This window comes from Caulobacter sp. GW821-FHT10F06, from assembly GCF_058809215.1.
The window spans coordinates 334,640-447,237 of sequence record NZ_JBXASK010000001.1; the positions used below are offsets into that span (position 1 = coordinate 334,640).

The window sequence follows — 112,598 nt, forward strand, 5'->3', positions numbered from 1 at the left end:
GAATTCCAGATCACCAAGGAATATCTCGGCTTCGCCACGCACTTGGCCTATCTGGGGCCCCTCTACGAAGAGACCCTGCGGGCCGACACCCTGGCCAAGGGCAAGGGCTCGACGGTGGCCAAGGTGATTGATGGCCAGCTGGACGGCCGCAAGCTGACCGCCATGGCGGGTGTGGCCAATATCGGCGCGGACCGGAACTGGAGCGGATCGCAGTTCGACCAGGCCAACTGGTACGTCTTCGGCCGCCTGGCCTGGGATCCGGAAGCCTCGACCCGCGACATCGCCGCCGACTGGGCGAAGATGACCTTCAGCACCGACAAGCGCTTCGTCACCCCGGTCGTCGACATGATGATGGGCTCGCGCGAGACGGTGGTCGACTACATGACCCCGCTGGGTTTGCACCACCAGATGGGCCGCAGCCACCACTACGGGCCCGGCCCCTGGGTCAGTGGCGGCGAGCGGGCCGACTGGACCAGCGTCTACTACGCCAAGGCCGGGACCGATGGGATCGGCTTCGACCGCACCGTCAAGGGCAGCAACGCGGTGGCGCAATATGCGCCGGCCGTCGGAGCCTGTTTCGCCGACCTGAAATGCGTCGACGAGAAGGACCTGCTGTGGTTCCACCACCTGTCCTGGGACTATCGCCTGAAGTCGGGCCAGACGCTCTGGGACGGCCTGGTGACGCACTATTCGCGAGGCGTCGCGGGGGTCGGGGAGATGCAGAAGACCTGGTCGAGCGTGGCGCCCTATGTCGACGCCGAGCGCCACGCCCAAGTGGCCGACTTCCTGGCGATCCAGCATGACGAAGCCCAGTGGTGGCGCGACGCTTCGGTGGCGTGGTTCGGCAGCTTTTCGAAGCGCCCGCTGCCTGCCGGCGAGACGGCTCCGGCGCATTCGCTGGAGTATTACGAGAAGCTGAGCTTCCCGTACGCGCCGGGGATCTAGGCGCGCCTTCTCCCGCAAGGGGAGAAGGACGATTTCTGCCGCCTCTCACAAACCCTCGTTCCGCCAAGCTTCGCCTGCCTAAGCGCAGGGCGGTGAACGCACGTTCAAATGGCGTTCTTCAATTCGATACGAATAATATCGATACACAATCGTTGACATATTAACGTCGCCTCGCCGAACCTCGTCCGTCGACCGCGCCTTGAGAGCCGGCGGCGTCATCGGAACGAGGGGATAAAGATGCAATTCGACCGGAAGATTCTGCTGTCCACTACCGCCCTGACAGCCTTGCTCGCGGTGGGGGCCGCCAGCGCTCAGACCGCCGCCGCGCCGGCTCCCAAGGAAGAGATCGTCGAGGAGATCGTGGTCACGGCGCTGAAGCGCTCGACCACCTTGCAGACCACGCCGATGAGCATCAGCGCGGTGACCGGCGACAGTCTGCAGAAGCTGGGGGCCACCGGTCTGGCCGACTACTTCCGCCAGGTGCCGGGTGTGAACCTGTCCCAAGGCCAGCTGGGCCAGAGCCGCGTGACGATCCGCGGCGTCCAGGGCTCGGGCGAGGCGACCACCGGCCTCTATTACGACGAGACCCCGGTCACCGGCCCGTCGGGCACCACCCAGGACCCGGCCAACAACGCCGCCGACCTCAACCTGTTCGACGTCGAGCGCGTGGAAGTGCTGCGCGGCCCGCAAGGCACGCTTTATGGCGGCTCGTCGATGGGCGGCACGCTGAAGGTGATCTTCAACAAGCCCGACAGCGCCCAGTTCGGCGCGGCCATCGAGGCCCAGGCCTCCGACACCAAGGGCGGCTCGCAGGGCTCGTATCTGAAGGGGATGGGCAACATCCCGATCATCGAGGGCAAGCTGGCCGCGCGTATCGTGGCCTATACCGAGGATCGCGCCGGTTACATCGACAACGTCAAGTCCAAGCGCAGCGACATCAACGACAGCCGGGCGTCCGGCTATCGCGCCATGCTGGGCTTCACGCCCACCGACGACCTCAGCTTCGTGCTGACCAAGATCCACCAGAACTCATCGGCCGACGACCTGCAGGGTTGGTACGCCGGCGTTGGCAAGTACAAGACCGACAGCACGGTCAAGCTGCCGTTCGAGACCGAGATGGACCTGACCAGCCTGACCGGCAAATGGTCCAGCCCGATCGGCGAGGTCACGGCTGTCAGCTCGTACTACATGTACGACATGCTGCGGACGATCGACTTCACCCCGCAGTACAAGCCCTATGTCGGCAGCGCCTATGGCGTGATCGGCTACCAGCCGGCCCAGCTGCAGTCGTGGAACCACGAGCTGCGCCTGTCGTCCAAGGACGACGGCCCTGTGCAGTGGACGGTCGGCGCCTATGCCGAGCTGCGCAAGGACCACATCGACAGCAACACCATCCTGGTCGACCCGACCTCGGGCGAGCCCTATTCGCCGATGCGCTACGTCACCGCGCGCTACATCAACACCAGCGTCAAGCAGACCTCGCAGTTCGGCGAGCTGACCTATAGCCCGACCCAGCTGGACGGCCTGAGCCTGACCTTCGGCGCGCGCCACTACGACTACACCAAGACCACTTCGGGGGCGGGCACGCAGAAGAACCTGCTGACGGGCGCGGCCCCGGCGGCCTTCTCCAAGCAGTCGGCCGAGGCCAGCGGCTGGGTCTACAAGTTCAACGCCAGCTACAAGGTCAGCTCCGACGTGATGGTCTACGCCACCGCCTCGGAAGGCTTCCGCCCCGGCGGCGCCAACAACATCCCGGGCCTGAACAACGCCCTGGTGGTCTATAATCCTGACAGCCTGTGGAACTACGAAAGCGGCATCAAGACCACCTGGCTGGGCGGCAAGCTGACGGCCAACGCCTCGGCCTATCGCATCGACTGGAAGAACCGCCAGACCAGCGCCATCACCGCCGACGGCCTCTATTCGTTCATCACCAACGCCGGCAAGGCGCGCATCCAGGGCGTCGAGCTGGAAGTGGCGGCCCGGCCGATGACCGGCCTCAGCCTCAACGGCTCGATCGGCTACACCAACGCCGAACTGACCGAGGATCAGGCCAACGCCAACATCCTGGTCGACGGCTCGACGGGCAAGAAGGGCGACACCATCCCGATGGTGCCCGATTGGACCGCCGCCCTGTCGGCCCAGTACACGTGGCCGCTGCCGGTGGGCGAGAGCCTGAACGGTCTGGTCAAGGCCGACGCGGCCTATACCGGTGAGATGGTCTCCACCTTCCGCCCGACCTACGTCTATTACGACAAGTACGGCAGCGTCACGACGGTCAACCTGCGGGTCGGCGTCGAGGGTGAGGGCTGGGGCGTCTACGCCTTCGTCAACAACCTGACCGACGCCACGGGGATCCTGAACAAGAACAGCAACGTCGGCTACCAGGACCTGCTCTACAGCCTGACCCCGCGCACCGTCGGCGTGAACGCGCGGCGGAAGTTCTAGGCAAACCCGGCTCCCTTCCCCCTTCGATGGGGGAAGGGTTGGGGATGGGGGCGAAACCGCTCCAGGATGTGGCGCGGCTAGCGTGACATCCGCCGACGGCGCCACCCCATCCCGGCCTTCCCTCATCCAAGGGGAAGGGGACATGAACGATAACGGAAGGGCGCGGGCAGCCGCGCAACGCGAATGAACCATCTCACCAAGACCGCCATCGCCGCCGTGCTGGCCCTGACCGCAACCTCTGCCCTGGCCGCGCCGCTGAACGTGGCCGCCGCCAAGAAGACCATCGACGCTCAGCTGGACCGCGACTACCCGCAGCTGGACGCGCTCTACAAGGATATCCACACCCATCCCGAGCTGGGCTTCCAGGAGGTGCAGACCGCCGCCAAGCTGGCCAAGGAGATGAAGGCCCTGGGCTTCACGGTCACCGAGGGCGTGGGCGGCACCGGCGTGGTCGCCGTACTGAAGAACGGCGAGGGCCCCAAGATCCTGGTGCGCACCGAGCTGGACGCCCTGCCGATGGAGGAGAAGACGGGTCTGCCCTATGCCAGCCGCGCCCAGACCACCTGGAACGGCGACAAGGTGTTCATCGCTCATTCGTGCGGCCACGACATCCACATGGCCGCCTGGGTCGGCGCGGCCCGCCAGCTGGTCGCCCTGAAGAGCCAGTGGAAGGGCACGCTGGTCTTTGTCGCCCAGCCTTCCGAAGAGACGGTCAGCGGCGCCAAGGCCATGCTGGACGACGGCTTCATCGCCAAGTTCGGCAAGCCCGACTACGGCTTCGCCCTGCACGTCGGCCCCGGCGCGGCCGGCGAGGTCTATTACAAGGCGGGCGTTCTGACCTCGACCTCGGATGCGCTGGATGTGACCTTCAACGGCCGCGGCGGCCACGGCTCTATGCCCAACGCCACGATCGACCCGATCATGATGGCCAGCCGTTTCGTGGTCGACGTCCAGGGCGTGATCAGCCGCGAGAAGGATCCCAGCCAGTTCGGCGTGGTCACCATCGGCTCGTTCCAGGCGGGCAGCGCCGGCAACATCATTCCTGACAAGGCCAAGCTGCGCGGCACCATCCGCACGCAGGACGCCGGGGTGCGCGACAAGATCCTGGCCGGCATCGAGCGCACGGTGAAGGCCGTTACCGCCATGTCCGGCGCGCCGGCCGCCGACTATACGATCACCCCGGGCGGCAAGGCGGTGATCAACGACGCGGCCCTGACCGAGCGGACCGCGGCGGTGTTCAAGACCGCCTTCGGCGCCAAGGCGATCGCCCAGACCCAGCCGGGCGCCGCCAGCGAGGACTATTCGGAGTTCATCATCGCCGGCGTGCCGTCGGTCTATTTCGCCATCGGCGGCTACGACCCGGCGGTGATGGCCAAGGCCAAGGCGGACGGCAAGCCGCTGCCGGTCAATCACTCGCCGTTCTTCGCGCCGGCGCCCGAGCCCAGCATCCGCACGGGGGTCGAGGCGATGACCCTGGCGGTGCTGAACGTTGTGGGGAAGTAGAGCCACAAGAGACCTGTCATCCCGGCCAAGCGCAGCGCGTAGAGCCGGGATGACAGTTCTAGCGGGCTACCGGTCAGCGTTAAACCGCGCGATCATCACCTTGCCGACCTCGTCCATGGCGGCCGAGACGTCCTTGCGCCAGATCGTCGGATCGACCGTCACCTCGTAGGTGCGGGTCTTCTGACCGCCGACGCCCGCCAGGAGGCCGATGGCGGTCGCCGCGGCGTCGCCCATCTTGCTGCCTCGGCTGGTGGTGTCGTCGGCCGAGATAATCGAGTCCGGCATGACGATCGGGCTGGTCAGGGCGTAGCGGGCGCGGTGGCCCTGATCCATCATCGTCGACTTGGCCTGCGGGGTCAGCACCCACAGCTGGGTGTCGACCGGCAGCAGGGCGACATTGGCCTTGCTCTTCACCCGGGCGGTGGGCGGGCGCATGCCCAGCACGCCCCGGCCGCGCGCTTCGATCTCGGCGAAGTCGACCACCATGCGAACGCCCAGCACGCCAGCGTCCAGCTCCTTCATGGCCATCTCTTCCGGCACGAACGAGCCCGTGGTGGTCATGGTGTCGCCGAACGCCTTGGCGCGACCGTCCAGCGGGGTGAAGTAGAATTTGTAGCCGGGCGGCGAGTAGAAGCCGCTGCGGTTGCCGCCGCCCCGGACATAGGGCGCGGGCTTGGACATGTTCATCAGCCGCTGCAGACCTGGGCTGCGGGCCAAGGCGTCCTGCAGCGGGATCACCTTGACGCCGGTGGCGCTCAGCTCGGCGACGAACTTCTCGAAATAGGCGTCGGTGATCGCCTGCATGTCCTGCTGGCTAGGGCCGGAAAGATTGTAGCTCACCTTGGACTGCTGGAAGCTGGAGCCGGTTGAGGCCGCCGAGGAGTTCATCACGAACTCGACCTGGAACGAGGCGATCACCACCTGCTTGACGCCTTTGACCCCGTTCTGCTCGTTCTGCCAGATCAGGCCGGGACCGATCCTGGACAGGTCGTCGCCGGCCGCGAATTCGATCGGGTCCTGGGCCTTGGCGGTCTTGGGGCCCAGATTGATCAGCGGCTTGGCGGCGTGAGCGGCCGGCGCGGCGGCCAGCAGGGCGCAGACCAGACCGGCCCGCAGTGGTTTCCAGAAACTCATGGTGTTCTCCCAGCGATGAACCGCCGGGATATCGAGGGTCGTTCAGGCTCCCTTGGAAAAATCGGACATCGCGACGCGGGAAAGAGCGCTAACGCAGCTTGGCGTGCAGTCCCTGGTAGGCCGCGCCCAGGGCCGCCAGGCGTTCGCGCGCGGCCGGGCCGAGCATGGCGTGGGGCAGGGCGAAGTAACGCGAGGGCGACATGCCCATGAACTGGTTGAAGTCGCGGGTGAAGTGCGACTGGTCGAAATAGCCGTCGTCGATCAGGTCGACCAGGGCCGCTTCGGGCCGCTCGCACAGGGCCTGCAGGGTGCGTAGGAACCGCTGGCGGCGGATCAGCAGCTTGGGGGTGAAGCCGAACATCCGCTGCGACAGCCGCGTGACGTGGCGCGGAGACAGCTCGAGGCTGGCGGCCATGGCCTCGACCGTGTCGAGCGTCGGATCCAGCAGCCGCTCGTGGGCCTTCAGCAGCAGCGGATCGAGGGCGGGGCCGGCCGTGTCCAGGGCCGTGAATAACGCGTCGAGCGTGTCGGCCTGGGCGCGGTCGTCGCCGGCCTGGCGCAGGACGTCTAGGGCTTGGCCGGCCCGCTCGCCCAACACCGTCTCCAGCGGGGCGACCTTGTCGGCAAGATCGCTGGCCGCGACGCCGATGAACCGCGCCCAGCCTAGGGGCAGCAGGCCCACGCCCAGCACCGTCCCGGCCTGACCGCGCACGACGCCGGCCTTGCTGGTGGGTCCGAACAGGGCGGCGGCGGGGGCCGGATCGTAGTCCACCTCGCCGATCCGCGTCGACCAGCGGCCCGACAGGGTGAAGCGGATATTGGCCCATTCGGGATGCAGCAGGTCTTCGACCGGCCCGCAGCCGGCAGGGATGTCGACCCAGTAGTAGGCGGTGATGAAACGGCGGAGTGAGGGGGCGGGCAGAAGGAAGCGAACGGACGGCGTCTGACTCTGCATGCGAAACCACTGAACCTCGGACGCTGACGCCGACTCTCTGCCCAGACAGGGTGTTCAGACATTCGCGCGGAGAGATAGCCGCGCCGGCCAACGAATGTCGCGCACGCACGTCCGGATGGCGAACAAGTGTTTGGAATTGTCGCCCAAGCCCGTAAGCTCCTCGAAAAGCCAGATGAGGAACCGCCATGCCCAGGATTGCCGCCAACGGGATCGAGATCGAGTACGATATCCACGGTCCCGAGACGGGCGAGCCACTGCTGTTGATCATGGGCCTGGGCCAGCAGCTGACCCGCTGGCCGACGAGTCTGGTCGAGCAACTGGTCGGCGAGGGGTTCCGGGTCATCCGCTTCGACAATCGCGACATCGGACTGTCGACCGACTTCGACGCCGCCGGCGTGCCCGACCTGACCGCCGTGATCGGTGCGATGATGAGCGGCCAGAAGCCCGCCGCGCCCTATCTGCTGTCCGACATGGCCGACGACGCCGCCGCGCTGCTGGACGCCCTGGGTATCGATCGCGCCCATGTGGCCGGGGTGTCGATGGGCGGGATGATCGGCCAGATGCTGGCGGCCCTGCATCCCCACAAGGTGCTGTCGCTGGTCTCGGTGATGTCGACCACCGGCAATCCCGCCGTGCCGCCGGCGACGCCCGAAGCTCTGGCGGTGCTCTATTCGCGCCCCGTTGCGACCGATCTCGACGGCCTGACCGAGCACGCCTTGAAGTCGCAGATCGTCATCCAGAGCCCGGCCTGGCCGGTCGATCCGGAGACCGAACGTCCCAAGCTGCGCGCCGCCATCCAGCGGTCCTACCACCCCGCCGGCGTCGCCCGGCAGATGTGCGCGGTGGTGGCGTCGGGCGACCGGCGCGAGGCGCTGAAGACCATCACCGCCCCGACCGTCGTGCTGCACGGCGACGCCGATCCTCTGGTGCGTCTGGAAGGCGGCAAGGACACCGCCGCCACCATTCCCGGCGCCGAGCTGCGGATCGTCGAGGGCATGGGTCACGACCTGCCCGAACCGGTGCACGCCAAGTTCATTGACGCGGTCAAGAGCGCCGCGGCGCGGGCGCGGGTGTCGGCCTAGAGCCGCAGCAGCCGTCGGATCACCAGCTCCAGCATCGCCGGGGTCAGGGGACGGCCGGTGGCCTGGTTGTTCAGGGCCAGGCCGCTGAGCACGTCGATGATCAGGTCCGGATCGGTGTCGTCGGCGATCTCGCCGCGCGCCATGGCTCGCTCGACGACGCTGCGATTGTGGGCCCTGCGTCGGGGAAAAGCCTCGGCGTGGCGCTCCAGCATGTGTGGCCGCACCCGTCCTTCGGCGATCAGGAAGCTCATGCACGGCCCCATGACCGGGTCGGTATAGAGGTCGACCATCTGTTGGGAGAAGGCCACTAGGTCGGTCACGACGTCGCCGGTGTCGGGCAGGGTCTCGAAGTGGAAGCGCTCGTTGAAGGCTTCCGCAACGGCCTCGAGCGGCGTGGCCCAGCGGCGATAGAAGGTGGCGCGGGGCACGTGCGCGCGCTCGCAGATCTTCTCCAGCGTCAGCCCAGAGAGACCGTGTTCGGCCAGGGTCTCGAGCGCGGCCCGCTTCATGCGCTTTTCCACCTCGGGATCGCGCGGCCGGCCGGGCCCGCGCTTGGGCGCGTCGGGTTTGACGTCAACGATGTCGGCGGGGCTGTCGGGCAAGACGCTGAATCTTCGAGAGTTCGGAAGGCCAGCCTACCGCATCGCGCGCTGGCGTCGCGGCAAAAAAAGACGGCGCATCCCGGGAGAAGGAATGCGCCGTGACGCGAGACGGGGAAGGTAAGCTCGCGGAACGAAGTTCGAGGAGAAAAAGAGGCCGCCGCCGCGATCGCTCGCGACGGCGGGGAAGCGACTAGAACTTGCCCCGGATGCCGAGGATGATCTGACGGCCGGGCTGGTAGAAGGTGAAGGCCGCGTTGTCCCAGAAGAAGGTGCTGCGCTGCGGCTCTTCGGTGATGTTGATCACATCCAGGGTGACGCGTGGCTGGGTCGGCAGGCCCTTGAACTCGTAGCTGGCCGACAGGTCCCACTGGCCGCGGGCGTCGGCGTTCAGGGTGGCGAACGGAATGCCGTTCTGGTTGTTGCCCGAGGAGACCTGGGCGTCGTTCCAGACATAGCTCAGACGCACCGTCGCGCCGTGGTCTTCGTAGTAGCCCGTAACGTTGTAGGTCCAGGGCGAGATGCCGACGGCCGAGGCCGGGGCGCCCGTGCCGCGCGCGTTCTGCTCGACGTGGGTGGCGTTGGCGGTGAAGCCCGCGCCCTTCAACACGAAGTCCAGGGGCTGAACCCAGGTGACTTCCTGGCCCAGGATGGTCAGCACGCCATCGGCGTTGACCTGCTGGCTGACCGTGACCGTCGCGGCGTTGGGACCGCCCCGGTTGGTGATCGCCTGCTGCTGCAGGGTGGTCAGCTGGTCATAGGGAACGCCCAGCGACAGGAAGGGGATGGTGTTGGTGCCGTTGACGGTGAAGCCGGTCAGTTCCTTGCGGAACAGGGCCACGCCGACATAGCCCGCGCCGCCGGTGTACCACTCGCCGCCCAGGTCGAAATTGTTCGACAGGTAGGGCTGCAGGTTCGGGTTGCCCTGGTTGGCCTGTTGGGCCGAGGGGTCGCTGAACGTGGTGCCCGGCAGCATGGCCGACGGGTTGGGACGGGTGATGGTGCGCGAGGCGCTCATCCGCAGGATGATGTCGTCGCGCAGGTTCCAAGCCGCGTTCAACGAGGGCAGCATGCCGTCGTACTTGGTGGTGCGCTCCAGGAACGACAGCACGCCGTTGACGGTCTGCGGGCCCTGGATGGTCTGCTCGGTGTCGTAGTAACGGACGCCAGCGTTGAATTTCAGGTCGCGGTCGAGGATCTGGGTGACCCCATTCATCTCGATATAGGCGCCGGCGGTCTTTTCGCCGATGAAGCCTGAAGCAGCGCCCGTCGCGGCCGACGATGAGAACGGCGCGGCGGCGTTGAAGGCGTCGTAGTTGGTGGCGGTGAAGAACTTGTCCTTGTCGATCGTCACGAAGCCGATCGGACCGGCCTTGATGTAGTTGGCCAGGCTGGCCTGCGGGATGGCCGAGCCGGCCGCGCCGTTACAGGCCGGAGCCGGGGCGGGGATCGGGCTGGTCGGGGTGATGCCGCCGCCGCCGCAGGTGAAGGTCTGCCAGCGGGTCGAGTTGTCGATGGCGGTGATGCGGCGGCTGACGTCGTCATAGGCCGCGCCGATCTTGAAGTTGACGGCCTTGTCCTCGCCGAACGTCACGTCGAAGTGGGCGCCCTTGGTGGCGGTGACGCGCTTTTCGTTCTGGATGTTCACCCGGCCGCCGGCCCACACCCAGCCCAGGTTCGGGTCGTTGAGGTTCTTGCTGGGGGTTATGGTCGGACGATCACCGCCATTGTTGGCGTAGGCCACGCTGAGGCCGCTGTTCAGGGGGCTGTTGAACAGTACGGTGGGCGCTTCACGCAAGAAGACCGAACGGCTCCAGTTGACCTGACCGTCCACCTTGATCCAGTCGTTGGCGCGCCAGGTGAAACCCGGGTTCAGGTTCAGGACCTCGACGTTCTCGTCGTAAGGCCGGTACTCCAGGAAGAACTGCGAGTTCAGGAAGGTGCCTTCGGTGACCACGCCGTTGCTGTCGACTTTCACGCCGGTCGGCACCATGAAGTTGGAGTTGCGCACCGACCAGTTCATGTCGATCCGCTCGAACTTGCGCTCGGCCTTTGAGTACATGGTGTCGAGATAGACGTTCAGGGCGTCGGACGGGCGCCACTCCAGCGACATCAGATAGGAATCGCGGTTGCGCGAGCCCGAACTCCAGCTGTCGCGGCCCAGGCGCGGCAGTTGCGCGTCGGACAGCTGGACCAGGCTGGTTCCGGGGTTCAGGGCCAGCAGGAGCGCGTTGTCGACGGTCTGGCCAGGCGTGAGGCCGTTCGTGGTGACGCCGGCCGGAACGGTGGAAGCCCAGTTGAATCCGTTGCCGCCCGTGACGTTACAGCCCGTGCAGGTCATGTTCGGGTTGGTCCACCCGATGGTCTCGAAGCCGGTGGTGGTCGACTTGTTGCGGGCGAAGGCCGCGCCGGCCAGGATCCCGAACTCGCCGACATTGGTCTCCCAGGTCTTGCTGGCGATCAGCGAGCCGCGCGGGCTGATGTCGTCAGCCTGGTTGTTCTTGCCGGCCTGGAGCGAATAGATCAGCTGGCCGCTGGTCTTGTAGTCGAACGGCCGGGCGCTGCGCATATTGACCACGCCGGCGACGCCGCCTTCGACCTGTTCGGCCGTCGGGGTCTTGCTGACGTCGAGGCGGGTGAATAGCTCGGTCGGATAGAGGTCGAGATCGACTTCTCGGTTCTGGTTCTGGCTGTCGGTGCGGCCCGACGAGGCGACGGCCGCCTGGGCGCCGTTCAGCAGCACCTTGGTGAAGTTGGTGCCCAGGCCCCGGATGGCGACGTTCAGGCCTTCGCCGTTGATCTCGCGGGTCAGCTGCACGCCGGGGATCCGGTTCAGCGACTCGGCGATGTTGAGGTCGGGAAACTTGCCGATGTCTTCGGCGAAGACGGTGTCGGAGAAGCCGACGCTGTCGCGCTTGGCGTTGGTGGAGTTGGCCAGAGAGGCGCGGAAGCCGGTGACGACCACTTCCTCGACGGTGTCGGCCGCGGGCGCGGGAGCGGTCTGGGCTTGAGCGGCGAGGCCGATGAAGCTGGTGGTCAGGCAAGTGGCCCCGATCAGGGCCAACCGGCGGCCGGAAAGGCGGCGTGCGGGCGACGTCATGTTTCTCTCCCCTGTGGACGGCGCTCTGCGCGCTCGTTCGTCTTTGACCGCGCTCTCGATGGTAGCGGTCACAGGTGAGAGGGTTATGAGGTAAGGCCTTTTATGTCAACGTGGTCATACCTTGGAATCTAACGTTGGTCCGACCATTGTTATGCGAGTGAGGTATTGCGGCCACGGTCGCGCTTTTGGGCCAGTTTGCAGCCCAATTCGCTCCAGATGTCGAAATGTGCGGTAATTTGTCTGAGTATAAGGTCTGACAACTGGCCGGTCTCTGCTTAGCGCGCTGCCGTGTCCACCTTGGCGATCACCGACATGCCGGGGCTGAGCCGTTGGGCGAGGGGCTGGTCAGGGTCGATGGCGATCCGGACCGGGATGCGCTGGGCCACTTTCGTGAAGTTGCCGGTGGCGTTGTCGGGGCGGATGACACTGAATTCGGACCCGGTCGCGGGCGCGATGCGCTCGACGCGGCCGTGCAGGGTCTTGTCCAGGGCGTCGACCGACAGCTCGGCGGGCTGGCCGACCCGGAGGCGCTTGAGCTGGGTCTCCTTGAAATTGGCGGTCACCCAGATGCGATCTGGGACCAAGGCCATCAGCTGCGTGCCGACCGCCACCTGCTGGCCCTGGCGGACGCTGATCTCGCCCAGGCGTCCGGCGCGTGGGGCGAGGATGCGGGTGTTGGACAGATCGATGCGCGCCAGGTCGACCTGAGCCTGGGCGTTCTCGACGGCGGCCTCCAGCGCGCGCTTGCCGACCACGGCGGTGGTGACACTGGTGCTGGCGATGCCTTCCTGGGCGCGGACCTGAGCCAGCGAGGCCTCGGCGGCGCGCAGGGCGGCGCGGGCGACGTCGACCTGGGCCTGGGCCACCCAGCCGCCGGCCTTCAGCTTGGTGGCGCGGTCGGCGTCGGCGCGCGCCTTGACCACCTGGGCCTCGGCCCCGGCGATGGCGGCCTGGTACTGGGCCACCGAACCTTTGGCCGAGCTCTGGCTCTGCTCGGAATTGGCCAGGGCCGCCTGGGCCGAATGCAGGGCCGCCTCGGCCTGGCGGACCTTCTGGGCGTAGATGCGGTCGTCGATCGTGGCCAGCAGCTGGCCTTGAGCGACGGTCTGGAAGTCCTGCACCGCCACCTGGGTGACATAGCCGGTGACCTGCGGGGCGATGACGGTGACTTGGCCGCGGACATAGGCGTTGTCGGTGCGCTGCACGGTGCGCGAGAAGGGCGGCAGCTTCCAGGCGTACATCACCAGGCCCGCGCCCAGCGCCGCAACGGCGATCAGCACGACGCTCCACATGACCCGGTTGGCCGGCGGTGAGGCCGGGGGCGGAGCGGGCGGAGGCGGCGTGGTCGGCGGCTGCTGGGACGGCGGCGCTGAGGCGGCGGTGGTGTCGGTCATGAGGCTCGGTCGGTCAGTGGGCGACATGGTGCGCGGCGTCGGCGGCCTGGCGGGCGGCGGCGCGTTGGGCGAGGAGGCGGGGACGGAAGTGGACGAACGTCACCCAGGCCGCGCCGATGGCGGCGGCGATGGCGATCATCAGGAAGACGTCGTTATAGGCCAGCACATTGGCCTGCTGGGTGACCTGCTGGCCCAGCAGGCGTTGGGCCTCGATGTTGCGCTGGGCGGTGTCGCCCACCACCCGGGCATAGGCCGCCGACAGCTGTTGCAGGCGCAGCACCGCGTTGGGATCACCCAAGGTGATGGCCTCGGTCAGCTGACTGGAGTGGAACTTCTCGCGGATCACCTGCAGGGAGCCCACCAGGGCGCCGCCGGCCAGGCCGCCGATGTTCTGGCCCAGCGAGAACACGACGATGAAGCTGACCAGGTTCTGAGGTCCCTTGGTCAGCACCTGGGCGAAGCCGATCAGCAGGGCCGGGCCGATGAAGAAGGCGGCGGCGAAGGCCAGCAAGGCCTGGCTGAAATAGAGCTCGACGGGCCGGGTCAGCACGGTGGCGTGGCTGTCGATGAAGGCGCCGACCGCGATCAGGGCCAGGGCGATGGCGATCGGCTTGTTCAGCTTCTGCAGATCGATCGACAGAGCGCTGGCGGCCGTGCCCGCCGCCGTCGCCGCCAGGATCACCCAGAACAGACCTACCATCTGGTCGGGACCCAGGCCCATCAGCTGCAGGAAGCCGACCGCGCCGGAGGTCTGTTCCGACAGCACGATGCGCACCAGCAGGATCGAGATGATCAGCCGTATGATGTCGCCGCTGGCCATCCAGCGCAGGTTGATCAGCGGATGGCTGCGATTGTACTCGATGACGATGGCGGCGGTCAGCAGCAGGATCGAGCCGACCAGCGCCCAGCCGATCCACGTCGCCTCGGTCCACCAGACGATCCGGCCCAGGCCCAGCACCGCGCACAGCAAGGCCACGCCCGGCGCGAACAGGGCGAAGGTCAGGAAGTCGAGCCTGTCGAAAACCTTCAGCCTCTGTGAGCGCGGCAATTGCAGGCTGAGCACGGCGGCCAGGGACAGTAGGGCCAGCCCGGTCTCGAACATGTAGACCCCGCGCCATCCGGTCAGGTCGATCATGTCATTGGAGAAGATGCGGGCCATGGGCGCGGTGAAGTTGGCCAGGCCGATTCCTATCACCAGGCCCTTCAGGCGGTGGGCCGCCGGGAAGACCTGCATCATGTAGAGGATGCCCAGGGACGACATGCCCGCCGCGCAGATCCCGGCCACGGCGCGCACGGCGATGGCCGAGCCGAAGTCGTCGATGAACAGGTGGGCCAGGGTGACGGCCACGAAGATGGTCAAGGTCAGCTTGGTGAACAGCTGCAGGCCGTACTGCTGGCGGAACTTGATCAGCAGCAGGTTCATGCAGGCGTTGGTCATCACGAAGACGACCGGCAGCCAGGCGACTTCGGTGGTGCTGACCCCGAGGTTGCCGGCCAGCGAGGGCAGGTTGGCGCTGACCACCGCCGCGCCGAGGCCGCCGGTCAGGGTGACCAGAAGGCCGGTGAAGGCGTAGCGGACGCGTCGGGCGGTCGAATGGTCCGGCGTCGCGGGCGAACCCGGCAGGGTCGGCCGCTCGTGCGGCTGCAAGGTCGCGACGTATTCTTCCCATGAGATGTTCCGGGGCGGCTGGCTCATGACGTTGCGGACGACGACTGACGCATGGGGATCGAACTCGCGAGCACGGCCAAGGTTCGACGGTCACGCTAGCTATGCACAGGGACGTTCCTTAGGCACGCGCTTTGCGTCGATCTTGCCTGGAGCCCGCGCGACGCCGCGCCCGATTTGTTCAAGCCGGGCGCGGCGAAGGCCTCAGACCATCGCGTCGCAGTTGGCCTTGATGAACTCGAAGTGGCCCGGCATCACGTCGGCGGACCTGGAGATCACCGCCTTGATGTTGGCCATCCGGGCGCGCAGTTCGTCCAAGCTCATCACGTCGACCATCGGGTCGTAGCCCTTGGGGATCAGGCCCTGGCCGATCATCACCGCGAACCAGGAGGTGTCGTTGAACAACTCCTCGTTCTCGCGGAACACCCGGCCATAGCTTTCGAACACCGCCATCTTGTCGGCCAGATACGGCGGGACCTCCATCTCGCGCAGATAGTCCCAATAGGCCGTGTCGTTCCGCGTGGTGGCCTTGTAGTGCAGGATCAGGAAGTCGCGGATCTTCTCGTATTCGAACTGCATCACCCTGTTGTAGCGGTCGATGTCAGGCTGGCGGAAATCGCGGTCGGGGAACATGGCCAGGAGGCGCGAGATGCCCACCTGGATCAGGTGGATCGACTGGCTCTCCAGCGGCTCCATGAAGCCCGCCGCCAGGCCGATGGCGACGACGTTCTTGTCCCAGCTCTTCAGGCGGCGGCCGGCGGTGAACTTCAGCACCCAGGGATCGGTCAGGGCCTCGCCGTCCAGGTTGTTCAGCAGGTAGGCCGTGGCCTCGTCCTCGCTGATGTGGCTGCTGGAGAAGGCGTAGCCGTTGCCGATGCGGTGCTGCAGCGGGATGCGCCACTGCCAGCCGGCGGGGCGGGCGGTGGCGCGGGTGACGGGCGAGATGGAGCCGCCGCTGGCGCAGGGCACAGCTACGGCGCGGTCGTTAGGCAGCCATCGCGACCAGTCCTCGAACCCGGTCTTCAGGGTCTGGGCGATCAGCAGGCCGCGGAACCCCGAGCAGTCGATGAAGAGGTCGCCCTCGATGACCTCGCCGCTCTCCAGCGTCACCGACGTGACATGGCCGCTCTCGCCATCCTGCTGCACCGAGGCGATCTTGCCTTCCTGGCGCAGGATCCCGCGCGCCTCGGAGTATTCGCGCAGGAACCTGGCGTAGAGGCCGGCGTCGAAATGATAGGCGTAGGCGATGTTGCCCAGGGGCGAGTTCAGCTGGCCGTTGGGCCGCATGAACTTGTCGCGTCGCGCCCCGACGGTCTGCAGCGAATAGGCGCCCAGGTCGTCGTCCTCGCCCATGGCGTGGAGCTTCAGCCAGTAGGCGTGGAAGGACACCGCCTCCATGTCCAGGCCGTAGGGGCCGAACGGGTGATGATAGGTATGGCCGATCTCTTTCCAGTCGCGGAACTCGATGGCCAGCTTGAAGGTCGCCTTGGTCTTGCGGACAAACTCGTCCTCGTCCAGGCCCAGCATGCGGTTGAAGATGTTGATCTGCGGGATGGTCGACTCGCCCACCCCCACGGTGCCGATGGCCTCGCTCTCGATCAGGGTGACGCTGGTCTGGCCGTCCTTGGTGAGAAAGCGACCCAGGGCGGCGGCGGTCATCCAGCCGGCGGTGCCGCCGCCGACGATGACGACGCGGCGGAGACGATTGTCGATCTTCATGCGGACTTCTCGAAATCGCGCGCGGCGCAGTAGCGGGCGATGAAGGCTTCGTGGCTGGGCAGGGCTTCGGCGGTCTGACGCACAAGGGCCGACAGGCGGGCCATCTGCGCCTTGACCATCTGTTCGTCGAGCGTGTCGACCAACGGATCGTAGTTGCGAGGCCTGATGTTCTGGCCCAGCAGCACCGCCACCCAGCTGGGCTCGGCGAAGAGGTCGTAGTCGGACTGGAACAGACGCCCGCGCGTGGCGAAGAGGTCGATCTTGCGCTGCAGGGTCTCGGGGATGTCCATCTCCCGCGCGGCTTTCCAGTAGTCGCTGTCGGTGCGCTCATTGGCCTTGTAGTGTAGGATGATGAAGTCGCGGATCAGCTCGACCTGCAGGATGGTCAGGCGGTTGTATTCGGCGATCTCGATGGGGTCGAAGCCCTTGTCCGGGAATAGGGCCAGCAGCTTGGTGATCCCGGCCTGGATCATGTGGATGCTGGTGCTTTCCAGCGGCTCCAGGAAGCCCGACGACAGGCCGATGGCCACGCAGTTCTTCTTCCAGATCTCCTTGCGGCGACCAGCCCGAAACTTCAGGAAGTTGGGCTTTACCGTCGCCTTGCCGTCCAGCGTGCTTTCCAGCGTCTTCAGCGCGGTGTCGTCGTCGATGTGCTTGGACGAATAGACATAGCCCGTGCCGATCCGGTGTTGCAGCGGGATGCGCCACACCCAGCCGGCCGGATGGGCAGTGGCGCGGGTGAACGGCGTCAGGCCGTCGCCGCCCATCTCGCACTGCAGGGCCACGGCGCGGTCGTTAGGCAGCCAGTGGTTCCAGTCCTCGAAGCCGGTCTTCAGCGCGCCCTCGATCAACAGCGCCCGGAAGCCGGTGCAATCGATGAAGAGATCGGCCTCCAGCACCTCGCCGCCCTCCAGCGTCACCGACTGGATGAAGCCGTCCTCGCCGCACAGGGTCACCTCAGCCAGCTTGCCCTCGCGCCGGACCACGCCGCGCTTTTCGGCGTAGTTCCGCAGGTAGCGGGCATAGAGTCCGGCGTCGAAATGGAAGGCGTATTTCAGGCTGGACAGCACCTGGCCGGGGTCCTTGCTGGGCAGCATGAACTTGCCGAGGTTCGCGGCCGTGGCCGACAGGTTGAAGTCGTCGATAGGCTGGGTCGAGCCCTGGCTCTGCGCCTTCAGCCAGATCTGGTGAAACTTCAGCGCCTCGATATCCAGGCCAAAGCTGCCGAAGGGGTGCAGGTAGCGGTGGTTCAACCGCGTCCAGTCGACGAACTCGATGGCCAGCTTGAAGCTGGCCCGCGTGGCTCGCATGAACTCGGCTTCGTCGATGCCGAGGATCTGGTTGAAGGTTGTGATCGGCGGGATCGTCGCCTCGCCCACGCCGACCGTGGCGATGGCGTCGCTCTCGACCAGGGTGACCTGGACGTCCTGGGTGTTCAGCACCTTGGACAGGGCGGCTGCCGTCATCCAGCCGGCCGTGCCGCCGCCGACGATCAGCACCTTGCGAATTGGGTTCTGGTTCATCGGGCTACGCTTTCGAACAACGGATCTGGAGGGGGCCTTCAGGCATGGGCGGGCAGACGCTCGGCGGTCTGGCGCAGGATCGTCCGCATACGGTCCAGCGTCGCGCTAGCGCGGTCCAGAGGCATGCGGTCGGCCAGGGGATCATAGCGGTTCGGCAACACGCCATGCCCGATCAGGGCGGCGATCCATTGAGGTTCGAGGAAGGTCTCCTCGTCGTACATCACCACCCGGCCTCGGCTTTCGAACTGGGCGATCCGATAGGCCAGCTTGTCGGGGATCGGCCCCGCGCGCCCGAGGTCCCAGATCGCGCCGTCGGCCTGGGCGCGGCGATAGTGCAGGATCGCCAGGTCGCGGACCCGATCGAAGGTCTCGGCTCCAAGGCGGTTGTACTCGGTGGCGGCCACGCCGCCGGCGCCTTGATGCGGGAAGAGGCCGATCAGCCGCGCTACGCCGCTCTGGGCCAGATGCAGGCTGCTGGCGTCGAGGTCTTCCATCACGCCCGCCGCGCCGCCGATCGCCACGCAGTTGCCGACCATGGCCCGCGTGCGACGGCCGTTTCTGAGATCGTTGAACGTCGGATCCGGCGCGCCGAGAGCCTTGGCGGCGGCCTCGTCGGAGGTGAGCGCGGCGCGATAGGCGAGGCCGATCTCCAGCCGGCCGCGCAGCGGGATGCTCCAGCGCCAGCCGTCGGGCGTGGCCTCTATCTCCGTCAGCGGCGGCGCGTCATGACGGGCCTCGAGGCTGGCGCGCACGATGCGGTCGGCCGGCAGCAGGTCGGACCAATCCTCGAAGGGTTCGGCCAGGGCCTGGCCGATCAGACGCGCCTCGGGGCCGGTGCAGTCGACGAAGAGGTCGGCCTCGACCCGCTCGCCGTCCCGCAGGACGACGGCGGCGATGGCGCCGTTCTCTACGATCACATCGGCGATCTCGCCGGTGGAGGCGGCCACACCGGCGCGCAGGGCCAACTCTCGCAGCACGCCGCAATAGACCGCGGCGTCGAGGTGCAGGCCGTAGCTCAGGGTCGAAAGCGGTGAGCGCGAATCGGGATCGGGCTGTGCGAAGCGGCCCAGGCTCGCGGCGACGGCGGCGAGGTTATAGTCGTCCAGCGGCGCGGCCTGGCCGGCCTGGCGCAGGCGGGTCCAGTAATGGTGGAAACCGACGCCATCAAAGGCGGCGCCGGTCTCGCCGAAGGCCTGCTGGAAGCTGGCGCCAGGCGTCCAGCCGACGAACCGCGCCCCCAGCTTGTGGGTCGCGCGCGTGGCGGCCATCAGCGCGGTCTCGTCCAAGCCCAGCAAGGCGTGGAAGGCCCGCAGCGAGGGCAGGGTCGACAGCGCGCCTTGCGGATCGGGACGGGTCTGGACAACGCGAATGGCGGCCTGACCGCCGGTGGCGCGAGCCAGGCCGGCGGCCGTCATCCAGGCCTCGACGCCGCCGCCGATGATGACCACCCGGCCCAGGGGAAGGGGCGCGCTCACGCCACGGCCTTGGCGTTGCAGAAGCTGTCGATGAAGGCTTGATGCCCGGGCATGGCTTCGGCGGTGCGAAGGACGGCGGCGCGAAGTTCGGCCAGGCGGCGGGCAGTCTCGTCGGCGTCCAGGGTGTCGGCCATCGGATCATAGCCCTTCGGGATCACGCCCTGGCCCAGATACACAGCCAGCCACGAGGGTTCCTTGAAGAAGCCGTCGCGGTAATTGACCACCATGCCGCGCTCGCGGAAGAGCTCCATCTTGTAGGCCAGGCTGTCGGGGATCGGGGCGGCGCGCTTGTCGTTCCAGAACACCGAGTCGGTGCGCTGGTTGGCGTGGTAGTGCAGCACTAGGAAGTCGCGGATCCGCTCGAATTCCAGGTCCATGACGCGATTGTATTCGTCCTGGTCGGCCTGGACGAAGTCACGGTCTGGGAACAGCTCCAGCAGGGTGGTGATGGCCACCTGGATCAAGTGGATCGAAGTGCTCTCCAGCGGTTCCAGGAAGCCCGAAGCCAGGCCGATGGCCACGCAGTTCTTCAGCCACTGCTTCTTGCGGCGGCCGGTGACGAAACGCAGGAAGCGCGGATCCTGCTGGGCCTTGCCGTCCAGCTTTTCCAGCAGCACGCGGGCGGCGTCGTCGTCGCTGACATAGCTGCTGCAATAGACGTAGCCGTTGCCCACGCGGTGCTGCAGCGGGATGCGCCAGCGCCAGCCGAAGTCGTCTGAGGTCGCGCGGGTCAGGGGGCTGGGAGCCTCGACCGACTCGCACGGCACGGCGGCGGCGCGGTCGCACGGCAGCCACTGGGTCCAATCCTCATAGCCGGCCTTCAGCGCCTGCTCGATCAGCAGGCCCCGGAAGCCCGAGCAGTCGATGAAGAGGTCGCCGTCGATCCGCTGGCCGCTCTCCAGGACAACGGCCTCGATGAAGCCGTCCTCACCGCGCAGGGCGACATCCTTGATCTTGCCTTCGGTGCGGGTGACGCCCCGAGCCTCGGAATAGGCGCGCAGGTAGAGCGCGTAGAGCGCCGCGTCGAACTGGTAGGCGTAGTTGAAGGTCGAGGCCAGCGTGCGGGGATCGGGCGAGGGCGGGGCGAACTTGCCCATCCGCGCCGCCGTGATCGGCAGGCTATAGGCCTCGATGCCCTCAGCTTGGCCCAGCTGGCGGGCGCGCAGCCAGTGCTGGTGAAACGCCACCCCGCCCATCGGCTGGCCGAAGGCGCCGAAGGGGTGGATGTAGCTGTCGCCCTTGCTGCGCCAGTCGCGAAACTCGATGCCCAGCTTGTAGGTCGCCTGGGTCTTGCGCATGAAATCGGCCTCGTCGAGGCCGAGCCGGGCGTTGAAATTGCGGATGTGGGGGACGGTGGCCTCGCCCACGCCGACCGTGCCGATCTCGGCCGACTCGACGAGCTGGATCTCCAGAGGCATGTCGCGCAGGACGGCGGCCAAACCGGCCGCGGTCATCCAGCCGGCGGTGCCTCCGCCGACGATGACGATTTTCCGGATCCCCCCGGTCCTGTTCTCAGCGTCGTTCATCGCGCTGTTTCCTCCACATCCCCGTCTATCGCGGGGTCGATACCCAAAGAATGGCCTTAGAGACAAACTGCAAATTGACAACGCTGTCTTAGATTGTCATCGTCACGTCATCCGGGCGTCAAGATCCGGCCTCGTGGTCAGACCACGAAGGGGGAGGTAAGCGACTTAGGCGGAGGCCGCGTCAACTCGGGCAGGACCGAGCAGGCGCCAACGTCATCCCCATTTCGAGCACATCCTCTTTCATGGCTACGTGAGCCGGGCCTGTCTGGCAACGCTTGACAGCCGGTGATCTGTTATGTGATCTGACCAATAATGGTCACGGTAACATGACCAATGGTAGCGCTAACGGCGTTGCCTACAAAACATAAGGGGAGGTGACAAATGGGCTCTGTTCAGCCGCTCGCCGTGCGCGAGCGCCAATCATTCATTTCAGGTCTGAAGTCCGGCGTGTCCGTCATGGCGCTCGGCGCCGCGATGTTCGTCGCGCCGGCCATGGCTTACGCCCAGACGGCGAAGCCGGCGGATGACTCCGCGGTTATCGACGAGGTCGTCGTCACCAGCATCCGTCAGAGCCTCAAGAGCAGCCAGCAGCTGAAGCAGTCGTCCGAGATCATCGGCGACTCGATCACGGCCGAAGACATTGGCGCCCTGCCGGACCGCTCGGTCACCGAAGCGCTGCAGCGCGTCCCGGGCGTGTCGATCAACCGCTTCGCCGCCGGCGTCGACCCCGACCACTTCTCGGTCGAAGGTTCGGGCGTGGTCGTGCGCGGCCTGAACTTCGTGCGCTCGGAGCTGAACGGCCGCGACACCTTCTCGGCCAACAACGGCCGCGCGCTGAGCTTCGCCGACGTGCCGTCCGAGCTGATGGGCGGCGTCGACGTGTTCAAGAGCCCCTCGGCCGACATGATCGAAGGCGGCATCTCGGGCACCGTCAACCTGCGCACCCGTCTGCCGTTCGACAGCAACAAGCGCCTGCTGTCGCTGTCGGTCGAAGGCAGCTACGGCGACCTTTCCAAGGAATGGCAGCCGACCTATTCGTTCCTGTACAGCGACCGCTTCGACACCAATGTCGGCGAGTTCGGCCTGCTGCTGAGCTATGTCGACTCCAAGCTGACCACCCGCGGCGACGCCATCCAGGTGTCGAACTTCGGCTGCCGCACCAACCTGGGCGTGGCCGTCTCCGACTGCGGCAATGGCACAAAGGGCGTGTGGTTCCCGCGCGGCGCGGCGTTCCGCTCCACCACCACCAACCGCGAGCGCGAAGGCCAGGCGGTCGCGGTGCAGTGGAAGAGCAACGACAACACCATGCAGGCCGCCCTGCAGTACCTGCGCTCGGACTCGCGCCAGCAATGGACCGAGCACGCGATGGAAATCGCGACCGACAACGTGGCGGGCAACGGCGACTCCCGCGCCGCCGCCGGCACGACCTTCACCTATGACGAGAACGGCGTCTTCACCAACGGCGTGATCACCGGCACGCAAGGCTGGCGCGCCGATCAGAACGGCTCGGACCCGCGCACGCCGATCTATGGCCTGCAGTCCAACAACGTCCGCCGCGACGTCGACCAGACCTACACGACCAGCGATTTCGGCTTCAATTTCAAGTGGACGCCGAACGACCACTGGGGCCTGCTGTTCGACGCCCAGCACGTGTCGTCCAAGGTCCGCAACGTCGACGTCGGCCTGTGGGGCTCGACCTTCCAGAACGCCGCCATCACCCTGAACGGCAATGGCCTGCCCAGCGTCCAGTTCCTCGCCCCGTCGAACGGCACGGGCGTCCAGTCCTGTGCGACCTACAACGGCAACTGCCCGTCCTACGACACCGGCGCGCACAACAATCTCAGCGATCCGTACAACTCGTTCTGGCGCTCGGCGATGGACCACATCGAGCTGTCGGACGGCAAGGAAGACGCGCTGAAGTTCGACGTCGAATACAAGTTCCAGGACGACAGCTGGTTCGACTCCGTCAAGGCCGGCGTCCGCTGGTCAGAGCGTGACCAGACCACCCGCTTCTCGGCCTATAACTGGGGTGTGCTCAGCGAGATCTGGGGCGAAGGCGGCCCGGTCTGGATGAACGACAAGATCGACGGCGTGCCTCAGGCCGGCGGCGTTCCCGGCACGACCGGAACCGACAGCACCAGCCGCATCCAGCTGTACGATTTCGCCCACTTCATGCATGGCGCGGTTTCGCTGCCAACCGGCACCGAAGGCCGGCCGTACTACGCCAGCAACATCACCGACAACTACGCTGCATTCTCAGCCTTCGCGCTGAGCATTGGCGACGAGTGGCGAGCCCGCAACGGCTCCAACGGCTGCCCGCAAAACTGGGTGCCGCTGGCCCTGCGTTGCGACGTCACGCCGGGCACCGTGTTCAAGCCGGGTGAGATCAACCCGATCCTGGAAACCAACAAGGCCATCTACGGCATGTTGCGCTTTAAGGGCGATCTGGACGGCGACATCCGCGTGAGCGGCAACATCGGCCTGCGCTACACCACCACCGACCGCGAGGCGTCGGGTTACCAGGTGTTCCCGAACAACAGTTATTCGGACGACTCCACCTGCGCCATCATCCCGGTCGGCCAGACGCCGTCGCCGTTCTGCCAGCTTTCTCCCCAGGTCCGCGCCGCGGCGCGTCTGTGGGCCAATGGCGCCAAGACGGCCAGCACCGCCAAGCTGAGCTACGACTACTGGTTGCCCAGCTTCAACCTGAAGGTCGCGCTGCCCAACAAGGTGCAGCTGCGCCTGGGCGCGTCGAAGACCGTCACGCCGCCGGAAGTGGGTCTGACCCGCAACTACTATAATCTGGCGCTGAACACGAACGCCGACGGCATTTCCAACGGCCAGCCCACCGGCAACGTCACGGTCGGCAATCCCTACCTGAAGCCGACCGAATCCAAGAACCTCGACGCCTCGGCCGAGTGGTACTTCGCGCCGGTCGGGTCGCTGACCTTCGCCCTGTTCTACAAGCAGCTGACCAATGTCGCCTACAACTCGACGGCCCGCATCCCGTTCACCAACAACGGCGCGACCTTCGACGTTCTGGTGACCACGCCGGGCAACTCGGACAAGAAGGCCACGGTCAAGGGCTTCGAGATCGGCTACCAGCAGTTCTACGACTTCCTGCCCAAGCCGCTGGACGGGTTCGGCATCAACGCCAACTACTCCTACATCGAGAGCAGCGGCGTGCCGCAAAGCACCCTGTCGGCGACCGACCCCGACGTGGCCGCCGGCCGCGTGACGACGGTCGACACCAGCAAGCTGCCGTTGCAGGGCCTGTCCAAGCACAACGCCAACGTCGCGGCCATCTACGAGAAGGGCAAGATCTCCGCCCGTCTGGCCTACAACTGGCGTTCGGACTTCCTGCTGACCGTCCGCGACGTGATCGTGCCCTACGCGCCGATCATGAACGAGGCGACGGGGCAGCTGGACGGCTCGTTCTTCTACACGCTCAACGCCAAGACCAAGATCGGCGTCCAGGGCGTGAACCTGCTGAACGAGACCACCAAGACCACGCAGGTGCTCAACGACAGCCTGCTGAAGACCGGCCGCTCCTGGTTCATGAGCGACCGCCGCTACACGTTCGTGCTTCGCGCGAGCTTCTAGGGTTTTCGGAGACGCGCCGGTCCCACCCTCGGATCGGCGCGGCTCTGGGAACGGGCTCCCAACCCCGGAGCCCGGACGCCTGCAAGACTTTCCCGCGCATCGTCTCTGGCGGTGCGCGATTTTTTTGAAATGAGGCCCGCCGATGCGTCCCGTTCCTCCGGTTCTCTCCCGCCGCCAAACCCTGACCTTGGGCGCAGCCGCGGCCGCGATGACCGCCGCGCCGGCCTTGGCGTCTCCGGCCCCGTCGCTGGGCAAGCTGGCCAAGGACAAGGGTCTCTATTTCGGCAGCGCCGTGGGCGCGGGTCCGGTCGGCTCGACCGCCAGCCCGTTCGACGACGCCCCGTATCGCAAGATCCTGGCCGACGAATGCGGGCTGCTGGTCCCCGAGAACGAGCTGAAGTGGTACGTGCTGCGCGCCGCCGGCCCGCAGAGCTTCGACTTTTCGCGCGCAGACCGCATCGCCGACTTCGCCAAGGCCAATGGCCAGGCCCTGCGCGGCCACACCCTGCTGTGGCACCACCCGCAGTGGTTCCCCGGTTGGCTCAAGACCTACGATTTCGGCTCCGGTCCGGCCAAGGCCAAGAACGCCGAGGCCATGCTGGCCCAGCACATCGACACGGTCTGCAGGCGCTACCCGCAGATCATCTCGTGGGATGTGGTCAACGAGACGGTCGATCCGGCCGACGGCTCGATCCGTCATACGGTCTTCTCCGACATCCTGGGCCAGGAACAGACCCTGGACCTGGCCTTCCACACCGCCCGCGCGGCCCTGCCCAAGACCCGGCTGGTTTATAACGACTACATGAGCTGGGAAGTCGGCAACGAGAAGCACCGCTACGGCGTGCTCAAGCTGCTGGAAGGCTTCCGCAAGCGCGGAACCCCGGTCGACGCCCTGGGCGTGCAGAGCCACATCGGGGCCGAGAACGCCGACAGCTTCACCGGCTTCGGCCGTCCCCAGGAGAAAGAGTGGAAGGCCTTCATCGATGAGGCGACCGGCATGGGCTACGACCTGCTGATCACCGAGTTCGACGTCCATGACAAAGGCCTGCCGGTCGACTTCGCCCCGCGCGACGCGGCCGTGGCGGCCTATGGCAAGGCCTATCTCGACATGATGCTATCCTACCGCCAGACCAAGGAGGTCCTGGCCTGGGGCATGATCGACAAATATTCGTGGCTGCAAGGACAGTGGCTTCGCGAAGACAAGAAGCCCAAACGTCCGACGCTCTATGACGACTCCTATCAACCCAAGCCGCTGCGGGAAGCGGTGGCGGCGGCGTTGAGGGCGGCGCCGGTGCGGTAGCTCATCCTTATCCGTTGTCATCCCGGAAGCCTCGCAGAGGCTCTCCGGACCCAGGGGCAACCGCACTGCACCGACCCTTGGGTCCCGGCTCTCCGCTTCGCTGCGGCCGGGCAAGCTTTGTTTTGCTGGAGTGTAAGCCGATGATCCGCTCGACCTTGACCGCGCTCGCCCTGGCCCTGCTGGCCTCGACGGCCCAAGCTGCGCCCAACACGGCCACCTTTACGCACTTCACCTACCAGGGCGCCGACCCTGTCGACGCGCAGGTCAAGGCCGCGCCGGGCCAGTACCGCAACCCGATCCTGAACGGCTTCTACCCCGATCCCAGCGTCACGCGGGTGGGCAAGGACTACTATCTGGTCAATTCGACCTTCGCCTATTTCCCCGGCATCCCGGTCTGGCATTCGACCGACCTTGTCCACTGGACCCAGATCGGCAACGCCATCGATCGGCCCGGCATGCTGGATTTCAAGCGCCTGGGCCTGTCGCGCGCGGTGTTCGCGCCGTCGATCGAGGAACATGACGGCACGTTCTACATCCTCAACACCTGCGTCGACTGCGGCGGCAATTTCCTGATCACCGCCAAGGATCCGAAGGGCCCCTGGTCGGATCCGGTGTGGCTGCCCACGGTCGGCGGCATCGACGCTTCACTGTTCTTCGACGACGATGGCGCGGCCTGGATCCTCAACAACGACGAGCCCCCGGGCCCTGCCGAGTACCAGGGCCACCGCGCCATCTGGATCCAGCAATACGATCCCAAGAGCCAGAAAACGGTTGGCCCGCGTACGGTGCTGCTGGACAAGGGCGTCGATCCCTCGACCAAGCCGATCTGGCCCGAGGGGCCGCATATCCTGAAGAAGGACGGCCACTACTACCTGACTGCCGCCGAGGGCGGCACGGCCGAGGGTCACAGCCAGGTCGTGCTGCGGTCCGACGCCGTGCTCGGCCCCTACAGGCCCTACGCCAACAACCCGATCCTGACCCAGCGCGGCCTGCCCAAGGATCGGCTGCTGCCGATTACCTCGGCTGGCCACGCCGATCTCGTCGACACGCCCGATGGCAAGTGGTGGGCCACCTTCCTGGCCGTGCGGCCCTATGGAGACGACCTCTACAACACCGGCCGCGAGACCTTCCTGTTGCCGGTGGAGTGGAAGGACGGCTGGCCGGTGATCCTCGAGAACGGCAAGACCATTCCCTATGTGGCCACCGCCCCGAAACTGCCGGCGCCCAAGGTCGCGCCGCCGCCGACGGCCGGGGCGTTCAAGGCCGTCGAGACCTTCGCCGGCCCCGAACTGCCGCTGAACTGGATGACCATGCGCATCCCGCAAAGCCGCTGGTGGTCGGTGGGCAAGGGCGCGCTGACGCTGCAGGCGCGGCCCGACAAGCTGGGCGACAGCGCACAGCCCTCGTTCTGGGGACGTCGCCAGCAGCACGCCAACGCCAGCGCCGCGACGACGGTGCGGTTCACGCCCAAGGCCGACGGCGACAAGGCCGGCCTCGCGGTCGTCCAGAACGACGACTTCTACTATTTCGTCGGGCTGGTGCGCGATCACGGCAAGACGCTGGTGCGGGTCGAACGTCGCGCGGGGAGCAAGGATCCGGTCGACGGCGTCGTCGTGGCCGAGGCGCCGATCACCCTGGCGGCCAACCAGGCCATGGATCTGAAGATCACCGCGCGCGGCGGAGTCTACGACTTCGCATATGCGACCAAGCCCGGCGCTTGGCGGGTGCTGAAGGCCAACGCCGACGGCACGATCCTCAGCACCAAGACGGCCGGCGGTTTCGTGGGCGCGTTGTTTGGGGTCTACGCCCACGCCGCCAACTAGGGCGCTTCATCCCGTCGTGGTGTTTGCCGCCTGGACCCGCGCCGTCAGGGCTATCGCGATGGGCGCGCAGCTCTTCCGAAGTCGTGTGTCTCTTCCTCAAGGCCGCGCTTCGGCGGATGAGGGTGTTCGCGCCGGTTTGGCAGAGGCTCAGGCCGCCCAGGCTGCGGCGAACCGCTTCAGCAGCGAGCGCGCGGCGCTCTCGACGCCCGAGCTGACGGCTTCCAGACGCAGGAAGAGATCTCCGGCGGCATGCGGACCGCGGGCGGGCAGGCCCTGGCCCGGCAGGCGCACCAAGCCCCGCGACGCGGCCTTGGTCGAAATCCAGGCCAGGCGCGGACCCAAAGCCGTGTCGACCTCGAGCCGGCCGCCCTCGGCCAGCAGGCGCTTGTCGACCTTGCCGGTCAGCCACAGGTCGTCGCCTCGGATCAGGGCCTCGCGCGCGCCCTTGTGGCGGACGACGAAGGTGACTCCGTCGACGCGGACCTTGTCGTCCTCACGCAGGCCGGCGGGCAGTTTCAGGCGCAGGCAGCGACCGTCGATGGTCAGGTCCATCGCGCCGCCCTCGACGGCGGTGGCGACGTCGAGTTCCAGCGTCGCCTGCTTCAACGGTTCGGCGCCGGGCGTGGTGCAAGCCGGCGGGAAGTTGATCTCGCGCGGCGGCGGCTGATCCTGCAGCAGACGATAGGCGGCCAGGACGTCGCGGAACAGGGCCGCATCGCCGCCGGGACGGTCGGGGTGGGCGCGCTTGGCGGCCTCGCGATAGGCGGCGCGCAGCTCGCGCTCGCCGGCGCCGGGCGCGACGCCGAGCAGGGCGCGCGCGGCCGAAAGGGTCAGGGAAGAGGCGGACCGTCCAGACATCGGCACGACCCTGCCGCCTCTTGGTCAACGCCGAGTTAAGTTAAGACTTTCAGGGTGGTGGCCCACGCGCCGCGACGGGCCTATATCCAGCTCATGACCGACGATGTCCTGATCCCCGCCTCGCCCAGCGAAGACGACTATGTCCGGCAGGTGACCGAGGCGGCGCCGCTGCCCTTGCTGCCGGAAAACGATCCGTTCGCGCTGTTCGCCGAATGGCTGGCCGAGGCCGGCAAGAAGGAGCCGAACGATCCCAACGCCGTGGCGGTCTCGACGGTCGACGCCTACGGCCTGCCGGATTCGCGGATGGTGCTGCTGAAGGATTTCGATCCGCGCGGCTTCGTCTTCTACACCAACACCCAGAGCGCCAAGGGCGTCGAGCTGGGCGGCCAACCCAAGGCCGCCTTGCTGTTCCACTGGAAATCGCTGCGTCGCCAGGTGCGGATCCGCGGCGCGGTCGAGCCGGTCAGCGAGGCCGAGGCCGACGCCTATTTCGCCAGCCGCGCCCGCCACAGCCAGCTGGGCGCCTGGGCCAGCGACCAGTCGCGGCCGTTGCCCGATCGTCTGGCCCTGGAGAAGCGGGTCGCCGAGATGGGCCTGAAATTCGGCCTGGGCAAGGTGCCGCGCCCGCCGCACTGGTCGGGCTATCGGGTGGTTCCGCAGGTCATCGAGTTCTGGCGCGACCGGCCTTTCCGCCTGCATGAGCGACTGGTCTATCAGCGGGTCGGCCAGGGTTGGAGCACCCAGCGCCTGTTCCCCTGAGTCGTTAGGCCGCAGGCTCGGGCCGCACGGCGTAGCGCGCCAGGAAGGTCTCGACCGCGTCCTCGCAGATGTCCTTGAGCGGACGGCGGGGCAGGGCGTCGTCGCCGGCCGAGAGGCCCAGCACCAGGGTCATGTGATCCATCATGCCCATCAGCTGGCCGGCGGCCCAGGACGGTTTCTGGACGACGATCTCGCCACTCTTGGCCAGGTCGGTGATGACCGTGATCGCCGCGCCGCCCAGCTCGTCGCGCGCGCTTTGCAGGAAGTATTCGGCGATCTCCTCGAACCGCCGCCGCTCCGAGGTCACCAGGCGGAAGATCGCGCGGGTCAGGGGACGGGCGAAGAAGGCGGCGTAGGCGTTGGCGAAGGCCAGCAGCCGCTTGCGGGCGTCGCCCTTGGCGCGGGCGCTTTCGCGGACCGGCGCGGCGATGTCCCGGACGGTTTCCAGGATCACCACCTTGAACAACTCGGCCTTGCTCGGAAAATAGGCGTAGAGAGTCGCCGTGGAAACGCTTGCGGCGCGGGCGACCACTTCCATGCCGGTATCGCTATAGCCTTCTCGAAGGAATAGCGTCCGCGCGGCGGTCAGAATTTCAGCTCTCTTGTGTTCGGCCCTCTTCAGGCCGGCGCCCATCAACATTTCGGTACTCTGCGCCCCCACTTGCGTGCAATTTAATAGTGTATTGTTTCTCTGCGCAAGCCTTGCGCGAGGACGCGCGAGCCATATTCGGATATGTGACCACGGCGCGGTTTTTCGGGGCGCGGACAGACAGGAATTCGGGTGTGATCAAGGACGCGGAAACCGCGCGCGAGCAGGAAGTGGCGGGCTGGTTCGGGCTGAAGGCCGAGAACACCATCGAGACTTCCTGCGCCAGGGTGTTCTTGATCGGCGACGCCGCCTTCAAGGTTAAACGCCCGGTCGATTTCGGTTTCTTGGACTATTCGACCCTGGAATTGCGGCGCTGGGCGCTGGAGCGAGAGCTGACCTTCAACCGCGCCGCCGCGCCGGACATCTATCGCACCGTGCGACGCCTGACCCGCGAGGCGGGCGGCGGTCTGGAGATCGACGGCGACGGCGAGACGGTCGAATACGTGCTGGAGATGCGCCGCTTCGACGAGCAGGGCGTGCTGGCCACCCAGCCGTGGGCCATTGACGACGCTTTGGAAGACGCCTTGGGCCGCACGGTCGCGCGCTTCCACGCCGGGGCCACGCCGCGTCCCCAGGGCGGCGGCGTCAACGCCTTGGGCTACACCATCCGTTCCAACGCCAATCTGCTGCGCGGCCTGGCTCCGCGCCTGGGCTCGCTGGCCGTCGAGCGTCTGATCGCCGAGACCGATATCGCGCTGGAGCGCCTGGGTCCGCTGCTGGACGCCCGGGCCGCCGAGGGCTTCGCTCGCCACTGCCATGGCGACCTGCATTTGGGGAACATCCTGATCGAGAACGGTCAGCCGATCCTCTTCGACTGCATCGAATTCAACGACACCCTGTCGGACATCGACATCCAGTACGACCTGGCCTTCCTGCTGATGGATCTGGACTTCCGCCGTCGCCGCGACGCGGCCGGCCGGGTGCTGAACGCCTATCTCGACGAAGCCGCCCGATCGTTCGGCGACGGCCTGTGGACGGGTCTGGCCGCCCTGCCGCTGATGCTCAGCGTGCGGGCCGCCGTCCGCACCCACGTCTGGGCCTATACCGGCGACGACGAGGCGGCGCGGGCCTATCTGGCCACGGCGCTTGAGCACCTGGCGCCGCGTCCGGTCAGCCTGGTGGCGACCGGCGGCCTGTCGGGCTCGGGGAAGTCGACTTTCGCCCGCGTCTGCGCGCCTGGTCTGGGCTCGGCGCCCGGCGCGGTGGTCCTGCGCACCGACGAAATCCGCAAACGCCTGTGGGGCGTGCCGTCGCTGCAGCGCCTGCCGCGCGAGGCCTATACGCCGGAGATGAGCGTGCGGGTCTATGACCAGCTGTTCAGCGACGCGGCCCTGGCTCTGAAGGCTCGCCGCTCGGTGGTGCTAGACGCGGTCTTCATGAAGCCCGAGGAGCGCGCGCGCGCCGAGGCCCTGGCCAAGACCCACGACGTCGCGTTCCAGGGCGTCTGGCTGGAAGCCCCGCCCGAAGTGCTGCGCGCCCGCGTCGCGGCCCGGGTCAACGACGCCTCCGACGCCGACGTGGCGGTGCTGGAAACCCAGCTCGCCCGCGAGACCGGCGACATCGCCTGGCGTCGCGTCGACACGGTCAGCGCCTTCGAGGACGAGGCGCGGGCGTTGGCGGAGACGATGGGTTAGGCCGCGTGTAGGGCGTCCGAGTCCGGCGCGTCAGGGCTGATCGCCCGGGCGATGGCGGTGATCAGGGCCGCCGGCTTGACCGGTTTGCCCAGGTGATCGTTGAAGCCCATCTGCAGGAAGCGTTCGCGGTCGCCGGCCATGGTCGAGGCCGTCAGGGCGATGACCGGCAGGTTGGGATCGCCCGCCTTGCCGGCTCGGATCGCCGCCAGGGCGGTCATGCCGTCCATCACCGGCATGTTGATGTCCATCAGCACGCAGTCGAAGCCGCCCTGGGCCATGGCCTCCAGCGCCGCCTGACCGTTGTCGACCACGGTCAGGGCCAGGCCCGTGGCCTCCAGCATCGAGCGGACCACCAGCTGGTTGATGGCGTTGTCCTCGGCCATCAGCACGCGGATCGTGTCGAGCGCGCCGTCGTCGCTTTCGGGCTCGGGGGCGGCCGCGACCTGGGGCTGGGCCACCGGCGCCTGGATGCTGAACCGGAAGCAAGCCCCGACATGCGACGGGGCCAGGGTCAGGTCGCCGCCCATCTGGCGGGCCAGGGCCCGGGAGATCGTCAGGCCAAGGCCTGCGCCGCCATGCTGGCGCGAAACGGTGTCGTCGGCCTGGGTGAAGCTGTCGAACACCCGGTCGGCGGCCTCGGGCGGCACGCCGGGCCCCGTGTCACGCACGGCGAACTGGATTTCGCGCAGGCCGTTCAAGGCCGGTTTGGGCGCGGAGACCTCGAGGTGGACGCCGCCCTCGACCACGAACTTCAGGGCGTTCGAGATCAGGTTGGTCAACACTTGGCGCACGCGCAGGGCGTCGCCATCGATCCATTGCGGCGTGCTGGCGTCGAAACGGGCCGAGAGCTCAAGGTTCTTGACCACGGCCACGTCGCGCCAGGCGTCGACCACCTCGCGAACGGTCTCTTCCAAATCGAAGGGCTGGGGCGACAGCTCCACCTTGCCGGTCTCGATGCGCGACAGGTCCAGGACGTCGTTCAGCAGCTGCATCAGGTTGTCGCCCGACTTGATCATCAGGCGGATCTGCTCGCGTTGGGCCTCGTTCAGGTCGGACTTGGCCAGGGCGTGGGCCATGCCCAGGAGGCCGTTCATCGGGGTGCGCAGTTCGTGGCTGGTGACGGCGATGAACACCGACTTGGCGCGCGCGGCCTCCAGGGCCCGTTCGCGCTCCTCGCGCAGACCGCTGGTCAGCTCGTCCATCCGCCGGGCGGCGGCGCGGTTGGCGATCATCGTGCTGATGGTGTTGAGCACCAGCAACAGCAGTCCCCAGCGGACGATGTGCGGGCCCAGGCCCTGGGCGTCGAAGACGAAGAACGGAAAGACCACCAGGCTGATCAGCGGCACCGCCGCGCTGATGGCGACCAGGGGCCAGGGCTGATGGCGGTAGTTCTGGGTGAAGACGATCTGACCGACCCAGACGCCGACGGCGGCCAGCTTCATGTCGGGGATGGGCGACAGCCACAGCATGGTCGCCAGCCAGCCCCAGATCAGGTTGACGGGCAGGGCGCCCATGACGAAGGCGAAGCGCAGGGCCGGCGTGCCGGCGCGGCCGGGCTTGAACTGTCGCGTGGCCAGGCGGGCGAGGCCCTCGGCGACCACCAGCGCGGCCAGCCATGAAGCCGTGAGGATCGGGGTCAGCGCCTGTCCGAACAGGAAGGCTACGATCACCGCCGAGGCGAGACGCGACAGCAGCAGGCGATGGGTGTCCATCGCCACCTCGTCCAGCCGTTCGTCGGCCCAAGGCGATTGCAGCCAGTTTCGCATGTCGTCCCAATCAGGCCGGGGGCGGCCAGACCCGGAACAATACCGCGATAAGGCGAACTAGAGCTTGCCGTCGCCCTGCGGCGGATTGGCGCGGGCTGGGCGAGTGGTCGACCCGTGTTCAACCAGACGCTTTGTCATTTGCCCGACAAGGCTCGCCCTTCGCGCGCGCCGCGTTGCGCAGGGCGCCCGCCGTCGATAGCCTCGCGCCAATAACGAGAAGCGAGAGAGAGCCAGTTCGATGCAGGGGTTGATGCAACACGGGGCGTTGACGGTCGACAAGATCATCGATCACGCCGCCCAGTGGCACGGAAACCGCGAAGTCGTCAGCCGCTCGGTCGAGGGACCGATCGTGCGCACGACCTACTCGGCGATCCGGGATCGAGCCAAGCGAGTGTCGAACGCGCTGCTGTCGCTGGGCGTTAAGCCGGGCGACCGGGTGGCCACCCTGGCCTGGAACACCGGTCGCCACATGGAGGCCTGGTACGGCATCATGGGCATCGGGGCGGTCTGCCACACCCTGAACCCGCGCCTGTTCCCCGAGCAGATCGCCTGGATCGCCGACCACGCCGGCGATCGCGTGCTGTTCGTAGACCTGACCTTCCTGCCGATCGTCGCGGCGATCCTGCCCAAGGTTCCCAGCATCGAGCATGTGGTGGTGTTCACCGACGGCGCGCACATGCCCGCCTTCGCTCCCGCAGGCGAGGCGCCGCACTTCAAGGGCGTCCACTGCTTCGAGACCCTGGTCGAGAGCCACGGGAGCGACTGCGCCTGGGGCGGCTTCGACGAGGGCACGGCGGCGGGCCTCTGCTATACCTCGGGCACGACGGGCGACCCCAAGGGGGTGATGTACTCGCACCGCTCCAACTTCCTGCACACGCTCATCACCCTGCAGCCCGACGTGATGGGGCTGTCGCAGCGCGACGTGATCCTGCCGGTGGTGCCGATGTTCCACGCCAACGCCTGGGGCGTGGCGTTCTCGGCCCCCGGGACGGGCGCCAAGATGGTGATGCCCGGCGCCAAGATGGACGGCGCGTCGATCTACGAATTGCTCGACACCGAGGGCGTGACCTTCTCGGCCGCCGTGCCCACTGTGTGGCAGATGCTGCTGCAGCACTTGCAGGAGACGGGCCTGAAGCTTCCCGTGTTGAAGAAGGTGGTGATCGGCGGGGCCGCCTGTCCCGAGCACATCATCCGCGCCTTCCAGGAAGACTATGATGTCGAGGTGGTCCACGCCTGGGGCATGACCGAAACCTCGCCGGTCGGCACGCTGTCGGTGATGACCGACGAGCTGGCCAAGCTGCCCTACGACCAGCAGATGCCCTATCGCCTCAAGCAGGGACGCCCGCCGCTGGGCGTGGAGCTGAAGCTGACCGACGACGCCGGCCAGCGCCTGCCGCACGACGGCAAGAGCTTCGGCAACCTGAAGATCAAGGGCCCGATCATCGCCGCCGAATACTTCCGGGGCGCGGGCGGCAAGATCCTCGACGACGAGGGCTTCTTCGACACCGGCGACGTGGCCACGATCGACGACCACGGCTTCATGCAGATCACTGACCGCGCCAAGGACGTCGTGAAGTCCGGCGGCGAGTGGATCAGCACCATCGACATCGAGAACATCGCCATGGGCCATCCCAAGGCGGCCCTGGCGGCGGTGGTCGGCGTGCCCCATCCCAAGTGGGACGAGCGACCGATCCTGCTGGTCAAGCTCAAGGAGGGCGAGACCGCCACCAAGGAGGAGTTTCTCGACTTCCTGCAAGGCAAGATCGCCAAGTGGTGGATGCCCGACGACGTGCTGTTCGTCGACGACATCCCGCTGGGCGCGACCGGCAAGATCGACAAGAAGCTGATCCGCCAGCGGATGAAGGACTATGTGCTGCCGTCGCTGGCCGCCGCCGCGCCGGTGCTGGCCGCCGCTGACGGTGGTCAGGCCGCGAAGATCTACGCGCCCGAACCGGTGGAGACCCCGGTCGACGTCGCGCCCGTGCTTCAGCCTGTCGCGCAGCCCGAGCCCTTACCCGAACCTGCGCCGGAGTCCGTCGTCGCCACCGAGGAGCCTGTCGCCGGAGGGCCGATCGACGCCCTGATCGCCGCCGCGCATATCGAAGCGGCCCAGGCGGAAGCCAAGCCCGTCGAACCCGTCGCCGCAGAGCCCGCGCCAGAGCCGTTCGCCGAGCCCTTGGCCGTCAGCGAGGCCGTGGCGGTTCCGGTCCTGCCGGTCGCCGAGACTTTCGACGAGGCGCCGCTGCGGCTGCACGAGCCTCAACCCGAGCCCGAGCCGCGGGCCACGCCGGTGGCGTCGGCGGCCGCCGACATGCCGTTCGCGGTTCCCCTGACGCCGCGTGAAAAACGAAAGGCCGCCAATCCGGAAAAAGCCGTGCCGGCCTGGGCTTCGATCTATCAGGACCTGGCCCTGTTCATCGCCTTGGTCCCCGGCCTGCTGATCGGCGCCGGGGCGGTCGGGGTGAAGTTCGGCGTCCTCGACCTGCCGCTGGGCTATGGCCTGATGGCCCAGGACTGGGCGCCGAAACTGGCCTTCCTCAGCGTGGCCGCCAGCGCCCTGGCGCTGATCGTCGCCCTGATCGCCGGCTTCGGAAAACTGTGGAAGCGGCTGCTGCTGACCCTGCTGATCACCATCGCCACGGTCGCCGGCATTCTGGGGGTCAAGTCGGCCGGCGGGATGGCGCCGCCCATTCATGACGTGTCGACCGACTGGCGCACGCCGCTGAACTTCTCCGACGCGGCCCTGGCGGCGCGCGGCGGCTCGGCCCAGGCGGTCGAGGACGATCCCAGCCTGCCGGTCGGCTCGGCCGCCTATGCGGGACGCCGGGTGGCGGACGTCAACGCCGAGACCTGCGGGACGGCGCGGCCGCTGGTGCTGGAGCGCGCGCCCGCAGACGCCTACGAGGCGGCGAAGGCGGCGGTGCTGGCGTCGGGCCTGACGCTGATCACCGACGATCCGATGGACGGCCGGCTGGAGGCCACGGGCAAGAGCTACTGGTACGGCCTGGTCGACGACCTGGTGGTGCGGGTGAGGCCCGACGCCAATGGCGCGCGGGTCGACATGCGCTCGATCGGCCGCGACGCCGGTCCGGACATGGGCCGCAACTGCAAGCGTGTGTCGGGCCTGCTGGCGGCGATGAAGCCGTAGGCCTCAACAGACCAATCGATACTCGGCGTCCAGTTCCGGCTCGCCGGCGGCGATCACGCGGCCTTCACGGACCAGCTGCAGCATGTGGGCCAGCACCGACATGGCGGCGGCCGGGTGCAGGCGCGGATCGACGGCCGCGTACAGCACCGGCACCATCGCCTTGATCTGGGTGTGGCCAGCGGCCAGGGCTTCGAGGATCTGGGCCTCGCGTCCGCGACGGTGGGCGATATAGGCGTCGATGAAGGGCCCAACCTCACGCACCGGCGCGCCGTGGGTCGGCCACAGGGTGTCGAACCCGCGCGCCTTCACCTTGTCGAGACTGGCGAAATAGTCGCCCATGTCGCCGTCCGGCGGGGTGATCACGGTCGTCGACCAGCCCATGATGTGATCGCCGGAGAACAGGGCGTTCTCCTCCTTGAGGGCGAAGCAGATGTGGGTGGAGGTGTGGCCGGGCGTGGTGATGGCCTCCAGCGTCCAGCCCGGGCCACACAGCACCTGGCCGTCTCGGAGTTCGACGTCGGGCCGGAAGCGGCCGTCGTCGCCTTCCTCAAGGCCCGACACATGCTCGCCGCCGACGGCCGGGGCGGGCAGGCCGTAGACCTTCGCCCCCGTGATCTTGGCCAGAGGGCCGGCGAGGGGCGAGTGGTCCAGGTGGTGATGGGTGACCAGGATGTGCGTCACCGTCTCGCCCTCCAGCGCCGCCAGCAGGGCGTCCAGGTGTTCGGGCTGCTCGGGGCCTGGGTCGATCACCGCCACCTCGCCGTGGCCGACGATGTAGACGCCGGTGCCGGTGAAGGTGAACGGGCCGGGGTTGCGGGCGATGACGCGCCGTATCAGCGGCGAGACCTGATCGCAGCGGCCGTACTCGAACTCGATTTCACGGACGTAGGGGATCATCGGTCTCTCCGGCGCCGGTCTTGCGGTTGAGCCTCCTGTAACCTTCCGGAGGACGAGCCATGGTGGCGGACGCGGCGATTTTTGTCTCAAAACGGCTCCAGCGCGCGGCCTTCGCCATTCTATGTCTCTTCATGGCGCAGTTCGTGCTGGCCAGCTGCGAGGCCGAGCCCTCGCCGATGGCGGCGCGGGTGTCTCTGGACGGCAGCCGCTAGGCTCAGCCCGGCAGCACGCCCGACAGGTCGTATCCGGCCTCGGCGCCCTGGCGCACCAGCGTTTCACGATCCGCGCTTCCCGACAGCGCTTGTCCGATCGACCAGGTGACGATCGAGCGCGTGCCCGACCGACAGAAGGCCAAGACCGGGCCGTTGGCGGCTTCGACCGCCGCGCGGACAGCCTCGACCTGTTCGGGACCCGGACCGCCGCGCACCGGAATATGCACATAGTCCAGGCCCGCCGCGCGGGCCGCCGCTTCGATCGTCGCGCTCGACGGCTGGCTGGGATCCTCGCCGTCGGGACGGTTGTTGATCACCAGAACGAATCCTTCGTCTGCCGCCCGGGCGATGTCGGCTTCCGTGACCTGGGGGCTGACGGAGAGGGAGTCGGTGACGCGTCTGAAGTCGCTCATGGGTGCTCGCTAAACTGACAGATCAAGCCGCCGCAAAATAGGGCGGGACGGATTGGTAGCACCCCGCGCGAGTGTCGTCGTGGTGTCACATAGCGCTGTCCGAAAATGCCTCGAAATCGATCAAATGGCGCATTTGAATGCGCAATATCGGGATAACGGGGTTTAAATATCTGTGTTTTTGGATTTGGCGTGGAATGCAGTTCGGCCCTGTCAAGGCGGATCGGGTGAAATTATTCGCGTAACACGCCTTGTGAATCTCCTCGCCTGGTGACCATTGTTTCTCGAAATTTCTTGTCGAAATCCAAGGGTTTAAGGGGCGTTTGATCCGGGATATGGGCAGGTGCGACGAATAGTCTAGCTCCACCTTACGGAATTGTGGCTGCCGTGTTGCGTTTATGCGACAGGGGTGCGGGATGTGGGTTGCAATCCTGTAATGTCAATTGACCCAAAAGCGAGGCGGCTCCTAACGTCGCCGCAACCGGGGAAATGTTTCCGGGACACCAGTGATCTCGCGATGCAGTTGGCGCGGAATTCCGCGCAGTCCGGACATATTGTTTCAATGGGGACCGTCCGGTCGAAACCTGCGTCGCACAGAGGGGATGTTTAGAAAATGAAATCCACCAAAGGTAGCGTTCGCGCGCGTCTTCTGACGTCTACGCTGTTCGCCGGCTTGGCCGCGATCTCCGCGCCCGTCGCGGTCACCGCGATCGCGATGGCGATCCCGACCATGGCCTCGGCCCAGGACTACACCAGCGGTACGCTGACCGGCAAAGTCGTGGACTCGGCCGGCGCTCCCGTCGCCGGCGCGGCGGTCACCGTGCGTTCGCAGCAGACGGGCATCGCGCAGAACTCGACGACCGACGCCAACGGCAGCTTCCGCGCGCCGCTGATCCCCACCGGCTCCTATACGGTGACGGTCTCGAAGGACGGCTTCACGCCCAGCAACGAAAGCGGCCTGGCGGTTCGCGCCGGCGGTGAGTCGACCTACACCTTCAGCCTCGCCGCGGTCGGCGAAGTCTCCGAAGTCGTGATCACCGCGGCTCGCCCGGGCCTGGACTTCTCGCAAACCACGACCGGCCTGGTCGTGGACGTCGAACAACTGGTGAAGTCGGTCCCCGTGGTCCGCAGCGCCCAGGGCCTGGCCCTGCTCGCGCCCGGCGCCATCCAGGGCGCGGCCGGCAACTACTCGGGTCAAGTCGCCGTCGGCGGCGCCTCGGTGTCGGAGAACGCGTTCTTCATCAACGGCCTGAACATCACCAACTTCAACACCTACCTCGGCGGCGCGAACGTGCCGTTCGACTTCTACAAGACGTTTGAAGTGAAGACCGGCGGCTATCCCGCCGAGTTCGGCCGCGCGACCGGCGGCGTCGTCACCGCCACGACCAAGTCGGGCACCAACGATTTCATGTTCGCCGTTCACGGCAACTATGAGCCGAACGACCTGCGCTCCGATCAGAAAGACACCTATCTGAACGCGGGCAACCACCTGAAGCGCGACTACAAGGACCTGGTCTTTGAAGCCGGCGGTCCGATCATCAAGGACCACATCTTCCTGTACGCCCTGGCGCAACTGCGCAGCCTGGAAACCAACCCGGGCAACCTGGCCACCCGCGCGACCAACGCCACCCTGGCCGGCGAAACCGCGATCGGCGCTCAGAACCTCACGGAAGAGCGTTCGGGCCAGGCCTTCTACGGCGCCAAGCTCGACGCCTACCTGACGTCGCGCCAGCACCTTGAAGCCACCTACTTCCGCACCAACGACGTCACCAAGCGTCGCGTGTACGGCTACAACCAGTTCACCGACACCGTCGGCGGCTTCAAGTCGGGCACCAACTACCCGACCGGCGGCGAGAACTTCGTGTTCAAGTACACGGGTTCGTTCACCGACTGGTTCACCCTGTCGGGCGCCTACGGCCGCAACCAGGACAACCTGGCGACCCTGCCGCTGAACACCACCGACCCGCTCGTGCAGGATCAACGCACCGGCACCGCGGCGACGATCAGCCAGCAGTCGGTCTCGGCCATCGGCGCGCCCTACAACACCAAGCGCAACTTCTACCGCGTCGACGCCGACCTGTACTTCGACCTCGTGGGCAAGCACCACATCCGGGGCGGCTACGACCACGAAGACGACTACCTGAAGCACTTCTCGCTCTACACTGGCAACGCGGCCTACACCTACAAGACCGCCGCTGCGGGTAACGCCCTCGGCCTGGCCGCTGGCACGCAGTTCATCGAAGCCCGCACCTTCATCTCGGGCGGCAACTTCGACGGCGAGAACCAGGCTTGGTACGTCCAGGACTCCTGGTCGCCGATGTCGAACCTGACCTTCAACCTCGGCATCCGCAGCGACAGCTTCAAGCAGTCGGGCTCGAACGGCGTTGTCTTCGCCAACCTGAAGAACAACATCGCCCCGCGCGTTGGCGTGATCTGGGATCCGACCGGCGAAGGCCGCGACAAGATCTTCGCGAACTACGGCAAGTACTATCTGCCGATCGCGGGCAACACCGCCTACCGTCAGGCCGCCGGCACCTACGACTTCACCGCGCGCTACTACAACCTGGCCGGCTACACGCCGAACCCGACCACCGGTCTGCCGACCGGCGGCCTCGGCACCCAACTCGTCGGCTACACGGGCGCTCGCGCCTGTATCGCTGGCGGGGCGTCGGCCGCGGGCGTGGTGGGTTGTACCTACCAGAACGATGGTTCGTTCTACACCGCCGAGCAACAGCACAGCAAAGAGCTGAAGGCGACGGAAGAAGACGAGTACATCGTCGGCTACAGCCACAAGTTCGATAACCTGTGGACCATCGGCGCCACCCTGACGTATCGCAACCTGATCGAAGGCGCCGACGACGTCGCCATCGACTACGCCGTTCGCGCCTACTGCAAGGAAAAGGGCCTGTCGACGGCTCCGGGCGGCGGCTGCGACAACTACGACGGCACGCTGATCGACTACGCGATCATCAACCCGGGCTCGGCCGCGACCGTGAAGCTGCAGAACCCGCTCGCCGTCGGCGGCACGGATCTGCCGACCATCACCTTCACCGCCGATCAACTGGGCTATCCGAAGGCCAAGCGCACCTACACCGCCCTGGACTTCTCGTTCGATCGCGCCTTCGACGGCAAGTGGGGCTTCCACGGCACCTACACCCTGTCGCAGCTGAAGGGTAACTACGAAGGTTCGTCGTACAGCGACTACGCCAGCGGCCAAGCGGACTCGGGCATCACCCTGCAGTTCGACACGCCGACCCTGGTCGAAGGCGCCTACGGCCTGCTGCCGAACCACCACGCCCACGTCTTCAAGGGCTATGGTTCGTACCAGCTGACCGACAACATCCTCCTCGGCGCCAACGGCACGATCATCTCACCGCGTCGCGTGGGCTGCATCGGCTACAACCCGAACGATCCGATCCTGGAAAACAACTACGGTCCGTCGTACTCGCACTACTGCGGTGGCAAGCAAGTGCCGCAAGGCACGGGCGTGAGCACGCCGTGGACGACGTCGTTCGACACCTCGCTGCGCTACACCGTGCCGAAGTTCGTCCCCTATCAGGGCGACCTGGTGCTGCGCGTGGATGTGTTCAACATCTTCAACTCGCGTAAGGCTGTGAACGTCCAGAACGTCGCCGAAAACGGCACCGTGCTCTACACGGCGCCCGCCACCGGCAGCCCGCTCTCGGCGACCCGCACGCCGGTGTTCGGTCAGCCGATCACCTACCAGAACCCGCGTTACGTGCGCTTCGGCTTCGACCTGTCCTTCTAAGACCGGCTCTTTCCGAACCACGAGATACAGAGGCGGCGGGCTCCGAAAGGGGCCCGCCGTTTTCTTTTGGGCGATGGCCTGGATCGCCGCGCCTTGCGTCGGCCGTCGGCGGCCGTAACCTGCGCGCCTTCACAGGACACCGCAGCATGAGCGACCCCTTCTTCCCGCCGATCGAGCCCTACGCCACGGGTAGGCTCGCGCTGGAAGAGCCCTACGAGATGTATTGGGAGGAGAGCGGCGCGCCCGACGGCGTGCCGGTCGTCTTCCTGCATGGCGGCCCCGGCTCGGGATGCTCGCCCAAGCATCGCCAGTTCTTCGACCCGGCGATCTGGCGAGTCGTCATCCACGACCAGCGGGGCTGCGGCCGGTCCGCGCCGATCGGCGACCTCACCAACAACACCACCCAGGCCCTGATCGCCGACATCGAGGCCCTGCGCGAGGCGCGGGGGATCGAGCGCTGGCTGGTGTTCGGCGGCAGCTGGGGTTCCACCCTTTCCCTGGCCTATGCCCAGGCCCATCCCGACCGCTGCCTGGGCCTGGTGGTGCGGGGTGTCTTCCTGGGCGAGCAGGACGAGATCGACTGGTTCATGTCCGGCCTGGCGCTCTTGTCTCCCGAGGCCTGGCGCGATTTCTTCGCCGCCAGCGGGGCGGGCGAGGTCGACGATCTGCTGGCCGCCTATGTCGCCCGGCTGAACGACCCCGATCCCGCCGTCCACGGGCCCGCCGCCTATGCCTGGGGGCTGTATGAGGCGCGCTCGTCGACCCTGCTGCCCAGCCCCGACCTGATGGCCGAGATGAGCGGGCCGGCCAAGGCCCTGGCCCTGGCCCGGATCGAAGCCCATTATTTCCAACACGACTGCTTCCTGTCGCCGGGCCAGTTGATCGAGGGCGTCGACAGGATCCGGCACCTGCCCGCCACGATCGTCGAGGGCCGCTACGACTTGCTGTGTCCGATCGGCGTCGCCGATCGCCTGAGCCAGGCGTGGCCGGAAGCCGAATATGTCGTTGTGCCCGATGCGGGCCACTCGGTGTTCGAGCCCGGGATCGCCCGCGAGCTGGTGGCGGCCGTGCGGCGCATGGCCACGCGGCTGGCATGACGACGCCGGCGTCGCTCAACGGTCTGGACGCCTTCACGACGGCCCGGTTGAAGGCGACGCGGTTGGCCCATGACGATCTGCCCGACCTGACGGCCTTGCATCTCGACGCGGAGGTTTCCCGCTTCCTGGGCGGCGTCAGGACGCCCGAGGCGACGGCGGCCTATCTGGAGACCAATATCCGTCACTGGGCCGATCACGGTGTCGGCCTGTGGACGTTGCGGACAATGGACGGGACCTCCGTGGGCCGCGCCGGCCTGCGCCGCGTCGAGGTCGAGGGCGTCCCGGAGCTGGAGATCGCCTACGCCTTCACGCGGGCGGCGTGGGGGCAGGGGCTGGCGACGGAGATTTCCGAGGCGCTGGTCAGGCTGTGGGCGGCCGAGCGCCCCGAACCGGATCTCGTCGGCCTGGTCGTGAAGGGCAATGCGGCGTCGGAGAACGTGTTGCGGAAGACCGGCTTTGCCTATGAGCGCGACGCCGTCTTCCACGACCAGCCCTGCGGCCTGTTTCGCCTGTCGCGCTGAGGCCAAGAAAAAGGCCGCCCGGCGTGACGCCCGGCGGCCTTTCCTGTTCTTATAAAGCCGCCCTAGTGGATGGGCGTGTCGGCCAGCACCGAAGCGCCGCCCGGAGCCGCGCGCAGGCGAGCGTGGGCCAGTTCGTCCATGATCGCCTGGGAGCGCGGATCGCCGAGGATCCAGGCCGAGGCGGCGATGGTCCGCATCGAGGTCGAGCTGACGCCCAGCACCTTCTCCAGCGCCTCGAAGGGCGACTTGGCGCCGTCCATGCGCTTGAGCTTGGCTTCGCCCTTGATGCCAGCCAGGGCCTTGGCCTTGTCGACCGCCTGGTAGAAACCGCCCAGCTCGTCGACCAGACCCAATTGCAGGGCCTGCTCGCCAGTCCAGACGCGGCCCTTGGCGATCTCGCGGACGCGTTCAGGCGGCAACTTGCGGCCCTCGGCGACGCGGGTCACGAAGCCGGCGTAGATGCGATCCATCCAGCCCGCGAACTTGGCGCGCTGGTCGGGGGTGAAGCCCTCGCCCGTGCCGAAGGCGCCGGCATAGTCGCCGCCCACATGCACTTCGCGGGTGTCGACGCCAAAGCGTGACAGGGCGTCGCCCAGAGCGAACTTGCCGCCATAGACGCCGATCGAGCCGGTCAGGGTCGAGGGTTCGGCGACGATCGAGGAGGCTTGGCTGCTGATCCAGTAGCCACCGGAAGCGGCGTAGGTGCCCATGGACACCACCACCGGCTTGCCGGCCGCCTTGGCGGCCTTCACGGCGGCCAGGATCTGTTCGGAGGCGGTGTCGGAGCCGCCGGGCGAGGACACCCGGAACACGATCGCCTTGACGTCCTTGTCGGTGGCCGCGTCGTAGAAGGCCTTGGCCACGTCGTCGGAATAGACGTTGCTGTCACCGCCGAAGGGCGAGCCGCCGCCGCTGGCGCCGGTGACGATCGCGCCCTCGGCGCCGATCACGGCGATGGTCGGGCCCGACTTGCCGCCCGAGGGGCTCTTGGAGCGCGAGGCGTAGTCGTCGAAGTCGATCAGCTTGGCGCCCTTGCCGGCGCGCGACAGGGCCACGCTCTGCAGATCGTTGACCTGGCCGACGCGGTCGATCAGACCCTGCTCGCGGGCCTCCTGGGCGCTGTAGGGGCCAGCCTCCAGAATCTTGATCAGTTTGGCGGGGTCGGCCTTGCGGTCGGCCGCCGCCGAGGTCAGGGCCGAGCGATAGACCGAGCCCATCCACGACAGAGACGACTCGCGGTGGGCGGGGGTGTAGTCGCTGTAGAGGTAAGGGTTGACTGCGTTCTTGTACTCGTAGCGCTGCTCGTACTCGGCCTTGACGCCGTATTTGTCGAAGAAGCGCTTGAAGAACATCGCCTCGCTGGAGACCCCGACGGCCTGGAACGAGCTGTCAGGCTGCATCCAGAACTCGCTGGAGGCCGCGCCCAGCATGTAGGTCGAGGTCACCATGCCCGACGGATAGAGGCCCTGGCTGTGGGCGTAGATCGGCTTCTTGCCGACAGATCGGAAGTGCTTGAAGGCCAGACGCAGTTCGTCGGCGGTGGCCGGAGCCATGCCGCCTTCGGGCAGGCGCACCATCAGGGCCTTGACCTTGTCGTCCTTCTCGGCGCGACGCAGGGTCTCGATCACCGACATGACGGAGGTTCCGCCGCCGCCGCTGAAGGCCGCGAAGGGGTTCTGGGCGTCCTGGTCGGTCAGGCCGCGACGCAGGTCCAGGGCCAGCACCGAATGGGCGGGCACGGGCGCGGGGCGGGCGGCCCCGGCGGCCATCACGATCAGCAGGAAGGGGACGCCGACCACGAACAACACCAGGCCGACGAACACGCCGGCCACGGTCAGGAGAAACTGCTTCATCGAAGATCCCGTCAGGAGGTGGCCCACAAGCTAGCGAGTGTTGCGTTGCGGTCAAATGAACAGCGCGCAACCTGGCGTCAGACGCCATGCGAACAAAGGGATTTCAATGCGGGAAAAATGGTCGGAGTGGCAGGATTTGAACCTGCGACCCCTGCGTCCCGAACGCAGTGCTCTACCAGACTGAGCCACACTCCGACTTGGAGGGCGGCTTATAGACACGCGGTTCGCCGCTCGCAAGCGTGAATTATGGCCCTCGAAAAAGAAGTTCAAAGTCCCGTTGCATCCTTCCGACTCGTGCGCTATCTCCACCGCCTCGCCGGGCCCAGACGGGTCTCGCCGTTCCTGCTGGGGAATGGTGTAATGGTAACACTGCGGTTTTTGGTACCGTCATTCTAGGTTCGAGTCCTAGTTCCCCAGCCACACAATTTCAGACACTTAGCGAGAAGCGTCCCCTCAGGGGAGGCCGGTTTTTACAGGGCCTTTTACAGCTTCCGCTCTGGCTTTGTTCTCGTGCATCCGCCGAACGATCGCCAAGCCGATCTCTTGGCCGCTGACATAGCGCCGCCGAATCTCTCTGACTTGCTCAGGCTTCCAGCCCAAAATCGTGGCGATGTCCTCGTCTGCGAGGCCGGCGCGGATGAAGTTGGTGGCCGCCGTGCCGCGCATGTCGTGGATGCGGAGGTCTTCAATTCCAGACTTGGCGTCGGGCCCGTGTAGTTGCTGGGCGCGCTGTAGCGCCTTCCTCCGCTGTCGCTGAATGGCGCTCTCGATGCCCGCCTCAGTCCAGGGACGGCCCTTCGACGAATTGAGGAGCGTGGTCGACTTGCCTTCGTGTCGCGCGATGATCCCGTCCAGGATCACGCGGAAGGCTTCGGTGATCGGCACGACCACCGTTCGACGGTTGTTCGACTTGCCGGTCTGAAAGACGATCGCGTCTTCGCCCACGGCCGATAGAGGCACACGCCGCAGGTCAGCGTTCCGCAGGCCGCTGTGCGTCGCGACGTCCGCGAAATCGATGAACTCCTGTCCCGCATCGTGCAGCAGGATTTCGAGGTGGTGAGGCTCCCAGATGATCGTGGATCGGTCCGGCGGATGATAGAGGCCGGCGACGCCCTCGATGGGATTGCGGGTCAGTTCGCCCTGGTCGACGGCCCAGTCGATGATCCTGGACAGTGCGCCCATGCGATCGTCGGCGGACTTGGGTGTCGCCTTGGACTTGTCGCGCCACGCGATCAGCACCGCGCGGGCGCGTTTGCTCTCCAACGCCCGAATTTCCATCTTCCCGAGATCGGTGCGCACGCGGTCCAGATGCTTGCGCAGGTCCTTCTTGGTGCGAACTGCGCCTGGCATATCTTCGAGCGCGATCAGGTATCGCGTCACCAGGCCGTGCAGGGTGACCTTGTCGCCCGTCTTGGCAGTCTCGCCCTCCTTGAACGCCTTGATGGCGTCAGGCGCGCGCTGGGAGACCAGCGTGGCCAACTCCTGATCGCTGCGAGCGGTGACCTTCAGCAGCTGCGGTCCGCCGCGCCACGCGTACCAGTATTCCGTGACGGACGACTTCGACCGCGCCTGCACCCGGTGAAGGCCGGGGAGCATGTCACGAATGCTCAAGGAACCGGTCAAGGGCAGACTCCGGATCGGTCATGGCGTCGTTGTCGGCCGAAGGTTCGGATTTCGGACTCAGGCCGGCGAGGGCGTCAAGTCGGGCGTCCAGCGCCACGATGTCGTAACGCTCCGAGCGCAGTCCCGGGACGCGCGCCCAGCCCAGTCGACGGAATTCGGCGACGGGCAGCTTGCCGCAATACTTGGCGGCTTCCTCGACTGTCAGGAGGCGGGGGAGGCGGGCAGCTTGATCGGTCATCGCGCCGACCTCGCGGCGACCAAGCAGAGGAGCCTGGAGCCTGGACGGCCAGCTACTGCCACATGCCCCTCCCAGCCGCCTTGGCGGCGTCCTCAGCGGGCGCGTAGACCCCTTTGCTGTACCGACGGTACTCGCTGGCGAAACCGGAGCGAATGACCGCGGCGTTGACGTCCGGGCTGGCGTCCGACCAGCAACGGCCGACGAAGCGGCCGTATCGGTCGCGCTCGACAAACCTACAGCCCACGCGGCCGCGCGTCAGGCGGACCAGCTCATCCCTGGCCTCATAGGCAAAGGGCTCGGCGGGCGCTTTGCCGCGCCGAACCTCGGGGGCGTCCACGCCGAACAGGCGGACGCGCTCGGTTCCACAGCGGAACGTGTCGCCGTCATGAACCGCCGGCGCGGTGCAGGCGATGATGGCAGCCGCGGCGGCGCTGAAAGCGACCGCGCTAAGCAAGGAGGTACGCCGTGATGAGGAGAGCGACAGGCGTTGCCAGGAGCACCACGGTCGCAGCATTCGCGAGCTTCCCACGCTCCGTTAGGATGGGCTGGTTTTCCGAAAGGCGGTGCTGCAGTTCCTGCGCGTAGTCGACCAGAAGATCCTTCTCTGTCGCGCCTGTCTGAAGGTCGCCATTGAAGTCGCTGGGATAGTAGCCGAGCGAGTGGAACGCCCTGGACCGGAGCGCGGCCATGGCAAGGCCCGCGCTTAAGGTGAAGCCGATGACCGCCACGATTGCGCCGATCAGCAGGGGCTTGTTCTGAAGGCTCGCCGCACCGATGGCGGCGGCGCCAGCTGCCAAGGCCACGGCGGCATTGGTGATCGCCCCGATGCTCTGGTCCTGAGCGTCGGCGAAGGCCACCTGGCTGACGAGCCGCTTCTCGCCTTGATCGACTATGGTTTTCAGTACAGCTTCAGGTGCAGCTAAAAGGTCGGTGCGGCTAGTCATGGCTCCTCCCGTTGGACAACGTCCGCCCGAGCGACGTGGCAAGGACAAGCCGCCCGTTGACGCGCGGGTGGCTGGCGTCGCCGAGAACCCGACCTCCCTCATCGCTCAAAGTCATCGGATGGCTGTCCTTGAAGCTACCATTCGGGACGGGATCATTTCGGCCAACAGCGTGCAATCCGCCGGTGTCATGCTTGCGCATCGGGCAAACTCCCTCTTTGAGGCGCGCGTCAGCTGGCTCTTGAACGTATTGGCCTGTGTGCTCGCCGGAGGAGCACTGGTCGCCGACCACTTTGTGGAACCGGTCAGGGTCGCTTTGCTGGCGCCCGCAATCGCTGTTGTGCTCACGGCCACCTTGCTCCTGACAAAGAGCGTTTCGAGCGTTGGGCCGTACGAAGTTCTTCGGCGTGCCGGCTTCAAACGCCGCGAGCTGCAAGCGATCAGCGCCGCGCTTGTGGAATACAACGGACCGCCCGATGCCGACGCTATCCTCGCCTACCTTCAGGAAAGAGCCGGTCTCGAAGGCGATGGGCATGACAGCGAGCGCGCCTAGATCGTAGAGCCTGGGGCGATGACCTCGGCCAGGTCGACCAGCCGTCGCCGCTGCACGGGCGAGAGCTTGGGGAACAGCCGCACCAGCTCGGCCGCGCCATCGAGCTCCAGGAAGGCGGCGAGCTCCGGCATAACGCTTTCCCCATCGCCCTGTCCGTCCAAGCCCTCGAAGAACGCACCGACCGTCGTCCCGAGTTTCCGGGCCACCGCCAGCAGCTTCGATGCTGAGATCCGGTTGTGGCCTCGTTCGTACTTCTGAACCTGCTGGAAGCTGATCTCCAACGCATCGGCCAGTTCCGTCTGCGGCATGTCGAGCGCCAAACGTCGGGCCCTGATCAACTTGCCGACGTGCACGTCTGTGGGATCCGGCGTCTCGATATTCTTCATGACCATGCTTGCACCTCCCTGACTTGATCTCCGATGAGCGAAGGTAGGCGTCAAGCTCAACCACACGGATGGCAGGAATCGTGAGAGCGTCGACAGCATGAATCGCCCCTTGCTCACTTGCTGGATCGCGCTCGTCTTCATCCTTGTCGCAGGCGTGATATTTCAACTGCTCAGGTCTGATGTTCCTTGGCGTAGCGAAATTGTAGCAGCATGGGTTCAGGCCGTTGGATCGATTGTCGCTATCGTGGCCGCCATCGTCATCGCTCGCTACGAGGCAATGCGAGCGATGAAAGAGCGAGCGTCGCTTAAGCATCACACTACGATGCTGGTACTCAACACGTGCAAGGCAGCGCGCGGTCTGTTCGAGGAAGCGATGGCGGGCATGCGCGGAGAGCGGTTGGGCTTCCTCCAAGACGAGAACTTCACAGAATATCAAGCAGCGCTTCGCGAAATCCCGCTCAGCAATTGCACGAGTTTGGCGGCGCTCGTACTTACCGATGCTCGTCGGGCCGTCGCTCATGCATTCCGCACTTACGGCGAGTGGAGGAAGGCGGTGATGGGGCCGGCAACACCGCAGCATCTCGCGCAAGGCCTCGATCCAAACGCGAGATATTTCGATTTGACCCTGGTTCGCGCTCACGCCAACCGAGGCGCAGCCGAGGATTTCCGGCGCATGGTGGCTTCCTACGATCAAGCTATCGCACAGCTCGAAGTCGAGTGGCGTCGATCGGTTGCTAGAGGGTATTTTTTCAAAGACTGACAACTGAGACCTCGATCAATCGTTGAAGCGGCGATCCTGACTATTCTTCCGTTGCTGTCGCCACCGGCCATGGCGACCGGCGGCTCAGCGATATTCGTTACTCAGCGGCGAGGGGAGCGGCGCCGTTGAGCGCCAAGCCGAGATTGAGAGGATAGCTATCGCCCTTGGTGTGGGCGGCGAGGCGCGCGGCGACCCAGGCAGCGGTGACGGCCTTCCGTCCCGCGATGATCTGCGGCTCGCGACCCAAGAACAGCGCTTTCACGTCGCCGATCAGGGCGCGCACCAGCTGCCATTCGTAGTCGGTGAAGTCCTCGCTAGCTTCAGTCGGACCAAACCGCTCCACCAGGTGCGCACGAGCCAAGGCGCCGGCGATGGTCTGTGGGCGTTGCTCCAGCAGCTTGTCGATGATCTTGCCCGACGCTTCACATTTCTCCTGGGCACCGCGATCATCGTCGACCAGGGTGAGAGCGACCATTTGTTCGTGCAGGTCGGCGGCTTCAGCGGCAGCCAGGACGAAGTCGTGGTCAGCCAGATTGTGATCCGTGCTCGGTGGCGTTGGCATGCGGCTGAAGCGCGCCATCGCTTTTGCCATGTACTGGCTGGCGAAGAGTACTTCTTCCTCCCAGCCCGACGTGTAGGTGGTCAGGTCGATTCCATAGAACCCGAGATAGGCGGCGACCGCGGCGTGGGCGTCTGCCAGCGTTTCAACCTCTACTTCAAGGACGGCCTCCCGGAGGCGATCGAGGGTCCTCCGCGCGTCAATCCAGATCTCATCGAGCAAGGCTGCGGCTGTCTCGGCTTCATCGTGCTTCGCCGCCAAGGTGGCGAGGGCGACGTCATGCTCGGCTAGGGCTGCAATCAGCGGCGCGGCCGCCTCCGCGTCGCCGTCCACGTGAGCCATGATCATCTCGACGGAACCCAATTCCGTGAAGGTCTGAACCGGCCGCGTGCCGTGCATCTTCGGCAGATCCTCGGGCACGATGAGGCAGCGCGGCGTGATGCCGGGGTTGTCGTAGGCGCGCTTGGCAGCCGAAGCTGCGTCTTCCGCCTTCCCAGCTGCCTCCTGTGCGGGCTGCTCCACATCTCTCTCATAGGCGTGTGCCGCGCTGATCGCCGCTGCCAGCGCCGCGCTTCCGACCTGCGTCATTTGCGGGACGAAAAGCCACTGACCGTTGGGCGGAATAGGCCCTTCGCCCCGGCTGTTAGCCCACCGCCGCAGGCACGCCGTGACGTCAGCCAGCAGCGGGTCGAGGACAGAGGCTTCGTAGTACAATCCTTCGCGATTGACTTGGGCCGCCAGAGCGACTTTCGCGACCGCATCGTCGAGCGAGGCGCAGCTCGACTCGAGGATCAGCTCGGTCAGGCGAGCAGCACGCTCGCAGGCCAAGTCGATCGCCTTCTGATCGCCTTCACCAAGCAGGTCCGCTCCGGCAATCACCGAATTGCGCTCGTGCAGTAGGTCGAGCAGCTCCTGGGATTTGGGCTCGCCGAGCGCGTCAGCGAGGGCTCTAGCGGCGGCGTTGCCGGGCGCGATCGAATTGTCGTCGTCGCCGGTGGTGATTTTGCTGATCGCGTTCATGTCAGTCTCCTCGGTTGTGGAGGGGTCGCGGCCGGGCATCGGTCAGATGCTCCACAGGCCGGCAGCCAGGGCGCCGACAACGGCGGCCGCGGCGAGGAAGGCCGGCAGGCGGCGGATGACGGCGACGGCGCTCATTCGGCGGCCATGGCGTAGGCGCCGGCCAGAGCGGCCTCGATTTCAGCGGAGCGGACGGTGTTGACCTCGGCCATGGCGGCGCGTCGCGCGGCGATAAAGTCAGTCAGGGCGGCGGCCTTGGCAGGAGCCAGCTCGGCGGGAACTTCGTAGGCCAGCGCGAACGCCATGGCCTGGGAGATCGTCAGGTTGTTGGAGACGAACCAATCGACCCGCTTCCCAGCCGCGAACAGTCGGTCCTGGGCCTGTTCAACCGGAGTCTTGGCCAGCGCCGCAGCAAGCGCCGCACGCTGAGCCGGGGAGCGCATATCGAACGCCGCGAAGATTTGGACTTGGCTGGCCATAGCGGCGCGCTCCATCTCGTGATGGAGGTATGTTGCAGTTTTACCAACAGTACGTCAATGTGTCGTTGCGGTTTTTACGACACCTTTTCGGCAAACGCTTGGCGAGCCGTCAGGTCCCCTAGATTCATAAACTCCTTGGCTGTCGACCCGTCGAAGCCCGTTGCAATTGCATGCAGTTGCCCTGATGAAATCAAGCCGAACATTGTTCTATTTACAGCAAGCCGGTCCCCAGGCTTCGCTCCGGTAATTTCAATATTATCCAAGTAGAATTGGTTAAAATCATCTTCCCCTGGATCGGGCAAAGATTTCAGATGATTATATGTTCTTGAAAGCTCACGATACTGCGGCAGAAACGTTGTCGGAAATGCATTTAAACACACCAGTAGCCCTGAAAGAAAATCAATGTTCCTTCCAGCCCAGTGACCAATCAGCATCTGAGAAAGGCCATCCAAGTTTTGATTGGGAACCGATCTCAAGAGCAGCTCAAACATTAAATCTGCCCAGGTTTCGAACGTCGCTTCAATAAACTCCATATCATCGCCAGACGCTGAAGCTTCAATGATTTTGATGAAGTTCACTCGCTTGGCCACTGCATCCGGTACGTCCATTGCCGAAATGCGGTCCTGATGGGGTCGGTCAGACCGGAATTCCATCTCATCTGGAGTTTCTGTAGCGCGCAAATATTTATCTATAGCTGCGCTTTCCTCTACCTTGAGGGCGCGTTTGCCTTGGATTATTCTTGTAATCGCTCCCTTGTCGACGCCCATGTAGGCAGCGAGGGCAGTCTGCGAGCGACCTGGTGCTTTTAGCAGCCGGCCGAGCCAAGCCATATCGGGGCGTTGCGGTTTCAGCGTCATACGATCTTGAAGCATCACGGCATCAGAAGTGCCATGACGAAAAACGCAACTTGATTGACGTTGACAAAACTGCAACAACATTGTGGATGGAACCTGCAGCTTCGATCCTTACACAGTGTGGTGGCGCGAGTGCAGTAGCTCGCTGGCTCGATATCGACCGCACGACGGTGTGGCGCTGGACGCAGCCCAAAGTCAGCGGCGGCACGGGCGGCCTGATACCAGCGAAGCACCAATCCGAGCTTCTGCGGAGAGCGAAAGCAGAGGGATTCGGCCTATTGCCCAGCGCCTTTTTTGAGGCTGCGGCGACAGTCGCTGAGTGACGATATGGCGTCCTCAGAAAAAGGCCGCGCTTCACAATGGCCCACTCAGTGCGAAGCATCATTGGCGTCGGCGTCGGGCTCGTCGTCGGGCTCGTCGACGATGGCCTCGGCCACAATCCTATGGGCGGCTAGCAGGGTTGCGACCAGCATCCAGGTCTCCGTGTCCTCGGCCGAGGTGTCGACGCTGGTAAAGCCATCGTCCAGCTCCTCCTCGATCGCAAAGCGAAGCGGGTCGAACCCGCTGTCCTCGCAGCGGAGAAAATCGAAGTCCAAGAGCAGCTTGAAGACCAAGACCAGTGCGCTGACTTCGATCAGCAGCGGCGATATCATCCCTTCGAGCCTATCGAGGCGCTGCTTGGTTGTGCCAGGCATCGGCATGTCAATCTCGCAGGCGGGCTGCGGCCCACCGCCTGAGAGCCAGGATCGCGTCTCGTCGCTTGGCCTCCGCGACTGCGGACCACGTTGCCCGCCGTGCCGGGTCGAGGATCGACGCACGTCGGCAGGCGCCGGCAGCGATGGCGCAATCAATGGCTTCCAGGAGTTCGGCCGCGCTATCGCCGTCGATCTCCAACTCGGCTTCGGGTCTGGTGCTGTGCATGGCCGCAACATCGGCGGCGCCGTGGCGTCCGTCGCCCCGAACGGAAAACCTGGTTTCGGGGAGATCCAATGACAGGATTCAATCCCACCAAACCACGACGCCACGGCACTCTGCATGCGGCGCTGTCGAGAGCAATCGACGAGGCCGGCGGGCTGGAGCATGCCGCTGAGCTGATCCAGCGCTCGACGAACTGGCTCTACACCGCCGCCGATCCCGACATTGAACGCCGGAAGAAGGCGACCCTTTCGTACGAGGAGGCGCGCGCGCTCTCCCGATCCGGCGCCACGGCACTGGCTGAAGACCTCGCCCTGCAGGCGGGAGGTGTCTTCCTGCCTCCGATCCCCGCAGAGGCCCCCGCCGCTATCCAGGCTGCCTTGGCGGCCTACGCCAAGGAGTCCGGTGAGGCGTTGTGCGAGCTGATCGCCCGGGTCGGCGACAACGTGTTTGACGAACGGGACGCTGAGGCCTCGCTCAAGGAAATCGACGAGGCCCTACGGGCTCTGATGGGCGTGCGCGCCCTGGCCCTGGCCGCCCAACGCAGGGGGAGGGCCGTCCCGTGACCGATGAAGCCAATGACACCGTGGTCAGCTTGGCGGTCGCCCGAGCGCAGCGGGCTGATATTGAGCTCAGCGCGATCCTTGCTGACGTCTCGCGCCGGTCGCTCCGGGTCCATTCGCTGGTGGACCAAGTGATCGCGGCGCTTGATCAAGACGTTGCTGGCGACGCCACGCTCGAAGTGTGGACCGTCGCAGCGGCTCGACTGGCTGAGCGGATGGGCATAGCGGGCCTCGAGAACCTCACCCAAGCGTACGTGGCGACGCTGAAGCGGGAACTCGCCGAAGACGCCGCTCTGCAGCCTGAACGGCAATGAGCGGGGCATGGCCGATGACTTCACCAAGCAAAAGCTGGAATGGCTCGATCGGGTGGCAACAGACCATCGGATCGGCCACCTGGGTGTCCGTGTCGCGATGATCCTCGCCCGCCATTTCAATCGCAAGACCCTTGAAGCCTGGCCCAGCCACTCGACGCTAGGGGAGGGGGCTGGGGTGTCGTCCCGAGCCATCCAGACGGCGATCGGTGAGCTGCTGACCGCCGGCTATCTGACGGTCGTTCGACCAGGCGCTCGGCAAACGAACCGGTACCGGATCGCGCTGCCCCGACCAGAAGCCAGCTTCCGATCCGAACCTGCTGTGACCGGAAGCAGGCTTCCGATCCAACGCCCCGATGGCCGGAAGTCAGCTTCCGATCGGGTCACCGGAAATGAGCCGGTTGCTATCGGGGGTGACCGGAAGTTTTGCGTCAAGGTGACCGGAAGCAGGCTTCCTACTAACCCTTTGATAGAACCCTTTGATGAGTCTTCGCTTCGCTCAGACTCAGAGTTCGACGTCGACGTCGACGAAGCCGATGTCGCTACGCCAGTCACAGAACTGACGTTCGAGGATCGATCGCTGGCACCGCTCGCGCCTCAACAGCTGGCGCTGATCCCGGCCCTTGCCGTGGCCCGCCAGTCTGTCCGTCGGACCAAGCCGAGCAACTCCGAGCCGACCGCCGTCGAGCTAGCGCAGTTCGAAGCCTGGTGGCGGGTCTACCCGCTACGCAAGGCGCGAGCTCCAGCCCTGACGGTGTTCGTGAAGATCGTCCGCGCCGGGCTCGTTGATCTTGAACTGCTGATGGCCAGGACCGCGGGCTACGCCGCCCAGATCGCCATCACCGGAACGTTCGCGGCCCACGGCGCCACCTGGCTCAACCAGCGTCGCTGGGAAGACGAGCCGTCGCCCACCAATCACCACCCCAATCGCCCGCGCTCTCAGGCCTGGAGCGCGATGGATCAAGCAATCGCCGGCTTCGAGGACGAACGATGACCCAGACACAAGCCGTACCCGCAAATGCTCCCGCAGCGCGTCCACCAGCCCTGTCGAACCGCGCAAGCGGCGCCAAGGCGATCATCGCCGGCGTCAAGGCGGCCGCGGCGCCATTCATCGCGCTGAGCGACGCCATCGCCGCAGCCGAGGTGGATCGCGATTGGCGTGACCGGATGCGGCGGATCACGATGACCTACAACCAGCGCGACAATAGTCTCGACGCCTGGACGCTTCGGCATCCGGAGCGGGCCGAAGAGCAGTGTGCAGCCCTCCAGCGCTGGATTGACCAGGCGCCCGACGTAGCACGTCTCGGCAAGTGCGCCGGGGACTACGAGGCAGTGAACGTGCCGGCCAAGACGAACCAGGTCCGCTCGATCGTTTCCCTGATGATCGACTGCTTCCCAAATGCGCGGCCGCATTCGCCGGAGGTCTATTTTGAGGTGCTCGTGGATCGCGTCGCCGAGGGCGGTTACGCGCTCACCGACGTGGCGCGCGCCTACGAGAAAATCACCAGCACCTCGAAATTTCCGCCGTCGGCCGCGGAGTTCATGGAGGCGTGCGAGGCGGCGCGTTCCGAGGGCCGGGCGGCCCTTCACCACGCTCGGCAAATGGCGGGCGCTGTCGAGAAAGCTCAAGCCGCTTTGGAGGACGCGAAAGCGCGGGGTCCGATGGTTCGAACTGAAGCCGGCCTGGCCGATGTGGGCGCTGGCTCGGATGTGGCGGCGCTTCGAAGGGGCGTCGCTGATCTCCCCGCCATGCCCACCCATTAGCTAGCTCGTCAGACAGGAGCCGACATGCGTCGACTGAGAGACTTCGCCGCTATCACCGCACTCGAGGCGTATGCGGTCCTTAATCCGAAGGTCCACTACGATGATGACCCCCGCTTTGGCCAAGCGTCGTTGCGGCTGTTTGGCGTCACGAAGGCGCAAGTCGAGGCCTGGATCGAAGGCGAAGCTTATCGTCGGCTGTGGGCCGGTGGCGATGCCCCGACCGACGAAGCTTACGAGACCTATTGGTCAGAGATAACCGCGCGCCGGGCGGAGATTACCGGCGGCGAAGACCGAGACCTCGTGGACGTCTGCAGCGAGTTGGGCTGGGACCTCAGGAACGAATGGGGCTTGCCCCTCGCAGTCGCTCCATCCTTCGACCTGCAGCTATTGGCGGGCATTCGCGGCAAGGCGGGAGCCTCACTGCCTCCGCCGGGCGCCGAGCGGGCGGAGGCATGGGGCAACGAGCTGGCTCGGAAGCCGGTGAGGCGCACTGGCCCTCCTGTGCTGCCTCTAACCGAGGAAGAACGAAGGGAGCGGAATCGAGCTGCGGCCAAGGCAACCACCTGGCGGCCGGAGCCGCGCAGAAAGTGACCCGTCAGTCGCCGAATTCTACAGCGAGCATCTCATGGTGATGAAACGCACTTCCAAGACCGGCCGTCCCCGCACGACCGGCGATCGCTACCCGGGCGGCAAACTGAAGCCGCAGCGGGCCGCGCCCAACGCTAGGGTCGTTGCTCAGCGCCGTGCGCTGCTGGGCTTGAAAGAAGGCGACGGCGTCGACCTGGCCATGGCGGAGAACCCGCTCGACCTGGCCCTGGTCCGGGGCTGGCTGAGCAAGGAGCAGCACGGGGCTGCCCAGCTGTTCATCCGGCTCTACCGCGGAATCCGCATGCCGACGATGAAGGTGTCCCGAGACGCCTCCGACCTCGCAACACAGGTGCCTTCGCCGGTCGCCCAGCTGTTCTCCCCGATGGCGAAGGACGGCGTCATGCTGCCGAGCGACGCTGAGCTGTTCGACGCGGTCGAGAAAGCCGTGACCGACTTCAACGCCGGCCGCATCACGCCTGCGCAGTACAGCGCCGCCCTGGCAAAGGCCGACAAGGCGTATCTGGGCGCCAAGATGAACTGGGCGAACATGCCGTCGGCTGACGTGGCCAGGCTGTTCGACGCCGTGGTGATGGCTGGGGCGCCGGCGTCCGGCCCGGCGTCGTCAGACCTGCCGACCGTGCCGGATCTCCTCCGCGAGCTCTGGACGGTCCTGACGAAGGATCAGGCGCGCGAGCTGTTCTCGGTCTGCGTCCAGAGCTCCTGGCCTCAGTGGATCGTGCGCCGGGTCAGCGGCGAGGCCGTGCCTGAGGGGTGCCGTCGTCGTCAGCGGCTACTCCAGGACGGGCTGGACAGGATTACGGCTCACATGAAGGCGAGCAGGGCCCAGCCATCGGCGGCGTCCCCCGCTGTCGAGGGGGGGAGGGGCGGGCCGCGATCTGTTGCTGGCCTCACCGATCATGCCGTCTACGTCGATCCGGAGGGCCGCAAGTTGTTCGAGGTCGAGCGCGTCCGGCGGGTTAGCTGCGGGACAGCCTAGCGGTCTGCCCCTGGAGCCGCTTCGGCACGGCCCCACGCGAGCCGCTCGCCTGCTAGCGAAGCTTTAGCGATCCAGCTGTGCTTGTGTCGGGCGTTGACGCCGCGCCGGATTGAAGGCGCGTACCTGTCGGCCTATGCGAACGAAATGGCGTGGCGCGAGGACCACCGTCGCGTGAGCAACGGTGGTCAGTTTGTCATGATCGTGGATGCCCCGATGTCGGCTCCGGTTTCGCGCCAGTGGAAGGGGTACTGGCAGCGCGCCGCCTAGCCCTCACTGATCTTAGCGCGGCCACGCTCGCGAGCTTCAAGGATGCCGATTGCGTTAGACGCAACAGGCGCCGTGAGCTTGCCCTGCTTGACCTGTGTTTGGAGATAGGTGGGCAGTTTGAACGGCATATAGACCTCGCGCATCCATCTCCGGAATTCGCCAAGGGCATTGTCTGGATAGCAGCAGGCGGTTTGCGGGTTTGAAAGCGCTTGGGGGAAGTAGTGCGGATATTCGTGAGGGTAAGTCGCACTAGATCCGAACTTTCCGTCCAGCCGAAACTCTTTCCAATGCTTGGCCCAGTGCTGACCCACGCTGATATCGAGAAGCATGCGGGTTCCGAAATTCACCCCACCTTTGATCATTGCTCCGTAGATATCGGCGCTCTCCTTGAAAATACCCCAATATCCAGCCGGAACCGCATCGAAAGTGAGGGAAATCCGATCCTCATACTGTTGCCAGACCTTGTCGTCGGGCTTGAGGCCCGACATCCAGTCCATCACCCAGCGCGTGACCTTGATGCGGAAGTCTGCCGAGAGCCATTGTGCGAGATCGATTGCGACCTGCGGATGTACCCAGGTTCCTTGATTGCGTGGATCGCCGCCGGGAGCACCAAGGGTGGTCACCATAAGCTGGGCCTGGGCCACACCCAGGTCCAGAGATAGGGCAGGCAAAAACTCTTTCGTGGCGTTGAGGCGACGGTACTCCGACCACTGCTTCCCAGCGATACGGCACATGGCCGTGGCGTTGATGTAGCCGTCGCTAGCGCGTTGGCTGATGACATCCCCCTGATAAGGGTGGGGGATCAAGGCAAGACTTTGTTGGGCCGGATCGGCCATAAGGAAGTCCTTATGTGAGCCGGAAAGCGGGTTGACCTGCGACTTGGACTCTGGCTTTAAATCGCGTGTTGAAGAGGGGGCACCGGTTTCCGGAGGCTTCGGGGGAGAATCGGCTCGCGGCTAACGAGTCGACCATCCGACACTGACGAAAGCGTTGGCGCGGGGGAAGGCCCGCGTTGCGCGTTTGTTCGCAACAACTCATGAACAAGCACCGCAAGCCCTTGTTTCTTAAGGCGTTGAAGCGACTCAATTTTTTTGAGTTCGCCGCACGGTGCTATTCCGTTAACCGCCACACATACTCGCCGCTGATCTTGTCCGCCGTCCGGGCGATGATCCCAGCGTCTGACCTGAGCCTCAGGGCCTTCCCATGCGCTTGACGGATGTCTGAGCATACGGCGGCCAAGGCGTGCTTACCCACCCGGCGCGCCAGCGTTTCGACTGCTTGGCGCGCCGTCAGCGGCCCGTGCTTATTAAGCTGGGCGATCAGATGCTGGCGGCAGCTCAACTTGTGACAATTTTCTCTTGCGTTGGCTGCGCAACCCCTTCCGAGGCGGTGTGCGAAATCTCGCCAGGCTATCGATCGAGCGGCGGTTTGGGCAGAGGAAGCTCAAGCTCGACGTCGGAGTCCGTGTAGGCGGTCACCGTCTGGCCCTTGTTGATCTCAAGGTCCTTGCCGCGCTTAAGCAACCCGAGGGGGCCGAACAGCACGGTCAGTACGACTGTGGTTCCGACGCGGCCATCGCCCTCGCCAGCCTTCGTGCCGCGCAGGCGGATCTTCTGATCGCCGACCTTGATGTAATCGAACCGCACGTTCAGTTCGCCGGCCTGGCCCATGGCCTTTCGCTTTTTCGCGTGTGTGACCTCGCCGGCGCCCACGAAGCCTTCGGGGATCGATTTTCCCGGGCCGATATCGATCGACTCGCCATTCGATATCGAGAAGCGGTCGCCGGCCTTCGCAGTCGCGGACGTGAGCGCATCTTCGAACTTTACGACGACCTCGGTCCCCTCAGGGACTTTGAACGTCTCGGCCTGGCTCACAGCAGGAATGGTCGCGCAAAGCACGGCCCAGGCGGTCACAACCGCCATCGACTTCTTCATTGGTGTTTCCCCCGGCCACTCCCCCTGAGCAGCCAAGCACGACCATAGGGCGTCTGCTCGCTAACAATCAACTGTTCAGCTTGTCGGGGAGGGGGCGCATCTTGGCTGCAGCGGCACAGTTCGGCGCTGACGGGTTCTCGCTGCGCAAATGCTCGAAAGGGGATGGCGGTCCGTGGGCGATGAGCGCCAGGCGGTCTGTCCAGCCCCTCGACGATGGATTGCCGGAAGCCGTCCTCACGAAGGTCGGGGAAGGGTGGTTCGCAGGCGCTGCCTTCTCCGGTACGACTAAACCCCGAACTGGGGCGCGCCATATGAAGCGAATGATTGCAGGCACCCTCGGTGCGATGATCGCAACGGTGCTCGTTGCCGCTGGCGCGAAGGCGGAGGAGGTCGACTTGTTTCTTCGATGCGATGGCAGCGCCACCCACACCGCAACGGACACCACTTACGCCGACGTTTCCAACGACTCTGGAGATGCCGCTTCAGCTACCGCCACGACGTTTCGCAAGGAACGCTTCAGCGAACGGGTGCTACTCGACCTCAAGCCAGACGGTGGCCGTATTCGCGTCCCAAAGTCGATGCTGCCACCCCTCAACAACGGTGGCAAAGAGGGCTGGTGGTCGCTCTCAGACGTCAACGTGTCGGATACTAGCATTACTGCTCGCTTTCGTCTGAACCCTATCAATAGGCCCACTATTCGCATCGACCGGAGTACTGGCGACATCGACATGGGCGGATTCGGCATAACGTTTCGAGGCACCTGCGAACGTCAGGACCGCGCCGAACGTAAGTTCTGACCGGCGGAAATCGGACATTCCAACGATCTGGAAAGGGTGGAAAGCGGTCGTTCGCTCAGCTACCGAAGATGTATGAGTCACCACATCAACGCGGTCGTTGGGCCCGCCGAAGCCTTGGCAAAGATCGTCGCGGCAGGGGGCTCTTCGCCTCTGACGGAACTGCCGTTCGATCTAGCCATTGCCCCGCTAGGCCACGAGCAGATCGACAAGCTCACCCGCCTTGAGGTGAGCGAGGTGGCTGAGGGTTTTCGGTATCTTTCGCCAGCGCTCGAACGCGGACTTCTAGAAGCTGCCGAGGGTGCGAGCTTCGCCTACATCGAGACCGAATACTTCGGCGGGGTGGGGTATCAGGCGGCTGCGATCTTTTCCCCACCACAGTCGGTGACTCGCTTGGCAGAGGCAGAGACCAATAAGTCCGCCGGGCCTGAGAGCCCGATTAACCGCGCGCTGCGCTTCTTAGGGGTGCGATCGAGCACTGGGCAGGACGAGTTCGACACCCTCGGATTGGGACGCTTCCGTGACCTAGAAGCCCTTGGTCTGGATGAATGGGGCGAAGAATAACTTCCTCCAAGGTCCGACAAGGGTCGGCAGCGGAAATGACATCCGCGCCCGAAGCTAGACGTCGGAACACTGTGAGGAGCGGACCGTCAGTTCAGAGCGGCTAACGGCGCGGACTGATCCAATTCTGCTTCGACACGCCATTGTACCTGTCCTGTGACGCTCGGCAGATGTCGGACCAGTTCGCGTGCCATCCTGCTGCCTCGTAGGCCGCGAAGATCGAGCCAAAGCGCCGACGGTAGTAAGAGAAGGTCGGCATAGCCGGGTCGGACTGAATCAGCCGCTCGTTGAGATAGCCATGCTTGCGGAGTAGCCGTCTCAGCATGGTGGTCATCTCGTCCAGCGTAAGGCGCTTGCCCCTGGCGTTTTTGAGCACGGACTTTTTCTTTGGCATCGGCGGGCGCGGTGGGGCCGCCCCACGACCGGCACGACGGGCGGCGGCGCTGTTGAGTTCGCTGCGCGTCAGGTTGATGCCGATCCGCTCATACGCTGCCTTCAACGACCCGAAATGCAGCCTCAGGTAATTTACCGAGGGCAGGTTCCGGTCGCGAGCGATGAGCGGACCGGTAAGGTAGCCATGCTCGGCGTGAAGCTGTCGCAGTGCTTCGAGCACGTCCTCTTCGCGGCGGGCGTTGATCGCGCGCCAATGCCAGTGCTCCGGCGCCGGCGTGTAGCCGATCAGCGCGTAGACATGGCTGAGTTTGCCAAAGCGCGCGCGAATCGCCTGCTGGGACGGCAGGTAGGGCGTGGCGCTGATCACGGATGCGTTGAGGCGGCCTTTCTCACGCACGCATCGTTTCAGCCGTTCGAGGATCTCATCGTTGGATAGGAAAATCGGACGGTTTTCCACCCGGGCGCGGGCCTTGCGATAGGCCCGCTCTGACACGACCGGTGGAAAGGTCGCCACCTCGACCCATTCCTCGCGCGGGACGCGCCGCTTGTTGGCTTTGAGGTACTGACTGGTCTTTCCGTAGAAAACGCGGCCGGTGTAGACCTCGGAATCTAGGATCTGCCGAACCCGGCCCTGGTTCCATGGCCCGTTCGGCGGGTGTGGTCTTTCCTGACGGATCAGCTCGCGCGCAATGGCCGTGTGGCCCATGCGCCGGTTGACATAGAGACGGAAGATTTCGCGCACGGTGGCGACCTCCTCCGGCGGGCCATGGATCAGCCTGATGGTGTCGGTATGGATCGCCTTCCTCTCGCCTGGCTCCAGCACCACGCGAACGTTGCCCTCCTTAGTGACGACTTGTCGGCGAAGGCCGAAGGCAACCGTCGGCCCGTTATGCATGCCAAGTTCGGCCTTGTAGCGCTTGGCGCGGCGCAGCTTCTCGGAAAGCTCGCGGCTATATTCACCGGCCATGACCCGCTTGAGGTGCTTGAGAATGGTCGAGGCCGGGGAGCCGTCATTTTCCCATGGCTCTCCGCAATAGCGAAGATCGATCCCAGCCTCGCGACACAGGAATTCATAATGCGCCGCCTGGTCCGGATCCTGAAAGCGACCCCACCGGCTGACATCCAAGACCAGAATGGCGCTATAGTCGGCCCTGCCGCCAACGACATCGGCAAGGAGCGCTTGTAGTCCGGGCCGCCCCTTCAGCGTCAGTCCGCTACGGGCTGCGTCGGGGTAGGTCCGCACGATCTCGAACCCCCGGGTGAGCGCGTAGACTGCGATGGCGGCAGACTGGTTCTCCATCGAATACCGCTGATGCTCGGTCGACATGCGCAGGTACTGCGCGGCGGGGATCAACTGCGGGCCAACGTGATCGTCCGGCATGGCAGTACTCCGTGGTTGGACAGAGCAAGCGGGCCTCGCCTTTCTTGAAAAAGGGAAGGACGTGGGAAGACGTATTTCCGGCAAACCGGTCGTCAGGCGATGGGTTCGCGCTCAAATCTGCGTGAAAACCCAGTGGAGGGGCTGGCACGGTCGGGGGATCGGTTCGTCCGAAGATGGGCGCCGATGCCCGTGAGCGGCCTCGGCGTGCCGCCCCAGCGGACGCCTTCGGCAAAGCAGAGGGCGCAAGTACACGTCCCTACGGCGTGGTCGCTACTCCGCTGCTGGCTTCCGCCGTCATCTCCCGAGCTTTCTTACTGAGCGCGCTATCGTGGGGGCTTTTGGCGAGGGGGGTCAGCACGATCAGAGCCTCGCGCTTTCGGGAGCGAAGCATCAGACCTTCTGCGGCCAGGAGACGATTTTCATCCACCTGAGGCGCCAATTTGAGCGCCGTTAGCAGGGCGGTCAGCGTGTTGTCCGACGGGTAGCCGGGCTCGCCGCGCCGGCTGCGCGCGAACGCCGCCAACGTCTGATAGCGAGCTGGGTTGAGCTTGAACGCCACCACGAGAATATCGCCGGCCTGCGCGTATAGTTCGGCCTGGCGCGCTGGTGTCTTGTCGCCCAGGTTCATCAGCCGATCGGCCTCCAACGCTAGGGCTTCCACGTCATTGGGGTGGGCGGCGAGGCGACGCTTGAGCAACTCGGCTCCGATGGATTGATCGCCGGCGACCACCTCGGCGCGCGCCAGGACCAGCTGCACCGCGTCATCGTCATTGGCGCGAGCCGCCTTCTCACGTACCCGGGCGATCACCTCGGCTTTGCGGGCCTCCGTGATGCCCGTCCTCAGGTCCAGGTCGTCCAGCAGCAGATCCGATTCACCCTTCGATAGCGCCGTGATCGTGACGGACGTCTTTTCAAACTGTGACTTCTTGAACTGCACGTAGGGCATTTGGCCACCGCCGTAGGCGACTAGCCGACGCTCCCAGGCCTCGCCTTTGACGCCCGTCGCGGCCTCCATGGCGGCGACAGACGGCTGGCCTTGGCCGATAGAGACCAAGTAGGCTTGCAATTGCTTGGCGCGCTCGGGATCGCTCAACAGATAATGCGTCAACAGCCAGGACTGGGCGTAAAACAGGCTGGCGCGAGTGGACGGGATGTCGCTGACCCGCTTGGTCAGCACGTCCGCCCACGGCATCCACGGCTGATTGTTCAGCTCGTAGGATCGACCGAAAGGTGCGAAGCCGACCTTGATCGACGAGTCCTCAACGGTCGTGCTCATGAAATACTCGGCGTAGCCTTCCACCAACCAAGCCGGATAGCTGTACGGAAAGTTCTGCAGCATCAGGTGGTGAGCGTATTCGTGCAGCAGGATATAATCATTGTCTGCGCCCGCCAGACCCATGGCGAAGACGTCGCCCTCGCTCGCCGAATAGAATCCGACCGCGCCTTCGACCAGTGTTGGCGAGATGAGACGCAAGGTGGAAGGCTTGTCGACTAGGTAGATCGACAGCTTGCGCGGCGGGGGAGGCGGCCGCTGCAGGCCATAGACTTCCCAAAAGACCGCATCCATCAACTCGATGCGCTCGGCGTAGGCCTTGAGGCTTCTCTCGGAACCCATGCTGTAGATCGTGAAGCGTGGGGTTTCGGCCTTCAACCAGCCGTCGGCATGCGCCGCCCCCGCGACCGACAGCAGAACTGCCACGGCGGCAGCACACGCGACTATGCGTGCAACGAACTTGAACATGCGCGATTCCCCCAGCACGGCGGCAGGCTATCGTTGTCCGGCAAAGCTTCAAGTTGCGATTTCGCGCGCCGCGCGTGCCGCGCGATGGCTCGGCACTACTGGTGGTCCTGGCGGCGCCTCAACCGTGCAACGCGCAGCGGCCGGTGCCAGGTGCTACAAAAGGGGAGCGAGGCGGGCAGCAAGCTCGACCTCCCGATTTACGCCGATCTTGAGAAATATCTGCTTGAGTTGCGTACGCACCGTGGCGACCGAAACGCCTCGCGCGGCGGCGACGTCCTCACGCCTATCGCCGCGCGTAATAGCCAGAGCCACCAGGGCTTCCGCGGGCGTTAGCTGGTACGCTGCCTGAAGAATTGTCCCCGCGTCATTGTGGTCCTTGGCAGTGCGGACCACGACCAACGCGCGCGGTTCGAAATCAAACGTCTCCAGCTTTGCCGGTAGGGGCATTACGTCCGCGACGATCGGGTGCTCGTCAGTGTCGAGCGACCGGAGCACGACTGTGGTCGACCTCGACCTGCGAAGTACGTCGGTGGACCTGCTCGTCGCGCGATATATCGCCAGCTCAAGTCTGGCGCGATCATCGAGCGCGCGGATCCACAGTCGCTTGGCGCGTACGGTCAGCAAAGAGCTGGTCCGCATCACCTCTTCCGCGGCGTCGGTTACGGCTTGAACTCGGCCGTCCGCGTCGAGAACGAACGCGGCGCACGACGCTAGGTCCAGTGCGCCTGCCAGGATGGGCGCGGCTCGCCGTTCCAGCGCCATCTGGAGCACCACTGCCGAGCGGACATGCCCAGCGAGCATTCTAAACGCTGCTTGGTCTGCTGCTGAGGTAGGCCCTGAGCGCTTTGGTCTCAAAACCGCTAGGCCGACAAGTTGGTCGGGTGAACTCAAGAGTGTGGTCTGGCAGCCGTGATCGATCTCGTAGCGAGAGGTCCAATCATCATAGGCGCGACTGAGATGGCCGGTTCCTATCGCGGCATAGTCGCGCTCAGTCACGATCTGTAAGGGGCGGGCTTGAGTGCTAGCGCCTATCCGCCAGTTCACGCGGGGATCGGTGCCGCCTATCGCGTCGAATTCAGGCATTGCTTCGTCGGGAAAGTCGCTGAGCCAATTGAGCGCGACGGAGTCGTCGGCGCTCAAACCGATCAGTTGCCCGCAACTGGATCCAGTTGCACTTGCTAGCCGCCTCAGGGCGCGTGTCCAGCCGTCTCCCGCAAGCGCAGCGGCGTTGAAATCATCTGCTATCTCAAACCACTGACCCTCGCTTTCAATCACCCTAGCCCCTCCCACTGTTGATGATGCGGCTGTCGCGTCGTCAAACGCCAGACCTGGAATGGTCATCCTGGTTGCTTGTTCGATTTTTAAGCTGGCTTTTGGGCGTCGCGGCGGGCGACCGGCGGGATGTTCTGCGGTTCGTCGGCCTACCCTTTTCGGGGGATGAGCGAAGTCGTGAAAGCCGTTAGCATGCTGACCAGATTGACGGATTAACCCGGTCGCGAAGGGGGGCGTCATGCGAATTTTGCTTCTGGCCATTGTACCAGCCTGTCTCAGCTTGGTGCCGACGAGTTATGGGATGGCGCAGGCGTCTCCCGAAGCTGGCAAAGGCGCGGTTTTCATACCGCCCTATGGTCTACCAAACTGTGATCCCGGCCCGTGTCGGCCTGCACCCGCTCCAAAGTCTCAGCCTGTACCGTCGACAAGATCGGATGGTCGTCCTTCGACGGCCATCCCCGGGGAGCCAACGTTTCTCGTCTGGTTCGCGACAAGAATAGACGATGCCGATGATCTCGAATTGTCAGGCCCTTTTCGTATGACTGAACAAGAAAGGTTGGCCGAGAAGGCGCGCCGCGACGCACTTGCAAAGCAGGCCGATCCAAACAGCCGAGCTATAAGCTCCTATACGACGCGGGAAATGCCGTGTGGCTTGATATTCCAAATGCCCGGCGACCGGAAATTCAGGTTCGAAAGGCGGACTACGTTAGCCTTTGCAAATGAGTATGCGCTTTCAGTCCTGAAGGTGGGGGCACGTATCCATTCGGGACCATTGTGTTCATGAAACTCGGTCGGAAGCCAAGGACCTAGGGGCGGTGAGGGTGGCGATTACCTGCAGAACACGCTCATCAGCGTCGCGACTGGCGCTTGGCCTTTCGGTGATGCTTTGGTCTGCACTATCGTTGGGGCCGGCCGCTCGCTCGCAGGCATCGAGTTTGCCACAGGCTCGTACAGTTCAATCAAATTCGAAGATAAATTTCGACGAGGCTATCGAAGTTCATCTTGCAAATTTCGCCCTCCTGAAATTCGCAGGGAAAGGTGGGCAAGTCGTCGAAATTGAAGTGGTGGGCCAGAAAAGTGCTCCGCTGATTAAGGCGTGGAAGTCAGGTTCATTGATTTCTATGCTTGAGGTCGATTGCGCCGAGCCCGTCGGGCTCTCTCGCACCTGTTCTTTTGTCTTGCCTGCAACTCAAGACTATCAAATTGCCGTATTCTCGACCGCAACGGTGGCGGAAGGTCGATACGCCAGAAATGTCGCTGACGACGTCGGTCTAGTGCTTCGGGATGCGAAAAGCAGCGAACCAATGAAGGTCCGATCTCCGGCCAAGATAGCGGGCGGAACCGGTGACGCTTCGGTTTCGCTTCCGCCTACGTCGACCACATCTACCGGGGCCAAGCCCAGACCAACGACCGCTGCGGTACCTCCTGGCGGAGATGCAGCGGCCCAACGTCGATCTCCGGACGGTGTCAGGTCCTACGTCTTAAACGCCGAGCGGCCTGGTATTCCATCCGGTGCCAGTTATCGATCCAAGGAACCGTTCAGAGACTATCTCTCGCTGGGCGAGGTTGTTCAGGGAATTTTTGAGGCCAGCGATGGCCGCGGCGAAGGTGGCGTGCCAGTCGACTGTTGGATTTTCAACGCCAAGGCTGGCGAGAGAATGCGACTAATAATGGAATCTGAGGGATCGCCATTAAAGTACATAATCATTCAAAAATATTGCGGACTTAAGTCTGAAAACGTTGCGATAGCTAGAAACGATGGTGCTTTCAAAAGTTTTCGTGCCGATTTTGTGGCGCCGAATGATGGCGTTTATGGCGTATTGATCCCTGGCGTCGTCGGCGAGACCTATATGTTCAAGGTCTATGAGGCGAAATTGACCCCCGCCGAGCAGAAACTTCTGATCGCTAAGCAAGAGGCTGATCAATTGCGGCAAGAGGAGGCCGATCGGCAAGCTCGCCTTGAAAAGAGACGGAAGGCTGACGCGCGCGATGCGATGCTTGGTGCCATCTACAACGCTTTGGGACCTACCGATAATTGGCTCGATCCGAATAGTCGTGCGGCGCAGGAAAACCAGCAAACGATGGCCAAAATGCGGGCGATCGTCGAGGCTGACGCACGTCGCAAGGCAGCCGAGGCCGAGGTGGCGAGGGACGCAGAGCAAGCACGGCAGGCCGAAGCTCGGGCCGCAGCCGCGCGGCGCTCGGCGCAAACACAGGCTCAAGCCGAAGCCGCAGTTGCGGCCCAGCGTGCTCAAGTCGAACAGCAAGCCCGGCTCGCCAGGTCGCAGCAAGCTCGCGCCGAAGCTGAGCGGCAGCAGCGGGATTTGGAGGCAAATGCGCGACTGCGAGCTTCCGCACCTACGCGTCAGCCCGCCGCTGAGTTCAGTTCTCGCGCTTCGGCAATGACGGGCACCACTCAGAACGATGGGCGTCGCGGTCAATGGATCAGTGACAACGCGTCGGGATCGTGGAGTTCGGCCGGGCTACCGCCGCGTTCAGCGAATGATACTCCACCTGGCTCGGGACGTCTCTCGGCGAACATTGACCACATTGGCGGGTGCGCAGCTAGCGGCGTTGAAGTCAAATATGATCTCAACCTTATGATGGGCGAGCCTGCTGTTTCGGGCACCTGGTCTTGGAATGGCGATTCCGCCTGCACGGCTCCGCATACGACCAAGGTGTGGCTCAGACTGCAGGCCGGTGAAAGCTACGGCTACGTTGCGATCGATCCGGCCGTCCCACGCGCAGGCGCTGGCTACGGCATGAGTGCGACAGGCAGTCCTAGTTGGGCGGGTCTGGTGTGCGGGTTTGACGGCGGGACGCAGACCTCGTGTATGAACCCTGAATCCGCGAAGCGGCTCTGGGCTGCAGGAAGGGTGACCGGCTTCGAGGTAGGCTGGTGACTGACAATGGCCGCAATGCGCGGTGAAGATGATCTCGTCCAGTTGCTAGGGAGCCCACTGAACGGCGAAACAACTTGAGTTTAGGCGCTGCATTGACAGCTACCGCGAACCGCCGCATTACTTCCGTAAGTTCACAACGCGAATAGCGCCTGCCACCCCCCGCCCAGGTTCCCCGGCGGGGTTTTTTGTGTGCCTGGCGACCAGACTTAGGGATGCTGCACCGCAACTAATCGGCGAACGCAGCCCTTTGACGTCTACGACGCGACGAGCAGATACGTGGCGATAACACCAGCAAACGAGCCGGCCACTCCGGCGATGACCAAAACCCAGATTTCGATGGTGTAGTCTTCGTTCAGCAATGGCTTCAGAAGCATGCCAACTCTGAACAGAAGCATCAGGGCGATCACTTGGGTGGCTATCGCGAGCGCAACATCGAAAGGGTTTTGGCGGGTACCTTCGTGGCCACTCGCGACCCAGATTTCGTGCGCTCGGGCGAACAGCCGCTCTGATGCGGCTCTGTCGAAGAGCCAGACCACCACGCCCAGCTGCTGATGCCAAAGGTGCACCAAATCTGGGGAATCGTCAGTGCTGAAGACAGCGCCGAACGCTATCGCAAACGCAAATCCGGCCTGCGTCGTGATCCAGCGAAAGCTAAGTAGCGCTCGCCAGGGTAGTTCAGGGAATACGCCCGTCTGAGGCGAAAGAGGCACGAATGGATTCAGTGGGCCCGGGTGCCATGTCACCGCGCGAACAGCGGCAGTCGGATCAGCTGCCCCTTCGACGCGCACCAAAATGAACGAAAGTAGGCCGTTGCAGTGCGCAATGACCAAAAAAATCATGATACGGACTCCCGCTTCCGCATAGCGGATGGGGATGCCGATCCCGGAAATCGCAAGTTCTTTCGCCTCCGTGACGTTGCTCAAGGCGAACTGAGCAGCAAGCGTTAGCGGTAGAATAAGCGCTACCGATTTTGTGAGTTGGTCCACATGCGCACCGACTGCGCTGGATACTTGGTCATCAGACGGCGCCGGTAATTCGACGGCTGGCTCGTTCTCTGGGTCGGAGTCCGGATTGTCGTAATAGGCCATGCCAGAAGCCTTGATCTGGCTCGCTAGATCGTTCGGCTCGTCGTCGCGCATCGCCTGGCCCCCACGTGCGGTAACGACTGTTCCGGCCATTTGTAAAACAATCAAGGAATTCAAACATGGCCCTTCGCGCATGGTCGGACGCGCGCTGTCGGGGCGATAGGACGTGACGATCAGCGCGTTCACAAGCTTTCAAGCCCTCCGCCAAACGTACAGCGATGACGAGCGTGGCGCCGAACAGGTCTGCATCGACATGGTGCGCGTACCAGCAATTGCAGAAGAGATGGGCTGGCCTGAAGTGGTCACGGTTCGCCGGCAGCTCATCCTCGGCTCCGCGATCGCCGACGTCGTGTTGAGCCATATCGATGGTTCGGTGACGGTCATTGAGGTCAAGAGGCAGGGCCTCAGCCTCCGAGATTACGGGACTGGCGTTGGCCAGCTCGCCTATCAGGCCTTCATCGCGATGCTGGAGTTCAAGACCTTCGACGTTCGCAAGGTTCTGGCCATGCCTGGCGCCGTGCCGCTTGACGTCGTGATCATGTGCGACGCGTCCGGCATCGACATGCTTCCGCTCCCGACGCCAGAGCAGATGGCGGTTGAAATCTACGAGGAAGACCAACGCGGCATGCGCCAAAGCGCGCTGACTGTCTGAATAACAAATCAAAGGAAATCACACATGCCCCGAGGCGGTAGGCGCGAAGGCGCTGGACGCCGTAAGGGCTCGGTATCTGCACAAACCAAAGCCAAGCAGGCATTGGCGGCAAAGGCCGAGGCCGACGGCATCACGCCCCTCGAGGTCATGCTTGGAACCATGCGGGCGATTTGGACACAGGCGACAGACGACGCAGGCAATGTGGTGAGCTTGCCAATGGCGCTCCAGGCGAGCGCCGTCGCCGAGAAGGCAGCTGCGTTTATCCATCCGAAGCTCAGCGCCATACAGCAAGCCAGCTCTGGCGACGACGAAGCGCCTGCGCCTGTGACCGTCACGATCCAGGACGCCAGCGTTCCAGATGCCGACACTTAATAGGCCCCAGGCGCAGTTTCTCGCGCTTCCACAAAAGTTCCGGGCTTTCGTCGCGGGGTTCGGCAGCGGCAAGACCTGGGTTGGCGGCGCGGCGCTCTGCAAGCACACCTGGGAGTTTCCCAGGATCAACGCCGGGTACTTCGCCCCGTCCTACCCGCTGATCCGCGACACCTTCTTCCCGACGATCGACGAGGTGGCCTTCGATTGGGGCCTGACCACCAAGATCAACGAGTCGAACAAGGAGGTTCACCTCTACGCTGGCCGGAAGTACCGCGGCACGATCATCTGCAGGTCGATGGAGCGGCCCGGCGACATCGTCGGCTTCAAGATCGGCAAGGCCCTGGTCGACGAGCTCGACGTCATGTCCGTGGTCAAGGCGACGACGGCGTGGCGCAAGATCATCGCCCGCCTGCGCCTGAAGGCTGACGGCCTAGCCAACGGCGTCGACGTGACGACCACGCCCGAGGGCTTCAAGTTCGTCTACCAGCAGTTCGTCAAGGAGCTGCGGGAGCGGCCTGAGCTTCGCGACCTCTACGGCCTGGTTCAGGCCAGCACCTACGACAACGCCAAGAACCTGCCCGACGACTACATCTCGTCGCTGCGCTCGTCTTATCCGCCGCAGCTGATCGAGGCCTATATCCGGGGCCAGTTCGCCAACCTGGCGTCTGGCAGCGTCTACTCGGCCTTCGATCGCAAGCTCAACCACACCGGCGAGGCGATCCGCGAGGGCGAGGCGCTACACGTTGGGATGGACTTCAACGTCCTGAACATGACGGCCGTGATCAACGTCATTCGCGACGACGTCCCACTCGCTCTGGCCGAGCTGGCCAAGGTCCGCGACACACCGGCAATGACCAAGCTCCTCAAGGAGCGCTATCTCGACAACGGCCACGCGGTCACGATCTATCCCGACGCCTCGGGCGCCAACACCAGCAGCAAGAACGCCAGCGAGAGCGACCTGACCATCCTCCGCCAGGCCGGGTTCACGGTGTCGGTCAATCCCGCCAACCCCGCCGTGAAGGACAGGGTCAATTCCGTCAACGCGATGATCCTGAATGACGCAGGCGAGCGCCGTTGGAAGATCAACACCGACGCCTGTCCCGTCACCACGGAAGCCTTTGAGCAGCAGGCCTACGACACCAACGGCGAACCCGACAAGAAGTCAGGCCATGACCACGCGCCTGACGCCCAGGGCTACTTCTTGGTCAAGCGGTGGCCCATCACCAAGCGCGTCGCCCGCGTCACGTCCTTCAAGTTCTAGGAGATCACATGACAGCGGAAGTGAATGCTCGTTCTGCCGCCGTCACGGCGATGCAGCCTGTCTGGGATGTGATCGAGGCGCTCTTGGGCGGCACGCCGGCGATGCGGGCAAAGGGTGAGACTTTCCTGCCCAAGCAGCCGCGCGAAGAGACCGAGGATTACAATTATCGGGTCAAGGTCTCGACCCTATTTCCGGCCTATCGCCGCACCGTCTCGGTCATGGCGGGCAAGCCCTTCTCGAAGGAACTGACGCTCAGCGCCGATACGCCAATCGAGATCGCAGGCAAGGAAGAGGCTGACGGCCAGGCCAAAGTCGAAGGCTGGGCCGATGACATCGACCGAGAAGGCGTCAATCTCCACACCTTCTCCGCGGAGATGTTCGCAGAGAGCTTCTATGGTCTCTGCGGCATCATCGTCGATACGCCCAAGCCGCTAGCGCCGGCCGGCCGCGTTCCGACCAAGGCTGAGCAGGCTATGGCCGGCGTCCGGCCGTACTTCGTCCGCGTCAAGCACGGCCAGATCCTGGGCTGGAAGGTCGACGACAGCACCGGGTCGCGCCGCCTGACCCAACTGCGCATCGCGGAGTCCAAGACCGTCGACAACGGCCGGTTCGGTGAGAAGATCGTCGAGCGCGTCCGCGTTCTCGAGCCTGGCCTCTGGGAGGTTTGGGAGAAGCAGGAAGCGAAGGGCGCCGACGGCAAAGATGTCTGGATCCGGGTCGACAACGGTACGACCGACTGCAACTACATCCGCTTCGTGCCGGTCTATGGCCGCCGCGAGGGCTTCATGTGCGGCGCCGCGCCCCTCGCTGATCTGGCCTATCTGAACGTGAAGCACTGGCAGAGCCAGAGCGATCAGGACGAAAGCACCCGTTACAGCCGCAAGCGCCTGCTGGTCGTCAGCGGCGTCGCCGACGAAACCTCGCTCACAGCCAGCTCCAGCTATGCCGTCTCCCTGCCGATGGGCGCGGAGATGAAGGTCGTTCAGGGCTCGGCGGAAGCGGTGACGGTCGGCCGGGCTGAACTGGCCGCTCTCGAAGACCAGATGATCCAGGCCGGCGCGGAGCTGCTGGTCAAGAAGCCTGGCGCGCGCACCGCCACTGAGAGCGCCAACGACGCCGAGGGCAACCTCTGCGACCTTCAGCGCATGGTCGAGGGCTTCGAGGACAGCCTCGACTCCGCGCTCTGGATGATGGCCGACTGCGCCAAGCTCGCGACCGGCGGCTCGGTCAACCTGTTCAAGGACTTCGGCGCGGCGACCCTGTCGGACGCCTCGGCCCAGATGATCGTCAGCATGTGGCAAGCGGGCCTCATCTCCCGTGAGACGGCGATCAATGAGCTCAAGCGTCGCGGCCTGCTGTCGCCGGAAATCACCGCGCAGCTTGAGCTGGACATGATCGCAGCCGAGCCGCCCGCCCTGGGCCTGATCACCGACCCGCCGGCTGATCCGAACGCGGCCTAGCCGTGACGACCACCAACGAGCGCCTGCTCGACCAGGCCATCCACCACGCGATCGATCTGCACCGCTACTCGAACGGCGTGGTGCGCCGGATGATAGCCATCCTGAACCGGCTGGACGCCGATCTCGTTGCCCGCATCACCGAGGCCCTGCTGCAGGTCCCCGAGGGCAGCTTCACCATCGACCGGCTCGAAAGCCTTCTGGCCTCGGTTCGCGACATCAACACCTCAGCCTATCGCGAGGTCTTCGACGCGCTCCCCCGCGAGATGCGCGCCCTGGGCGACTACGAGGCCAGCTTCCAGGCTCGTAGCCTCCAGGCCGCCATCCCCGCCGAGGTTCGCGCTCGCATCCAGTTCGCGACCGTGACGCCCGAGCAGGTCTACGCCGCGGCGATGAGCCGACCGTTCCAGGGCGGGCTTCTGAACAACTGGGCCAAGTCCGGCGAGGAAAGTCGCATGAAGGCCGTCCGCAACGCGATCCGCATGGGTTTCGTCGAGGGCAAGACGACCGACCAGATCGTGCGGACCATCCGAGGGACGCGCGCCAAGCAGTACAAGGACGGCCTTCTCGATCGGTCCCGCCGGGATGTCGAGAGCGTCGTCCGCACCGCGCTGTCTCACACCGCCTCAACCGCACGCGATCAGGTCTATGAGGCCAACTCGGACGTCATCAAGGCTGTCGGCTGGGTCTCGACCCTCGATGGCCGCACCTCGCCGATGTGCAGGGTTCGCGACGGCAAACGCTACACCGCGGATCGCGAGCACAAGCCGATCGGTCACACCATCCCCTGGCTCCAGGGCCCGGGCCGCCTTCATTTCTGCTGCCGGTCCTGCTCGGCGCCCATCACCAAGTCGTTCCGCGAACTCGGCATCGACATGGACGAGCTCTCGCCCTCCACCCGCGCCTCAATGGATGGCCAGGTCCCGGTCGAAACCACCTACTCGCAGTGGATCAAGCGCCAGTCGGCGGCCCGACAGGACGAAATCCTTGGCCCCGATCGCGGCGCGCTGCTCCGGAAGGGCGGTATGTCGATGGATCAGCTCTACTCACCGAGCGGGGACTTCCTCACGCTCGACAAGCTTCGCGCCAGGGACGCGGAGGCGTTCACCAAGGCCGGGCTTTAGGTTACAAGGGCTCATGACCGTCGCTGAACTGATCGAGGCGCTCAAGGCCTTCCCGCAGGATGCCGTCGTTCTGGCATTAGACGGGCGCGAGGAGCTTTATCAGGTTGAGCCAGGCCTTGCAGAGGTCACGCTCAAGGCGAACGGTGAGTATGACTCCATGACCTTTGGGCGCAAGCTTGGGGATCCCGGGGTTGTTCAGGCGGTTCGCTTCTAGTTGACCTCGCCGCCGCGCCTTCACTTGATCGACGGAACGCCCGAGCCGGAAACACCGGCCAGCGCGGTTCGAAGGCGCGTCAGGTCCGCACCGGCCCCCGCTGAGATGCTGTCCTGCCCGCGCTGCTCGGGGCACGAGTTCACCGAGACCATCATCGGCGCTCTGGTCCGCAACGGACGGCGCGTCGGTGGAACAAAGACCCTGGTCTGCGTGCCCTGCCTGCTCACCGGACAGCGCGTCGCCGTCCTCTAGACCATCGACCCCATCACCGGCCCAAAGCCGCTGACAGCCCGCCCCTCACAAGGCGGGCTTTTTCATGCCCGACGCTCGGATGAGCAGGGCGCCTGGGCAGGATCGCCCTCAGCCGCCGGCGGATGCCGGAGAAAGCCACCACCATGAAGTTGAAGCTCGACGCCGAGGGCCATGCGGTCCTTCAGGACGGCAAGCCCGTCTATGTCCACGACGATGGCAAGGAGATCGCGTTCGACGCGCCCGGCACCGTCGCCACGATCACCCGCCTGAACGGAGAGGCCCGAGACCATCGCCTGGCCAAGGAAGCCGCCGAGACTTCGCTGAAGGCCTTCGAGGGCATCGCGGACCCCGCCGCCGCCCGCAAGGCGCTGGAGACCATCGGAAACATCGACGCCAAAAAGCTGATCGACGCCGGCGAGGTCGACCGCGTGAAGTCCGAGATCGCCAAGAGCTACGAGGAGAAGCTCGCCGCCGCTGAAGACAGGGCGACCAAGCTGGAATCCGACCTCTATGGCGAGAAGATCGGCGGCGCTTTCAGCCGCTCAAAGTTCGCCGAAGACAAGGTCGCGGTGCCGCGCCACATGCTCCAGAAGACCTACGGTGACGCCTTCAAGATCGAGGACGGCAAGGTCATCGCCTACGACGCCAACGGCGCCAAGATCTACAGCCGCGCCAAGCCGGGTGAAGTGGCTGACTTCGACGAAGCGCTCGAGCTGTTGGTCAGCGCCGATCCCTACAAGGACCACATCCTGAAGGGCCAGGTCGGCGCGGGCGGCGGTGCGGGCCAAGGTGGCAGCGGCGGCGGCGCTGGCGACAAGACCATGAAGCGCGACGCCTTCCTCGCGCTGCCGCCGGCTGAGCAGGCCGCCAAGGCCAAGGACGGCTTCAAGGTCGTCGACTAACCGAGTTTGCCGCGCCCCAGGATCGGGGGCGGCGCCTGGGCCGGATGGCTCATCTACCGGCGGGCCATCCGCCTCGACTGCCCCCTCCCTGAAAACCCGCCTCTGCAAAGGAGCTCCCTATGGGCGCGCTGACTCTCAACTCGCTAATCCCCACCATCTATGAAGCCATGGACGTCGTCTCGCGCGAGCTGGTCGGCTTCATCCCCGCCGTCTCCAAGGACTCGGGCGCCGCGCGCGCCGCTGTCGGCGAGACGATCATGTCGCCGGTCGTCGGCGTCATGGCTGCGGAAGACCTGACCCCGGCCGCCTACGCCGCCGACACGCCCAACCAGACCATTGGCAACGTGTCGATGACCATCGACAAGGCGCGCTCGGTCCCGTTCGGCATCACCGGCGAAGAAACCCTGGGCCTGAAGAACGCCGGCACGTTGGGCACCATCAACCGCGACCGCATCTCGCAAGCCCTGCGCACGCTGACCAACGAAGTCGAATCCGACCTCGCCAGCCTGCACATCTACGCCAGCCAGGCCTACGGCACTGCCGGCACGACCCCGTTCGGCACCGCCGCCGACCTGACCGACTTCGCCCAGGCTCGCAAGATCCTGGACGACAACGGCGCTCCGCAAAGCGACATGCACATGGTGCTGGGCTCGGCCGCCGTGGCCAACATCCGCGGCAAGCAGTCGGGTCTGTTCAAGGTCAACGAGGCCGGCACCGATGACCTGCTGCGGCGCGGCACCATCGGCGACGTCGAAGGCTTCATGCTGCACAACTCCGGCCAAGTGAAGACCGCCGTCACGTCCGGCACCGGAGCCTCGGCGACGACCAACACCGCCGGCTATGCCGTCGGCGCGACCACGATCACCCTGGCCTCGGCCGGCACCGGCACCTTCATCGCCGGTGACGTGATCGCCTTCGCCGGCGACACCCGCAAGTACCTGGTCGTGACCGGCGACGCCGATGTCTCGAACGGCGGCACGGTCGTCATCGCCGAGCCCGGCCTGCAGAAGGCCATCCCGGCCTCGGCGACCGCGATCACGATCTCGGCCGCCTCCACCCGCAACATGTTCTTCCAGCGCTCGGCGATCCAGCTGATCACCCGGGCGCCGGCCATGCCGGATGAGGGCGACGCCGCCGACGACGTGGTCGTGCTGACCGATCCCGTCTCGGGCATCGCGTTCGAGTTCTGCGTCTACAAGCAGAAGCGCCAGGTCCGCTACGAAGTGAACTTGGCCTGGGGCAAGAAGATGGTCGCTCCGCGCCACGCCGGCGTCCTGCTCGGCTAAGGCCAGGTCACCACGAAAAGCCGGGGAGGGGTCGCAGGGCTCCTCCTTTTTCATGCTCAAGCCCACGAGGCCCACATGCAAACCGTCCAAGTGAAGCCCTGGTCCGACGATCAAGGCGAATTCGTCGTCATCAACGAGTGCGATTTCAACCCGGATAAGCACGAGCTCTTCACCGAGAAGAAGGCCAAGGCGCCCAAGAAGGCCAAGGGCGACAGCACCGACCCCTTGGACGTCCCCAACGACGACGCCGGCGGCCTGACGCTGCGCGAGTTGCACGCCGACATCGCCGGCCTGGGCCTCGACGTCGATCCGGCCATGAGCCCGGCCGATCTGCTGGCCCTGCGCGACCTGACCCGCGAAGAGCGCGCCAAGGACGGCCAATAAGCTATGACGACCATCGCATACCGTGACGGCGTCTTGGCGGCCGACACGCTTGGAACCCGCCACGGTATGCGCAATGGCCTCTCTGTGAAGATCGCCGCCCGGAGCGGCCTGCTTGCCGGAGCCTCAGGCGCGAGTGATCGCTGCAAAGCCTTCCGCGACTGGTTCGTCACGGGCTGTCAGGGCGACTGCCCCTCGATGGGTGATCCCGAAAAGGACTGGGGCGAAGGCTTCATCATCACCCGCGACGATCGGATCCTCACCTTCGGGCCGACCGCCTTGTGGTTGGAGAGGCCGTTCAATGGGGTGTTCGCCGCCGGCAGTGGCCGCGAGTTCGCCTTGGGCGCCATGGCCGCCGGCGCGGACGCGATACGCGCCATCGAGATCGCCCGCACCTTCGACATCAACACCGGCGGCGAAATTACCGTCCTGAAGCGGGAGGCCTGACCATGGCGCTGATCGTCGAAAACGGGACTGGCCTAGCCGATGCTGAGTCCTATGCCTCGGTCGACTTCGCCACTGCGCACCATGTTGCGCGCGGGAACGCTGCTTGGGCCGCGCTGGCTACCGACACCATCCGCGAACAGCTACTGCGCAAGGCTACCGACTACATGGTGCAGGTCTACCGCTCCCGCTGGGCCGGGAGCCGGATGTACACCGCCCAGGCCTTGGACTGGCCGCGCGCCAACGTCCCGATGACGGACGCTCCAAGCGCCGGCCTGCTGACAAACTACTATCCGAACGACACCGTCCCGCTCGCCGTGGCCCAGGCCTGCGCTGAACTGGCGCTGAAAGCCAACACCGGCTCGTTGATCCCTGACGAGACCCAGGCGATCAAGAGCAAGCAGGTCGGGCCGGTGAAGATCGAGTATCAGGACTACAGCCGGACGACGAAGGCCTATCGCGCCATGGACAACCTCCTAGCCCCGCTGCTGAGCGGGCAGGGCGGCATCAGGCTCTTTCGCGGATGAGCGAGTTCTACGACGACTTCGCCCTGACGGCCGATGAGCTGCTGGGCGAGGCGGGCCAGGTCGTCACCCTCACCAAGAAGGCCGCAGGCACCTACGACGCCTCGACCGGGGTCAAGACGCCCGGCGCGGCGACGAGCCAGACCATCAGCGGTGTCGAGGAGGCCTATTCGTCGTTCTCGATCGACGGCACGCTGATCCAGGCTGGTGACAAGAAGTTTCACCTCTCGCCTTTGGACACGGACGGCGAGGTGATCGTCCCGCCCGAGGCAGAGGACACCATCACCTTCGAGGGCGACGCCAGGCCTTGGACGATCAAGAAGACCGACCCTGTCGCGCCCGGCGGCCAGGCGGTCCTCTTCACTCTGCAGATTCGCCGTTCCTGATGGGCCCGTTCGAGCTTGGGATCCGCGCCTTCGCTGAACAGGCCGGGGAAAACGCCGACCTCGTCACGCGCAAGGTCATCCTCGACGTCTGGGCCCGCTTGATCCTGAAATCGCCGGTCGACACCGGGCGCTTCCGGGCCAACTGGCAGTACAGCGCCAACCTCCAGGCTGCAGGCGTCATCGCCAGCAAGGGAACTACGCTCAGCCCGACTCCGGCGCCCGATGCGCCAGACGTGCAGCGCGGCGCGTTCGGCAAGGTTCACTTCGTCACCAACAACCTGCCGTATGCCCAGCGCCTCGAACACGGCTGGTCCAAGCAAGCCCCCATCGGCCTCGTCGGTCTGACGGCGATGGAGTTCAGCACCATCGTCAGCAGCGCGGCGGCGGAAGCCTATGCCGGTCTCGGCGTTCTCGGGAGGGCCTGATGTCCGCCGTGAAGATCCGCGCTGCTCTCGAGACCGCGCTCGACACCATCAGCCCCGCGATCGATACGGCGCTGGAAAACGACAAACACACCCCGCCGGCGTCTGACGTGCCCTATCAGAAGGTCGCGATCCTCTTCGCTGAGCCCGCCAACCCTGAAATGAGCGCCTCCTATACCGAGCGGGGCTTCATGCAGGTCACGCTCTTCTATCCTCAGGACGTTGGGCCGGGGGCCGCAATGGCCCGTGCTGAGCTGATCCGCTCGACCTTCAAGCGCACCGCCACCTTCACATCGGACGGGGTCACCGTTCGCATGTTCGGCACGCCGGAAATTCGCCCCGGCTTCAACGACGGCGACCGCTTCGCTGTCCCCGTGCGCGTCAGGTTCACCGCCGACATCACCGTCTGACGGCGAAAGCCGCCAGAGCCGACGCCGGTTCTCCGGTCGTCTCGTCACGCCCCAACCCCTAATTCGGAGACACCGTCATGGCTGAAGCCCAGGGCATCGAAAAGCAGCTTGCTTACAAGGTTCAGTCGGCGCTCGGCACCGCCGCCAGCGGCTCGGGTGGCCAGCTCCTGCGTCGCCGCACCGCAACGTTCAAGCGCTCGCGCGACACCTACGAAAACGACGAAATCGCCAGCCATCAGCAGTCGACGGGCGCGACGGCCGGCATGAACCGCGTCAGCGGCTCGATCGCCGGCCTGCTGTCGCCCAACACCTATTCGGCGCTGTTCGCGAATCTCCTGCGCAAGGACTTCACCGCGACCACCACCATCACCGGCCTGTCGATTACGATCGCCGGCTCGGGCCCGACCTACACCGTGACGCGTGGGACCGGCGACTTCCTGACTGGCGGCATCAAGAACGGCGACGTCGTGCGCCTGTCGGCCGGGTCGTTCAATGCGGCCAACCTGAACAGCAACCTGCTGGTCATCTCCGTCACCGCGCTCGTTCTGACCGTCCGCCCGCTCAACGGCGTCGCCCTGGTCGCTGAAGGCCCGATCGCGAGCGCCTCGCTGGCCGTCCCCGGCAAAAAGGCCCTCGTTCCCACCAGCGGCCACACCAACACCTATCTGACGTTCGAAGAGTGGTTCGCCACCGTCACACGCTCGGAGGTGTCGGTCGACTGCAAGATCGCCAGCGCCGCGGTGAACCTGCCGGCCACCGGCAACGCCGAGGTCAGCTTCGAGATCGTCGGCCTGTCGCGCGTCACCTCTGGCACGCGCTCGCTGACCTCGCCGACGAGCGAGACCACCACGCCGGTCGTTGTCGCCGTTAATGGCGGGGTTCTGATCAACGGCTCTCTGACGCCCCTGACGAGCCTGCAGCTGGCCATCGATGGCACGGTGACACCCAGCGACGCCGAACTCGGCTCGAACGCGGCCTCCGACCTCCAGAAGGGCCGGATCAAGGTCAGCGGCTCTTTCACGGCCAAGTTCACCGGCGCCACGCTGCAGGCGATCTACGAGAACCAGACGCCGGTTGGCCTGGTCGCTGTCATCGCGGCCGACAGCACGTCCACCGCCGACTTCGTGTCGTTCAACATGTCGCGGGTGAAGCTGTTCTCGGACGACGCCGACGACGGCGAGAAGACCATCATCCGCACCTATTCCTTCACCGCCGAGATCAACGGTTCCGGCGGCGCGGCCCTGGCCTCCGACAACACGATCATCTCGATCCAGGACAGCCAGGCCGCCTAACCCGATCCGCGGAAGCGGTAGCCGTGCCGCCGGCGCTACAGCGGCCATCCCCTCCCAACTCAACGCCCGGGTAGCGCCCGGGCGTCCTTTTCAGGACACCAGCCATGACCAAGGTCAGCCTCGCCTCGTTGAGCGCCATCACCGCTTCGGAGAAGCCCTTCGAGTTCGACTTCCTGATGCCGGACGGCTCGAAATCGGGCGTCCGCCTCCAGGTCCTCGGTAGTCAGTCGGCCAAGGTCCAGGCCGAGATCAACCGCCTGATCAACGAGCGGCGCACCCAGGAAGCCGCCAAGGCCGCCGCTGCCCTGCGTTCCGGTGGCGCTGAAGCCATCACGCCGATCGAGGACGACATCGCTTTCGGGCATCGCCTGTCGGCCGTTCGTCTGGTCGGCTGGGTCGGCGTGGAAGAGCCCTATACCGAGGCCGGCGCCCTGATGCTCTGCCAGTCCAATGCCGACATTTCCGACCAGGTCCTGAAGGCGAGCAACAACCTCGGAAATTTTATGCAGCGGAAGTCGAAGGCCTGATCGCCTTCGCGCGCGAGCAGTTCGAGCTCGCGCAGGCCCAGGAAGACGGAGCGCCGCTCCGGGCACACCTCGAAAGCCTGGCGCGCCAAGGGGACTTCGAGTCGGCGTGGCGGCTGGCCAACCCGCCGCCGCTGTCGATCCACGTCAAGCACATCTGGAACTGGTTCGGCGATATCGCCCAGACCCGGCAGGCCGGCGTCCACGGCTCGGCCCGTCTTTCCCGGCTGGAGATCCAGGCGTGGGAGCAAGACGAAAGTCAGCGCCTCGCTCCCTGGGAGCGGCGCGCGCTGCTGAAGCTCGATGCGGTCAGCCTCGAATACCACCCCAGGACCAAGCCGTAGGAGCCCTTCATGAACGAGTTTATTGCTCCGCTCGGCCTGAAGATCGACTCCTCGGAAGTCGCGCCGGCCACCGTTTCCCTCGACCAACTGGCCAAGGCTGGCGGGCGGGCGGAGACGGCGGCCAACGATCTTGCGGGCGCGTCGCGCAAGCTGTCGACCGCCGAGGCCAATGTCGCAGCTGAGGCACAAAAGGCCATGGCGGCGACGAACCACCTGGCGGCTGAACAAGAGGCGCTGATCAAGACGCAGAACAGGCTGAACGAAGCGCACGGGAAGGTCGTCAACACCAGCAAGGTTCTACAACAGACCACGCTGAACCTTGGCCGCCAGGCGGCGGACCTCGGCGTTGGCTTCACCAGCGCCTTGAGCTCCGGCGAGCCCCTGAAGATGCTCTTCATGACGCTCACGCAGCAGGGTCCGCAGATCGCCGACGCCTTTGCTATGGCCAAGACCCAAGGGCTCGGCTTCAAGGCCGTTCTGGCCGGCATGTACGCGGAAGCCGCGCCGCTTCTCGCCATCCTGGCCCCCATCGCTGTTAGTGCGGCCGCGATCGGCAGCGTGTTCGCCTTGTCGGCCCGTCAGATCAACGAGGGAAACAAGGACCTCATCTCGGGCCTCGGCCTGACCGCTGACCAGTTGGAGAAGGTCAAGAACAAGACTGTCACGATGGGAGACGTCGCGGTCGGCACCTTCAATGCGGCGAAGGGCGCCCTGGCGTCTGCCTTTGGCGACGAGCTGAAGACCTCGGGCAAGGCGCTCGACAAGTTCTTCGATGACCTGGCCACGAACACGGTCAAGGAGACGAAGGCGATCGTCGGCGGCTTCATGGCCGCATTCGAGGCGGTCAAGGCGACGTGGTCGATGCTGCCGGGCGCGTTCGGCGACGCCACGGTGCGAGCCACCCAGGCTGCGCTCGACGCCCTGGCCAAGCTGGTCAACGGCGCGATCGGTCTCATCAACCCTGTCATCGGCGGGTTGAATAGCCGGTTCAAACTGGGCCTGCCACAACTCGACCCCGTGGCGTTCGGCAAGCTGCGGAACGACTACGCGGGGCAGATGGAGGCCACCGGACGGGCGGCGACCGAGGCTCTCGCGCGCGGCTACGCGGCGGGCGGCGCCGCTGTCGACAAGGTCTTAGGGTCAATCACGCGCGAGACGCTGAAAGCTGCGAACGCGCGGATCCTCGACGAAGCAGGCAAGGCCAAGGCCGCGAAGACCGCGAAGGACCACGCCGACCGCGTGAAGCTGGAGACCGATGTCCTCGTCGCCTCCAACGAAATCTGGCCCGAGCGCGCCGCGGCGATGGAAGCCGCAGCCAAGCAGGCCAAGGCCCTGGCCGACGCCCAAGGCGCGCTGAACGACAACCTCATGGCTTCGGATCGCCCCGCGACCGACCTGGAGAACCTGATCGAGGCCCTGGAGGAGGCGCGCCGCCAGACCGACGCCGTCGCCTACGCGGTCGACGACATCTTCAACGGCATCAAGAACCACAACTGGCTGACGGCCTTCTCTGGCCTGCTGCGCACGATCGACATGGTCAAGGTGGCGTTCGACCGCGCGGCTGATGCCAAGAGCCGGATCAACGCCGTCGCTGGGCTGGCTCAAGGCATCGGTGGCGCCATCGGGGGCACGACCGGCGGCGTCATCAGCGGTATTGGCAGCGGGGCGGCTGCGGGCGCTACAATCGGCTCGATCATCCCGGGTGTCGGCACCGTGATCGGCGCGGGTGTTGGCGCGCTAATCGGCGGCCTCGGCTCCCTGTTCGGCTCGTCCAAGGCCAAGAAGCAGGCGAAGGCCGAGGCGGAAGCCCAGCGCCTGGCCGCCGAGCAGGCGCGGATTCAAGAGATCGCCAACCAGAAGCGCAGCCTCGAACTGCAGCTGATGGAGGCGCAGGGCTGGTCCTTCGCCGCCCTGACCGCCAGCCGGGCCGACGAACTGGCCAAGATGGACGAGACCAACCGCGCGCCCGCTCAGCAGGTCTATGCGGCCCAGGACGCGGCCAAGACCCGCGAACTCGAACTGCAGCTGCTGGAAGCGACCGGCCAAGCCGAGGCCGCGCTGTCCTATCGCCGCCACATCGCGCTCGCGGCCCTGTCGGAGACCGACCAGGCCATCCAGAAGGCGATATGGGCGGCAGGACCAGACGGCTGCAAACACGGCCCTGGCGGACGCCCAGGAGGCCGCGACCGCTGCCGCTGAAGCTGCTGCGAAGGCGCTGGATGATCTGAACAGCGCGCGCCAAGCAGACGCCGCCCAGCTGGTCGCCAACGCCCGCTCGGCGCTGACCGAGGCCTATCAGACCGAAGCCGCCGCGATCGAGGCCACGCGCTCGAAGTTCCAGGGCTTCGCCGACGACCTGAAGGCCTTCCGCCAGTCGCTCACCGGTTCAGCGGGCTCGGCCGGCGAGAACTTCTTCTCTCTCGCCGCGAAGGCCCGTCTGGGCGATGCGGACGCGCTCGGCCAACTGGTCAGCGCCGGCACGGCGGCCGACGCTGCGGCTAAGACCGGCGCACGCACGCAGCAGGAATATCTCGTCGAGCAAGCCAAGATCCGCAACGCGGTGCAGGCGGCCGAAGACACAGCGACGCGCCAAGTCTCGATCGCCGATCAGCAACTCGATGCTCTGAAGGCACAGGTCTCCGGCCTCGTCACGATCAACGACAGCGTGCTTACGGTCGCGGCCGGCATCGCGGCGCTGCAATCGGCTCTGGCCGTGCAGACCGGCGCCTTCGGCGGCGCGGTGGCGAACCCGAACCGCAACTGGGGCGCCAACGTCGACACCAACGTTCTGCTGGCCCGTCAGGGCTACAACGGAGACTTCGGCTCCGGCGGATTTCAGGCCTGGGCCGAGCAGCAGCCCGAAAGCGTCAAGGCCACGCTCCGGCAGATCCTCACCTCGCAAGGCCAGGCCTATCGCATCGCGTTCGCGAGCGGCGGCTCAATGACGGTCGGCGGCGACGGCGGAACCGACACTACGCCGGTCGGGCTCATGGCGACGCGCGGCGAGGTCGTCAGCGTTTCCAAGGGCGACACCATGGCGCTGATGGTCGAGGAGCTTCGCGCTCTGCGCTCCGAGATCGCGGCCTTGCGGGGCGATGGGGAGCGCACCGCCAGGGCGACGGAAAGGACCGCCAACACCCTTGTCCGTGTGACCCGCGATGGCGACGCCATGCTGACCGAGGCCGCCTAGATGCGCGTGATCCCGCCGCTTGAGATCACGAACGCCCGTCTGACCAGCAGCACCGCGCCGGAACCCGGGGTTGGGGAGGCGGCTTTCAACATCGCCACCACCTACGGCATCGGCGACAAGGCGATCGTGGGGTCGCCCACTTCGGCCGTGACCATCACAGTCGCCGCGCCTGCAGTCGTGAGCTGGTCCACCCATGGCCAGGCCGACGGGACGCCGGTCGTCTTTACCACGACCGGCGCGCTCCCGACCGGGCTGGCCGCCGGCGTTACCTACTATGTCCTCAACTCAACGGCCGGCACCTTCCAGGTAGCTGAGACACCGGGCGGGGCACCGATCACCGCGACAGGAATCCAGTCGGGCACGCACACGGCGACCTGTCAGGTTCACCGGGTGTTTCAAAGCCTAGTCGCTTCGAACGTCGGCAATTATCCGACTCTGTCCGCCTCCGCCGACAAGTGGCTCGACATCGGCCCAACGAACCGCTGGGCGATGTTCGATCTGCTGCGCAATACGGCGACCACGGCGGCCTCTCCGTTGACGGTCGTTCTAACGCCTGGACAGCGCACCGATGCATTGGGTCTCGTCGGCCTTGTGGCCGATGAGGTGACGGTGACCGTGGATGCGCCGGGCGCTCCGACTTATTCGGTGACCGTCTCGCTGCGCACCCGACTTGTCGTCAACTGGCGCACCCACTTCTTCGCGCGTTTCACGACGGCGCCGAGCCTCGTGCTCTTCGACCTCCCGCCCTACACCAGCGGCGTCATCACCGTCACGATCAGCCGAACGGGCGGCCCGGTGGCCTGCGGTGGCCTCGTGCTGGGGTCGGCGGTCTATCTCGGCGAGACCCAGTACTCCGCCGTCGACGACGCCCTGAACTTCTCGCGCATCGAGCGCAATGACTACGGTGACAGCGTCCTCGTTCCGCGCCGGACGGTTCCGAAGACCAATCAAACGATCCGCTGTTTGAAGGGCAACGTAAACGTCGCCCGCGACCTCCGTGACACGCTGAACGCCGTGCCGGCTCTGTGGTCCGGCCTGGACGACCCGACCGACGGCTACTTCGAGGCGGTTCTGATCCTGGGCATCTACAAGCAGTTCAGCATCAACCTCGCCCACCCCGAATACGCGATGATTTCGCTCGAACTTGAGGAGGTCTAGGCCATGACCGTGCCGCTGATCACTGTCGTCTTGGACCCTCCGGAGATCTCGGATCCGGCCAACTTTGAGGTCAAGGCCGACAACCTACTGAACGAAGATCTGCCGGCGATGTGTGTCCAGTACAACGCGTCGGTGACAGCGTTTAATGCCGACGTCATCGCGTTCTCGGAGACCGCCGCTGAAACCGAAGAAGCTCTGGCGGACATGCTCTCGGCGGCTGGCTTCCTGGGAGCCTCAACAAGCAGCGTTGCTATCGGTGCGGGCGCCAAGACCTTCCAACTGCAGACTGGGCTCTCCTTCCGCAATTCCTGGGTGCTCGTCTCAGACTCCGCCGACGCCGCCAACTATGTCCACGGCAAGTCGACTTACAACACGTCGACGGGCCAAATGGTGGTGACCGTTCCCAGCGACGGATACGGCGGTTCGGGCACGAAGTCGTCGTGGGTTGTTGAGCTCTCCGGGCCCAAAGGGACCGCGGCCGCGCTCGCCAGCGCCGCCGACGTGCTTGCCGGAACGGACGCGGCTAAGGCTGTAACGTCGAAAGCTCTGGCCGACAGCCTGGCCCCGATCTCGGCCACGGTGTCGGGGGGGCAGTCGCCGGATTGCTCGAACAGCAAGATTTTCGACTGGCTTTTGAGCGGCAACATCACGTTGAACGCGCCGTCCGCCCCACTGAACGGGGCGTCGGTTTTCTTCCGGATCAAGCAACCAACGTCGGGCGGTCCCTATACGCTCTCGCGCAACGCGGCGGTGAAGAAGGGTGTCGACGTCAATCTGACGCTCTCCGCCGCCGCCAATAAGGTGGACATGATCGCCGGCCTGATCGTCGGTGGGGTCTTGGAGATTGTCGGCATCACCAAGGATATCGGCTAATGCGCTCCGCTGTTGGGGGGGTGATGAACGGGCTATTCAGGGCCAGCGATCTGGCGATCTGGATCGACCCCTCGGACCTCTCGATCCTGAAGCAGGAGATCACCGGCGCCAGCGCGACAACGCCAGCCGTGATCGGCGACCCGGTCGGTTCGATCCTCAACAAGGGCTCTGTCGGCGGGTGGGTGACCGCTCCGAGCACGGGCGCCCGGCCGGTTCTCCGCGCGGACGGCGGCGGCCGGTACTACCTCGAGTTCGACGGCGTCAACGACAGCCTGGAATTCACGTCCGCCCAGACCGACGTTATCGAGGGCCAGCCCTTCGGTGTGTTCGCGGCTTGGTCGCTGACGACGCACACGACACAGGAGTATGTGATCGGCGCGACCGCCGGCCTGGCGCTGGGCTGGGCGGACGGAACGACGTTGACGCTAGCCTATAGCGGCAACGATCTGCTGTTTACCCTGACGCGCGACGCCGCGCCCCATGTTCACTCCGGGATCCAGAGTTCGGTCGACCGCGTGCTCCGCCAGGACGGCGCGACGGCAGCCACCTCGGATTCCAACATCACCTATCTTAGCGCCCAAACCGGTCTGGCGATCGGCACACGCAACGGCTCATTCGTCCAGGCCCATGTCTACGGGGTCATGATCCAGGGCGGGGCGATCACCACTGCCTTGCGGGACCAGATCGAGCAGCGTCTGGCCGCCGCCATCGGCATCACCTTCACCTCGTAAAGCGAGCCCATCATGAGCCTTGCCCAGATCGTCGGCGACGCGCCGCCGGTGCGCCTGCCGTTTGGCGAAGAGATCGTCACCGGCGACGTGATCCATAGCTATGAAACCGTGCTGGCCTGGCCGGAAGCCGAGCGCAACGCACTGGGCGTCTTCACCGTCTCGCCGGCCGCCGCCGCGCCCGAGGGGCAGCGGATCGAGACGATCGAACTGGCCGTGGTCGACGGCGTCGTCAGCGATGTCGCCACCTATGGACCTGCGCCCGTCGAGCGCCGCCTGATCGCCAAGTCCGTCGTGCAGGCCCGCCTGATCGACGCGGGCAAGATGGACACCGTCTTCGCCGCACTGCTGTCCAGCCCCGGCGACTTCGCCAAGTGGTTCGCCCCGGACTGGCCGAATGTCTTCGCTGACGATGAACGCATGGTCCAGGTGCTGACGGAGGTCGGCGCTGACCTCGAGACGATCACCGCGCCCTGACGCGGGGCCGTTCCGATCCCACACCGGCCCCTTCACGGGGCCTTTTTTCATGCCTGGAGATCAACCATGCGCGCCGGCGAACGAACGACCATCGCTCTAGCTCGAGGAGAGATGCTGACCGTCACGGCCAGCGCCGATGCGACAGGCACCGTGACGCGTCTCGCCGACAGCATGGGCGGCGAGCCTTATAGCCCGGTGCCGATCACGGGCGAGACGGCCACCTTTGGCCCGTTCGCCGTTGCGGCGCGGCTGGCCATCGAGGTTAGGGACGGGGCCGTCACGACCGCGGTCGGGCCCTCCTTCTCCCGCATCTCTCTGCGAAAGATCACCTCGACGGCAGCGAACCTCACCAATGGCGACATCGGCGGCGCGGTCGCGTCGACCAGCGGATCGGCCACGACCTTCACCATCCTGCCCGACAGCGTCGAGCCTGGCTGGTCTCCGAACGGAATTCTGACGGTGATGCAGCTTGGGGCTGGATCGCTGACCGTCGCCGCCGGAGCCGGCGTCACCATCAACAAGTCGGCGGACGTAGGTCTCGCCCTGTCCGGCCAATACGCAGTCGTTCAACTGCTGCGGACGGGCGCCAACGAGTGGCTCGCCTTTGGCAGCCTTGGAGCAAGCTGATGCACACTCTTCTGCACGGGGCTGTCGCGCTCTCCAACGGTTTGGGAACGAACACGATTCTACTCAATCGCCTGAGGATCAGCCTCAACGGCCAACGCATCACTCTGACGAAGGCGGCCTAGCATGACGTATGAGATCACCAACGAAGCCGATCTCGCAGCCGTGCTCCGAGTGATGGCGGGTCCTTCGTTCAAGACGCGCAACGGCTTCTCGCGCTTCAAGGAGAAAATCGACGCCGGCCAACACTCTTGCCTGCTGATCATTTCCGACAGCACGGGCAACATCAACGACGACAGCGACCGCTGGCCGGGACGCCTGCCGGCCCTTATCAACGCCTACAACGCCGGGCCGTCGGTCTACATTCATGCCTGGGACAACGTCGGCAACGCGGGCTTCAAAGCCGGGGTGAAGTTCATCACCGGCACGACGTCGGCGGAATGCCACATCTACACGACGGCGATCTCGGGCACCGTGCCGCAGCTCATCATGGGGTCGCGCTGGGAGAACGGCGGCGGAAACGTCGCGCCTGACGGCGTGATCATCAACCACGGCATCAACTATTTCTCGGCCTGGGACGTTGCGGGCCAGGGCGGGGCGTCCGTGCGCGGCTCTATGCTGGCTCTGATCGAACAGATCTGGCAGCGCTGGCCACACATGCCGATCTCGGCAATTCAGCAGAACCCCAACCAGGCCGACAGCAGCCTCGACAACATGCCCGTCTATTGGAAGACGGTTGCGGCGTTGACCGGCATCGCCCTCATCGACATCTATTCGGTGTTCGTGGCGGCCGGGAAGCCGAGCGCCTGGTACACGGCCTCGGCACCCCGCGTTCACCCGTCAAACCCCGACGGCAACACACAATGGGCCAACACGATCTGGCAGCACTTCCTAAACGCTGCGGCCTTCTCGCTCCCGATCAACCAGTCGAACCTCAACCGGCGCGGCGTCAATCTGCTGACCAACGCCGATTTCGCCAATCCGGTCTGGACCACGCAAGACGGCGCGACGCCGCCGGATGGCTGGACGAAGAGCGGAACGCCCACCCTGACCAAGGAGACGACGTTCGTTGCGGATGGCGCGGCGGCGTCGCTGAAGATGGCGGGCGCCGGCTCTGCGGCCGGCTTCATCTATCAGTCGCTCAGCGCCGCCAAGCGGGCGAGGGCGGTCGGGCAACGCCTGACGCTAACCTGCAGGAAGTCGGTCAACGATGGCGGCAATAGCAACGTCGGCCGGCTCGGCCTGATCTTCACGTCCGCCTCGCTCGGGACGCTGAGCTATTTCAGCCTGCCGTTCATCCAGTGGCAGGACGATTTCGCGTGGTGGTCAATGTCTAGTCTGTACGCGCCAGCCGACTGCACTGATATCCAGGTGCGCCTGTTTCAGGACAGCACGACGCCGCCAGACGCGACCCACAACGCGTACTTTGATCAGGTGTGTCTCAGTGTCGGAGATCGCCCGCAGGCCGCTCGCGCGTCATAGCGGAGGTCAGGCGTTGGCTTTGAGCCAGCGCTCACCTGCGGGGGTGAGGAAGCAGCCGGTGTCCCATGCGCTCCCGTTGCTGGCCAAGCCGAGGTTCTCAGCTTCATCCATTACCCCGGACCAAGCCACGTACAATTCAGTGCCGTCGGCCAGAAAGCCGTCGTTCTGCTCTAGCACGCGGAGAAACTCGCCGCAGGCACTGCTCGGCGGCAGGTGCTCGCGCGTCAAAAGGCCGTGAATGGTCTGAGTAACATTCGCCAAGAACGCCGAGAAAGTCGGCGCGGTCAGGCCTGGGAGCATAGTGCGCATTGTGTTTCCCCCCGGTATATCGCTGGCGCGTCGTTCGCACACCTAGCTTCACCGAAAGCGACGCTAGCACTTCTCCGACGGCGGACAAAGTCCGGGTGCTGACGCCGTACAGCTAGCCCGCCGATGAGATTGGTTGGAATGATCGGCGCGAGATTGGCGGGCGAGGTTTTATAGCGTCTAGAGCTAATTGCAGCGCACTACACGCCCATCTGGATGAGGGACTGATCAAGCTCCCAAGCGATTTGTCTCAATGAAGCCCAGTGGGAGTTTGGCGGCGTAAAGGGGGTGTGATCCGCGTGAAAATAGTTGGCGTTGTCGGGGAGCGGATCGGTCACGAGCGCGCGATAATCCTCGCTCGTGTTCGAACCGTCGACATGGGCGCCGCCATCTTGCGAGCGCACGAAAAACACTAAGCCCCGCCGCGTCAGCGGACGCTTTCCTTCGTTAGCGACGTTCTCTTCCCACCACGCGCTTAGGCGCAAGGGGCGCGACCAGGGCGGCGGAGTGGAGCCGGATTGGCAGTGCGGGACGAATATCGTGCCGGCCTGACTCATCTGAGCAACCGTCAGCGGCGGTGACGCCGGTACCCAGGTTCCACCGCCGGGCGCTCGCATAGCTGTGCTGACAACCAACAGCTTGGAGGCCAAGCCGAGCTGGGAAAGCAGCGATTTCACCCGCCCTGTGCCGTTGTGGACGAGAATGTAGAGGTAGGTCGCCAGCCGCTTCGCCTCGCGGACTTGCCCCTCATCATAGACCTTCGCGGATGTCCGTAGAAAGTGGATCTGGTCTCGCAGTTCCTCTTCCAGTTCGGCGGTCGTCTTTGTGTAGACCATGCGACTTGTCCCGTTTCGGCGGCAGACAGCACCGTTACGCGTGATCTCCGCAGAGTCGATCTGGCCGTTGAAAAACTTCCATTCATAGGAGGGGCTGAATGGACAACAACCTCCTTGCCTGCGGCTTGCTCACGCCTGCGTTAGCGCGGCTTTGGGAGCCGTTTACCGCCCTCGGGGTCGGGACGGTGCTGAACCATTTTATGAAACACCTGCTTGTGTGAAGGTGGGCCGTTTCGAGGGATGGTGGACGCCAGCTTGGCCGGACAAACCTTAAGGGCGGCAGCTATCGCATTGGGGGTGCTGCGCCTGTCACCAGGAGGACAGTCGACGACTTCGTGAAATGCTCTGGCACCTCAGCGTCAAGGTCGATGCTGGACCGCCACTGGGGCAAGGGGTTAGTCCGGACCGCCAAAACTTGATTTTCCTCAGGAAGCGGATACTCGGCAGCCCAAATCACAGTTATTTGGCGATCAGGGATGTCTTCATTTGGGTCGGCCACGACAGTGATGGCTGGCAGTTCTCGCCCCTGAAACTTCACCATAACCATTTCATCGCCAATCCGTCGCAGTATCGACGCTTGAGCAGGTCCCGTCATTCCGACTCCTGCCAGGTAGCGCGCGCCGCGCCGAGTTTGAGGTCCCTTAAGCGAAACCGGCACGTCGTTCAGGTATTGTATCGTCACCGAGCTGCACCCCGTATTGGCGGCCTTCTTCTGTGCTTCGATAATGAGCGGCATGATCCTGGTCACTACCCGCTCAGCGGCCAGGGCGACAATCTCGGACTCGCCCGTCGGGCGCTCGCTTGGTGCGCCATGGAGAGCCAGGGCGATCACGCCGGCAGTCCCGCCGATTAGCTCCATGATGAACGTAGCGATGGTGGAGAGATCTGCGAGGCGCGCTATGATCTTCTGGTCGGCCTCGGGCCAACGATCCACCCGAGCCGGCCGTTGAGATCGGGAAATTCTCAACTTCAATCGAAATCGAAGTTCAATGCTGCCCGCTCTGGGGGATACGTCCAGCACGAGCGCAGTCTGCTTGGGATCACCAGCGTCAATCCTGTCGCTGATCGCTGGTATCACCGCACGGATTATCTCCTGTATCGCAAGTACGACCTCGTTCATCTGATCATATTCGATCGTGTGGAGAGACGGGTCTTCGTGACTGAACTTGAGAACCAGTACGTCGTTGCTAGCCATGCTCACCCGCATTTTCGTCAATCTTAGATAAAGCCAAGCTATCCGGTTAAGTTGAGCTGTCTAGGCAGTCGCCTGGCGCCTGATCCTGATGGCGCGGCTTCGGCGCGCACCTCCGACATCGTCACCCCACCCACCGACCCCACAGAAAGGGCCGATGACCTATGTCTCCAGCCATCTGGATCGCCCTGGGCGGTCTGTTCTTGACCGTCAGCATCCAGGGCGTCGCGTTCGCCTTCTTCCTTGGGCGCCAAGCTGAACGCATCTCGACCCTCGAGCGCGAGGCCAAGCGGGACGTCGGCCTTTCCGAGAGCGTCGCGCGGCTCGATGAGCGGCTGAAGCACGCGACCGAACAACTGGAGCGCTTCGACAGAGGTCTCCAGGGCGTCAGCCGGCAACTCGCCAATTTGGCCAGCGGCAAGGGCGGCATCTTCCAGCAGGCGGAGTGACCATGACCGACCACCCCAACGCCGACCGCACGTCGGTGCCCGCGATCCTGGCCTACGCCTGCCTCGCCCAAGTCGGGGTCTTCGGCGCGCTGCTGTTCTGGATCGTGATCAAGAAGGTCCATCTCGACGCCGTCGTCGTCGGCCTGCTGGGCTCGTTCTTCACGTCGATCTTCAGCAACGCCTCGCTGGCGCTGGGCTATCACCTGGGCGCTTCGGTTGGCGGCAAGACCGCGAACGCCGCCCTGGCCCAGATCGCCGGCGCTGGTCCGCCCCCGCCCGCCGCGCCGCTCGACCCCGCGCCGACCACCTAGCGCACCACCCCACATACCGAAAGGAGCGCCGATGAGCGTTCAAACGCTGCAGGCCAACCTGTCGGCGCGCGGCTTCACGCCCGGGCCCGCCGACGGCGACCTTGGCCCGCGCACCTTCCAGGCCCTGGCCGACCTCGCCACCAACCGCCGCGCTCCGATGACGACCGGCGCCCTGATGGCGAAGTGGTTGCCGTTCGCCTCGATCGACAACCGCGACGAGATCATCGAGTTCATTGCCAACTGCGCCCACGAGAGCGCCTTCCTGCCGCGCGAGGAGGGGCTGAGCTATTCGGCCGAGCGCCTGGCCGTGGTCTGGCCCAACCGCTACACCGTCGACCCGCGCGCCGCGACCAAGGTCCCGAACGCCCTGGCCAAGACCCTGGCCCGCAATCCCCAGGCCCTGGCCAACGCCACCTATGGCGGCCGGACGGGCAACACCGGCCCGAACGACGGCTGGCTGTTCCGGGGCAGGGGCCATGCGCAGCTCACCGGTCGAGAAGCCTACCGCGAGGTCGGAGAGATTGTCGGCATGCCGTTCGAGGCGAACCCCGACCTGCTGCTGACCCCCGAGGGCTCCATGGCCGCCGCCGTGGGCTTCTGGCGGTGGAAGGGCATCGGCCGGCTCGTTCCTGACACGAAGGCCGTCCGCAGGGCCTGGAACGGCGGCGACGGCGGGCTCGACGAGGTCCGATCCATTGGCAACCGCATCAGGGAGATTTGGTCATGATCTGGCTCGCAGTGAAGGGCGGATGGACGATCGCCTGGCGCTTCCTCAAATCACCGACCGGCCGCTACCTCGCCGCGGCCCTTGCCGTCATGGCGGCGCTGTTCCTCGTCCGAGCCGAGGGCCACCGCGCCGGCGTGAAGGACGAGCAGGCGGCCCAGGCCGAGCGCGTGAAGGCCGCCCGCAAGCTGGTCGCCAAGGTCGAGGCCAAGGGCGCCGCGATCACCAAGACCGTCGGCGACCAGCTGACCAAGACCCAGACCGAAATCCGCTGGCGCACCCGCGTCCAGCTTCAGGAGGTGACCCGCTATGTCCCTATCGAAAGCGATCGCGCTTGCATCGTTGGCGTCGGCGCTCTGCGCCTGCACGACCACGCCTTCGCTGGTCTGCCCGGCCTTCCCGGGCCCGCCGGTGGACTTGAGCAAGCCGATTCCGGAGTACCGCTCTCCGCGCTCATCGCCGACGACGTCGCCTTCGCCGGAACCGCCCACGACTGGAAGGCTGAAGCCCTAGCCTGGCGCGCCTGGTATGGCGCCCAGGCGGATCTCTGGTCCAAGACTACAGGACTGTCGACCGCTAGCTCGACACCCCTGACTGCTCGCCCTCAGGCTTGAGCGACGGTAACGCTGCTATTTTCGGCCTTACAACACATGCGTAGTTAGGGCCTCGGCGAGGTCAGGAATCTTGATGCGATGCCAGCTACTCCAAGATCGGGTGATCCATCGTCTTTGACGATGCCGTCGCTGGAGGGGCGAAACAGAGCGGCTAGGATAATGGCGCGGTCCTTCTCGTCGGCTTGGCGCACGCTTGTGAGGGCAAGATAGGTCCTCGTCATCACCGCGCGATCCTTCGCGTCATGATGCAGATGATTTTGGCTTAGATAGAACCGCGTCAACAGACGTCCGGCCCATAGAACCATCGTTGTGAGAGCAGCCAAGCCTGCGCCGGCTACGACATACAGAGCGCTATCGACTTTCCCGCCAGCCTCACCAATTCCAATGATCCAACCGCCTGTCAGGCAGAAGATAGTTGCAATAGTCGGGATGGTTAGGACAAAATAACCAATCACCCAGCACTTAAGCTCTCTTTCGTTATTGCTGTGTGTCGTCGCTTTCGCCTCCCAATACTTGACCGGCGCTTGCAGCTCCATCTGCGCCTTATACGTGGCTTCGGTCGTCTCGAATTGCGTGATCGCGTCGGCGAGCTTCTCATCCCAGAGCGAAACTGATTGGCGCAGTTCGATGTCGCGATCTCGGAAGCGGGCCTTTACCACCTTCAAAACTCGGAGTGCCCTACGTGCGCCTTTCCATTGCGCCAAACGTAGGATGTTCTCGCGTCTATCCTCCGCCTCATCGAAGCGTGCGGACAAGTTAGAGATTGTCCGACGAAGGTTTGTACGCTCGGTCTGGACGAGCCGCAGTTGTTCGTTCAACGGGCCATGGGCTGGAGATGCAAGCTCGATCAGAACCTGCAGTGCGCTTAGGTCGGTGACGTTGTTGAGGTTCACGAGCCCTCTAATAAACCCGTAGGCGATCGCAGCATCGTTCGCACCCCTCCGCACGGCCAAGTCCTGAACCAGCATCCCCTGAGTGCTCGCGGTATTGATCAAAGGACCAGTGTTGAATCGCGCCCTTATCGCACTCAAGGACTGATCAAGCGAATATCCGCCGCTGGCGTTGGTCTGAACAATGTTTACAAGCTCTAGGTATTGGCTGCTGACGGCGTCCCATACATGGCGATTTGTTCTCGCGTTCGACAACCATTCCCACTTGGCGCGCTCGCCGTTCAGCCATCCAATGACCTGCCCAGGGGTGTCGATCGTTAGGGTTTCGCCGGGGAGTTCTAGGATGGGCATCGTACGGCTCCGACTGCGTGGAATGGTAGAGCTACACGGCACCGTCATTGGCGCAACCTGCCGGCCATAGGCATCGCGTCATCGATCTTCCAAAACAATATGCGCGGTCATCACGCGCGCCGAGGCTGGCGACGCGGGAGTTCCGTTCTTGGACCTCGAGCCACGCCCGGCCGGCTAGGTTCTGGCATTGGCTGGTGGCTCAACTTGGCGGACGGCGCGCCAGTAAGGCCACTGGCGACCGTTGCCGCGCTGGACCTTCTCCATTTCGAACCAGGCAGATTCCCCCTTGAACTCCGGCACATCACCGAGCTCGACGAAGCCGGTAGCCGACCGCGTTCCGCCCGCTGGTGTTCTGGTCGAACGTGTAGACGAGCGTGCGACTGGTCAGGTCGCCCGTCCGTTCACGCATGCGATGAAGCTGCATTGTCGCTCTAAGATAGACGCGAGGCGCAGGCATCAGTCGTACAGCGCTGCAGCGAAGCGGACCTTGACGCCGGCGTCCTGGAGAGCGCCGGGCCACAGCTCGAACCGAGCGGTGCGCCGGCCGCACGGGCAGCGGAGGCTGCCAGAGAAATCCGTCACCGCCTTGAAGCCCAGACCGCGCGCCAGCCAGGCGCTCACGTCCAGACCAGCGACGTCCCCGCATGCGCATATCGTTCGGAGGTGGCGATCGTCACCGGACGCTTCGACCAAGCTTAGGTCATCCACGTCGCAGGGAACGTAGATCGGGCGGGTAGGGGCGTGCGTGGTCGAGCCCCGGCCAGCGGTTTGAGGAAGCATGTAGCGGTCTCCGATGTTCCGCTAATGTTCTCTTTTTCGGGGTGGGAGAGTCAAGCGACTCAAGCGCGATGCGAGCCTAAGCCCTTGCGATATTCCCTCACTTGGGTGAGAAGCCACCTCCGAGCCGTTTACAGCGCCTCGGTAAGCCATTGATCTTTCTCAGCCGCGCGGGGCGTGATTTTACACCTAAGATGATGATCGTCCGCGCTAAGTGGGCGATTTTGGTACCGTCATTCTAGGTTCGAGTCCTAGTTCCCCAGCCACATCTTTCAAAGACTTAGCGAGAAGTCACCGCCTCGGCAGAGGCGGCCGCCGTCCCGTGTCTTCGGGGCCGCGTGACGTGCTCGGCGTCTGTCCACGTCGCCTCTCCAAGCTTTCATCCATGTCTTGGCGTGCGGTCAAGGTCTTGAGCTGCGCGCTGAGAATTGGACGAGTCCCTCAAGCTCAAGGTCGTGCTCGCGGCCTAGTTGAGAGCTTGAGCTGAAAGTTTTTCAAAACCGGGGTTTCAATTGCTCAGCGAATGCGATCAACGTTATTTCGCTCTGTATCTCGCAGTCGCGAACAGAAAAGAATCGCTCTCATAAACGAGCATTCTGGGCCTCTACGCAGCAAGTACTTGTATTTCAGCGCGAGGGGTGTATTTGCAAAGCAAATGGCATTGGAGTCCTAATCGTGGAAGACAAAGCGTCCCTGATCGAACTGACGGCTGAAATCGTGGCCAACTATGTCGCGAATAACAGCACGCCGGTATCCGATCTTCCGGCTCTGATCCGTGCGACCCATGACGCGCTGGCAGGTATTGGTTCGCCCGAAGCTCCCGTCGTCGAGACGGTTACGAAGGCTACGTCGGCGCAGATTCGAAAGAGCATCACGCCCGACGCTCTCATCAGCTTCGAAGATGGTAAGCCGTACAAGACGCTGAAGCGCCACCTGACCACGCACGGCATGACCGTCGCCGAATACAAGGCCAAGTGGGGTCTGCCCAACGATTACCCGACGACGGCGCCCGCCTATAGCGAAGCGCGCTCGGCGATGGCCAAGGCCCTGGGCCTGGGTCAGGGCGGCCGCAAGGCCAAGAGCCCGGCCAAGGCGCCCCGCGCCCGTAAGGCCTGAGGCCTTAAAACACCGATTGATCGAAGAGGGGCTGGCCGCGAGGCCGGCCCTTTTTTGATTCCCGTGCGCCTCAGGCCGAGATCCGGTCTGCCTCCGGGGCGTCCGGCGAAAGGGCCCGGCTGATCGCTTCGATCAGGCGACCGACTTCGATGGGCTTGGCGACCACGTCGTCCATGCCGGCCTCGGAATAGAGCCGCTGTTCATGGGTCAGGACGCTGGCGGTCACCGCGATGATCGGGGTGCGCGGCCGGCCGGTCTGGCGTTCACGCAGGCGGATCGCCTGGCTGGCCTCCAGGCCGTCCATCAGCGGCATGTGGATGTCCATCAGGATGGCGTCCCAATGCTCGCGCTCCCACAGGGCCACGGCCTCGCGGCCGTCCACGCCGAACTGGCCGACGACGCCCAGCTGAGCCAGCAGGGTCAGCAGCACGGTGCGGTTGGTGGCGTTGTCGTCGACCACCAGGACGCGGGGCGCGGCTCCGGCGTCCTCGACCGCCATGACGGCCAGATCTGGCGCGGTGTGGAGCTCGGGCTCGACGGTCGGCATGGCCGCCGAGAAGCTGAAGCGGGTGCCGCCCGTCGCCAGCGGCTGGAAGTCGATGTCGCCGCCCATCATCCCGACCAGGTCCTTGCAGATCGCCAGGCCCAGGCCCGCGCCGCCCGCCCGACGCGTGCTGGAGGCGTCCAGCTGGGCGAACTTGCAGAAGACCATGTCGCGCTGGCCCTCGGGAATGCCGACACCGGTGTCGTCGATGTCGACGGCCAGGCCCTGGGCGTCGCCTGCGACGGCGACCCGGATGCCGCCGGCGTCGGTGAACTTGATGGCGTTGGAGATCAGGTTGCTGAGCACCTGGCGCAGGCGCTCGGCGTCGCCGAGACGCCAGCCGGTCGCGCTGGGCGCGACGTCCAGCGTGAAGGTCAGACCCTTCTCACGCGCCAGGCCGCCGTAGAGTTGCCGCAGCGCGTCCAGCAGGGCGTCCAGGTCGAAGGGGGCGGGGACCACCTCCATTCGGCCGGCCTCGATCTTGGAGATGTCGAGAATGGCGTTGATCACGGCCAGCAGCGATTGGCCGGAGGTCGAGATGATGTCCAGGCGGCGCTTCTGCTCGGCGTCCAGGTCGCCGGCGGCCATGATCTGGGCCATGCCCAGCACGCCGTTCAGCGGGGTGCGGATCTCGTGACTCATGGTGGCCAGGAATTCGGTCTTGGCGCGGTTGGCGGCGTCGGCGCTGAAGGCCAGGGCGCGCGATGCCTCGTGCAGGCGGCGGTTCTCGGCCAACTCGCGCTCGAGATCGGCGTTCAGGGCGTCGCTGGCCAGGCGGGCGCGGACCTCGCGATGCACGACGCCGCGCATCAGGGTCGACATGCCGATGGCGGCGAAGGCTCCGGCAAGGCCGATGAAGACATATTGGTCGATCAGGTCTTCCGGCGCCTTGCGGGCCATCCAGACCAGGCCGGCGACGGCCAGGCTGACGCTGACGAGGGCCACACGCCGGCTGGGGGCCGAGGTGGCGAACACCAAGGCCATGAGCACGAAATAGACCAGCTTCTGTGGCTCGAAGTGAATGATCTGGTAGACGACGACATTGGCCAGGAAGAGGGCGTTCATGCCGAACACCAGGGCTTCCAGCTTCAGTCCGCCGGCCTTGTCCTTGCCCAGCCAGCGCCAGCCCGCCAAGCCGTAGCCGGCGGCGACGATCGCCAGCCCGTCCAGGACGAAGAGGTTGGCGCCGGTTTCATAGAAGGGGTGCGAGGCGCTGATCAGGCAATAATAGATGGCGGCGGCGATCAGATAGCCGCGCGCTATGGGGACATAGGCCCGCATGAGCGCCGCCGACGCGCGCTGTCGCTCCTGGGTAAACGGCGACGTCAATCCCTGCCCCTGATTGGTCTGGTCCCACCAATCTTGAGGTTAGCGAGGAAGAGTTAAGTATCGCTGCAATTTCAAAAGATCGCAGGCGTGCGACAATCTGTCCCGATTACACGCCGCTGAGCGACAGGCCCGGAGTATCCGGCGCGCGCGAACCGCCGCCGTTCAGGTCGCGCTGCATCCAGACCAAGTCGACCCAGCGGCCAAACTTGTAACCCATGGCCGGGAAGACGCCCTGTTGCTTGAAGCCCATGGCCGAATGGACGCCGATCGAGGCGGCGTTGCCGCTGTCGCCGATCACCGCCACCATCTGGCGCAGGCCCAGGCCCTCGCACGCCTCGATCAGGGCGGTCAACAGCGCCTTGCCCACGCCCTTGCCCACCGCGTCGGGCGAAACATAGACGCTGTCCTCGACGGTGTAGCGATAGGCGGCGCGAAGGCGGAACGGACCGGCGTAGGCGTAGCCCAGCACCTTTCCGTCCTCCTCGGCGACCAGATAGGGCAGGCCGCGATCCAGGAAGGTCGAGCGGCGGCGAGCCATCTCGTCCTGGGCCGGCGGCTCCTCCTCGAAGGTGCCCAGGCCGTTCAGGACGTTCCAGCTGTAGATGGCGGTGATGGCCGGCAGGTCGGCGTCGGTCGAGGGGCGGACGATCACGCTCAAGCTTCCCAGCCCTTGTCCACCGCCCAGATGGCGAAGGCGTAGTCCAGGGCGATCTCCTTGAGGAAGTCGAACCGCCCGGACGCGCCGCCGTGGCCGGCGTCCATGTTGATCTTCAGCAGCACCGGTTTGGCGCTGGTGGTGGCCGGCCGCAGCTTGGCCACCCACTTCTCGGGCTCCCAGTAGGTGACGCGCGGATCCGACAGGCCGCCGGTGGCCAGAACCGCCGGATAGGGTTTGGCGGTCACGTTGTCGTACGGCGAGTAGCTGGCGATGTAGTCGTAGGCCGCGGCGTCCTCCAGCGGATTGCCCCATTCGGGCCATTCCGGCGGGGTCAGGGGCAGGCTGGTGTCGCTCATGGTGTTGACCACGTCGACGAACGGCACAGCGGCGATGATCCCGGCGAAGAGGTCGGGCCGCATGTTGGTGATCGCGCCCATCAGCAGGCCGCCGGCCGAGCCGCCATAGGCCACGGTGTTGGACGGTTTGCCGTAGCCGGCGGCGTGCAGGTGCTCGGCGCAGGCGATGAAGTCGGTGAAGGTGTTCTTCTTCTTGTCCTTCTTGCCGTCCAGGAACCAGCTCCAGCCCTTTTCCGAGCCGCCGCGCGGGCAGGCCGTGGCCCAGATCCAGCCGCGGTCGACCAGGCTGAAATTGCGGATCGAGAAGCTGGCCTCCATGGCGATGCCGTAGGAGCCGTAACCGTACAGCAGCAGCGGGGACGAGCCGTCCAGCTTGGTCCCCTTCTTCATGAGGATGAAGATCGGCACCTCGGTCCCGTCGCCGGCCTTGGCGTTCAGGCGGCGGGTCTCGTACTGGCTGGGGTCATGGCCCGAGGGGATCTCCTGGGTCTTGCGCAGGGTGCGCTGACGCGTGGCCATGTCGTAGTCAAACCACTGACGCGGCGTGGTCATCGAGTTGTAGACGAAGCGCACCGTGGCGGTGTCGTACTCGTAGCCGCCCTCCAGGCTGAGGGCGTAGGCGGCCTCGTCGAAGCCGACCGCATGTTCTTCGCCGCCAGTCGTGGTGACGACGATGCGATTGACCGCGTCGGCCTTTTCCAGCCGCGCGAAGTGGTTCTTGAAGGCGATCATGCCGACGATCAGCACGCCCGGCTGATGGTCGATCCAGTCCTTCCAGTGCGCCTTGCCGGGCGAGGCCTCAGGGGCGGCGACCAGTTTCCAGTCCACCGCGCCGTCGGCGTTGGTGCGGATCACGAAGTGGTCGTTCCAGTGATCCAGTTCGTAGCGCAGGCCGACCTGGCGCGGCTCGACGACCACCGGCGCGGCGGTCGGGTTGTTGGCCGGGATCAGCAGGTTCTCGCTGGTCTCCTGATTGCCGCCGCTGATGACGATGTACTTCTGCGACGAGACCACGCCTACGCCGATGAAGAAGCCTTCGTCCGGCTCGTCATAGATCAGCACGTCGTCGGCGCCGGTCCCGCGCGCCGGGCGGCGATAGATCTTGGCCGGGCGGCCGTTGTCATCCCGGAAGGTCCAGAACAGCCATTGGCTGTCAGGCGAGAAGCAGAAGTCGCCGGTGGTGCTTTCGACCGGGCTTTCCAGGACTGCGCCGGTCGCCAGGTCCTTGACGTGGATGCGGTAGACTTCAGAGCCCTGCTCGTCGACGGCGTAGGCATAGAGTGCGTGGTCCGGCGAATGGGTCGCCGCGCCGACCTGATAGAAGGCCTTACCCTTGGACTCGGTCTCTTCGTCCAGCAGGATCTGCTCGTCGCCGCCGGCCTTGGGCTTGCGCGCGTGGATCGGGTGCTGAGCGCCGGTCTCGAAGCGGGTGTAGTACTCCCACGCGCCGTCGGGCGCCGGGACGGACGCGTCATCCTGCTTGATGCGCCCCTTCATCTCCTCGAACATCGCCGTCTGCAGCGCCTCGGTCGAGGACAGCATGGCTTTGGTGTAGGCGTTCTCGGCGGTCAGGTGATCCTTGACGTCGGCCTTGATCAAGGTCGGGTCGCGCAGGACCTTTTGCCAGTTGTCGTCCTTCATCCACGCATAGTCGTCGGTGCGCACGCGGCCCAGCTGCTCGATGCGCTTGGGCTCCTTCTTGGCGACGGGCGGGACGGGCAGGGCGCTGGCGGGTGCTGACATGGACATTCCAGGACTGAAGATTGGAACGGAAGTAAGCACCGCGGCGGCGCTCGTCATCATCCGACGACGATCCATGATCGTTTTTCCCCCGAAACGCTCAAACCTGGCCTGCGTCAGAACGACAACTTGCGGGGCGTGGCGGGTCTGGTCAAACTGATGTCGCGCGGCAGGCGAAACCTGAGGCGCGGGGGTAGTAAGCGTAACCATTTCAAGGGGCGGCGATGGCGTGGGATCTGTCCGTCGATCTGATCCAGGCGACGGTGCAACTGGAACAACCGCTGGGCGATGGCTCACGTACGGTCGGCACCGGCTTCCTTATCTCTGACAAGGATCCTGACGGGCGTCCGCGCACGATCCTGATCACCGCCGCGCATGTGTTCGACCGCATGCCGTCGGTGTCGGCCAAGATCGGCTATCGGGTGCAGTCCAGCGACGGCGCCTGGCGTTACGATCCCCAGACCCTGAAGATCCGCGACGGCGACCATCCTCTGTGGGTCAAGCACGGCACGCGCGACGTCGCCGCCATCGAGATCACCGCCCCGCCCGAATTCGCCAAGGCGGCCATTCCGCTGGCCTGGCTGGCCCAAGACGACACCTTCGGCAAATACGCCCTGGGTCCCGGCGACGAGATGATGGCCCTGGGCTTCCCGCGCGGCCTGTCGGCCAATCCGGCCGGCTTCCCAATCCTGCGTTCGGGCCGCGTGGCCTCCTATCCTCTGGCCCCGGCCACGGCCTTCCCGACCTTCCTGATGGACTTCTCGGTGTTCCCCGGCAATTCCGGCGGTCCTGTGTTCATGGCCGAGGGCGCGCGCCGCCGGCCGGGCGCGACGGAAAGCCAGGAGGTGCAGTTCGTCGCCGGCATCCTGACCCAGCAGGTCGAGCTGTCGGGCGAGCGGCTGGAGATCGGCATCGTCACCCACGCCAAGTTCATCCGCGAGACCATCGCCTTGCTCGACAAGCCGTCGGGCGTGACCCTGGCCAAGGCGGCGCCGACCCGGATCGAGCCGATCATGCCGGGCGCGACCCCGGCCGCGGCGGCGATCTCGGCCACCGCCATGGCCTCGTCGCGCTAGAAAGGCCGGAACTTCGCGCGCCGCCTCCCGTTTGAATGGGGACACCTCATTCAAAGGAGCGAGCCATGAGCACCAATCGTGTGGAAGGCGCCATCGACAAGGGCGCGGGCGCCATCAAGGAAGCCGTCGGCAAGGCCACCAGCAATGAAAAGTTGCAAGCCGAAGGCGCAGCCCAGAAGGCCAAGGGCGACGTCCAGAACAAGGTCGGCCAGGTCCAGGACAAGCTTGGCGACGCGATCAAGCACTGAACGCCAGCCTATGACTAGAGAAACGGCCGCCGGAGCAATCCGGCGGCCGTTTTGCATTTAACGCTGTCATCCCGGCCAAGCGCGTAGCGCGCAAACCCGGGACCGCTACAAGCTCGGCGTTTGTTACGGTCCCGGGTCTGCGCTGCGCTTCGCCCGGGATGACAATTTCAATTTCCGTAGATGATCGAAATCGTCTCTGCCACACACGCCGGGCGTTCCTCGCCTTCGATCTCGATGGTGCATTCGTTCTTCATCTGCAGGCCGCCGGACTTGGGTTCGGCGCTGAGCAGTTTCTGGCGCATGCGCACGCGCTTGCCGACCCGGACCATGCCGGTGAAACGGACCTTGTCGCAGCCATAGTTGATGCCGCGCGTCACGCCGGTGACCCGCAGAATGCCCGCGCCCAGCAGCGGGATCAGCGACAGAGTGAGATAGCCGTGGGCGATCGGCCCGCCGATCTCCTTGGTGGCGCGTTCGACGTCGACATGGATCCACTGGTGGTCGCCAGTGGCCTCTGCGAACTGGTTGACCCGCTCCTGGCTGATCTCGACCCAGTCCGACACGCCGATTTCCTGACCGACCAGGCCGGCGATGTCCGCGTAGGCGACTTCTTTCATGGCGTTCTCCCAAACACGTCTTTTGCAAACAGTTGTTTGATTGATCCCATGACGCGCCGCCTTGATCAAGCGAAGGTCTGAACCACCAGCCAGACATTGGCCGCCGAGATCACCACGAACAGGAACCAGGCGACGATCCTGGTGATCAGGCCGTTGGCGAACGGACCCATCAGGGTCTTGTCGTCGGTGAAGCGCAGCAGCGGCCAGATGGCGAAGGGGAGCTGGGCCGACAGCACCACCTGGGTCAGCACCAGCAGCTTGCCGACCGAATGCTCGCCCATCGTCAGCACCCCGATCAGCGCCGGAACGATGGCCAGGCCGCGGGTGATCAGCCGCCGCTGCCAGCAGGGGATTTTCAGGTTCAGGAAGCCTTCCAGGATCACTTGACCGGCGATGGTGCCGGTGAAGGTCGAGCTCTGGCCCGAGGCGAACAGCGCCACGCCGAACAGGACGCCCGCAAAGGCCGCGCCGGTCAGGGGCTCCAGCAGGCGATGAGCCTCCTCGATGCCGGCGACCTCGGTGATGCCCGCGCGGTGAAAGGCTGAAGCGGCCAGGATCAGGATGGCGGCGTTGATGAACAGGGCTACGCCCAGAGAGAGCACCGTGTCCCAGGTGGCCAGTCGCAGCGCGGCGCGCTTGCCGGGTTCGTCGGCCGGAACCACTCGGGTCTGCACGATCGACGAGTGCAGATAGAGGTTATGCGGCATGATCGTCGCGCCCAGGATGCCGATCGCCAGATAGAGGGCGTTGCCCTGCCTGAGGGCGTCCAGCGACGGGACGAGGCCTCGCGCCACCTCGCCGGCGTCGGGCCTGACCAGGATGAGCTGGATCAGGAAGCAGATCCCGATGGTGGAGACGAGGCCCAGGATGATGGCCTCCAGTTGCCGGAAGCCCTTGCCCTTCAGGCCCAATACGATGACCGTGTCCAGCGCGGTCAGCAGCACGCCGACCCACAGCGGGATGCCCAGCAATAGCTTGAAGGCCAGGGCCGAGCCCAGCACCTCGGCGATGTCGCAGGCGATGATCGCCAGCTCGGCCAGGGCCCACTGGACCTTCACGGTGCGCGGCCCGAACCGCTGGCGCGACATCTGAGCCAGGTCCTTGCCGGTCACCAGGCCCAAGCGAAGGCTCAGGGTCTGCAGCACGATGGCCGCCAGGCTCGACAGCACCACGACGAACAGCAGAGAGGTTCCGTAGCGCGAGCCGGCCTCGATGTCGGTGGCCCAGTTGCCGGGGTCCATGTAACCGACGCTGACCAGCAGGCCAGGCCCGGCCACCCGCAACATGCGCCGCCACGAGGACAGGTCGTCCGGCACGGCGACAGCTCCGCGCACCTCGGCGGGGCAGAAGGGCGCGGTGGCGGTCTTGGGCAGAGAGAACATGGTCCCGAGGGTTAGCCGGGATTCGCGCCGCGTATAGGATGGAAGCGTGGTTTCGCGGTCGCGCGGCCTGTCTTCAGTCGGCGTTGTCGCACTGACCGTCGATCCAGCGCGCTCCGGAGGCCAGGCAGGCGTTCTGCGCGAGGCGGGGCGAGAGCTGGACGTAGATCACGCCGCCGATCGCCGCGATCACGATCAGCACTAGCAGCGACATCAGCCATCGGCGCAGGCGTTGCTGCGCGTCCCAGGCCGCGAAGGCCCGATCGAATTCCGGGCCGAATGTGGTGGACTTGCGGTTGGGCGCGGAACGGCGGAACGCCTCCTGGCGGGCCGCCAAGTCCTTGCGTTTAGACGGAATCAACGTCGTTTCTCGAAATCGAATGGCCCACACGAAACCTGCTTAGCAATTACCGGCGGTTGCTCCAACTGGCTGACGCCTGGGGGTTGAGTTCAGGCTGTCGGACCGGTCTCTTTCGCCCAGTAGGCGTCGCGGATCAGGCGCTTGTAGAGCTTGCCCGTGGCGTGGCGCGGAAGCTCCTGCATGAAGTCGATGCGGCGCGGCGACTTCACGTGGCTGAGATTGGCGCGGGCGAAGGCCATCAGCTCCTCGGCCAGCTCGCCATGGTCGCCTGTCCAGGCCAGGGGCTGGATCACCGCCACGACCTTTTCGCCCATCTCCTCGCACGGCGCGCCAATCACCGCCGCGTCGGCCACCCGGGGGTGAGTGATCAGGAGGTTCTCGATCTCCTGCGGATAGATGTTCACCCCGCCCGAGATGATCATGAAGCTCTTGCGGTCGGTCAGGTAGAGATAGCCCTCCTCGTCGACCCAACCCACGTCGCCCAGCGTGGTCCAGCCGTGCTGGTTATAGCTCTCGGCCGTCTTTTCCGGGGCGTTGTGATAGTTCACCGCTGGGCCATTGGCGAAATAGACGCCGCCCTCGGTGCGCGGCGGCACGGGATCGCCGTTCTCGTCGCAGATCCGCAGCTCGCCCAGCACCGCTTGGCCGACGCTGCCTTTGTGGGTCAGCCAGTTCTCGGAATTGATCCAGCAGAAGCCGTTGCCCTCGGTGCCGGCGTAATATTCGAAGATCACCGGGCCCCACCAGGCGATCATCTGCTCCTTGACCGGGATCGGGCAGGGGGCGGCGGCGTGGACGGCCGATTTCATCGACGAGACGTCGTACTTGGCGCGCGTGGCCTCGGGCAGTTTCAGCATCCGCACGAAGTGGGTCGGCACGAACTGGCCGCAGGTGACCTTGTGCTTCTCGATCAGGGCCAGGGCGGCTTCCGGATCGAACTTCTCCATGACGATCACCGTGCCGCCCAGCTTGTGGACGCTCATGCACCAGCGCAGCGGCGCGGCGTGATAGAGCGGGGCGGGGGACAGATAGACGCTGTCGCCGCTGAAGCCGAACAGGCCCTGGGCCATCATCTGCAAGGCGTTGGGCGCGTCGATCGCCCCGCCGCTGAGGGCCGGCTTGACGCCCTTGGGGCGACCGGTGGTGCCCGACGAATAGAGCATGTCGGAGCCGGCGCTCTCGTCGGCGATCGCGATCTCCGGCATGGCCGCTCGCGTGGCCTCGAAGTCGGCATAGGCGCCGTGCGCGCCGCCCACGGTGTAGAGTGTCAGGCCTGGAACCAACGCCGCGATCTCGTCGATCAGCGGGCCCATGGCGGCCGAAGTGATGAACACCTTCGCCCCGCAGTCCTGCAGGATGTACTGGGTCTCGGCGGCGGTCAGCTTGGTCGAGACGCAGACGAAGTAGAGGCCGGCCCGTTGCGCGGCCCAGGTGATCTCGAAGAACCGGGCGTTGTTCTCCATCAGGATGGCGATGACGTCGCCGGTCTCCAGGCCCAACGACCGGAAGAGGTGTGCGCCCTGGTTCGAGCGCGCGTCCAGTTGGCCGTAGGTCACGACCTGGCCCGAACCGGCCATGACATAGGCGGGCTTCTGAGGTTGGCTTTGGGCGTGGAGGTAGGGGTGCATGCTCTCTCCCTCAGACGGCGGCGGACAGGGCGGACCGGCCCAGGATCATGTCCGAGGCCTTTTCCGCGATCATGATGGTGGGGGCGTTGGTGTTGCCCGAGACCAGGCGCGGCATCACCGAGGCGTCGACGACCCGCAGGCCCTCCACGCCGTGGACCCGCAGCTGGGCGTCGACCACGGCCATCGGCCCGTGGCCCATCTGACAGGTGCCGACCGGGTGGTAGATCGTCGAGCCGCTGGCCTTGGCGTATTCCAGCAGCATCTGGTCGCTGTCGAAGCCGGGGCCGGGGTTCAGCTCGTGATCGACATAGGGCGACAAGGCCGGCGCCCGGCCGATCTTGCGGGCCCATTTCAGGCCGGCGACGGCGACTTCCTGGTCCAGCGGGTCGGCCAGATAGTTGGCGAAGATGGTGGGATAGACCGACGGATCGGCGGACTTGATGCGAATGCGCCCCCGGCTCTCGGGACGCAGCTGGCAGGGGGCGATGGTCAGGCCGGGCGCGTTCTCCAGCTCCATCTTCTGCTCGTTGACCAGCTTATCCAAGTCCATGGTCGCGGGCAGGATGTGGAACTGGATGTCCGGTCCCGCCAGATCCGGGCGGGATTTACAGAACGCGGCGATATGGGCCGCCGACAGGGTCAGCAGGCCCTTGCGCTGGAACAGGTACTTCAGCGCTTCGGCCGCGAGGCGGCCGCCCTTGCTCTGCTCATTGACCGAGGTCACGCCGGCCTTCAGGCGATAGCGGACGCTCATCACGTAGTGGTCCTGCAGGTTTTCGCCGACACCGGGCAGGTCGGCGACGACCGCGATCCCGTGCTCGCGCAGCAACTCACCCGCGCCCACGCCCGACAGCTGCAGCAGCTGCGGCGAGTTGATCGCCCCGCCGGCCAGGATCACCTCGGCCTTGGCGCGGGCGGTGCGCTTGACGCCGTTCTGGACAAACTCGACGCCGACCGCGCGCTTGCCCTCGAACAGCACCCGGCTGGCCAGGGCGTTGGTCTCGACCTTCAGGTTCGGGCGGGTCATGGCCGGATGCAGATAGGCCACCGCCGCCGAGCAGCGCTGGCCGTTCTTGACCGTCAGTTGGTAGTAGGTCGCGCCCTCCTGGGCCGCGCCATTGACGTCGTCGTTGCGCGGGATGCCGGCTTCCTCGCAGGCCTCGATGACTGCGTCGGAGATCGGGTTCTTCTCGGTGACGTCCGAGACGTTCAGCGGACCGCCCGTGGCGTGCCAGTCGCAGCCGCCCCGCTCCTGATGCTCGGCACGGCGGAAATAAGGGGCCACGTCGTCCCAGCCCCAGCCCTCGCAACCCAGCTGCCGCCAGCCGTCATAGTCGGCGTGCTGGCCGCGGATGTAGAGCAGGCCGTTGATCGAGGACGAGCCGCCCAGCACCTTGCCGCGCGGCCAGACATGGGTGCGGCCGCCGGTGCCGGGGTCGGGTTCGGTGGTGTAGAGCCAGTTGACCTTGGGATCCTTCAGCGTCGACGAATAGCCGACGGGGATGTGGATCATCATGTTCGAGGCGAATTGGGACAGATTCTTGGTCGGCCTGTCATCGCCGCCGGCTTCCAGCAGCAGCACCTTGAAGCGGCCGCCCTCCGACAGGCGTGCGGCCAGCACGCAGCCGGCCGAGCCGGCTCCCACCACGATGTAGTCCGCCTCGATGTCACCAGCCATCGCAACCTCCCTGGGGCCGTCCGCGTGTTCTCCGCGTGATCGGCGTTCACTCACCATGCGCGGGTCTTGCGGGAACGCAAAGGGTCACCTTGCGTCAGTTGCCGTCGCGGCGCCGTTGGCGTGACATGCGAAAGCGATATCGTCGCGTCAAAGAACGATGTTCCCGGGAGAGAACGCATGGATCTGATCAGCCAGACGGTGGTGGACGGCAAGGCCGGGCCGGGCGCCGGAACCACCTATCCGACCCTGCCGGACGTCGATCTCGCCGACATCTTCCGGTTCTCGAAGGGCCAGCCCTTCGCCGACTATGCGCGGATGCGTTCGGAAGCGCCGGTCATGTGGCATCCCGAGCCCTATGGCGGCCCTGGCTTCTGGGCGGTGACGCGCCATGCCGACGTGATGACGGTCAACGGCGACCCGGCGACCTACTCCTCGCAGCGCGGCGGCATCCTGATGGCCATGGGCCCGCCCGACCGCCGCCACGCCCTGCTGTTCCGGGCGTCGATGGACACCATGATCAATCTCGACGCGCCGCATCATCTGCAGCTGCGTCGCGAGCACATGCCCTATTTCACGCCGTCCTATCTGCGGGGCGTCACCGAGGCGGTGAAGGGCGAGGTCACCCGGCTGCTGGACGCCATGGAGCCGCTGCTGGAGGGCGGGGCCGAGATCGACATGGTCGAGCACTTCTCCTCGATCCTGCCGCTCTTCACCCTCTGCGAGATCCTGGGCGTGCCGCCCGAGGACCGCGCCAAGTTCCTGACCTGGATGCACTATCTGGAGCGCGCTCAGGATCTGGCCGTACAGCAGGCCGCCGCGCCGATCACGCCGACGCTGGAGCTCATGCAGTTCGTCATGGACTTCAACAACAACGTCGAGGAGATGTTCGACTACGGCCGCAAGATGCTGCTCAAGCGTCGCGAGGATCCGCAGAACGACCTGATGACCGCCATCGCCCGGGCCCAGGTCGACGGGGCGTTGCTGGCCGACGAGTATCTGGACGGCTCGTGGCTGCTGATCGTGTTCGCCGGCAACGACACCACCCGCAACACCCTGTCGGGCGCGATGAAGCTGCTGACCGAGTTTCCCGACCAGAAGCAGTTGCTGATCGACGATCCTAGCCTGATGGGCGGGGCGGTCGACGAGTTCATCCGCATGGTCAGCCCGGTGATCTATATGCGCCGCACGGCCACCGCCGACACCGAGCTGAACGGCCAGCTGATCCGCGAGGGCGAGAAGGTGATCATGTACTACGGCGCGGCCAACCGCGATCCGGAGGTGTTCCCTGATCCCGACCAGCTGGATGTGAAACGCCCCAACGCCGGCAAGCACATCGCCTTTGGCTATGGCCCCCACACCTGCATCGGCAAGCGCGTGGCGCAGATCCAGCTGGAGGAAGCCTACCGCCAGATCCTGGCTCGCTTCCCGGACCTGAAGGCCACCGGCGAGATCGAGATCGCGCCGAACAACTTCGTCCACGCGATCAGCAAGCTGATGGTCAGGCGAGGCTAGTCTTCAGTGCCTTCGGGCTGGACCCTGTCCAGCGCTTGAAAGCGCGGGAGAAGGCGCTGGGATCGGAGAAGCCGACCAGATAGGCGGTCTCGTTCACCGACACCTTGCGGCCGTTCAGGTAGTGCAGGGCCATGGTGTGGCGCAGGGCGTCGGTGACCGCTTCATAGGTCACGCCCTCTTGGCGCAGCTGGCGGTACAGCGCCTGGCGGCTGAGGCCCAGGCGCGCGGCCACCTGCGGCATGCCCAGCTCGCCCAGATGCAGGATCGGCAGCAGCGCGGCCTCGACCCGGCCACGCGCCGTGCGCGAGGCTTCCATCTGCGCCAGTAGCCGGTCGGCATGTTCGCTGAGCACGCCAAAGGCGTAGCCGCTGGGATTGTGCAGCGGGATGCCCAGCCAGGACGGATCGATCTGGATGGCGTTCCAGGCCGCGCCGAATGTCACCGGCGTCTTCCACAGCGCCTGGTACTCCGCGCCGTGCGAGGGGCGGGCGTGGGTGGCGTGGACAGCCTTGGCGAAGGGGGCGTCAGGGAAGTGGCGCGCGGTCTCGCAGATGAAGCGCGACCAGGTCGACTCCGTCAGTTCGGGGAAGTCGTTGGGATTGGTCCGGGTGTCGGTCAGCCACAGCTCGCCGTCGCGCTGGACCATCTGGAAGCGCTGGGCGCCGGCCGGAATGTCGACCTCCATGGCCAGCCGGCCATAGCGGTTCAGCTCGTGCAGCGCCGCGCCCATGGTCGGGGCGGCGTAGCAGATCAGCCCGACCACCGAGATCTCGCGAAAGTCGCTGGTGGCGCCCAGGCGCAGGGCCAGGGACGGCGCGCCGCACAGAACCTTCGCCGCGCCCATCAGCGCCACGTACAAACGCAGGGGAATGCGGCGGTCGCG

102 protein-coding genes, 2 tRNA genes and 3 pseudogenes (2 of these 107 running past the window's edge) are annotated in these 112,598 nt (G+C 65.3%); 61 read left to right on the forward strand and 46 right to left on the reverse strand.

The genetic code is table 11. From position 1 onward, the window contains the following. The 3 genes from AC1RUS_RS01550 to AC1RUS_RS01560 form a co-directional block, all read left to right on the forward strand. On the forward strand, positions 1-945 hold the 3' end of the coding sequence (locus AC1RUS_RS01550; RefSeq protein ID WP_492912334.1) for an alpha-glucuronidase family glycosyl hydrolase. The gene continues 1,176 nt to the left of window position 1, outside the view; the window shows 945 of its 2,121 coding nt (coding positions 1,177-2,121); its start codon lies beyond the left edge, outside the window; it ends in the stop codon at positions 943-945. Positions 946-1,182: 237 nt separating this feature from the next. Then, positions 1,183-3,390: a TonB-dependent receptor gene (locus AC1RUS_RS01555; protein WP_492912336.1), complete on the forward strand. Its 2,208-nt coding sequence runs from the start codon at positions 1,183-1,185 to the stop codon at positions 3,388-3,390. A gap of 183 nt (positions 3,391-3,573) precedes the next feature. Beyond that, positions 3,574-4,893, forward strand: a complete 1,320-nt coding sequence (locus AC1RUS_RS01560; RefSeq protein WP_492912338.1) for an amidohydrolase — start codon at positions 3,574-3,576, stop codon at positions 4,891-4,893. A gap of 66 nt (positions 4,894-4,959) precedes the next feature. Here AC1RUS_RS01560 and AC1RUS_RS01565 read toward each other — a convergent pair whose 3' ends face one another. Together AC1RUS_RS01565 and AC1RUS_RS01570 are read right to left on the reverse strand one after the other, a co-directional pair. Continuing rightward, the gene (locus AC1RUS_RS01565; RefSeq protein WP_492912340.1) at positions 4,960-6,027 is read right to left on the reverse strand and encodes a hypothetical protein; all 1,068 of its coding nucleotides are present in this window, start codon (positions 6,025-6,027) and stop codon (positions 4,960-4,962) included. 88 nt (positions 6,028-6,115) lie between these two features. Next, positions 6,116-6,982 carry a helix-turn-helix domain-containing protein gene (locus tag AC1RUS_RS01570; protein ID WP_492912342.1) on the reverse strand — a complete coding sequence of 289 codons (867 nt, stop codon included), beginning with the start codon at positions 6,980-6,982 and terminating at the stop codon, positions 6,116-6,118. Between the two features lie 185 nt (positions 6,983-7,167). Between AC1RUS_RS01570 and AC1RUS_RS01575 the strand changes: the two genes are divergently transcribed. Next, positions 7,168-8,064, forward strand: coding sequence for an alpha/beta fold hydrolase (locus AC1RUS_RS01575; protein WP_492912344.1), 897 nt, complete (start codon positions 7,168-7,170; stop codon positions 8,062-8,064). On the opposite strand, the gene AC1RUS_RS01580 is transcribed toward AC1RUS_RS01575, so the two are convergent. From AC1RUS_RS01580 to AC1RUS_RS01615, 8 genes are all read right to left on the reverse strand, one after another. Continuing rightward, complete coding sequence (locus AC1RUS_RS01580; RefSeq protein ID WP_492912346.1) at positions 8,061-8,666, reverse strand: TetR/AcrR family transcriptional regulator; 606 nt, start codon at positions 8,664-8,666, stop codon at positions 8,061-8,063. The genes AC1RUS_RS01575 and AC1RUS_RS01580 overlap by 4 nt on opposite strands. 190 nt (positions 8,667-8,856) lie before the next feature. Next, positions 8,857-11,763: a TonB-dependent receptor gene (locus AC1RUS_RS01585; protein WP_492912348.1), complete on the reverse strand. Its 2,907-nt coding sequence runs from the start codon at positions 11,761-11,763 to the stop codon at positions 8,857-8,859. Positions 11,764-12,038: 275 nt separating this feature from the next. Continuing rightward, entirely contained in the window at positions 12,039-13,157 is a 1,119-nt protein-coding gene (locus AC1RUS_RS01590) for an HlyD family secretion protein (protein ID WP_492912350.1), read from the reverse strand. Between the two features lie 13 nt (positions 13,158-13,170). Beyond that, positions 13,171-14,853: an MFS transporter gene (locus AC1RUS_RS01595; protein ID WP_492912352.1), complete on the reverse strand. Its 1,683-nt coding sequence runs from the start codon at positions 14,851-14,853 to the stop codon at positions 13,171-13,173. A 174-nt stretch (positions 14,854-15,027) separates the two neighbouring features. After that, entirely contained in the window at positions 15,028-16,542 is a 1,515-nt protein-coding gene (locus AC1RUS_RS01600) for a tryptophan halogenase family protein (protein WP_492912354.1), read from the reverse strand. Next, on the reverse strand, positions 16,539-18,065 hold the full coding sequence (locus tag AC1RUS_RS01605) for a tryptophan halogenase family protein (RefSeq protein WP_492912356.1): 1,527 nt from the start codon (positions 18,063-18,065) through the stop codon (positions 16,539-16,541). The genes AC1RUS_RS01600 and AC1RUS_RS01605 overlap by 4 nt, the downstream gene beginning before the upstream one ends. A 38-nt stretch (positions 18,066-18,103) precedes the next feature. Beyond that, on the reverse strand, positions 18,104-19,540 hold the full coding sequence (locus tag AC1RUS_RS01610) for a tryptophan halogenase family protein (protein WP_492912358.1): 1,437 nt from the start codon (positions 19,538-19,540) through the stop codon (positions 18,104-18,106). After that, positions 19,537-21,066, reverse strand: a complete 1,530-nt coding sequence (locus AC1RUS_RS01615; protein ID WP_492912360.1) for a tryptophan halogenase family protein — start codon at positions 21,064-21,066, stop codon at positions 19,537-19,539. The genes AC1RUS_RS01610 and AC1RUS_RS01615 overlap by 4 nt, the downstream gene beginning before the upstream one ends. Positions 21,067-21,447: 381 nt before the next feature. Between AC1RUS_RS01615 and AC1RUS_RS01620 the strand changes: the two genes are divergently transcribed. The 4 genes and pseudogenes from AC1RUS_RS01620 to AC1RUS_RS01635 all read left to right on the forward strand — a co-directional run bounded on the left by AC1RUS_RS01620 (position 21,448) and on the right by AC1RUS_RS01635 (position 27,792). Beyond that, complete coding sequence (locus tag AC1RUS_RS01620) at positions 21,448-24,669, forward strand: TonB-dependent receptor (RefSeq protein ID WP_492912362.1); 3,222 nt, start codon at positions 21,448-21,450, stop codon at positions 24,667-24,669. Between the two features lie 142 nt (positions 24,670-24,811). Next, a complete protein-coding gene (locus AC1RUS_RS01625) occupies positions 24,812-25,969 on the forward strand; it encodes an endo-1,4-beta-xylanase (RefSeq protein ID WP_492912363.1) in 1,158 nt (385 codons plus the stop codon). A 15-nt stretch (positions 25,970-25,984) separates the two neighbouring features. Next, a pseudogene (locus AC1RUS_RS01630) lies at positions 25,985-26,079 on the forward strand (hypothetical protein); the annotation flags it as partial. A 30-nt stretch (positions 26,080-26,109) separates the two neighbouring features. Further along, positions 26,110-27,792, forward strand: coding sequence for a glycoside hydrolase family 43 protein (locus AC1RUS_RS01635; RefSeq protein ID WP_492912365.1), 1,683 nt, complete (start codon positions 26,110-26,112; stop codon positions 27,790-27,792). Positions 27,793-27,939: 147 nt separating this feature from the next. Here the strand turns inward: AC1RUS_RS01635 and AC1RUS_RS01640 are convergent, their stop codons facing one another. Continuing rightward, on the reverse strand, positions 27,940-28,650 hold the full coding sequence (locus AC1RUS_RS01640) for a DnaJ domain-containing protein (RefSeq protein ID WP_492912367.1): 711 nt from the start codon (positions 28,648-28,650) through the stop codon (positions 27,940-27,942). Positions 28,651-28,743: 93 nt separating this feature from the next. Between AC1RUS_RS01640 and pdxH the strand changes: the two genes are divergently transcribed. Next, positions 28,744-29,409 carry a pyridoxamine 5'-phosphate oxidase gene (gene pdxH, locus AC1RUS_RS01645; RefSeq protein ID WP_492912369.1) on the forward strand — a complete coding sequence of 222 codons (666 nt, stop codon included), beginning with the start codon at positions 28,744-28,746 and terminating at the stop codon, positions 29,407-29,409. A 4-nt stretch (positions 29,410-29,413) separates the two neighbouring features. Here pdxH and AC1RUS_RS01650 read toward each other — a convergent pair whose 3' ends face one another. Continuing rightward, complete coding sequence (locus AC1RUS_RS01650) at positions 29,414-30,049, reverse strand: TetR/AcrR family transcriptional regulator (RefSeq protein ID WP_492912371.1); 636 nt, start codon at positions 30,047-30,049, stop codon at positions 29,414-29,416. 143 nt (positions 30,050-30,192) lie between these two features. Between AC1RUS_RS01650 and AC1RUS_RS01655 the strand changes: the two genes are divergently transcribed. Then, positions 30,193-31,692, forward strand: coding sequence for a bifunctional aminoglycoside phosphotransferase/ATP-binding protein (locus AC1RUS_RS01655; RefSeq protein ID WP_492912373.1), 1,500 nt, complete (start codon positions 30,193-30,195; stop codon positions 31,690-31,692). On the opposite strand, the gene AC1RUS_RS01660 is transcribed toward AC1RUS_RS01655, so the two are convergent. Next, positions 31,689-33,458 (reverse strand): response regulator, encoded by a 1,770-nt coding sequence (locus AC1RUS_RS01660; RefSeq protein ID WP_492912375.1) that lies wholly within the window; start codon positions 33,456-33,458, stop codon positions 31,689-31,691. The two genes, AC1RUS_RS01655 and AC1RUS_RS01660, sit on opposite strands and share 4 nt — an antisense overlap. Before the next feature lie 238 nt (positions 33,459-33,696). Here AC1RUS_RS01660 and AC1RUS_RS01665 point away from each other — a divergent pair, with 238 nt between their 5' ends. Beyond that, positions 33,697-36,606 (forward strand): long-chain-fatty-acid--CoA ligase, encoded by a 2,910-nt coding sequence (locus AC1RUS_RS01665; protein WP_492912377.1) that lies wholly within the window; start codon positions 33,697-33,699, stop codon positions 36,604-36,606. Between the two features lie 3 nt (positions 36,607-36,609). Here the strand turns inward: AC1RUS_RS01665 and AC1RUS_RS01670 are convergent, their stop codons facing one another. Next, the gene (locus tag AC1RUS_RS01670; protein ID WP_492912379.1) at positions 36,610-37,503 is read right to left on the reverse strand and encodes an MBL fold metallo-hydrolase; all 894 of its coding nucleotides are present in this window, start codon (positions 37,501-37,503) and stop codon (positions 36,610-36,612) included. 59 nt (positions 37,504-37,562) lie between these two features. On the opposite strand from AC1RUS_RS01670, the gene AC1RUS_RS01675 reads away from it, so the two are divergent. Continuing rightward, on the forward strand, positions 37,563-37,715 hold the full coding sequence (locus AC1RUS_RS01675; RefSeq protein ID WP_492912381.1) for a hypothetical protein: 153 nt from the start codon (positions 37,563-37,565) through the stop codon (positions 37,713-37,715). A gap of 2 nt (positions 37,716-37,717) precedes the next feature. Here the strand turns inward: AC1RUS_RS01675 and AC1RUS_RS01680 are convergent, their stop codons facing one another. Beyond that, positions 37,718-38,128, reverse strand: coding sequence for a TIGR01244 family sulfur transferase (locus AC1RUS_RS01680; RefSeq protein ID WP_492912383.1), 411 nt, complete (start codon positions 38,126-38,128; stop codon positions 37,718-37,720). 610 nt (positions 38,129-38,738) lie between these two features. On the opposite strand from AC1RUS_RS01680, the gene AC1RUS_RS01685 reads away from it, so the two are divergent. From AC1RUS_RS01685 to AC1RUS_RS01695, 3 genes are all read left to right on the forward strand, one after another. After that, positions 38,739-41,894, forward strand: a complete 3,156-nt coding sequence (locus AC1RUS_RS01685) for a TonB-dependent receptor (RefSeq protein ID WP_492912385.1) — start codon at positions 38,739-38,741, stop codon at positions 41,892-41,894. A gap of 146 nt (positions 41,895-42,040) precedes the next feature. Next, a complete protein-coding gene (gene pip / locus AC1RUS_RS01690) occupies positions 42,041-42,991 on the forward strand; it encodes a prolyl aminopeptidase (protein WP_492912387.1) in 951 nt (316 codons plus the stop codon). Further along, complete coding sequence (locus AC1RUS_RS01695; protein WP_492912389.1) at positions 42,988-43,512, forward strand: GNAT family N-acetyltransferase; 525 nt, start codon at positions 42,988-42,990, stop codon at positions 43,510-43,512. Before pip ends, AC1RUS_RS01695 begins: the two co-directional genes overlap by 4 nt. A 62-nt stretch (positions 43,513-43,574) precedes the next feature. On the opposite strand, the gene sppA is transcribed toward AC1RUS_RS01695, so the two are convergent. Continuing rightward, positions 43,575-45,365, reverse strand: a complete 1,791-nt coding sequence (gene sppA / locus AC1RUS_RS01700) for a signal peptide peptidase SppA (RefSeq protein ID WP_492912391.1) — start codon at positions 45,363-45,365, stop codon at positions 43,575-43,577. A gap of 118 nt (positions 45,366-45,483) precedes the next feature. Beyond that, positions 45,484-45,560, reverse strand: a tRNA-Pro gene (locus tag AC1RUS_RS01705). Between the two features lie 151 nt (positions 45,561-45,711). Between AC1RUS_RS01705 and AC1RUS_RS01710 the strand changes: the two genes are divergently transcribed. After that, positions 45,712-45,785: transfer RNA gene (locus AC1RUS_RS01710), tRNA-Gln, on the forward strand. 33 nt (positions 45,786-45,818) lie between these two features. Here AC1RUS_RS01710 and AC1RUS_RS01715 read toward each other — a convergent pair. The 4 genes from AC1RUS_RS01715 to AC1RUS_RS01730 are packed head-to-tail and all read right to left on the reverse strand — an operon-like array spanning position 45,819 to position 48,170. Next, on the reverse strand, positions 45,819-46,988 hold the full coding sequence (locus AC1RUS_RS01715) for a tyrosine-type recombinase/integrase (protein ID WP_492912393.1): 1,170 nt from the start codon (positions 46,986-46,988) through the stop codon (positions 45,819-45,821). After that, positions 46,963-47,226 carry a hypothetical protein gene (locus tag AC1RUS_RS01720; RefSeq protein ID WP_492912395.1) on the reverse strand — a complete coding sequence of 88 codons (264 nt, stop codon included), beginning with the start codon at positions 47,224-47,226 and terminating at the stop codon, positions 46,963-46,965. Before AC1RUS_RS01720 ends, AC1RUS_RS01715 begins: the two co-directional genes overlap by 26 nt. A gap of 52 nt (positions 47,227-47,278) precedes the next feature. Continuing rightward, positions 47,279-47,680, reverse strand: coding sequence for a thermonuclease family protein (locus AC1RUS_RS01725; RefSeq protein ID WP_492912397.1), 402 nt, complete (start codon positions 47,678-47,680; stop codon positions 47,279-47,281). Beyond that, positions 47,673-48,170 (reverse strand): hypothetical protein, encoded by a 498-nt coding sequence (locus AC1RUS_RS01730; protein ID WP_492912399.1) that lies wholly within the window; start codon positions 48,168-48,170, stop codon positions 47,673-47,675. The genes AC1RUS_RS01725 and AC1RUS_RS01730 overlap by 8 nt, the downstream gene beginning before the upstream one ends. Before the next feature lie 67 nt (positions 48,171-48,237). Here AC1RUS_RS01730 and AC1RUS_RS01735 point away from each other — a divergent pair, with 67 nt between their 5' ends. Next, positions 48,238-48,720 carry a hypothetical protein gene (locus tag AC1RUS_RS01735; protein WP_492912400.1) on the forward strand — a complete coding sequence of 161 codons (483 nt, stop codon included), beginning with the start codon at positions 48,238-48,240 and terminating at the stop codon, positions 48,718-48,720. Here the strand turns inward: AC1RUS_RS01735 and AC1RUS_RS01740 are convergent. Then, the gene (locus AC1RUS_RS01740; protein ID WP_492912402.1) at positions 48,717-49,112 is read right to left on the reverse strand and encodes a helix-turn-helix domain-containing protein; all 396 of its coding nucleotides are present in this window, start codon (positions 49,110-49,112) and stop codon (positions 48,717-48,719) included. The genes AC1RUS_RS01735 and AC1RUS_RS01740 overlap by 4 nt on opposite strands. A 91-nt stretch (positions 49,113-49,203) precedes the next feature. Between AC1RUS_RS01740 and AC1RUS_RS01745 the strand changes: the two genes are divergently transcribed. Further along, complete coding sequence (locus AC1RUS_RS01745) at positions 49,204-49,866, forward strand: hypothetical protein (protein WP_492912404.1); 663 nt, start codon at positions 49,204-49,206, stop codon at positions 49,864-49,866. Between the two features lie 97 nt (positions 49,867-49,963). On the opposite strand, the gene AC1RUS_RS01750 is transcribed toward AC1RUS_RS01745, so the two are convergent. From AC1RUS_RS01750 to AC1RUS_RS01765, 4 genes are all read right to left on the reverse strand, one after another. Next, entirely contained in the window at positions 49,964-51,445 is a 1,482-nt protein-coding gene (locus AC1RUS_RS01750) for a hypothetical protein (protein WP_492912406.1), read from the reverse strand. Positions 51,446-51,576: 131 nt separating this feature from the next. Next, positions 51,577-51,921 carry a hypothetical protein gene (locus tag AC1RUS_RS01755; RefSeq protein ID WP_492912408.1) on the reverse strand — a complete coding sequence of 115 codons (345 nt, stop codon included), beginning with the start codon at positions 51,919-51,921 and terminating at the stop codon, positions 51,577-51,579. 74 nt (positions 51,922-51,995) lie between these two features. Beyond that, a complete protein-coding gene (locus AC1RUS_RS01760) occupies positions 51,996-52,793 on the reverse strand; it encodes a helix-turn-helix domain-containing protein (RefSeq protein WP_492912410.1) in 798 nt (265 codons plus the stop codon). Between the two features lie 350 nt (positions 52,794-53,143). After that, positions 53,144-53,476, reverse strand: a complete 333-nt coding sequence (locus AC1RUS_RS01765; protein ID WP_492912412.1) for a hypothetical protein — start codon at positions 53,474-53,476, stop codon at positions 53,144-53,146. Positions 53,477-53,764: 288 nt separating this feature from the next. Here AC1RUS_RS01765 and AC1RUS_RS01770 point away from each other — a divergent pair, with 288 nt between their 5' ends. From AC1RUS_RS01770 to AC1RUS_RS01800, 7 genes and pseudogenes are all read left to right on the forward strand, one after another. Next, positions 53,765-54,256: a phage regulatory CII family protein gene (locus tag AC1RUS_RS01770; RefSeq protein WP_492912414.1), complete on the forward strand. Its 492-nt coding sequence runs from the start codon at positions 53,765-53,767 to the stop codon at positions 54,254-54,256. Further along, positions 54,253-54,567, forward strand: a complete 315-nt coding sequence (locus AC1RUS_RS01775) for a hypothetical protein (RefSeq protein ID WP_492912416.1) — start codon at positions 54,253-54,255, stop codon at positions 54,565-54,567. Before AC1RUS_RS01770 ends, AC1RUS_RS01775 begins: the two co-directional genes overlap by 4 nt. A gap of 7 nt (positions 54,568-54,574) precedes the next feature. Next, a complete protein-coding gene (locus AC1RUS_RS01780; RefSeq protein WP_492912418.1) occupies positions 54,575-55,558 on the forward strand; it encodes a hypothetical protein in 984 nt (327 codons plus the stop codon). Next, the gene (locus AC1RUS_RS01785) at positions 55,555-56,328 is read left to right on the forward strand and encodes a hypothetical protein (protein ID WP_492912420.1); all 774 of its coding nucleotides are present in this window, start codon (positions 55,555-55,557) and stop codon (positions 56,326-56,328) included. Before AC1RUS_RS01780 ends, AC1RUS_RS01785 begins: the two co-directional genes overlap by 4 nt. Before the next feature lie 24 nt (positions 56,329-56,352). Next, positions 56,353-56,919 carry a hypothetical protein gene (locus AC1RUS_RS01790; RefSeq protein ID WP_492912422.1) on the forward strand — a complete coding sequence of 189 codons (567 nt, stop codon included), beginning with the start codon at positions 56,353-56,355 and terminating at the stop codon, positions 56,917-56,919. A 34-nt stretch (positions 56,920-56,953) separates the two neighbouring features. Further along, positions 56,954-57,913, forward strand: a complete 960-nt coding sequence (locus AC1RUS_RS01795; RefSeq protein ID WP_492912424.1) for a hypothetical protein — start codon at positions 56,954-56,956, stop codon at positions 57,911-57,913. Between the two features lie 105 nt (positions 57,914-58,018). Continuing rightward, positions 58,019-58,180 (forward strand): annotated as a pseudogene (locus AC1RUS_RS01800) (IS1595 family transposase); the annotation flags it as partial. Here the strand turns inward: AC1RUS_RS01800 and AC1RUS_RS01805 are convergent. Beyond that, positions 58,177-59,016, reverse strand: coding sequence for a KilA-N domain-containing protein (locus AC1RUS_RS01805; RefSeq protein WP_492912426.1), 840 nt, complete (start codon positions 59,014-59,016; stop codon positions 58,177-58,179). The pseudogene AC1RUS_RS01800 and the gene AC1RUS_RS01805 sit on opposite strands and share 4 nt — an antisense overlap. A 573-nt stretch (positions 59,017-59,589) precedes the next feature. Beyond that, on the reverse strand, positions 59,590-60,114 hold the full coding sequence (locus AC1RUS_RS01810; RefSeq protein ID WP_492912428.1) for a hypothetical protein: 525 nt from the start codon (positions 60,112-60,114) through the stop codon (positions 59,590-59,592). Between the two features lie 311 nt (positions 60,115-60,425). On the opposite strand from AC1RUS_RS01810, the gene AC1RUS_RS01815 reads away from it, so the two are divergent. Beyond that, the gene (locus tag AC1RUS_RS01815; protein WP_492912430.1) at positions 60,426-60,911 is read left to right on the forward strand and encodes a hypothetical protein; all 486 of its coding nucleotides are present in this window, start codon (positions 60,426-60,428) and stop codon (positions 60,909-60,911) included. Positions 60,912-60,983: 72 nt separating this feature from the next. Beyond that, complete coding sequence (locus AC1RUS_RS01820; protein ID WP_492912432.1) at positions 60,984-61,472, forward strand: hypothetical protein; 489 nt, start codon at positions 60,984-60,986, stop codon at positions 61,470-61,472. A gap of 100 nt (positions 61,473-61,572) precedes the next feature. Here the strand turns inward: AC1RUS_RS01820 and AC1RUS_RS01825 are convergent, their stop codons facing one another. The 3 genes from AC1RUS_RS01825 to AC1RUS_RS01835 all read right to left on the reverse strand — a co-directional run bounded on the left by AC1RUS_RS01825 (position 61,573) and on the right by AC1RUS_RS01835 (position 66,325). Continuing rightward, positions 61,573-63,243 carry a recombinase family protein gene (locus AC1RUS_RS01825; RefSeq protein WP_492912434.1) on the reverse strand — a complete coding sequence of 557 codons (1,671 nt, stop codon included), beginning with the start codon at positions 63,241-63,243 and terminating at the stop codon, positions 61,573-61,575. Positions 63,244-63,499: 256 nt separating this feature from the next. After that, complete coding sequence (locus AC1RUS_RS01830; protein ID WP_492912436.1) at positions 63,500-64,984, reverse strand: hypothetical protein; 1,485 nt, start codon at positions 64,982-64,984, stop codon at positions 63,500-63,502. Between the two features lie 153 nt (positions 64,985-65,137). Then, positions 65,138-66,325 (reverse strand): helix-turn-helix transcriptional regulator, encoded by a 1,188-nt coding sequence (locus tag AC1RUS_RS01835; protein ID WP_492912438.1) that lies wholly within the window; start codon positions 66,323-66,325, stop codon positions 65,138-65,140. A gap of 866 nt (positions 66,326-67,191) precedes the next feature. Here AC1RUS_RS01835 and AC1RUS_RS01840 point away from each other — a divergent pair. Next, positions 67,192-69,159, forward strand: a complete 1,968-nt coding sequence (locus AC1RUS_RS01840; RefSeq protein WP_492912440.1) for a coiled-coil domain-containing protein — start codon at positions 67,192-67,194, stop codon at positions 69,157-69,159. Between the two features lie 254 nt (positions 69,160-69,413). Here the strand turns inward: AC1RUS_RS01840 and AC1RUS_RS01845 are convergent, their stop codons facing one another. Next, positions 69,414-70,430 carry a hypothetical protein gene (locus tag AC1RUS_RS01845; RefSeq protein ID WP_492912442.1) on the reverse strand — a complete coding sequence of 339 codons (1,017 nt, stop codon included), beginning with the start codon at positions 70,428-70,430 and terminating at the stop codon, positions 69,414-69,416. On the opposite strand from AC1RUS_RS01845, the gene AC1RUS_RS01850 reads away from it, so the two are divergent. From AC1RUS_RS01850 to AC1RUS_RS01970, 25 genes are all read left to right on the forward strand, one after another. Further along, positions 70,411-70,896, forward strand: a complete 486-nt coding sequence (locus AC1RUS_RS01850; protein ID WP_492912444.1) for a hypothetical protein — start codon at positions 70,411-70,413, stop codon at positions 70,894-70,896. The two genes, AC1RUS_RS01845 and AC1RUS_RS01850, sit on opposite strands and share 20 nt — an antisense overlap. Positions 70,897-70,920: 24 nt before the next feature. Beyond that, entirely contained in the window at positions 70,921-71,268 is a 348-nt protein-coding gene (locus AC1RUS_RS01855) for a hypothetical protein (protein WP_492912446.1), read from the forward strand. Next, on the forward strand, positions 71,255-72,529 hold the full coding sequence (locus AC1RUS_RS01860; RefSeq protein ID WP_492912448.1) for a terminase large subunit domain-containing protein: 1,275 nt from the start codon (positions 71,255-71,257) through the stop codon (positions 72,527-72,529). Before AC1RUS_RS01855 ends, AC1RUS_RS01860 begins: the two co-directional genes overlap by 14 nt. 8 nt (positions 72,530-72,537) lie before the next feature. After that, the gene (locus tag AC1RUS_RS01865) at positions 72,538-73,989 is read left to right on the forward strand and encodes a DUF4055 domain-containing protein (protein WP_492912449.1); all 1,452 of its coding nucleotides are present in this window, start codon (positions 72,538-72,540) and stop codon (positions 73,987-73,989) included. Between the two features lie 2 nt (positions 73,990-73,991). Further along, positions 73,992-75,110, forward strand: coding sequence for a phage minor head protein (locus AC1RUS_RS01870; protein WP_492912451.1), 1,119 nt, complete (start codon positions 73,992-73,994; stop codon positions 75,108-75,110). Positions 75,111-75,123: 13 nt separating this feature from the next. Continuing rightward, positions 75,124-75,324 (forward strand): hypothetical protein, encoded by a 201-nt coding sequence (locus tag AC1RUS_RS01875; protein ID WP_492912453.1) that lies wholly within the window; start codon positions 75,124-75,126, stop codon positions 75,322-75,324. Between the two features lie 105 nt (positions 75,325-75,429). Further along, positions 75,430-75,576, forward strand: coding sequence for a hypothetical protein (locus AC1RUS_RS01880; protein WP_492912454.1), 147 nt, complete (start codon positions 75,430-75,432; stop codon positions 75,574-75,576). Between the two features lie 143 nt (positions 75,577-75,719). After that, the gene (locus AC1RUS_RS01885) at positions 75,720-76,478 is read left to right on the forward strand and encodes a DUF6651 domain-containing protein (RefSeq protein ID WP_492912456.1); all 759 of its coding nucleotides are present in this window, start codon (positions 75,720-75,722) and stop codon (positions 76,476-76,478) included. 119 nt (positions 76,479-76,597) lie between these two features. Beyond that, positions 76,598-77,764 (forward strand): major capsid protein, encoded by a 1,167-nt coding sequence (locus tag AC1RUS_RS01890; RefSeq protein WP_492912458.1) that lies wholly within the window; start codon positions 76,598-76,600, stop codon positions 77,762-77,764. A 75-nt stretch (positions 77,765-77,839) separates the two neighbouring features. After that, positions 77,840-78,148: a hypothetical protein gene (locus tag AC1RUS_RS01895; protein ID WP_492912459.1), complete on the forward strand. Its 309-nt coding sequence runs from the start codon at positions 77,840-77,842 to the stop codon at positions 78,146-78,148. A gap of 33 nt (positions 78,149-78,181) precedes the next feature. Beyond that, positions 78,182-78,592, forward strand: a complete 411-nt coding sequence (locus AC1RUS_RS01900) for a hypothetical protein (RefSeq protein ID WP_492912461.1) — start codon at positions 78,182-78,184, stop codon at positions 78,590-78,592. 2 nt (positions 78,593-78,594) lie between these two features. After that, complete coding sequence (locus tag AC1RUS_RS01905) at positions 78,595-79,116, forward strand: DnaT-like ssDNA-binding protein (RefSeq protein ID WP_492912463.1); 522 nt, start codon at positions 78,595-78,597, stop codon at positions 79,114-79,116. Beyond that, positions 79,113-79,499 carry a hypothetical protein gene (locus AC1RUS_RS01910; RefSeq protein ID WP_492912465.1) on the forward strand — a complete coding sequence of 129 codons (387 nt, stop codon included), beginning with the start codon at positions 79,113-79,115 and terminating at the stop codon, positions 79,497-79,499. Before AC1RUS_RS01905 ends, AC1RUS_RS01910 begins: the two co-directional genes overlap by 4 nt. After that, positions 79,499-79,924 carry a hypothetical protein gene (locus AC1RUS_RS01915; RefSeq protein ID WP_492912467.1) on the forward strand — a complete coding sequence of 142 codons (426 nt, stop codon included), beginning with the start codon at positions 79,499-79,501 and terminating at the stop codon, positions 79,922-79,924. The genes AC1RUS_RS01910 and AC1RUS_RS01915 overlap by 1 nt, the downstream gene beginning before the upstream one ends. Further along, complete coding sequence (locus tag AC1RUS_RS01920; RefSeq protein WP_492912469.1) at positions 79,924-80,331, forward strand: phage tail terminator-like protein; 408 nt, start codon at positions 79,924-79,926, stop codon at positions 80,329-80,331. The genes AC1RUS_RS01915 and AC1RUS_RS01920 overlap by 1 nt, the downstream gene beginning before the upstream one ends. Before the next feature lie 77 nt (positions 80,332-80,408). Next, the gene (locus AC1RUS_RS01925; RefSeq protein WP_492912471.1) at positions 80,409-81,623 is read left to right on the forward strand and encodes a phage tail tube protein; all 1,215 of its coding nucleotides are present in this window, start codon (positions 80,409-80,411) and stop codon (positions 81,621-81,623) included. 104 nt (positions 81,624-81,727) lie between these two features. After that, positions 81,728-82,150 carry a hypothetical protein gene (locus tag AC1RUS_RS01930; protein ID WP_492912473.1) on the forward strand — a complete coding sequence of 141 codons (423 nt, stop codon included), beginning with the start codon at positions 81,728-81,730 and terminating at the stop codon, positions 82,148-82,150. 113 nt (positions 82,151-82,263) lie between these two features. Continuing rightward, on the forward strand, positions 82,264-82,491 hold the full coding sequence (locus AC1RUS_RS01935; RefSeq protein WP_492912957.1) for a phage tail assembly chaperone: 228 nt from the start codon (positions 82,264-82,266) through the stop codon (positions 82,489-82,491). Positions 82,492-82,500: 9 nt separating this feature from the next. After that, on the forward strand, positions 82,501-84,690 hold the full coding sequence (locus tag AC1RUS_RS01940) for a hypothetical protein (protein ID WP_492912475.1): 2,190 nt from the start codon (positions 82,501-82,503) through the stop codon (positions 84,688-84,690). Positions 84,691-85,681: 991 nt separating this feature from the next. After that, positions 85,682-86,839 carry a hypothetical protein gene (locus tag AC1RUS_RS01945; protein ID WP_492912477.1) on the forward strand — a complete coding sequence of 386 codons (1,158 nt, stop codon included), beginning with the start codon at positions 85,682-85,684 and terminating at the stop codon, positions 86,837-86,839. 3 nt (positions 86,840-86,842) lie between these two features. Further along, positions 86,843-87,712: a hypothetical protein gene (locus AC1RUS_RS01950; protein WP_492912479.1), complete on the forward strand. Its 870-nt coding sequence runs from the start codon at positions 86,843-86,845 to the stop codon at positions 87,710-87,712. Positions 87,713-87,735: 23 nt separating this feature from the next. Beyond that, positions 87,736-88,443, forward strand: a complete 708-nt coding sequence (locus AC1RUS_RS01955) for a hypothetical protein (RefSeq protein WP_492912481.1) — start codon at positions 87,736-87,738, stop codon at positions 88,441-88,443. A 12-nt stretch (positions 88,444-88,455) separates the two neighbouring features. After that, a complete protein-coding gene (locus tag AC1RUS_RS01960) occupies positions 88,456-88,917 on the forward strand; it encodes a hypothetical protein (protein ID WP_492912482.1) in 462 nt (153 codons plus the stop codon). 66 nt (positions 88,918-88,983) lie between these two features. Next, positions 88,984-89,544: a hypothetical protein gene (locus AC1RUS_RS01965; protein ID WP_492912484.1), complete on the forward strand. Its 561-nt coding sequence runs from the start codon at positions 88,984-88,986 to the stop codon at positions 89,542-89,544. A gap of 123 nt (positions 89,545-89,667) precedes the next feature. After that, positions 89,668-91,023, forward strand: a complete 1,356-nt coding sequence (locus tag AC1RUS_RS01970; protein ID WP_492912486.1) for an SGNH/GDSL hydrolase family protein — start codon at positions 89,668-89,670, stop codon at positions 91,021-91,023. Between the two features lie 6 nt (positions 91,024-91,029). Here the strand turns inward: AC1RUS_RS01970 and AC1RUS_RS01975 are convergent, their stop codons facing one another. The 3 genes from AC1RUS_RS01975 to AC1RUS_RS01985 all read right to left on the reverse strand — a co-directional run bounded on the left by AC1RUS_RS01975 (position 91,030) and on the right by AC1RUS_RS01985 (position 93,360). After that, positions 91,030-91,332 (reverse strand): hypothetical protein, encoded by a 303-nt coding sequence (locus tag AC1RUS_RS01975; protein ID WP_492912488.1) that lies wholly within the window; start codon positions 91,330-91,332, stop codon positions 91,030-91,032. 197 nt (positions 91,333-91,529) lie between these two features. Then, complete coding sequence (locus AC1RUS_RS01980) at positions 91,530-92,165, reverse strand: hypothetical protein (protein WP_492912490.1); 636 nt, start codon at positions 92,163-92,165, stop codon at positions 91,530-91,532. Between the two features lie 283 nt (positions 92,166-92,448). Further along, complete coding sequence (locus AC1RUS_RS01985; RefSeq protein WP_492912492.1) at positions 92,449-93,360, reverse strand: hypothetical protein; 912 nt, start codon at positions 93,358-93,360, stop codon at positions 92,449-92,451. A gap of 200 nt (positions 93,361-93,560) precedes the next feature. Here AC1RUS_RS01985 and AC1RUS_RS01990 point away from each other — a divergent pair, with 200 nt between their 5' ends. From AC1RUS_RS01990 to AC1RUS_RS02005, 4 genes are read left to right on the forward strand one after another with little or no spacing between them, the layout of a single operon-like run. After that, positions 93,561-93,806, forward strand: coding sequence for a hypothetical protein (locus AC1RUS_RS01990; RefSeq protein WP_492912494.1), 246 nt, complete (start codon positions 93,561-93,563; stop codon positions 93,804-93,806). A 2-nt stretch (positions 93,807-93,808) separates the two neighbouring features. Continuing rightward, complete coding sequence (locus AC1RUS_RS01995) at positions 93,809-94,117, forward strand: hypothetical protein (RefSeq protein ID WP_492912496.1); 309 nt, start codon at positions 93,809-93,811, stop codon at positions 94,115-94,117. Between the two features lie 31 nt (positions 94,118-94,148). Beyond that, positions 94,149-94,844 carry a hypothetical protein gene (locus tag AC1RUS_RS02000; RefSeq protein ID WP_492912498.1) on the forward strand — a complete coding sequence of 232 codons (696 nt, stop codon included), beginning with the start codon at positions 94,149-94,151 and terminating at the stop codon, positions 94,842-94,844. Then, on the forward strand, positions 94,841-95,455 hold the full coding sequence (locus tag AC1RUS_RS02005; protein ID WP_492912500.1) for a hypothetical protein: 615 nt from the start codon (positions 94,841-94,843) through the stop codon (positions 95,453-95,455). Before AC1RUS_RS02000 ends, AC1RUS_RS02005 begins: the two co-directional genes overlap by 4 nt. 44 nt (positions 95,456-95,499) lie before the next feature. On the opposite strand, the gene AC1RUS_RS02010 is transcribed toward AC1RUS_RS02005, so the two are convergent. Both AC1RUS_RS02010 and AC1RUS_RS02015 read right to left on the reverse strand, forming a co-directional pair. Next, positions 95,500-96,696, reverse strand: coding sequence for a DUF6161 domain-containing protein (locus AC1RUS_RS02010; protein ID WP_492912502.1), 1,197 nt, complete (start codon positions 96,694-96,696; stop codon positions 95,500-95,502). A 456-nt stretch (positions 96,697-97,152) separates the two neighbouring features. Next, on the reverse strand, positions 97,153-97,317 hold the full coding sequence (locus AC1RUS_RS02015) for a hypothetical protein (RefSeq protein ID WP_492912504.1): 165 nt from the start codon (positions 97,315-97,317) through the stop codon (positions 97,153-97,155). A gap of 831 nt (positions 97,318-98,148) precedes the next feature. Here AC1RUS_RS02015 and AC1RUS_RS02020 point away from each other — a divergent pair. Continuing rightward, positions 98,149-98,589, forward strand: coding sequence for a Ros/MucR family transcriptional regulator (locus AC1RUS_RS02020; protein ID WP_492912506.1), 441 nt, complete (start codon positions 98,149-98,151; stop codon positions 98,587-98,589). Positions 98,590-98,659: 70 nt separating this feature from the next. On the opposite strand, the gene AC1RUS_RS02025 is transcribed toward AC1RUS_RS02020, so the two are convergent. The 3 genes from AC1RUS_RS02025 to AC1RUS_RS02035 all read right to left on the reverse strand — a co-directional run bounded on the left by AC1RUS_RS02025 (position 98,660) and on the right by AC1RUS_RS02035 (position 103,294). Continuing rightward, on the reverse strand, positions 98,660-100,414 hold the full coding sequence (locus AC1RUS_RS02025; protein WP_492912508.1) for an ATP-binding protein: 1,755 nt from the start codon (positions 100,412-100,414) through the stop codon (positions 98,660-98,662). A gap of 154 nt (positions 100,415-100,568) precedes the next feature. Next, entirely contained in the window at positions 100,569-101,120 is a 552-nt protein-coding gene (locus AC1RUS_RS02030) for a GNAT family N-acetyltransferase (RefSeq protein ID WP_492912510.1), read from the reverse strand. Continuing rightward, a complete protein-coding gene (locus tag AC1RUS_RS02035) occupies positions 101,117-103,294 on the reverse strand; it encodes a S9 family peptidase (protein ID WP_492912512.1) in 2,178 nt (725 codons plus the stop codon). The genes AC1RUS_RS02030 and AC1RUS_RS02035 overlap by 4 nt, the downstream gene beginning before the upstream one ends. 146 nt (positions 103,295-103,440) lie before the next feature. On the opposite strand from AC1RUS_RS02035, the gene AC1RUS_RS02040 reads away from it, so the two are divergent. Together AC1RUS_RS02040 and AC1RUS_RS02045 are read left to right on the forward strand one after the other, a co-directional pair. Continuing rightward, the gene (locus AC1RUS_RS02040; RefSeq protein WP_492912514.1) at positions 103,441-104,292 is read left to right on the forward strand and encodes a trypsin-like serine peptidase; all 852 of its coding nucleotides are present in this window, start codon (positions 103,441-103,443) and stop codon (positions 104,290-104,292) included. A gap of 35 nt (positions 104,293-104,327) precedes the next feature. Continuing rightward, positions 104,328-104,554, forward strand: a pseudogene (locus AC1RUS_RS02045) (CsbD family protein). A 153-nt stretch (positions 104,555-104,707) separates the two neighbouring features. On the opposite strand, the gene AC1RUS_RS02050 reads toward AC1RUS_RS02045, so the two are convergent. The 5 genes from AC1RUS_RS02050 to AC1RUS_RS02070 form a co-directional block, all read right to left on the reverse strand. Next, positions 104,708-105,157, reverse strand: coding sequence for a MaoC family dehydratase (locus AC1RUS_RS02050; RefSeq protein WP_492912516.1), 450 nt, complete (start codon positions 105,155-105,157; stop codon positions 104,708-104,710). A gap of 65 nt (positions 105,158-105,222) precedes the next feature. Then, positions 105,223-106,539, reverse strand: coding sequence for an Nramp family divalent metal transporter (locus AC1RUS_RS02055; RefSeq protein ID WP_492912518.1), 1,317 nt, complete (start codon positions 106,537-106,539; stop codon positions 105,223-105,225). A 73-nt stretch (positions 106,540-106,612) separates the two neighbouring features. Continuing rightward, complete coding sequence (locus AC1RUS_RS02060; RefSeq protein ID WP_492912520.1) at positions 106,613-106,897, reverse strand: hypothetical protein; 285 nt, start codon at positions 106,895-106,897, stop codon at positions 106,613-106,615. A gap of 89 nt (positions 106,898-106,986) precedes the next feature. Further along, entirely contained in the window at positions 106,987-108,525 is a 1,539-nt protein-coding gene (locus tag AC1RUS_RS02065) for an acyl-CoA synthetase (RefSeq protein WP_492912522.1), read from the reverse strand. Positions 108,526-108,535: 10 nt separating this feature from the next. Next, positions 108,536-110,203, reverse strand: coding sequence for a GMC family oxidoreductase (locus AC1RUS_RS02070; protein WP_492912524.1), 1,668 nt, complete (start codon positions 110,201-110,203; stop codon positions 108,536-108,538). Positions 110,204-110,380: 177 nt separating this feature from the next. On the opposite strand from AC1RUS_RS02070, the gene AC1RUS_RS02075 reads away from it, so the two are divergent. Next, a complete protein-coding gene (locus tag AC1RUS_RS02075; protein WP_492912526.1) occupies positions 110,381-111,715 on the forward strand; it encodes a cytochrome P450 in 1,335 nt (444 codons plus the stop codon). Here the strand turns inward: AC1RUS_RS02075 and AC1RUS_RS02080 are convergent. Beyond that, positions 111,702-112,598, reverse strand: partial view of an AraC family transcriptional regulator gene (locus tag AC1RUS_RS02080; RefSeq protein WP_492912528.1) — the 3' portion only. Its footprint extends 120 nt past the window's final position; the window shows 897 of its 1,017 coding nt (coding positions 121-1,017); its start codon lies off the right edge, out of view; it ends in the stop codon at positions 111,702-111,704. The two genes, AC1RUS_RS02075 and AC1RUS_RS02080, sit on opposite strands and share 14 nt — an antisense overlap.

Excerpts from the sequence above, each read along its gene's own strand:
- AC1RUS_RS01555 (WP_492912336.1), top strand. The coding sequence starts at position 1,183 with ATGCAATTCGACCGGAAGATTCTGCTGTCCACTACCGCCCTGACAGCC.
- AC1RUS_RS01560 (WP_492912338.1), top strand. The coding sequence starts at position 3,574 with ATGAACCATCTCACCAAGACCGCCATCGCCGCCGTGCTGGCCCTGACC.
- AC1RUS_RS01565 (WP_492912340.1), bottom strand. The coding sequence starts at position 6,027 with ATGAGTTTCTGGAAACCACTGCGGGCCGGTCTGGTCTGCGCCCTGCTG.
- AC1RUS_RS01570 (WP_492912342.1), bottom strand. The coding sequence starts at position 6,982 with ATGCAGAGTCAGACGCCGTCCGTTCGCTTCCTTCTGCCCGCCCCCTCA.
- AC1RUS_RS01575 (WP_492912344.1), top strand. The coding sequence starts at position 7,168 with ATGCCCAGGATTGCCGCCAACGGGATCGAGATCGAGTACGATATCCAC.
- AC1RUS_RS01585 (WP_492912348.1), bottom strand. The coding sequence starts at position 11,763 with ATGACGTCGCCCGCACGCCGCCTTTCCGGCCGCCGGTTGGCCCTGATC.
- AC1RUS_RS01590 (WP_492912350.1), bottom strand. The coding sequence starts at position 13,157 with ATGACCGACACCACCGCCGCCTCAGCGCCGCCGTCCCAGCAGCCGCCG.
- AC1RUS_RS01595 (WP_492912352.1), bottom strand. The coding sequence starts at position 14,853 with ATGAGCCAGCCGCCCCGGAACATCTCATGGGAAGAATACGTCGCGACC.
- AC1RUS_RS01600 (WP_492912354.1), bottom strand. The coding sequence starts at position 16,542 with ATGAAGATCGACAATCGTCTCCGCCGCGTCGTCATCGTCGGCGGCGGC.
- AC1RUS_RS01605 (WP_492912356.1), bottom strand. The coding sequence starts at position 18,065 with ATGAACCAGAACCCAATTCGCAAGGTGCTGATCGTCGGCGGCGGCACG.
- AC1RUS_RS01615 (WP_492912360.1), bottom strand. The coding sequence starts at position 21,066 with ATGAACGACGCTGAGAACAGGACCGGGGGGATCCGGAAAATCGTCATC.
- AC1RUS_RS01620 (WP_492912362.1), top strand. The coding sequence starts at position 21,448 with ATGGGCTCTGTTCAGCCGCTCGCCGTGCGCGAGCGCCAATCATTCATT.
- AC1RUS_RS01625 (WP_492912363.1), top strand. The coding sequence starts at position 24,812 with ATGCGTCCCGTTCCTCCGGTTCTCTCCCGCCGCCAAACCCTGACCTTG.
- AC1RUS_RS01635 (WP_492912365.1), top strand. The coding sequence starts at position 26,110 with ATGATCCGCTCGACCTTGACCGCGCTCGCCCTGGCCCTGCTGGCCTCG.
- AC1RUS_RS01640 (WP_492912367.1), bottom strand. The coding sequence starts at position 28,650 with ATGTCTGGACGGTCCGCCTCTTCCCTGACCCTTTCGGCCGCGCGCGCC.
- pdxH (WP_492912369.1), top strand. The coding sequence starts at position 28,744 with ATGACCGACGATGTCCTGATCCCCGCCTCGCCCAGCGAAGACGACTAT.
- AC1RUS_RS01650 (WP_492912371.1), bottom strand. The coding sequence starts at position 30,049 with ATGTTGATGGGCGCCGGCCTGAAGAGGGCCGAACACAAGAGAGCTGAA.
- AC1RUS_RS01660 (WP_492912375.1), bottom strand. The coding sequence starts at position 33,458 with ATGCGAAACTGGCTGCAATCGCCTTGGGCCGACGAACGGCTGGACGAG.
- AC1RUS_RS01665 (WP_492912377.1), top strand. The coding sequence starts at position 33,697 with ATGCAGGGGTTGATGCAACACGGGGCGTTGACGGTCGACAAGATCATC.
- AC1RUS_RS01670 (WP_492912379.1), bottom strand. The coding sequence starts at position 37,503 with ATGATCCCCTACGTCCGTGAAATCGAGTTCGAGTACGGCCGCTGCGAT.
- AC1RUS_RS01675 (WP_492912381.1), top strand. The coding sequence starts at position 37,563 with ATGGTGGCGGACGCGGCGATTTTTGTCTCAAAACGGCTCCAGCGCGCG.
- AC1RUS_RS01680 (WP_492912383.1), bottom strand. The coding sequence starts at position 38,128 with ATGAGCGACTTCAGACGCGTCACCGACTCCCTCTCCGTCAGCCCCCAG.
- AC1RUS_RS01685 (WP_492912385.1), top strand. The coding sequence starts at position 38,739 with ATGAAATCCACCAAAGGTAGCGTTCGCGCGCGTCTTCTGACGTCTACG.
- pip (WP_492912387.1), top strand. The coding sequence starts at position 42,041 with ATGAGCGACCCCTTCTTCCCGCCGATCGAGCCCTACGCCACGGGTAGG.
- AC1RUS_RS01695 (WP_492912389.1), top strand. The coding sequence starts at position 42,988 with ATGACGACGCCGGCGTCGCTCAACGGTCTGGACGCCTTCACGACGGCC.
- sppA (WP_492912391.1), bottom strand. The coding sequence starts at position 45,365 with ATGAAGCAGTTTCTCCTGACCGTGGCCGGCGTGTTCGTCGGCCTGGTG.
- AC1RUS_RS01720 (WP_492912395.1), bottom strand. The coding sequence starts at position 47,226 with ATGACCGATCAAGCTGCCCGCCTCCCCCGCCTCCTGACAGTCGAGGAA.
- AC1RUS_RS01730 (WP_492912399.1), bottom strand. The coding sequence starts at position 48,170 with ATGACTAGCCGCACCGACCTTTTAGCTGCACCTGAAGCTGTACTGAAA.
- AC1RUS_RS01740 (WP_492912402.1), bottom strand. The coding sequence starts at position 49,112 with ATGGTCATGAAGAATATCGAGACGCCGGATCCCACAGACGTGCACGTC.
- AC1RUS_RS01745 (WP_492912404.1), top strand. The coding sequence starts at position 49,204 with ATGAATCGCCCCTTGCTCACTTGCTGGATCGCGCTCGTCTTCATCCTT.
- AC1RUS_RS01750 (WP_492912406.1), bottom strand. The coding sequence starts at position 51,445 with ATGAACGCGATCAGCAAAATCACCACCGGCGACGACGACAATTCGATC.
- AC1RUS_RS01755 (WP_492912408.1), bottom strand. The coding sequence starts at position 51,921 with ATGGCCAGCCAAGTCCAAATCTTCGCGGCGTTCGATATGCGCTCCCCG.
- AC1RUS_RS01760 (WP_492912410.1), bottom strand. The coding sequence starts at position 52,793 with ATGCTTCAAGATCGTATGACGCTGAAACCGCAACGCCCCGATATGGCT.
- AC1RUS_RS01765 (WP_492912412.1), bottom strand. The coding sequence starts at position 53,476 with ATGCCGATGCCTGGCACAACCAAGCAGCGCCTCGATAGGCTCGAAGGG.
- AC1RUS_RS01770 (WP_492912414.1), top strand. The coding sequence starts at position 53,765 with ATGACAGGATTCAATCCCACCAAACCACGACGCCACGGCACTCTGCAT.
- AC1RUS_RS01780 (WP_492912418.1), top strand. The coding sequence starts at position 54,575 with ATGGCCGATGACTTCACCAAGCAAAAGCTGGAATGGCTCGATCGGGTG.
- AC1RUS_RS01785 (WP_492912420.1), top strand. The coding sequence starts at position 55,555 with ATGACCCAGACACAAGCCGTACCCGCAAATGCTCCCGCAGCGCGTCCA.
- AC1RUS_RS01790 (WP_492912422.1), top strand. The coding sequence starts at position 56,353 with ATGCGTCGACTGAGAGACTTCGCCGCTATCACCGCACTCGAGGCGTAT.
- AC1RUS_RS01795 (WP_492912424.1), top strand. The coding sequence starts at position 56,954 with ATGGTGATGAAACGCACTTCCAAGACCGGCCGTCCCCGCACGACCGGC.
- AC1RUS_RS01805 (WP_492912426.1), bottom strand. The coding sequence starts at position 59,016 with ATGGCCGATCCGGCCCAACAAAGTCTTGCCTTGATCCCCCACCCTTAT.
- AC1RUS_RS01810 (WP_492912428.1), bottom strand. The coding sequence starts at position 60,114 with ATGAAGAAGTCGATGGCGGTTGTGACCGCCTGGGCCGTGCTTTGCGCG.
- AC1RUS_RS01815 (WP_492912430.1), top strand. The coding sequence starts at position 60,426 with ATGAAGCGAATGATTGCAGGCACCCTCGGTGCGATGATCGCAACGGTG.
- AC1RUS_RS01820 (WP_492912432.1), top strand. The coding sequence starts at position 60,984 with ATGAGTCACCACATCAACGCGGTCGTTGGGCCCGCCGAAGCCTTGGCA.
- AC1RUS_RS01825 (WP_492912434.1), bottom strand. The coding sequence starts at position 63,243 with ATGCCGGACGATCACGTTGGCCCGCAGTTGATCCCCGCCGCGCAGTAC.
- AC1RUS_RS01830 (WP_492912436.1), bottom strand. The coding sequence starts at position 64,984 with ATGTTCAAGTTCGTTGCACGCATAGTCGCGTGTGCTGCCGCCGTGGCA.
- AC1RUS_RS01835 (WP_492912438.1), bottom strand. The coding sequence starts at position 66,325 with ATGACCATTCCAGGTCTGGCGTTTGACGACGCGACAGCCGCATCATCA.
- AC1RUS_RS01855 (WP_492912446.1), top strand. The coding sequence starts at position 70,921 with ATGCCCCGAGGCGGTAGGCGCGAAGGCGCTGGACGCCGTAAGGGCTCG.
- AC1RUS_RS01860 (WP_492912448.1), top strand. The coding sequence starts at position 71,255 with ATGCCGACACTTAATAGGCCCCAGGCGCAGTTTCTCGCGCTTCCACAA.
- AC1RUS_RS01865 (WP_492912449.1), top strand. The coding sequence starts at position 72,538 with ATGACAGCGGAAGTGAATGCTCGTTCTGCCGCCGTCACGGCGATGCAG.
- AC1RUS_RS01875 (WP_492912453.1), top strand. The coding sequence starts at position 75,124 with ATGACCGTCGCTGAACTGATCGAGGCGCTCAAGGCCTTCCCGCAGGAT.
- AC1RUS_RS01880 (WP_492912454.1), top strand. The coding sequence starts at position 75,430 with ATGCTGTCCTGCCCGCGCTGCTCGGGGCACGAGTTCACCGAGACCATC.
- AC1RUS_RS01885 (WP_492912456.1), top strand. The coding sequence starts at position 75,720 with ATGAAGTTGAAGCTCGACGCCGAGGGCCATGCGGTCCTTCAGGACGGC.
- AC1RUS_RS01890 (WP_492912458.1), top strand. The coding sequence starts at position 76,598 with ATGGGCGCGCTGACTCTCAACTCGCTAATCCCCACCATCTATGAAGCC.
- AC1RUS_RS01895 (WP_492912459.1), top strand. The coding sequence starts at position 77,840 with ATGCAAACCGTCCAAGTGAAGCCCTGGTCCGACGATCAAGGCGAATTC.
- AC1RUS_RS01905 (WP_492912463.1), top strand. The coding sequence starts at position 78,595 with ATGGCGCTGATCGTCGAAAACGGGACTGGCCTAGCCGATGCTGAGTCC.
- AC1RUS_RS01910 (WP_492912465.1), top strand. The coding sequence starts at position 79,113 with ATGAGCGAGTTCTACGACGACTTCGCCCTGACGGCCGATGAGCTGCTG.
- AC1RUS_RS01915 (WP_492912467.1), top strand. The coding sequence starts at position 79,499 with ATGGGCCCGTTCGAGCTTGGGATCCGCGCCTTCGCTGAACAGGCCGGG.
- AC1RUS_RS01920 (WP_492912469.1), top strand. The coding sequence starts at position 79,924 with ATGTCCGCCGTGAAGATCCGCGCTGCTCTCGAGACCGCGCTCGACACC.
- AC1RUS_RS01925 (WP_492912471.1), top strand. The coding sequence starts at position 80,409 with ATGGCTGAAGCCCAGGGCATCGAAAAGCAGCTTGCTTACAAGGTTCAG.
- AC1RUS_RS01930 (WP_492912473.1), top strand. The coding sequence starts at position 81,728 with ATGACCAAGGTCAGCCTCGCCTCGTTGAGCGCCATCACCGCTTCGGAG.
- AC1RUS_RS01940 (WP_492912475.1), top strand. The coding sequence starts at position 82,501 with ATGAACGAGTTTATTGCTCCGCTCGGCCTGAAGATCGACTCCTCGGAA.
- AC1RUS_RS01945 (WP_492912477.1), top strand. The coding sequence starts at position 85,682 with ATGCGCGTGATCCCGCCGCTTGAGATCACGAACGCCCGTCTGACCAGC.
- AC1RUS_RS01950 (WP_492912479.1), top strand. The coding sequence starts at position 86,843 with ATGACCGTGCCGCTGATCACTGTCGTCTTGGACCCTCCGGAGATCTCG.
- AC1RUS_RS01955 (WP_492912481.1), top strand. The coding sequence starts at position 87,736 with ATGAACGGGCTATTCAGGGCCAGCGATCTGGCGATCTGGATCGACCCC.
- AC1RUS_RS01960 (WP_492912482.1), top strand. The coding sequence starts at position 88,456 with ATGAGCCTTGCCCAGATCGTCGGCGACGCGCCGCCGGTGCGCCTGCCG.
- AC1RUS_RS01965 (WP_492912484.1), top strand. The coding sequence starts at position 88,984 with ATGCGCGCCGGCGAACGAACGACCATCGCTCTAGCTCGAGGAGAGATG.
- AC1RUS_RS01970 (WP_492912486.1), top strand. The coding sequence starts at position 89,668 with ATGACGTATGAGATCACCAACGAAGCCGATCTCGCAGCCGTGCTCCGA.
- AC1RUS_RS01975 (WP_492912488.1), bottom strand. The coding sequence starts at position 91,332 with ATGCGCACTATGCTCCCAGGCCTGACCGCGCCGACTTTCTCGGCGTTC.
- AC1RUS_RS01980 (WP_492912490.1), bottom strand. The coding sequence starts at position 92,165 with ATGGTCTACACAAAGACGACCGCCGAACTGGAAGAGGAACTGCGAGAC.
- AC1RUS_RS01985 (WP_492912492.1), bottom strand. The coding sequence starts at position 93,360 with ATGGCTAGCAACGACGTACTGGTTCTCAAGTTCAGTCACGAAGACCCG.
- AC1RUS_RS01995 (WP_492912496.1), top strand. The coding sequence starts at position 93,809 with ATGACCGACCACCCCAACGCCGACCGCACGTCGGTGCCCGCGATCCTG.
- AC1RUS_RS02000 (WP_492912498.1), top strand. The coding sequence starts at position 94,149 with ATGAGCGTTCAAACGCTGCAGGCCAACCTGTCGGCGCGCGGCTTCACG.
- AC1RUS_RS02005 (WP_492912500.1), top strand. The coding sequence starts at position 94,841 with ATGATCTGGCTCGCAGTGAAGGGCGGATGGACGATCGCCTGGCGCTTC.
- AC1RUS_RS02010 (WP_492912502.1), bottom strand. The coding sequence starts at position 96,696 with ATGCCCATCCTAGAACTCCCCGGCGAAACCCTAACGATCGACACCCCT.
- AC1RUS_RS02025 (WP_492912508.1), bottom strand. The coding sequence starts at position 100,414 with ATGCGGGCCTATGTCCCCATAGCGCGCGGCTATCTGATCGCCGCCGCC.
- AC1RUS_RS02035 (WP_492912512.1), bottom strand. The coding sequence starts at position 103,294 with ATGGATCGTCGTCGGATGATGACGAGCGCCGCCGCGGTGCTTACTTCC.
- AC1RUS_RS02040 (WP_492912514.1), top strand. The coding sequence starts at position 103,441 with ATGGCGTGGGATCTGTCCGTCGATCTGATCCAGGCGACGGTGCAACTG.
- AC1RUS_RS02050 (WP_492912516.1), bottom strand. The coding sequence starts at position 105,157 with ATGAAAGAAGTCGCCTACGCGGACATCGCCGGCCTGGTCGGTCAGGAA.
- AC1RUS_RS02055 (WP_492912518.1), bottom strand. The coding sequence starts at position 106,539 with ATGTTCTCTCTGCCCAAGACCGCCACCGCGCCCTTCTGCCCCGCCGAG.
- AC1RUS_RS02065 (WP_492912522.1), bottom strand. The coding sequence starts at position 108,525 with ATGCACCCCTACCTCCACGCCCAAAGCCAACCTCAGAAGCCCGCCTAT.
- AC1RUS_RS02070 (WP_492912524.1), bottom strand. The coding sequence starts at position 110,203 with ATGGCTGGTGACATCGAGGCGGACTACATCGTGGTGGGAGCCGGCTCG.
- AC1RUS_RS02075 (WP_492912526.1), top strand. The coding sequence starts at position 110,381 with ATGGATCTGATCAGCCAGACGGTGGTGGACGGCAAGGCCGGGCCGGGC.